Below are 95,760 nucleotides of genomic sequence, written 5' to 3'. Positions count from 1 at the left end.
GCCGCCCCGGGTGATCTTCTTCAGCACGGCCGCGTTCGAGCCCTGCGCCACCCGCCACAGGTTGCACGCGCGCGCGGAAAACAGCGACCCCGCCGTCCTACTCCGCCGTGCCTTGCCGAAGTTAGTGTTCCGAAACCGCCCGCGGCCGCTCCGGCCAAGGCGGATTTCTCCGATCAGATCGTCGGCCAGATCAGTCACGTCCGGCCTCGATGAACTTCTGGAACAGCCGCGTCCCGCGCCGCCGCTGCTCGTTCACCACTGCCCGCAGATAGCCTTCTACCCTCGGAAACGCGCGCCGCAACTCGTCAACCGCCTGCCACTCGTGCCGGGCCAAGTCGATCCGGCCCCGGTTCGAGGCCAAGGCAATCTGGTTCACGTTGACCCCGATCTTGCGCAGCTCGCCCCGAACTTCATCCAGCTTCTCGGCCGCCACTGGGTCGAACTCCAGCATCCCCGAAGCTGCGCGGACCAGGGCACGGATCGCGTCGGAGTTGGACCCGTAACCGAAACGAGCTTTCAGCCACTCCAACTGCTCGATCTCGGCCGGCGTCAGTCGCGCCGATACCGGCTTGCCGTCCGTGGTGGCGCTGTCACGGCTCCGAACTTCGTGCTGCCGAACCTTGGCAATGGTTTCCTTCGATGCCCCTACGGCATCGGCGACCGACTGTGCGGTTCCGCCTGCCCGCAGACGAAGGACCGCCTCGTCGCGCTCGGAAGGAGTGAGTTTCTGACGGGCCACGAGCCACCTGATCCAGCTTTGTAAACATTCAACAGTTCCTGCCATTTCCATCACTTCATCTTCCTATACTCCCGTCAACCGCTTTTCCCCACCTCTGCTGTAGTGGTAGCAGGACAGCTGTTGCCGATACCTCGCTCGAGGCCCTGTCCTGCTTGCGTCAGGAGATAGCGCCACAGGTTTCCCCGACCCTGCGCTCATTAGTCTGCAAGGTGTTCCAAGGGCCTTTGGAGATGGCTCCGACCAGCGTGGTGGAGGGAGGCAGCAAAAAGAAGGAAAGACCGACCTGCGAGACGCCCTTTGCTTTGAGTGCCAGACCGACACACCGACACACCGACATACTATCAGTGAGATATAGAGGCACACTGACGCACTGACGGACTGACGCACTGACGCACTGACGGACTGACGCACTGACGCACTGACGGACTGACGCACTGACGGACTGACGCACTGACGGACTGACGCACTGACGGACTGACGCACTGACGGACTGACAGTCCGACTGGCTGACCATATGACAGAGAGCCATATCGTCAGAGTGACCAAGTGACAGAATAACACTTTGACCTAATGAAAGAAAGACAAATAGACAGTCAGACAGACCGAAAGAGAGACTGACAGACAGACAGAAAGACAGACATATGGTGAGACAGAGAGACCTATCGCACGAGAGCTATACTGCCACAGTGGTTGAGAGGCAGAGCGCCAGGGCGAAAGTCCGATTGATGGATAGATCGCAAGAGTGCATCTTCCTCAGACTGAACGAGCGTCGCGGTGACAGAGTGTCAGATCGCACGAGTGATGGGCCGCAAGAGTGCATGAAAGAAGGGAAGTAATGAGTAGGGGCATTCGCGTGATCGCGGTTATCAACCGCAAGGGTGGCTGCGGAAAATCGACGCTGGTGCGTGGGCTGGCAAGCGCCGCCATCGCGCGCGGCGACCGGGTGACGGTCTTTGATACCGACAGCAGCCAGAGCATTTACGGCTGGATGAAGGTCGCAAAGCAGCTTGGAAACTGGAACGACCGAGCCGAGGTGATCCACACCTACGACCCAGCAGAGATCACCGCCAAGCTCGACGCGATCTACAACGAACCAGAGCACGATCACCTGGTCCTGATCGACACCTTCGGGGGCGCGAGCGAAGCCTTGGACGATGTGGTGCTGCAGTCGCACCTGATCGTCGCGCCGGTTCGGCCGGGCAGGGGTGACTATACCGAGACGATGGAGACGCTGATTTGGCACGAGCGCCTGAAAGGCCGTGTCAACAACGCGCAGAGTGTGCCGGACTACCGCGTTGTCATCAACGCTGTGTCGGCTGACCCGAGCGCAACCGAAAGGCAGGCCATCGAACAGATATTCGGGTCCATGCCAGTGATCGAGGAACCGATCATGGAGCGCAAAGCCTACAAGCAGGTCGATGGGGAGGGGCTGCTTGGAGAAATTCGCGACAACACTCGCAAAGGCATCATCCAGAACCACCTTACGAACGCACTGGAAGAGATGGATGCGGTTCTGCAACTTCTCGATGAAGCCATGCTGACCGATGCGGAGGCTGTCTGATGTCCCTTCCGCGCAAAAGGCCCGGCGACATACTCAAGCGCGACCGTGAGTTTACCCAAACAATCGGGAAGCCCGCATCCGACAGGCCGAATCCATTTGATATGGTTGGAAAGGAACTCCGAGAAAAGCTGGAGGCGGCGCGGCCAGCGGAAGTCTCCGAGGCGCCGCCTGCAGATCCCGCGCCCGCCGATCCAACCATTCGGTCGGAAGAAGCGGCAGCTCACGATCTATCCGCAACCAGAAAATCAACACGACAGCGACTGCGGCAATCAGAGGAAACGGGACACACCCACGATCAACCTGATGGCAAGATGCCGCAATTGGCCAAAGGAGAACACGGCCTGGAAACCGCACCCGCCACGCAGGCATCGGATAGCGACAAGGTGGCGGCCTCAGTTACTGTCGAGCCTCTGGCCGAAGGGGCAGGGGGCAAGGACGCCTATGTCGATGTTGTGCTGACTATTCGCATTCATGCGGATGTAGAGAAGCGCGCAGAAACATGGGCAGCAGCGGTTGGCTTGCCACCGACAACACTGCTGCGCAACAGCCTCAATAGATTCAAGCCAGAACTGCTACGTGAATTCAAGACGATCAAGGCAGGCGACGTTCATCTTGATCGACCGGAAAGCGTCGGGCGTCATATGCAGACGCGAGTGCAGCTCACACCGGCAGAGGTTGCCGACATGGAAGCCCGGCTCGACCCGGCGGGGTTCGGCGTCCTGCGTTCGATGCTGAACCACTACACGCGCGCGCGCTTCTCATCCTACCTCGATGAGTTGATGGCAAACGCCGGGTATTGATGGAGTGATCCCGCATGGGGCGAGGTTCGCGACAAAGACGCGAAGATCACGCCTTCTGGGGATTCGGGCAAGCCGAACGCCCCCGGTCCGGTGGGCCGCGCGTTTGAGGGGGCAAGGAGTGCCGCGCCAGCGGCTGCGAGCGCCGCATAGGCGCATGGCGGCGCGTGGCCCGGCCTTGGCTGGGGCGCGTGCCGCCTACCTGGAGGGAGGATGCGCCCCGCTTGATGCGGGACGCGAGGCAGTGGCGGGGGCCGCTTATGCGGCGGCCCTTTCCTCGGCGGGGCACGTCTGCAACAGCAGGTCGGCGGCCTTCTGCGCCTCGGTCGCGGCCTTGAAGATCAGCCGCTTGTCGTCCTGAAGCGCGCGCAGCCAGCTTCCGACATAGGCGGCGGACTGCTCGAAGTCGGGGGGCAGGCCAAGGCTCGCGCAGATCATGCAGTTGCCGATTTCCGCAATCAGTTCCTCGAAGGCATACGCCTTCCGTTCGGTGAAGCGGCCCAGTCGGTCAAGGCGGCTCCCGTGGCCGGTCCAATGAACTGTTTCATGGGCAAGGGTGGCATAAAATCCGCCCGCCGTGTGGAAGGTGGCGATCGGCGGCATATGGATGAAGTCGGCAACGGGGTTGTAGTAGGCGCGGGGGTCGTCACTGGTGCGAATGTCTGCGCCGGTGGCGGCAAAGAAAGCGTCAAGCGCGGGGTCGGCGGCGGTGCCCAGGTTGCACGGTTCCTCGGCCGCGGCGGCGTGAAACTCGGTGGGCAGGCCGTCGATCTGCTCGGCGTTAAAGACGCGATAGGCTTTCAGGTAGGGGACTTTGCGCGGGTCGTCGCTGCCCTCGGTCTCGCGCTCAAAGGTGCCGTATTTGACCACGGTTGCGGATTTCTCGCCTTTGCGGACCTGCCCACCCGCCTCTTGGGCCTGCTTGTAGGTAAACCAATGGGCGGCGCGATAGCCTTTGTCGGCGGCGGTCAGCCACAGCATCAGGACATTGATGCCGCGATAAGGCTCGCCGTTGGCGCGGCGGGGGAAGGCCGCGCCGCCGGTGTCGCCGGTCCACGGCTTGCGCCATGCCGGGGTGCCCGCATCAAGGCTGGCGATGATGGTGTCGGTGACGTGCTGGTAAAGGTCGAAAGCCATTTGTGGCGTTCCTCTCGCAACGGGGCGGCCGGGTCTTCTGCCCGTTCCGCCGATGGGCGAGCCTTCCTGATCTGCTGTCTCGAAAGGCCCATGCTTTTCGGAAAGCGGAGCGGGGAGGGCGCAGCCCTGCCCGCGGCCGCGCCCGAGACTGTCAAGGGGTCGGGAAGGCGGGGTAGTGCGGCCCGCAGCCCGGAACGGGCGAGGACACGGCCCGCCTGGACGACGACGCCCAAAGGGCGGCGCTTGCCCCTTGACCGGCTCGGGCGGGGATGCGTGGCGGACAGGAAAACAAAAAGGCTGCGGACGGGGGTGAGCGGGCGACAGCCCGTCGATCCCCCGGAACGGCAAAAGGATCATCCTGGCCCGTGCCTCGCGCGGGCCTCTCCCGTGTCTTCTTCCTGCCGCAGCAGTCAGACGGGAAGGCAGCTATCTCTGTGCATCACCGGCAGCCTGCAACTGCCCGCCCGGTTGACCACAGGCCGTTTGCTCGATCCCTGTGGTCTCGCTTACAGCCTGCTTCGGCCTCCCGCCTCCACTCCCAAGGTCGTTCTGGCGCGAGGCTGGACAACCGGGCTCACGGCCCGCGTCAGCGGTCCCGCCCGAAGGGACGAGATGGGCAGGGCAGGGCGACCAGGACCGGCGAGCGAGGGACTGGCTCGGGACGAGACAGGCATCCGCACGGCGCAGCCGGGAGCATCGCCCTGACCAGCTCGGGTGGAGGCCGGCTTGCCGGCCGGAACCGGGGACGCGACCCGAAGGGGGACGCCCGTTGGTATATCCAATCGGAGGTTGCTTCTATATCCCCCAAAGGATATACTCTGCTCAAAACGAGGATATACCATGCCCCTCTACATCAAAGACCCTGCGGTTGATACACTTGTCGATCAGTATCTTGCGGCCACCGGCATGACGAACAAGACGGAGGCTGTTCGCCGCGCCTTGTCCGACCAGTTGAACGCTCTCGCTGCCAAGGAGACCCTGACGGACCGGGTTGCGCGGATACAGCGCCGGGCAGCGGAGGCCGGTTTTGTGTCCAGCGGCAGCGACATTGCAGCAGACAAGGCATTCATGGACGAACAGTGGGGCGAGGACTGATGTTTCTCGATGCCAGCGTTGTCGCAGCCGTGCTGTTGCAGGAAGAAGACGGGCCTGCGTTCCTGAAGGCGATGGAGGCCGCGCGAGGCGGCCTGCGCTATTCGCCCATTGTGCGCCTGGAGGCGACACTTGCCCTTGTGCGCAAGCGGGTCGAGCGGCGCGGCAAAGGCCCGGCGACAGCCGAGGACTTTGCCGCCGCGACGGAACTTGTCGATGAGCTGCTGAAGGCGCTTGAAGCCAAGGAGATGCACATCACGGGCAGCATGGGCGCCGAGGCGATCCGCGCGCTGTCTGTCTATGGCAAGGTGGTCGGGCATCCGGCGCAACTCAACATGGGCGATGCTTTGTCCTATGCCTGCGCCAAAGCCTACCATGTGCCCTTGCTCTACAAGGGCGATGATTTCTCTAAAACTGATGTGGCATAATCCGAACAAGCTCCCAAGGGCTATTCCGTTATGATCGCCATACATGATGGCAACATCAACCTGCTTCATCGAAAAGACGACTTGCAACCATGCCGTTTCCGCTATCGCCTCAAAGCATCGATGCTATTGCCGAGATCATCAGCGGGGGTGGCGGCAATGACCTGACACCTCCTGTTGGCATCTACCGCAGTGGGCCAAAGATCGAAAAATTCATGCGGGGCTGTAACGTCGCCTTTACAGTTGAGGGTTCTCGCGTCCCGTCGCTTGTGAAGTGTCTCAACAGGCTCAACAACGGCTTTGAGGCAGCGCCGCACCTTACAAGGATCATCGAAGCAGCCGCCGATCCTCGCGACTTCATCCATGAACCTGAACGTCACAATGCCGTGCTGGACTATCTCAATCGCGTCCTGCGCTTCGACGGCTTTGAGCTGCAACAGCAAGGCACTCGGATACGCCTTCTAGAAGCAGGAAAAGGTGTGCCTGTTCTCGCAGAGCTTGCTGGTCTATCAGAGGTAATCGACTTCGATACGGTGAGCCGGGATCTGGATCGCGCCCTTGCCAGCAGCCAGACCGACCCCGAGGATGCTGTAACCGCCGCATGTAGCACGATCGAAAGCGTATGCCGGTCAATTCTCCTCGAACTCGGGCAACCTCTCCCTGCAAAGAAGGATGTGCAGGGCCTCTACAATGCTGTGAAGCAACCGCTTGGCCTGTCTCCCGATCGCACCGACATTGACCCATTGATTGCCAATGATGTGCGGCAAATTCTGTCTGGCCTGAACACGGTTATTGGGGGGGGTTGGATCGCTGCGCACCCACGGGGGCGACGCACACGGTCGCGAAAGGGGATATGCCCGCATTGACGCACGAATTGCTCGGCTGTCGATCCATGCTGCAAGCACTGCCGCGCTCTTTCTCATCGAAACTTGGCAACGGAAGTTCCCCACGCGTCCGCTCCCAAAAGCATGAAAAGCCGCGCAGCGGCGGCCCGGCGCGGCCTGAGCGCCGCCCCTGTCCTGGCGCCGGCCAGCCGGTGACAGGGCAGGGGAAACCTGAGCCAGCAGCGGCAAAAAAGAAGCCCCGCACGGGGCGGGGCCAGGTGAACCTTCGTCGCTGAAGGAATGGGAATGTCAGTCGGGCAGGCGATAGTTCAGCAGCCAGGATGGGCCAAAGGTGTTGCGGACCTGGCGAAGCTCCGGCCCTTCATCGCCCGTCGAGGAGAGCCATCCGGCCAGCAGGCGGCTTTTCCAGCGTCTGCCATGCTGGTCGCGATAGGCCCGCAAGGCGTCGATCTGTTCCGCGCTCAAGCCTTGCTCATCTATAGGTTGTTGTGGCATGTGCCTGCTTCCCCTGTTTTTTTAGCGTAATCCGGGGGCGGGGTCATGGTCGTCTGCGCCCCCGGCTTTTTTTCAGATCAGAAGCAATCCGGCACCCATGCGTCGATCCGGGCCTTTGCCTCTGCTGTGATGCGCCATGCCTTCTGATACTCGGCATTGCTGAACAGCCGTTCCATGCAGCGGGCCTTTTCCGCTTTCTTCTGCGCCTTGTGGGCCTTGAAGCCGTTGCCCTCGGGATCGCAGCCGGTCAGGTCCAGATGCAGGCTGTCCAGAGTGTCGGCGCTGACGCGGTTGAAGAAGTTCTCGGCGGTCGGCGTCCAGACCTTGCGGATGCTGGCCCCGCTGTCGGCCTCGATCAGCGCAAAGAAATCAGCATTGCCTGCACCATAGGGCAGGGTCCGCGCCATGCCTTCGGCCAGTGCGGCATTGCGGGCCTTCTTGCCTGCCGCCGTGAAGTCGCGGAAGGCTTGGGCCAGATCTTTGACCCGCAACTCCGGGCGGCTCCATGCCTCATGTCCTGCCGGGGGGTGGGCCAGCCGGTCGGTCCATTCCAGACCGTCCGTCTTACTCGGGCAGTTCATGGGGCGTCCCGGCGACAGGTCAAAGACGTTCGTGCTGACGCCAGAGGCCAGCGACAGACCGAAGGCCAGCAGGTCGAACACCATGTCCGGCTTGTCCAGGAGCGCGGTCTGGATCGCGGCCAGCCGGATCGCCTTCATGTCCTCGACCAGTGCGCCACTATAGGGCGACTTGGGCGCGGACGCGGCATCGCCGCCGTCCGCATGGGCGGCATGGCCAGTCAGAACCTCGGCCTCGATGGCTGCGGCCCGGTCCTCGGTCCGCACCCACGGGCCGCTCAACTGCACGGTCCCGCTGTGGCTGACATAGACATAGTAGCCCGCCACGGCGCGTTGCGCGTCGGTGAAGTCGCCCTTGATGATCGCGTCCAGAGCCTCAAGCTTGGCCTGCCCGGCCTCGTCCAGTGCATCGGCGTTCGCCAGTTCGGCCAGTTCGTCATACCGCTCGGCCTGTTCCTCCGTCAGAACCCCCTCGACCGGATAAAGGCGGGCCAGCTTCTCGGTGACGGAATAGGAGACATATTCGTCGGCCATGACCTCGGCCCATTTCCAGCCTGCCGCCAGCTTCCCGGCCTCGGCGTTCAGCCGCTCGGTGAACAAGTCCTGCAACAGGTCGGCATCGTGCAGCGCCACGGTGTCGCTGAACAGGTCGCGGGTCAGGCTGCCGCCTGCGGCCTCGTAGGCGTCCAGTCCGACAAAACGGGCGCGGCGGTCGGTGGCGCTGACGGCGGCGGGCTGCAATGCCTGCTTGATGCGGTGTTCCGACACGTCGCGGCCCTTCACCTCGGCCAGAACCGTCAGGGTCAATGCCTCGTCCTGCGACACGGTAAAGGCTTTCGCCATGCCAAGGCTGATCTGGCCCTCTTTCAGCGCGTCCAGAACCGGGGCGGGCAGGGCGGCCAAGGCAAGGCGGCGATAAACATGGGCCTCGGTCTTGCCGAAGCTGCGGGCAATGGCCGACACGTCCGCGCCTGCTTCCTTCATCCGGCCATAGGCGCGGATTTCGTCAGCGGGGGCCAGGTCCTCCCGCGCCGCGTTCTCGGCACTGGCCCAGGCCCGGGCGGTGGCCTCGTCGGGCGCAATGCGAACCGGGATGGAGGCCAGTTCCGGGTGCCGTTCGGTGACAGTGGCGTCACGCTCGACGGCGCGGGCGATGGCCCGCAGCCTGCGGCCTCCGGCAACGATGCCCACGCGGCCCTCCGCATCGAGGATGCCCGACAGGTTCTGGATCAGGCCGATCAGGGCAAGGCTGTCGGCCAAAAGGTCGATCCCCTCCGGCTCGGCGTCCTGACGCGGGTTGAGGTCGGACACATAGAGTTGGGCCAGCGGAAAATACTGGATGGAAGCCGGGGCGATGGTTTCGCGTTTCATGGAAAGGTCCTTTTGCGACGGATGGTTTCTTGTTATGGATGCCCTGCCCTCATGGCCGTGGGGGCAGGGCGGGCTTTCAAAGTGCGCCGTGCTGGATCAGGAAGCGGCGGCCGATGCCAAAGGTGTCGCCCTTCCTGACAAGCGCCCACGCTTCTGCGAGGCGGCGCTGCAAGGTTTCTCTGCTCATAAGTTCACCCCCTTTCAGGCTGACGGTGCGGGAAGGACCGGCCTGCCGACGGAGCCACAGCAGGCCGATTGCGGGGTCAGTGCTCGGACGGCAGGTAGAGCGTCAGAACTCGGCGCGTCTGCTCGGAGTCGGAGGGGGTTTCAGCGCCATAGGTGTAGGCGGTGTCGTAAAGGTCGATCTTCCAGAAGATCGCCACGCCATGCGCCTCGACGCGGCCAAAGGAATGATCCTCCCAAGGGTTGTTGTCCTCGGTCCAGTCCGTGAAGGTGATGACGGCGTTCATCAGCGCGGCTTGGGTGCGCTCGGGGATGGCGCGAAAGCCCGGTGTGACCACAGCGCGGCCTTTCAGATGGTGGCCGCGCCACAAGGCCGCGAAGCCCAGGGTGCGCCGGAACGCATCGTTCTGTTCCGCGATCAGCAGCCGCAGCATGTGGTCGCGGGCCTGCTCGGTGGGATTGCAGGTCGGGCAGAGGCCGGAGCCTGCACCCTCGGTCTCGTAGTGATCGCGGCAGGAACCGCAGCGAAAAACGCCGGTGTTCGTGTCTGCCGGGGCAGCATTGATATGTGCCATGTGTGGTTCTCCTTTTAGCGACGGTCCCGCCTTGGTCTTTGCCTCGGTCGGGGTGCCCATGATGAGCGGGGTTGCAGGCGAGGACCGCGAAGCGGCGCCTCTCCTGAAACCCTGCCTCCCGGCGAGGGCAGGAGGGGGTCCCACGCAAGGTTGCGTGTAGGGGGTGAGGGGAGGGGGATCACCCGGCCTGCACGGAGCGCGCAGCGTGGAGGAAGGCCGGGGAAACCCCTCGCCCCCGTCAAGCGCGCGGCCTTGTGTGGGGGAACCGGCGGTTCCCAGAGACGGACGCGCGCCCTTCGCGCGCGGACCACCAAACCGGGGGCGTTCGGCTCGTCCGAATCCCCCCGGATAACGCGAGCCCCGCATCAGCGGGAATCTCCGATCCTTCTTTCTTCTCTCCGAAGCGTTGCGTCGGGGCCCAAGCGGGCAGTTACCCACAGCGGCTCACTCGCCTGCGCTCCTTGATGGCGCGTCCGGCTCGCCGCTGCCGGGCCGAGTGCGGCCCTTGGATAACTGCCCGTGTACCGCGTCAGGGATCGCACCCCGAAGGGCCGAGACGCGCTCCGCGCGGCTCGGGTGGAGGCCGCTCGACGGCCGGAACGAGAGCCCGGCCCGGCGTGCCGGGAACGCCCTCAAGCACCAAGCGGGAACGAGTCCTCGTCATCGGCGTTCCTGTGCCATGGGACGACTGGTCACCAGGACGGGAGTTGCATCGGTCTGGCAGAAGCTTGCGAGTGCAATCGCAATTCTGGCGGTCGCGATGTTCGTGGCGCATGGTGCAGCTGCCAAAGGCGCACTTCCCCACGCCCACGATCATTCCGTTGCTCCCGCCGAATTATCGCTCATCGCAGGTCATACTCCTGCTGAGCAAGGCGGGAACCATGAGCATTCGTCGGCGGTCGGCCACAAGCATGGCACTGCCAAGGATGGAACTGCTCCCTGCTGCGGAGAGGCGTGTCTGCTGGCGCTGATGCCGGACGTGGATACTCATCCGAACGAGCCTTGGGGCGTACGGTCGAAATCCCTGCTCGTTGTTTCCTCATTGGCGGGGCACGACCCTGAAGGGCTGCGTCGTCCTCCACGGCTCCCCCATCGGATCTGATCGCGTTCCATCGGGAGTGAAGCGCCAAGCCTGATTGAAGAGGTCGGCGCCACTCTCAAGCCTCAGACGGGTGGATTGCGGTCAATGAACGCGAGGTTTTCACCTTGCGTCCTCGATGCGGTGAGACTGGCGCCGCGCTCGCCGCTTCCTGTTTCCGGCGCTTTCGCAACGGAGAAGCCACATGCACCAGATGTCCACTGAAATGCAGAGCTGCATCGACGAATGCCAGCGCTGCCACAGCGTTTGCCTCAGCATGGCCATGAACCATTGCCTGGAGGCAGGCGGACGGCATGTCGAGCCGAAGCATTTTCGGCTCATGATAGCCTGCGCCGAGATCTGCCAGACCTCGGCAAACTTCATGCTGATGGGCAGCGATCTTCACAAGCGCACCTGCGCGGTCTGCGCTGAAGCCTGCGAGGAGTGCGCCCAGAGCTGCGAGCAGGTCGGCGACATGCAGGAATGCGTCGATGCCTGCCGCCGGTGCGCCGAAAGCTGCCGGAAAATGGCCGCCTGAGCGCACTAGAAACCAGTTACATCAAAGGAGAACCTTCATGCGTAAGTTCGAGCTAGCCGCCATCTTCGCTGCCCTTCTCGCCGCGCCCGCGGCTCTCGCCCAGGAGAGCGGGACCGGGGGGCAGGCGGGCCACATGGCGGGACAGGGGGGCTCCATGACGGACCTGTCGATCCTGCCGCAGGGCTGCCAGGACGCGATCCAGCAGTCCGGAATGCCGGGGATGATGCAGGGCATGGACATGTCCGGCATGATGGGCGGGATGCAGGGCATGGACGAGGCCCAGACCGCCTCCATGCAGGCCATGATGAAGATGAACGGCCCGATGATGGCCACCCACACCATCAAGGACCCCGACCTTGCCTTCCATTGCGGGATGATCGCGCATCACGCGGGCGCCATCGCGATGGCCGAGGTCGAGCTGAAATACGGCGACGACGAGGCGTCGAAGGCCATGGCCCAGAAGATCATTGATGCCCAAGGACCGGAAATCAAGGAGATGACCGCCTGGGTCGAGAAGAACGCAGGCCAGCAGTAAGGACTCAGGCCGCCGGAGCGTGAAGCTGCGGCGGTCACAACGAACGCAAGGAGTACGTGGCGCGTCTACAGGAGGCGAACCCATGTCGGTTGTCTCGCGGCGGCCATGCGCATGCGGGTCACATGCCCGCCGCGGCCGAGTTCAACAGCATCGGAACCGATCAGCACGTGCAGACGGTAGCTTGAATCCGCCGGAATTCAGTCCAAGGTTCGGAAGTAGCTCACGGCAATGGACATTCCCTTGGGCAATGTTTATCTTTTCGCCATGTTCTCGCGCTTCGTCACCATGCTTGCCGTGCTCGCGATCGCCGTCATGACGACGATGACGTCTGCGCATGCGGCGGGCTTGAGCGCAGAGCCCGATCACGCTGTTCATGTCAGCGAGATGATGCAGGCCACGGACACCGAGCATTCCTGTGAGCACGAAAAGCCCTGCGCGTCAGCACAGGTTGGAGCATGTGAGGTCCTTTGCGCGGGTCTGTCGGTCTTCGTTCCGTCGCCAGGCGAGGAAGCCGCTCGCGGCTACGGGCTGGCCAACCACGACCTGCCTTCCGCGACGATCCCTGCCAGCCGGGCGCCTGGCCTGAACAAACGCCCTCCGAAGCTCCGTCACCTCTGATCGCATCGCGGCCAAGGCCCGCCGCGTTCCATCGACTTTGACGAGCGGGACAGGAATGTCCCGAGGAGACAACCATGAACCCCCTTTCGCGACGCGGCTTTCTTGCCGCAAGTGCGGCGGCATTCGCCACCGCTCATCTTCCTCGCGCGGTCATGGCGCAGGCGCCAGCGCCTCTTGCCCTGTCTGCCGCAACCCGCACGCTCGACATCAACGGACGCGCGGCCACGGTCTTCGGCCTTGCCGGGCCGGCCGGCCAGGGTCTGGTTCTCGACCCCGGACAGAGATTCCGGGTCGACCTGACCAACGATCTCGACGTGGGCACCATCATCCACTGGCACGGCCAGCTCCCGCCCAACGCACAGGACGGCGTGCCGGATATGCCGTTGCCCCTTCTCGCGCCGGGCGAGACCCGTTACTACGATTTTGAGGCACTGCCAGGCACATTCTGGATGCACAGCCATGCGCCGATCCAGGAGATGCAACTTCTTGCCGCGCCGCTGATCGTTCGGTCGCCGGACGACCTGACCGGCGATCGGCAGGAGGTCGTACTGTTCCTGCACGATTTTTCGTTCAAGCACCCCGAGGAGGTTCTGGCCGAGATCAGTGAGGGCCATGGCGGCGGGCACGGCGCAGGACCTGGCCTGTCCATGGGAGACATGAGCGCAATGCCGGGCATGGACCACGGCGCGTCGGGCGGCGTGCCGATGGGGAACATGGCGATGGGCGGCATGACTGCGGGGGGCGGCATGGCCATGGACCTCAACGACTATGATTGGGACGCCTATCTCGTCAATGATCGCACCCTGTCCGACCCCGAGGTGGTGCAGGTCGAGCGCGGTGGCCGTATCCGACTGCGGGTCATCAATGCCGCCGCAGCCACGGTATTCTGGATCGAGACCGGAACGGCACAGAGCCGACTCGTCGCGGTGGACGGACATGCCGTTCAGCCCATCTCGGGCAGCCGGTTCGGGCTGGCCATGGGTCAACGTCTGGATCTGGAAATCGACCTGCCGAACGAGGGCGGCACCTGGCCGATCCTCGCGTTGCGCGAAGGCGCGCGAGAGCGCACCGGCCTTGTCCTCGCCACGCAAGGGGCAGAAGTGCGGCGCATCTCTGCGCTCGCCGACACCGAGGCACCCGCCTTCGACACCGACCTTGCCCAGGAATCGCGGCTGGTCGCCCTCGACGCCTTGCCGGAACGGGCCGTCGAGCGCAGCCAGGTGGTCGTGCTCGGGGGCTCGATGCAGCCCTACGTGTGGACGATCGACGGCGCTGTCTGGGGCCAGCATCGGCCGGTCGCCGCGCGCAGCGGCGAGCGTGTCGTTCTGTCGTTTCACAACATGTCGATGATGGGCCACCCGATGCATCTGCACGGGCATGTGTTCCAGATCGTCGGGCTGAATGGACGTGCGGTCTCAGGCCCTCGGCGGGACACGGTTTACGTGCCGCCGATGTCAGTGATCGATGTTGCGCTCGACGCCGGCGAGGCGGCGCGCTGGATGCTGCATTGCCACCACATGCCGCATCTTGCGACCGGGATGATGACCGAGTTCGCGGTCAGCGCATAGGCCATGCGATGGCAGAGGACGCCGGATGTCGGCGTCCTTACAGGGCAAGAAGGAGGCACAAGCATGGCGATGTCGCAAGGTGGCCATGCCGGCCACATGCCCAGGAGCGACGTTCGCAGAGCGCCAATGCATCAACGAGAATCCGCTCGAACGTGGTGCAAGGATAGCTGATGCACTGGGGCGAGGCTGATCGATGTCCGCCCTGACCCCGTTCCTGTCGCGGACACGAACCGCGTACTTCACGAGGAGATGGCTTCGACCGGAAAGCACCTGTCCCAGGGCCAGGGGATCGCTCGCCGCAATACGGCCCGGCCGGTCGCCGCTCTGCCCGCATCACACGGATACGCAAGAGCAACGTCATCTCGCGGCTCTGCCGCACGAGTAACGATAGGAACAACTGATGAGCTCTCCACCCGCCCACCACCATGGCCATCAGAACCATCTGGCGCATGCGAGCGCGCCTCGCGATGGTGAAGGCCAACGCGGCGACTCCCAGATTGTTGCCGCCAACGGCTCCAGCCATTCCGAGCATGCCGGGCACGGCGGACACGACCACGGCGCGATGGTGGCGGACTACCGGCGCCGCTTCTGGCTGGTTCTGGCGCTGACGCCGCCGATCCTGTTGCTTTCGCCGATGATCCAGCATTGGCTTGGGATCGCAGAAACTCTGGCGTTCCCCGGCGACCGCTACGTCATCTTCGTGCTCTCATCCATTGCGTATATTTACGGCGGATGGCCGTTTCTGACGGGCTTTACCTCCGAGCTGCGCAAACGCCAGCCCGGCATGATGACCCTGATCTCGATCGCGATCTCGGCCGCCTATTTCTTTTCGGTCGCCGTCACGTTCGGCTTTCCGGGCGAGGAACTCTACTGGGAACTGGTGACTCTCATCGCGATCATGCTGCTCGGTCACTGGATCGAAATGCGTTCGGTCATGGGAGCATCGCGCGCGCTTGAGGAACTGGTGCGGCTCCTTCCGGATTCAGCCACGCGGATCCGGGCCGACGGAACGTCGGAAGAGGTACCGATCTCAACCCTCCAGCCCGGTGACAAGGTCATCGTACGCCCGGGTGCAAAGGTTCCGGTCGATGGCCAGATCATTGAGGGTTCGTCCGGTTTCAACGAGGCCATGCTCACCGGCGAATCGCGCCCCGTGACCAAGGGGGTCGGTGCCGCCGCCATCGGCGGCGCGATAAACGGGGCCAGCGCTGTCACCATCAAGGTAACGGCGACAGGGGACGCCACCTATCTGTCGCAGGTCATCGAACTGGTAAAGAAGGCGCAGGCGACGCGATCGCGGACCCAGGATGTTGCCAACCGTGCGGCCGCCTGGCTGACCTATATCGCACTTATCGTGGGATTTGGCACACTGTTCGTCTGGTGGCTTTTCCTCGACGCACCCCTCGAGTTTGCCATCGAGCGCATGGTGACGGTCATGGTCGTTGCCTGCCCCCACGCCCTCGGTCTCGCTGTCCCCCTGGTCGTCGCGGTCAGCACGTCGCTGTCGGCCGGCAACGGGCTGCTGATCCGCGACCGCGCAGCCTTTGAGCGGGCGCGCAATCTCAGCGCGGTCGTGTTCGACAAGACCGGCACATTAACTGAGGGCCGTTTCGGTATCAGCGATATCGTATTGCTTGCCGATGGCGACAAAAACGAGGAACTCAGCTTCGCCGCCGCCGCCGAAAGCCAGTCCGAGCATCCGATCGCTCACGGCATCGTGGCCGAGGCGAAGGATCGCGGGATTCCTATCCCCAAGGCAACCGACGTCAGTAACATCACCGGCGAAGGCATTGTGGCCAAGGTGGACGGTCAGGATGTGCGTATCGTCAGCCCTGGGCACCTGGCACGGCAGGGCAACGCCATCGCCCATAACAGCCTCAAGCATCTGGAGGGACAGGGCAAGACAGTCGTCGTTCTCGTCCGCGACGGCGAGCCACGAGCCCTCTTTGCACTGGCAGACATCGTCCGTCCGGAATCGAAGGAGGCCATCGCCGAACTCAAATCCCTCGGGATCAGCTCGATCATGCTCACCGGCGACGCCGAGGGCGTCGCAAAAACGGTCTCCGAGGAACTCGGAATCACCGAATACTTCGCCGAAGTGCTGCCTGATCAGAAATCGCAAAAGATCGAGGAACTCCAAGCGCGAAGGCTCTCTGTCGCCATGGTCGGCGACGGAGTGAATGACGCGCCTGCGCTCGTGGTGGCCGATCTCGGGATTGCCATCGGCGCAGGCACGGATGTGGCTGTTGAATCTGCGGACGTGGTTCTCGTGCGCAGCGATCCGCGAGACGTGGGCGCTATTCTCGGTCTGTCCCGGGCCACCTATCGCAAGATGGTCCAGAACCTCGCTTGGGCGACCGGCTACAACGCCATCGCCATCCCGATGGCGGCCGGCATTACCTTCGGCACCGGCTTCATGATGACCCCTGCTGTTGCGGCTGTCTTCATGTCGGCCAGCACCATCATCGTCGCCATCAACGCTCAGTTCCTGCGCTCCTACAGGAGGCATAAATGACGACCAGAAGCGAACACCTGGAAGCTCCCGCCATGCGGCTGATCCTTCCGTTGCCGGGTAACGAAACCTTCGCGCGCCGTCTCGCTGACGAAGGAGGATGGGAACTTGGCGCTCTGGAAACGCGGCGTTTTCCTGACGGCGAGACTTACGTCCGCATCCTCTCGGAGGTAAAAAACAAGGTAGTCGACCTGGTTTGCACGCTGGCGCGTCCCGACGACGGTTTTCTACGGTTGATCTTCGCGGCCGATGCAGCGCGAGATCTGGGCGCCCGTCAGGTCAACCTGATCGCTCCCTACCTGTCCTACATGCGGCAGGACCGTCGCTTTCAGCCCGGAGAAGCGGTGACGTCGAGGAGCTTCGCGCGGCTTGTCTCCGCGAGCTTCGACCGGTTGGTGACCGTAGATCCGCATCTCCATCGCTATGCGGCATTGTCGGCTCTCTACACGATCCCGACAGATACACTGCATGCTGCGCCGCTGCTGGCGGACTGCATCGCCGCCGAAGTTGACAACCCCTTGATCATCGGACCTGACGAGGAAAGCGAGCAATGGGTCTCGGCGATCGCGGCACGGATCGGTGCTCCGCACGCCGTGCTGCGCAAGGTGCGCCATGGCGACCGCAACGTAGAGGTTGAACTGCCGGATCTTTCCAAATGGCGCGGCCTGCAGCCGGTGCTTGCCGACGATATAGCGTCGTCAGGGCGTACACTGATCGAGGCCGCCCGCATGCTTCCGCTGCAGGGCTTTGTCCGGCCCATGGTCGCTGTGGTGCATGGAATATTCGCCGACGCTTCCTTTCAACGCCTCACAGCCCTTTGTGGCCGCATCGTCTCGAGCGACTCTGTGCCCCACGAAAGCAATGCCGTCGGGCTCGCCTCCCTGGTCGCCAGGGCAATTGCCTCTGCATCCAACGATGAGGCCGACCTCATTCGGCATCGGCGTCCGCCGGAACCACCAGACGAAGTGGAACAGGCGGGAATCGACTCCTTTCCTGCCAGCGATCCACCATCCTGGACCGGCGGCGTGACCTGACAACGAGAACAATCTGGTGAAAGCGGCGACGACATGAACGAATTCACAACGGTGTCCCCGGAAGCCTGGCAGCAGGGATATGGTCTGATCAGCCACAACGATGAAACGATCGAACGCGTAGCGGCGCTGGCGGTGTCCGGTCTGATCAAACCGGAAGCCCTCTATCGCATCCTTGCCGCAGCCGACCGGCTGACCTCCGCCGCAATGTGGACCGTCGTTCATATGACCTATGCCCGACGTATCGACCTTACCGGCGCGCCGTTACCTGCCGAGGCATTCAAGTCGACGCCTGAGGGCCATACCGGCGGATCGCTCAATATGGTGCCCGCTTTCATCGGCTATCTCGCTGCCAACGCGATCAGCGCGAAAACCCGTTCATGGATGATGGGACAAGGCCATTCTGTCGCTGCGATCGAGGCGATAAATGCGCTCACAGGGGACGTTTCTCCTGCGCAGAGGGGCCGCTACGATCGGAGCGAAATGGGACTTTCGCAACTCGCGGCGGATTTCTATTCCTATGCGATCGATCCCCACGGCACTGCGGCGGTCCCGCTCGGGAGTCATGCCGGTCCGAACACCGCCGGCGCGATTTCGGAAGGCGGCTATCTCGGCTTCGCGGAGGTCCAGTACGTCCATGCGCCGTTGCCCGGCGAAAGCCTCGTCGCCTTCCTGAGCGACGGCGCCTTTGAAGAACAGCGCGGCTCGGACTGGACGCCCCGCTGGTGGCGCCCCGAGGATTCAGGTTTCGCGCTTCCAGTCATGATCCTCAACGGCCGGCGCATCGAAGAACGTGCCCAGATCGCGCAGCAGGGCGGTGCGGACTGGCTGGTCGACCACCTCAAGCTCAATGGCTTCGATCCCTTCATCATCGATGGCCGTGATCCTGCGGCCGTCGCCTGTGCCATCATTGAGGCTGAAAGGCGACTTGATCGCTTCGCGTCCGATCCTGCCCGCACCTACCCGGCGCCGGTTCCCTATGTCATTGCCGAGACGGTCAAGGGCTTCGGCTTTCCAAGCGCCGACACCAACGCGGCGCACAACCTACCTCTCGGCGGCAATCCCGCACAGGACCAGCTGGCGAGAGACGCCTTCAACGAGGCGGCGCGAGCGCTGTTCGTTCCCGCCGAGGAAATCGAGAGCGCTGTCGCTGAAATCGCCGTCTATCGCAAGCAGGGACGAGAGCCGGAAAGCCGGCATGCGCTCGCATTGCGCAACCCGGCCGCACCGAACCTGCCCGAGCCGGACTGGACGGTCTCCGGCGATCCGCCCGATTGCGCCATGCATGCGCTCGACCGCTGGTTCGTCCGCGTCGTGGACGCCAACCCTGGACTCCGCCCGCGTGTGGGCAACCCCGACGAGCTACGTTCCAACCACATGGGAGCAACACTCGACCGGTTGCGCCATCGGGTGAATACCACTGAGCCCGGCGTTGCCGATTCCATCGACGGTGCGGTCATCACCGCACTCAATGAGGAAGCGGTTGCGGGCGCGGCGCTGGCCAACAAGGGGGGGATCAATCTGATCGTCAGCTACGAAGCCTTCGCCATGAAGATGCTTGGTGGCGTGCGGCAGGAGATCGTCTTTTCCCGGCGGCAGCGCGAAGCCGGCCAGGAGCCGGGCTGGATATCGGTGCCGCTGGTCGTCACGTCCCATACTTGGGAGAACGCGAAGAACGAACAGTCACACCAGGACCCGACCATTGGCGAGGCGCTGTTGGGCGAGATGTCCGACACCTCGCGGGTGCTTTTCCCGGTCGATGCGAACAGCGCCATGGCTGCGCTCCGATCCATCTACCAGGGTCGCGGTCAGGTGGGGTGCCTGATCGTCTCCAAGCGCGACATGCCGCACCGCTTCGATGCTGAGGCCGCCGTCCGTTTCGTCACCGACGGTGCTGCCCACGTGCAGGGCGAGACGGAAGGAGCCGAGCTGCAAATCGTGGCAATCGGCGCCTATCAGCTCGAGGAGGCCCTGAAGGCGGCCCATCGGCTCAGGGATCATGGTCGCCATGTGCTCGTAACGGCGGTCTCTGAACCAGGCCGCTTCCGCACGCCCCGTGATCCCATCGAGGCCGCTTTCACAGCGAGCGACAAGAACCTGGCTGCCCTGTTTCCCCCGGGCATTCCGCGCCTGATCGTCTCCCATACGCGACCCGAACCCATGCTCGGCCTCCTCCGGCGACTGGACTCCGGCCCGCGAACGACGGCGGCGCGCGGCTACATCAGCCGGGGGGGCACACTAGACGTGCCAGGGATGCTGTTCGCCAATCGCTGCACCTGGGCGCATCTGATCGACGCTGCTGTTCCACTCACCGGCTGGAGCAGGGATGACCTTCTTGCTCCTGATGAACAGGGCGCCGTGGGAGGCCGCGGGGATCCCGCTACCATCACCGAATTTAACATCTGAGGTCATCATGCTGACGCTAACCTCTCTCGGCGGCGCAAGTACCGTCACCGGCTCCAAACACCTCCTCACCAACGGCGACAAGCGGCTCCTGATTGATTGCGGCCTCTTCCAAGGGCTCAAGAACCTGCGCGAGTTGAACTGGGCGCCGCTGGCAGTGCCGCCGTCCAGCATTGATACCGTGGTGCTCACCCATGCCCATCTTGACCATTCGGGCTATCTCCCGCGACTGGTGCGCGATGGATTCAAGGGTCGGATTTATGCCACTGCGGCGACGCGTGACGTGGCCGAGTTGATCCTCAAGGACAGCGGATTTCTCAACGAGAAGGATGCCGAATACGCCAATCGGAAGGGCTTCTCCAAGCATAAGCCGGCGCTCCCGCTTTACGGCGCGCGCGATGCGGAACGTGCAATGGAACTCTTCACCGTTGTGCCTTTCGACGAGGCATTCCAGCTTCCCGGTGGCGCAGTCCTGACGTTCCGCCGTGCCGGCCACATCCTCGGTGCGGCCAGCGCCGATATCGAATGGGGCGGCCGGCGCATCGTGTTTTCGGGCGATCTCGGGCGTTATGGCGATCCAGTACTGCCCGATCCGGCTCCCGTGGCCGACGCCGACTACATCGTCGTCGAATCAACCTACGGCAACCGCATTCACGACCCGGCCGACACGACCGAAGTGCTGGGAGAGGTTGTCGAGCGAACTGCCGGCCGCGGGGGCACCGTGGTCATCCCCGCCTTCGCCGTGGGTCGTGCGCAATCCATCCTTTATCATCTCTGGAAGCTTCGAGCGGCAGGCAGGCTCGCGGCGGTGCCGATCTATCTCGACAGCCCGATGGCAATCAACGCCACGGACCTGCTTCACGCGCACAGCGATGATCATCGCTTGACTCATGATGAATGCACGGCGGTCTGTGCAATCGCCACTTATACCCGCGACGTCGAAGCCTCCAAGGCGATTACTGCCAGCGTCTGGCCCAAAGTCGTGATCTCCGCCAGCGGCATGGCGACTGGGGGCCGCGTGCTTCATCACCTTAAATCCTTCGCGAGCGATCCGAAAAACACGATCCTGTTCTCAGGATTCCAGGCTGCCGGAACCCGGGGGCGCGCGATGGTTCAGGGCGCACAGGAGATCAAGATACACGGTCAATGGATACCAGTCAGGGCGGAGGTCGGCAATCTGTCGGTGCTCTCGGCTCATGCCGACAGCAACGAGTTGATGCGCTGGCTTCTGGAATTTCGGCGCGATCCGTCACGCGTGTTCATCGTTCACGGTGAGGACACGGCATCCGAGGCACTGCGGGTCCGGATCGACCGCGAACTCGGCTGGCATGCCACTGTGTCCCGCCAGGATCAGGTGTTCGATCTATGACTACGCTCCACTCTCCTCCCGGACCAGAGCAGGCGACGCTTCGTGTTCGGCGCCTTCGATTGCACACCCAGCACCAGCCGGTTGTCATCATGCGGACCGACTGTCACGTCTGCCGCGCAGAAGGGCTTTCCGCACGCTCACAGGTCCTCGTTTCGGGCGGCGGCCGGGAACTGCAGGCAACGCTCTTCCAGGTCGAGGGCAATGGGCAACTGGCCCTCGATGAAGTCGGGCTTTCCGAAACCGCCTGGGAGATGCTGGGTATCGCCGAGGGCGCAGAGGTACGCGTCACGCATGCACCCGCACTGGAGTCGCTGGCAAGCGTCCGCCGACGCATCTACGGCAACAGGCTCGACGCGGCGGCCTTCACCGGGATCGTGCAGGACGTAGTCGCCGGTCGCTACACGGATGTGCAGTTGGCTGCGTTCCTGACCGCGAGTGCGGCTTTGCCGCTCGATGAGAACGAGACAGCCTACCTTACCGGGGCAATGATCGGGGTCGGTGATCGCTTGCAATGGGATGCCTCTGTTGTCGTCGACAAACATTGTGTCGGCGGCCTCCCGGGGAACCGGACCACTCCGATCGTCGTGGCGATCATCGCAGCCAATGGGCTGGTGATGCCGAAAACATCATCACGAGCCATCACCTCGCCTGCAGGCACCGCCGACACGATGGAGACCCTCGCGCCGGTAGACCTCGACATCGCAGCCATGAGGCGCGTGGTCGAGGCCGAAGGAGGGTGCATCGTCTGGGGCGGAGCGGTTCATCTCAGTCCGGCTGACGACATCTTCGTACGCGTCGAACGCGAACTCGACGTCGATACGGAGGGCCAGCTCATTGCCTCCGTCCTCTCCAAGAAAATCGCCGCGGGAGCCACCCATGTCGTCATAGATATCCCGGTTGGCCCAAGCGCCAAGGTGCGCAGCGAAGGTGCGGCATTTCACCTTTCCACGCGGATCATGGCGATCGCCTCCCGGTTCGGCGTGAGTGCGAAATGCCTGCAAACCGATGGTTCGCAGCCGGTCGGTAGAGGCATCGGTCCCGCGCTCGAAGCGTTCGACGTGCTGGCCGTCCTGCAAAATGCGCCTGGCGCGCCGGACGATCTACGCCTGCGCGCCGCCATATTGGCCGGCGCAGCACTGGAGATCGGCGGGAAAGCCGAGACCGGGAAAGGTTTGGCGCTCGCGCTCGAAACGCTGGCTGACGGACGCGCCTGGAAGAAGTTCGAGGCAATCTGCGAGGCTCAGGGGGGAATGCGCATTCCACCCAGGGCGGTCCATGTCCATCCGCTGGAAGCACCACATGCCGGACGGGTTGTTCAGATCAACAACCGCAAGCTTTCCCGACTTGCCAAGCTTGCAGGAGCACCCGAAGCCAAGGCAGCCGGCATCCACATGAAGGTTGGCCTGGGGGATCAGGTGGACAGTGGACAGCCGCTTCTCCACCTCCACGCGGAGACGCCCGGCGAACTGGCATACGCGATCGATTACGCCGCGGAGGCCGCCCACATGATTGGGATTGAGGAGTAAGTTGGTCCCAAGCCAACATCGAGGCGTATCTCGCTCTAATCCGGCTGCCCAGTATGCACTCGACTTCGCGAAGCCGAGTCGGCTGCGTTGCGTAAAGCTGTGACGACCGCGTGGCATCGTCGGTCGATCCCGCGAGCGCATCTGAGAGGCAACATCATGCCGCGGCACACAGGCGAATTCTCGTCTGGCACATCATGCAGACCTTCGTCGGCAGCATTCTCATCATCGTCTCGGCATTGGTGATCCGCTTCACAGGCTTCCTCGCCATTGACCCGCTGCTCGGCATGGCCTTCGGAGTGGTTCTGCTCTGGGCCTCGTGGAGCATCCTGCGCGAAGCCTTGCACATCCTGCTGCAAGGAACGCCGGAGGACCTCGACCTGGAAGGTGCCATCGAGGCCCTCCGAGGACTGGAAGGCGTCACGGATGTGCATCACGTCTATGCCTGGAGCCTCACGTCGGGCCGCAACGTCTTCTCAAGCCACGTCTGCGTTCGGGACTGGCAGGAGGGCGAGCGGGTGCTGCGGCAGGCAAGTGACCTGCTGCGCGAGCACTTCAATGTCTATTTCTCGACGATCCAAGTCGAGGAATACTGCCTTTCCGGCGAGACAAGGGCCATCGATATCGACATCATGCGGTCATCGGGGCAGCAGGGCCACGGTGATCACTGACCGTGTGAGATCCTCGTTTTCAGTTTTTCCTTGACCTTCCAGCAACGGGAAGGCGCACGTTAGAAGGAATCATCAGGCGCGATAGCGCTGCAGTACATCTTGAACGTTCTCAAGAGGAATGAGCGAAATGCCCGCCAACACGACATTTGCGCCGTCGGTGTCACCTGCCATGTCCAATCCGGCTGTCGAGTACGCACTCGATTTCGCGCAGCGCAGCATCCTCTATGCCGACGTCATGCGCGAGCGTGGCAATCAGTACCTGGCGCACATGGCACAAGCCACACCTAACGTCCTGAACTTCGCGGTTGAGCCGGTCATGTCGGGCCGCGATCTGCCGCGGCCGGTGAACTATGGGCTCGTGCGGATCATTCCTCCGGAAGGCGTCGTGATCGACCCGTGCAAGCGGCCGTTCGTGGTGGTTGATCCTCGCGCCGGGCATGGGCCGGGAATCGGCGGCTTCAAGGCGGACAGCGAGGTCGGCGTCGCCCTGTGCGCCGGCCATGCCTGCTATTTCGTGGGCTTCCTGCCGGATCCGGTCCCGGGACAGACGGTTGAAGACGTGATGCGCGCCGAAGCCGCCTTCCTCGAGCGCGTGATCGCACTGCATCCGGAGAGTGAGGGCAGGCCCGTGGTTATCGGAAACTGCCAGGCGGGCTGGCAGATCCTGATGACTGCCGCGATGCGCCCCGAGCTATTCGGGCCGATCATCGTCGCCGGCGCGCCGTTGTCCTACTGGGCCGGCTGGAAGGGCAAGAACCCCATGCGTTACGCTGGCGGTCTGCTCGGCGGCAGTTGGCTGACGCAACTGACCAGCGATCTCGGCGCCGGCCGCTTCGACGGCGCCTGGCTGGTACAGAACTTCGAGAGCCTGAATCCGGCCAACACGATCTGGAGCAAGCAGCATGACGTCTTCTCGAAAGTCGACACGGAGCCCGAGCGCTATCTCGGTTTCGAAAAGTACTGGGGCGGGTACGTTTTCCTCGATGCCGTCGAGATTCAGTACCTTGTGGACAACCTGTTTGTCGGGAACCGGCTGTCGGCTGCTCAACTGGTGACCTCGGACGGGATCCGGATCGATCTGCGCAACGTCCGCTCGCCGATCCTGGTCTTCTGCTCGAAGGGCGACAACATCACGCCCCCGCCGCAGGCACTCGGCTGGATCACCGATCTCTATGCCGACGACGCGGACGTTCGAGCACATGACCAGACCATCATCTACTGCGTCCATGACAGCATCGGGCACCTCGGGATCTTCGTCTCGGGCAGCGTCGGCCGCAAGGAGCATCGGGAGTTCACCACGAACATCGACTTCCTCAGCGCGATGCCTTCCGGAATCTACGAGGCCGAGCTGCACGACAAGGGGCCAGACACGCTCAACCCCGACCTGGCCTTCGGTGATTACATGCTGGCGCTAAAGAAGCGCAGCCTGAACGACGTGCGCGAGATCGTGGCCCCCGACGAGGAAAGCGATCGCCGCTTCGCCACCGTGTCCCGGGTTTCGCAGGCCAACCTCAACCTCTATCGGACCTTCATGCAGCCCTGGGTCCGCGCCGTCACGACACCAGAAAGCGCCGATTTTCTTGCGCAGCTGCATCCGTTGCGGCTGTCTTACAGGATGATGTCGGATCTCAACCCCTGGTTGGCGTGGCTCGGACCGGTGGCCGAGCGTGTTCGGGAGAACCGGAAGCCGGCAGCGGAGGACAACCCGGTCCTCCAAGCGCAGGAAACAGTCTCGAACATGATCGAATACTCACTCGACCAGTGGCGGGTGATGCGCGACGCGATGTACGAGCGAACATTCGAGGCGATCTACGGCTCGCCCTGGCTTCAGGCCGTGGTGGGGCTCGATGCCGGCGAAGCCCCGCGGCAACATCCGGGCCATACGCCTAAGCATAGGGCATTCCAGGCTGCCGAGGCGGAGCGGTTGCAGAATGAAATTCCCGAAGGTGAAGCGCTGGAGGCCGGCATTCGAGCACTGCTCTATATAGGTGGCGATCGCGAGCAAGTGGACGAACGGAATTTCCACGTGATTTTCAACCTGCGCTGCGAGCGGTGTGCGGACGCGCGTTCCATGCCTCTGCCCGATTTCAAACGAGCCGTTCGCCGTCAGACCGAGATCATGCGGCTGGACCCCGCCGCTGCAATCACAGCGCTTCCGCAACTGCTCGCGCGGAGCGATTCATCGGCCATCACGGAAATGCGCAATGTGATCGAGCGGGTCATGACAGCTAGCGGTCCGCTTGATAAGGTCGAAATGGCGCGTCTGCACGAAATGCAGGGCGTATTCGACAAGAGCGCAAGCGCCAGTATGCGCCGCAACGGTGGCAAAACCCCCAATGCCTTCGGCACTACCCAGGATTCAGGTGCTCCCCGCAGCGAACAGGAGACGACCGTCTCCTGACGCTGGCTTGCGCGCCATCAGGGTCCGACCGCATGAGACAACAGGTCGATGTGGCCAATAGCTCGCACAACGTCCGGATCACTCCGGAGCCTGCATAACGGACGTGCTGCCAAGTCATTCAGGGCGGCAAGGCATTGACGGAAGTCGAACAGTCATAATGGAACGGCCTCGGGCTGACCCAGATCATCCAGAATCGGGCAGTCTGGCCGGTCATCGCCATGGCATTTGTTGACAAGGCGGCTCAACGTGACGTGCATCGCCTCCAGTTCGGCGATCTTGCGGGAAATCCGAGAAAGATGCTCCTCGGCAAGCAGTTTCACGTCTGCGCTCGCACGCTCGCGATCCTCGTAAAGAGCGAGCAGCGCCTTGCAATCCTCGATGGTGAAGCCGAGGGACCGGGAGCGCGCCAGAAACGTCAGCTTGTGGAGTTCGGTCGTATCGAACGCGCGGTAGCCGTTGCCGTCCCGTTTGGGACGAATGAGGCCGATGTCTTCGTAATAACGGATGGTCTTCGCAGGCAGGCCGCTCTGGCTCGCCACATCACCGATGTTCATCGCAACTCTTCCTTCATGGGTAAGCTAGGCTGAAGATAACGCTTCCAGTCACTGGAAGGTCAAGAGATGGTCGGAAAGCCACGAGACGGAAAACGCCAACTTGACCTTCCAGTAGATGGAAGGACCATAAAAAGCGCGGATTGATTCGGGAGACTTCAGATGGATGCGTCCGTTGCGACGACGAAGACAGTGCTGGTGCGGGATCCGGTCTGCGGCATGACAGTCGACCCAGCCGCCGGCAAGCCGCGCCATGAACACGACGGCCGCACCTACCATTTCTGCTCGGAAGGGTGTCGGGCGAAGTTTGTCGCGAAACCGAAGGCGTACATCGAGGCGACCGATCCGGTCTGCGGCATGAAGGTCGACCGCTCGGCAGCGAAGCACACCGCCTCTCACGCGGGCGAGACGCACTACTTTTGCTCGGACCGCTGCAAAAGCAAGTTCGAGGCCGCACCACAGGACTATCTTGGCGGCAAGCCCGCTGCGAAGCCGGCGCCGGCCGGGACCATCTACACCTGTCCGATGCACCCGCAGATCGAGCAGGTCGGTCCAGGATCGTGCCCGATCTGCGGCATGGCGCTGGAACCGAAGGGCGTCCCCGCAGCCGATGAGGGTCCCAATCCCGAGCTTGTCGATTTCACCCGCCGCTTCTGGGTGGGGACCGCGCTGACCCTTCCGCTGCTGGTCCTGACCATGGGGCCGCTGATCGGATTTGGTGGCCTGCGCGACATCTTCGGCGAGCGCACCACGCTGTGGGTCGAGATGATCCTCGGAACCCCCGTGGTCCTGTGGTGCGGCTGGCCCTTCCTGGTACGGGGCTGGCACTCGTTCCGCACCGGCAATCTGAACATGTTCAGCCTGATCTCCATGGGGGTGATCGCCGCCTGGATATTCAGCGTCCTGGCCGTGCTGGCGCCGCAGATCTTCCCCGACGGCTTCCGGGATGCCGAGGGCCACGTGGGGGTCTATTTCGAAGCGGCGGCGGTCATCGTCACGCTGGTTCTGCTGGGCCAGGTGATGGAGTTGCGCGCCCGCGAGGGTACGGGTCGCGCAATCCGGGCACTGCTGGACATGGCGGCAAAGACCGCGCGGGTGATCAGGCCGGACGGCACCGAGGAAGAAATCCCGCTCGAGCAGGTGCAGGTGGGTGACCGGTTGCGCGTGCGGCCCGGCGACAAGGTTCCCGTGGACGGCGTGGTTGTCGACGGCCGCTCGTCGGTGGACGAAAGCATGATCTCGGGCGAGCCGGTTCCGGTCGAGAAGGTATCCGGCGATCCGGTCACCGGCGCCACGATCAACGGCACCGGCTCTTTGGTGATCGAAGCCACGCGCGTTGGCGCCGATACCATGCTCAGCCAGATTGTCGAGATGGTCTCGAACGCGCAACGCTCGCGCGCGCCGATCCAGAAATACGCCGACCGGGTCTCGGGCCTGTTCGTGCCGGCGGTGATCGGGATCGCGGTCCTGTCCTTCATCGGCTGGGCGGTCTGGGGCCCCCAACCGTCACTTTCCTATGGCCTGGTGGCGGCGGTGGCGGTGCTGATCATCGCCTGCCCCTGTGCGCTTGGCCTTGCGACGCCCATGTCGATCATGACCGCGACCGGGCGGGGGGCCCAGGCCGGCGTGCTGATCAAGAATGCCGAGGCGCTGGAGCGTTTCGAGAAGGTCGACACCCTGATCGTGGACAAGACGGGAACGCTGACCGAGGGCAAGCCGCGGCTTGTCGCGGTGTTGCCCGAACCGGGGCATGACGAAAGCCAGATCTTGCGCCTTGCCGCCTCGCTCGAACGTGGCTCGGAACACCCGCTGGCCGAGGCGATCGTGCGCGGCGCCGAGGAGCGCGGCGTGGCGATGGTCGAGGCTGGCGATTTCGAGGCTGTAACGGGTCAGGGCGTGCGCGGCACGGTCGATGGCCGGCCGGTTGCGCTTGGCAACCTCCGGCTGCTGCGCGACATGGCGCTGGACGCAGGACCGCTGATCGCCGCAGCCGACGCGCGCCGCGATCAGGGCGAGACGGTGATGTTCGTGGTCATCGACGGCGCCGTCTCGGGCATGGTGTCGGTCGCCGATCCGGTCAAGGAAACGACACCTGCGGCGCTGAGATCGCTGCACGAGCTGGGCTTCCGGATCATCATGGCGACGGGCGACAACGAGCGCACGGCCCGCGCGGTGGCCGCACGCCTCGGTATCGACGAGATCCGCGCCGATGTTATGCCCGAGGACAAGGCGCGCATCATCCGGGAACTGCAGGCCGAAGGGTGCAAGGTCGCGATGGCCGGCGACGGGGTGAATGACGCCCCCGCGCTGGCGCAGGCCGATGTCGGCATCGCCATGGGCACCGGGGCCGACGTGGCAATCGAAAGCGCCGGCATCACGCTGGTCAAGGGCAATCTTGACGGCATTGTTCGCGCCCGTCGGCTCAGCCGGGCGACAATGCGCAACATCCGGCAGAACCTGTTCTTCGCCCTGGTCTATAATGCCGCTGGCGTGCCGGTCGCGGCAGGGCTGCTGTTCCCCTTCTTCGGCATCCTCATCAGTCCGATGTTCGCGGCCTTCGCAATGAGCGCGTCGTCGATCTCGGTGGTGCTGAACGCCCTCAGGCTCAGGGCGGTCAAGGTTTGAACCGGTCGCGCGGCACCTGCGCGTCCCTCTGCGGGAGCTTGCCGGCGATCCTTGCGGGACGGCGCCTCATCGAAAGCAGGTGCTGACGTCCCCACGGGGACGAAGCCTGCTGCGTGAAGGCATAATTTTCAGAAGGCAGGCGGCCTTGGGGCCAGCCTGCCTCCCCTGATTTTCCCCAAGGTGTCGCAGGTCAGAACTTTGCCTGAACGGTCTTGCCGTCGGCATCGGTCAGCTGGACGGCACCCTTCACGCCCTCGGGCACGGTCGACCCGGTGTCGCCCGACAGCACGCCTGCCGCCGCAGGCGTGAGGGGAGTCCGCACCGGCTTTCCGTCCAGCACCAGGATGGCGGTCCCGCTCATCGTCTCGGTCGCGACGGCGCTGTCGTCGTCCATCGTGACATGGACATCGACGCGGGTGCCGTTCGGCACGAGTTCGACGCGGTAAGGTCCGGCATCGACGCGCATGCCGCCATTGGGCCCCGGGCCGGCCTCATGGGCGAAGGCGCTGGTGGCGAAGAACAGCGAGAGAAGAGAGATACGCAGCATAGAAAGACCTCCTGGGTTCAGTATGAGGGAATCGCAGCGCCTTCGGGCGCTCCGGGTTGATTTGCCTGGCTGCGAGCGGCCGCGACCAGGTGTTCCAACGCGTTCCGGCCATACCGCAGGAACAGCACGGGCGTCAGGAAGGTGTCGAGCAAGGTTGACGAGATCAGCCCTCCGAAGATCGTGACCGCAACCGGGTTCAGGATTTCCTTTCCGGGCTCTCCGGCATGGATCATCAGCGGCACCAGCGCCACGCCGGCCGACAGCGCCGTCATCAGCACCGGCGTAAGGCGTTCCAGCGATCCGCGGATGACCAACTCGCGTCCGAAAGGCATGCCTTCATGCAGCGCGAGGTTGATGTAGTGGCTGATCTTCAGGATGCCGTTGCGGGCCGCGATGCCGGTCAGGGTGATGAAGCCGATCATCGAGGCGACCGACAGCGGCTGGCCGGCGATCCACAGCGCCGCGACGGACCCGATCAGGGCCAGCGGCACCGACCCCATGATGATGAGCGCGCAGACGGCCGACCGGTACCGGCTGTAGAGGATGGCGAACACCATGCCGAGCGACACGAGCGACAGAAGCCCGATGGTGCGGCTCGCCTCTTCCTGGGCCTGGAACGTACCCTCGAGCGTTGCCGAAAACCCCGTCGGCAGGTCAGCCTCGGCGATCACTGCGCGGATCCTTGCCACCACCTCGGCCATGTCCACCTTGCCGTCGGTGTTGCCCAGCACCACCAGCCGCCGCCGCCCGTTCTCGCGCAGGATCTGGTTGGGGCCGTCGGTTTCGCGCACTTCGGCAAGCTCGCGCACCGGCACCCATCCGGCGGGCGTCTCGATCAGCAGGTCACCGAGCGCCTGCGTGTTGCGGTGGTTCTCGGCAAGCCGCATCACGACATCATAGGTGCGCTGCCCGTCCACCAGCCTGGACACGACCCGGCCGTTGGACAGCTCCTCCAGGGCTTCGATGACGGCAGCGGGCTGGATGCCATGCAGGGCGGCCCGCTCGTAATCGACTCGGATCTCCAGCTGCGGGATGCGCACCTGCTTTTCGAGCTGGAGATCGACAAGGCCCGGAATGGACCCGATCCGGCTTCGCAGATCTTCGGCGACCGCGCGCAGCGTATCGAGGTCGTCGCCATAGACCTTCAGCGCAAGCTGGGCCCGGACGCCCGACAGCATGTGGTCCAGCCGGTGCGAGATCGGCTGGCCGACATTGACGGCGACGGGCAAGATCGACAGGCGCGCCCGGATATCGGCCACGATCTCGGTCTTGGGGCGTTCGCCAGGCTCCAGATCGACCTCGATCTCGGAGGAATGGACGCCTTCGGCGTGTTCGTCCAGTTCGGCCCGCCCGGTACGGCGGCCGACCGCGCGAACCTCGGGCACCTCCATGATAAGCTGTTCCGCGATCAGGCCGACGCGGTGCGACTCGGCAAGCGATATGCCCGGGTTGAACAGCATGGAAATGGTGAACGTGCCTTCGTTGAAGGGCGGCAGGAAGGCACGCGGCAGAGCGGTCGCGAACCATCCGGCCACAAGAACGGCGATCAGGGCGAAGGCCATCAGCGTGCGCTGCCACCGGAACGCCACCGCCAGCGCCGCCCGGTTGCCGCGTTTCAGCATCCGCACGAGCCAGCCTTCATGTTCGTCCAGCCGCTTCATTCCCGGCAGCAGATAGAAGGCCATCACCGGCGTCAGCGTGATCGACACGACAAGGCTGACGAGGATCGAGATGATGTAGGCCTGGCCCAGCGGGGCGAACAGCCGTCCTTCGATGCCCGACAGCGCGAACAGGGGCACGAACACAAGCACGATGATCATCGTCGCATAGACGATGCCCGACCGCACCTCCTGCGAGGCCGAAACCACCACCTCGAAGGTGGACCGCGGATTGCCCGCCTCGCGGTTCTCGCGCAGACGCCGGAAGATGTTTTCGACATCCACCACGGCATCGTCCACCAGCTCACCGATGGCGATAGCCAGGCCTCCGAGCGTCATGGTGTTGATGGATAGGCCCATCAGCTTGAAGACGATGGCCGTGGCCAGGATCGACACCGGGATGGCGGTCAACGAGATCAGCGTGGTGCGCACGTTCAGCAGGAAGGCGAACAGCACGATCGCAACCACGACGATCGCCTCGATCAGCACCGTCTGCACGTTCTTGACCGAGGTTTCGATGAAGTCGGCTTGCCGGAACAGCACCTGATCGGCACGCATCCCCTCGGGCAGGGTGGCGGTGATCTGCGTCAACTCCGCCTCGACCGCGCGGGTCAATGCGACCGTGTCCACATCGGGCTGCTTCTCGACAGACACGATCACTGCGGGCCGGCCCATGTAGCCCGCCTCGCCGCGCTTCAGTCGTGCGCCGTAGCTGACCTCGGCCACCTGATGCAGCAGCACGGGACGCAGGCCGTCGCTCTTGACTACGACCTTGCGCAGATCCTCAAGATTGAGCGTATTGCCGATGTTGCGGATCAAGAACTCTCGGGAATACTGGTCGGTGAACCCGCCGCCGGTGTTCCCCCCGAAGGCGGTGATCGCGGTTTCGACATCTTCCAGCGTCACGCCCAAGGCGCGCAGGGCGGCCGGGTTCGGCGCGACGCGGAACTGTCGCACCTCACCCCCGATCGGGATCACCTGCGCCACGCCGGGGATCGCCAGAAGGCGCGGCCGGACCAGGAAATCCGCAGCCTCGCGCAATTCCATGGGAGAGACGCCGTCGGGTGCCGTCATGGCGACCAGCATGATCTGTCCCATGATCGAACTGATCGGCCCCATCTGCGGGGTCACCCCTTCGGGCAACTGTTCGGCGACAAGGGTCAGGCGTTCCGCGATCTGCTGGCGATTGCGGTAGATGTCGGTCCCCCAGTCGAATTCGACATAGACGATCGACAGCCCGACACCGGAAACGGAACGCACGCGGTCCACGCCGGGAAGGCCGTTCATCTGCGTTTCCAGCGGATAGCTGACAAGCTGTTCGACCTCGGGCGGCGCCAGGCCCTCGGCCTCGGTCATGATGGTGACCGTGGGACGGTTGAGGTCGGGAAACACGTCGACCGGCAGACGCATCGCCACGAAGGTGCCATAGCCCACCAGAATGGCCGCCAGCACCAGCACCAGCATCCGGTTGCGAAGGGATTGCGTGACAAGAAACGTGAACATCTGACTAACCTCACCGCAACTGGTTCAGAAGTTCAGGACCCTGCGTCACCACCCGGTCGCCGGGCGCCACGCCCGCCACGATCAGCACGCGAGCCCCGTCGAGGGGCTCGGTGCGCACCGACCGGGATTCAAAGACCTCGGGATCGGTGTGGACATAGACGATATCTCCGCCGTTCGCTCCCCGGATCACCGCATCCCGCGGCACCGCGAGGCCGGTAGCCGAGGCGCTTGTCTCTGCCACCACGGTGACCATCTGGCCAAGGCGTATCCGCTCTCCGTTGTCCTCGATGGCGAAGTGCAGGGGCTGGGCCTGGCTGTTTTCGGAAAAGCCCGTGCCGACAAGGCGAAGTGGGATCAGACCGCCCTCCGCGTCGGCGATTGATGCCGTCTGGCCGATCGCCTCGCCGCCGTAGGACAAGGCCTCAATCCACAGGCGGGCGGGATCGATGATGTGGAACACGACCGTATTGCTCTCGGCGATCAGGCCTGGCGAGGCATTGGCAAGCGCCACGACCCCAGAGATCGGGGCGACCAGCTCCTCGGCGACAAGCTTCATCTCATCAAGTGCCGCGCGCCGCTCACGCAGGCCGGCCAGGGTGATTTCCGCCTCGTCAAGCTGGGTCGCGGACACCGCGCCGGACGCCCTGAGCTTGCGGAATCGTTCGACCTGCCGATCGCTGATCGCGATTTCCTGGTCCAGTTCGGCTTGCGTCTGGCGGATCGACGATTGGTCGATGGCCGCAAGCGATGGCTCGATAAAGGCAAGCACCTGGCCTGCCTCGACCTTGGCCCCAAGGGGCGGGAAGCCGCCGGGCGGCGCGGACAGACGGCCGCCGACCGCTGTCTGAACGAAGCCGCTGGCGTTGGGGTCGGCGATCACCCGGCCCGGCAGTTCCAGGCTGCGGCGATGTTCCTGCTCGGATGCGACCATGGTCCTGATCGCCAGGATCCTTTGGGCCGCCTTAGGGGCGAACACCCGGCCATCTGCAAGGCGCTGCGCCACATCGCGCACAACCGTGCCGCCCGTCGGGGCCGCCGTTTCGGCATGGGCGAAGGTGCTGCTCAGCGCCACCAGCAGGATCGCGGCCGTCACCCCGGCCGCGAGGCGCCGGCGGCGCATCAGGGCCATGACGAGCATGCCGGCGACAAACCCGATGCCCCCCATCGCGAGCATCGCCGGATCATTGCGGCGCAGGCGATCGCCGATTCCGGCAAAGACGGCCTTGGAGATTTCCTGCACGGAAGCCGCGCTCAGGAATCCACGCGCTCCGGGCTCTTCGGCAGGCGGCGTGGCCGCAGCGGGGATCCTGAGCGTCGCCGGCAGAAAGTCGATGTCTGCGCCCGCCGTGACCGTGAACAGCAGTTCGTGGTCGCCGGGCCTTGAAATCCAGGGCGCATCCAACCGGTATGATTCGGCGTCGATGCTGGCAACGGCCGGCCCTTCCGGCGTCTCGACCTCGATCGTGGCGCCCGAGACCGGCTCGTTCGTATCGAAGCGGTCCAGAGTGATCGTCAGGGCGTTGTCGGCAGCAACTGCAACAAGCTCGAACAGCGGGCTGGCCGCCGTCGCACGAGGTGCTGTCTGGATATTCGGCGGGGGCGGGGCGTCGCCGTGGGCGTGTCCCTCGTGTGCGGAAGCGCCCGAGAGAGACGCAAGAATCATCAGAGTCGCCAGTATGGGCGTTCGGAGTGGATGCATTGAAGACCTCGCAGACACAGCAAGACAGGCCGCGGCCCATGGGCGCGGCGTAGAACGTGCAGTCAGGCGGCGTGTCTCGGAGGTCGGAGCAATCCGTGCGGCGGTGTCTGATACACCACCATGACTGAAGCCGCCCGGTAAACGCCCGGCGGCTGGTCGGCAGGATCGAGATCATGCGCTGCAAGGTTGGTGACCAGACACCCCGACGACGTGCAGCACGTCATGCAGTCGGAGGCCGGGATTTTTTCGGCGCCCGAAGAGGTTGCCTGCGCCACCGAGCTTGTCTCGACGGTCTGCGCGACCGGCGCCGGCGATCCATGCAGGCCGTGCGCGCGTGCCTCGCCCGGGGAAATCACCAGCGCCAGCACCAAAGCCAGCGCAAAGCAGGCAAACAGACGACCGATCCCCACCCATGGGCCAAGGGTGCGGATCGGCTGCACCGTCCCGCCCGCTGAGCCCGCATGTGTCAAGACCGCTGCCGTCATGCTGACCTGGTTTGTCCTTCCCAAATCCTGCTCATGAGCGTGCTAGCACATCTTCCGCATCTCTTCGAGCCGGATTTTGCCGAAATTCCGGGCCGCCACCCCGACCCGACGCTCCGCATGGCCCATTTTCCCGCAGCCTTCGAGAAGAGGAAGCCGACAACCACAGCGCGAAGCCTCGTTCGGAAGGGGCAGTGGCGGCGGCCGGAAAGGGGGGGGTAAGCCAAATCTTTGCCAGGCTGATCCATCCGGTCCTGCCCGCCAGCGTCCTGCAGAAGCATTCCGCTACGAGCCGGTTCGTTGACCTGGGTCAATGACGGGCCGCCGAATCGGCGGCATAGCGCATCCTGCCACTGCTTCAAGGCAACGCTCCGGATCCCTGTTACGAAGCGAGACGATGACATTCTGGCGGGCTTCACACGAAGGCATGGCGGTCCTCGGCCGAGTGCTGGATCGTGTCCGCCTTCTCGCCTTGCTGGCCGTCTTGTCGGTTCTGTTCGCGCCCACTCTCGCCGCGTCCGCTGTTCCGATGTCCGGCGCGCAATCTCCCTGCCACGAAGCTGGCATAGACCTGCCGCTAGCGGCCGTCGCGGACGGCGAGGCGACAAGCTGCGGGGATCCTGCGGACAGCAGATGCAGTGCCGCCGCTTGCACCATGTCCGCCTGCATGGCGGTGCCTCTGCCCGCCTTGCCTGCCGTGCTGGGCCAGAATGACATCGTCCTGGCGGCAGGTTTCAGCAGCGGCGGCCAGGCTGCGGGGGGCATCGGCCCCATGCCGGACCTTCGCCCCCCCATCCGCGTCCTCGAGGCCTGAGCGCCGCCAACGGGCGTTGCGGCGCAGCGCCCGAGAACCCCGCGACGCCAACGCCCCGCTTGCCGCCCCGACCGCGGCGCAGGGCAAGTCGGCCGCGGTCATGCGAACACGCTAAAAGCCCGATGCGGTGCGCAACGACTGCACCTTCATCGGAAGCAACCGGAAAGACCTGACATGAGCAATTTATCACACCTAACCACCCGACGCGGCTTCGTGGCCGCCCTAGGGTTCGGCGGTGTCAGCCTTTACGGCCTGTGGGTCGGCTATGGCGCCGCCCCCGGACCGGCGGCCCTGTTCAGCCCTTCGGAAAGTGCCGATGATCAGCCTGCCGCGCACGGCGGCGGCGGGCACGGCGAAGGCGGCCACGGCGCTGGGGCCGCCGGCCCGGACGCGGATGCGTTCCGCGCCGAGGTCGAAAATTTTATCGCGCGTTTCGGTCAGGATGACGGCAGCGTTTATCCACGACACGAAGCAATGGCCGCGGTGGAAACGGCGGTTCCCGCCACGATCATGGCCGCGCACGCTCCTGACCCAGCGGCGGCGGGCCACGGCCACGATGACGGCCATGCCGGACAATCCGAAGCCACGGCGCCCGACGATCACGCGGAACCGCTCAGCATCCCGATGATCGCCGAACGCTGGTTCTACGAGCCGGCTCATCTGCGGCTGGATGCGGGAACGCCTTACCGGTTCCGCCTGATGGCCACCGATATTGCGCACGGCGCCTCGATCCAGTTCGGGCGTGGATCGCGGATGATCCGCCTGCGCCCGGGCACCGTGACGGAGGTCGATCTGACCTTCGAGAAGCCCGGCAGCTATCTGGTCTATTGCACCGTCTATTGCGGCACCGGGCACGACGCCATGCAGGCGCGCATCGATGTCGTCTGAGAGGGAAAGCATCATGTCACAAGCTCTCACCACGCGGTTCGCCGCACTGCCGCCGCGCGACCGCGCCCTGCTGCTGACGATCGCGGCAGTCGCGCTGGCCGCGCTGGGGCTGGGAATTCTCGGCGGCGTGCTGACCGCCCTGGCGCGCGCCGGCTTCATCGAAGCGGCGCCCGACTCCGGCTACCGCTTCCTGACGCTCCACGGCGTCAGCGTCTTCTTCTACTGGCTCTATCTGGCCCAGGTCGCGCTGCTTCTGGGCTTTGCGGCGATCGAGGACAGGGCCGGTCTGGCTTGGCGTAATAGCGCCGCGGCCGGGGGGCTTCTGATGCTGCTGGGCTTCGGCTTCAGCCTGACCGGCGCCTATATGGGCACGCCGCCGCTTTATGACGGCGCGCCCGCGCTGCTGGGAGAGGAACCGGGCACGCTTCTGGTGTTCAATCTCGGCTATATCCTGCTGGGGTTCGGCCTGATGCTGGCCCCGGCGGCGGCGGTCGCGACCCTCCTGCGCTCCCTCCGGAAAGGTGGACGCGACCGGTTGAGCGCGGTCGGCTTCGCCCTGCTGGCCTGGGCGGGGTTCCTGATGGTGACAGGCTTCGCGGCGCTGCACGCCTTCCTGCCCGGTGCGTTCTGGGTCTTGGGCATCGGGGCATTCCCCGCCGCGCAGGCGACCAACTGGCACATCCTGTTCCACAACCTGCACTATCTGCCGCTGATGGCCACCGTGCTGATGTGGTACGTGCTGATGCAAGCCCTGACCGGGGTGCAGTCGGTGTTCGGGGCCCGGTTCTCGAAGATCGTCTTCGCCATGTATCTGGTCTTCGTGCCGCCGACGTCGCTTTATCACATGTTCCTTGAACCCGGCCTGCCCGAGGCGGTGAAGGTGACGGGCTCGCTCTTGTCGCTGTTCGTATCGGTGCCGACGCTGACCGCGTTCCTGATCATCGTCGCCTCGCTCGAGGTCCACGCCCGGTCCAAGGGCGCGCGGGGACTTTTCGGCTGGATCAGGATGCTGCCCTGGCGGCAGCCAGCGATGGCGGCTGCAGGCGTCGCGGTGATCAGCATGGCCTTCGGGATCGTGCTGGCCTTCGTCCTGATCCAGGAAAAGCTGGCGCCTCTGTTGTCGGATACGTTCTTCGTTCCGGGCTATTTCCACTTTTTCACCGTCGGCACCGTCAGCATGACCTTGCTGGCCGCCTTCTCGGTGATGCTGCCCGCGCTCAGCGGAAGGGCACTGGCGCGGCCGGGCCTGATGCGGCTGATGCCCTGGCTGGCGCTGGCCGGGCTCATGCTCTTTGGCGGCGCGGGCGTGGCCGCGGGCTATCTCGGCGTGCCGCGGCGGGTGATCGAAGTGAGCTACGGCGGCGAGGCCCCGGTGCTGTGGCAGACGCTGATGGCCATCATGGGCGTGGGGGGCAGCCTGATGGCACTGGCGCTTCTGGTGTTCACGGCCGGCGTTGCCGCGGCCATCGTGCCGAAGCGTGGCGCAACCGCGCCGCAGCTGGCACTGCCGGTGCCTGAATGGGGAGCGGTGCCGCTGCGCGCAGGGGTGGCCGCTTGGACGGGGCCCGTCGCGATGCTGGTGATCGTGCTGGCCATGTATGGCTTCACGACACTGGGTTTCGAACTGATGCAGAGCCTGCCCGTGACCGCCGTCGGCGGGTCCGGGCATTGAAAGGAGAAAAGGCGATGAACGAAGACATCTGGCTTGTTGTAGGCGTGGCGATGGTCTGGGCACTGCTGGCGCTGGTCTATGCTCTGGCACCCTGGGGCGACATGATCGGCTACGCCCGCGTCTGGGGCTTCGGCGCGATGCTGTTCTTGGGCCTTGCCGTCCTGCTGCGGCGATCCGTCCGCTTTGCCCGGGGAACCGAAGTGGCCGCTAATAGCGACTGGCGTCCCTAATGTTCGGACGAACCGCCCGCAGGCCGTTCTGGTGAAGGGCTGCGGGTGAAGAATTGTCCTCGTCTGCTGGCTCATGTGACCGGCGGACGAGGCAATCGGGCGAGGTGGTAGGCCGCCACGACAACGGGACAGACGGCCTGCCACCTCGCTACGACGGTTCCGGCCAGCCGGAGTTCTGAATTTCAAGGGATGACATTGGCCTCAGCCACGGCCCGCGAGTTTGTAGCAAGGGCTGCTCGTGCCCAGGACGCAGGGCATGAGGAGGCGGCAGCGGAGGCCCGGCGCAGGAGAACCGAGGAGATGAATGAGAATCGATCAAACCAAGGAGGCTTCACAGCAAGAGCGATTGGCCTCGGGCTGCTGAGCGGCTGCGCCGCCTTCCAAGTGGGGATGGGGATCTATTTCATTGCATTGCGACCAACTCTTCTCCCGGAAGATGAGCGCTTCATTGGCGGCTCGCTGGCCGAGCTCTCCAGCGCCGCGCCGGAACTCGCCATCTGGCTCAACCGCGTGTTCGTTGTCTTGGGGGGACACGCGGTGGCAACCGGGCTGCTGGCTTTCCTGGCGGTCCACCTCGTCTCTCGTAGGGGCCGACCTTCGAGGGTAGCCTTGCTGCTTCTCGCGGGCGCCGGACTGTTCTCGACCGTTCTCATGAGCCGGATCAATTTCGCGATCGCGTCGGACTTCCGCTGGGTGCTTCTTGTCCCCGCGCTCGCCTGGATTGCCGGCGTGATCACCCTCGGCCTCCGAGCCTTTTCACTCCGGCCTGGTCAAGAATGAAAGCGAACGGTAAAACGCCGTGTCACATTCCGGGTGAAGCATGGTGCTTCCTGGCGAGCGCTTAACCATCAGGTATGATGATATCGCCTGGCAGACCGGCGCCTGCCCTTTCTCGATCCTCCTGCTCCAGCACCAGCGACAGAGCGCGATCCGTGCCTGATCCGGCGCTCCCCTGCGGCGGGGCAATCACGTTCTGCGGCTGCCCACAGGCAAAGGCTTCGATGTTGGCCAGTGTGGTGTCAATTATGCGACGGACGGCGCTTTCGGTATTGTAGGCGATATGCGGTGTCACGATCACGTTCGGAAAGCGCAGGAGCACGTGGTTCGCGACAAGGGCCTTGAGGTCATATCCTTCAGACCAGGCACCCCGAAAGATCTGCGCTTCCTCACGGATCAGCGGTTCCTGCGGCAATACATCGAGCCCTGCGGCGCGGAGTCGCCCGTCAGCCAACGCCCGAACCAGAGCCGGAACGTCGACGATATTGCCACGGGCGGTGTTGATCAGTACTGTGCCCGGCTGCATCAGTGCGAATTCACGGTTGCCGATCAGGCCGGCCGTGGTGGGCGTGGCCGGCACATGCAGCGTCAGCACATCCGCCGCCGTCAGAACCGCGTCGAGATCATCGTAGCGAAATCCGAGTCGCGTCGCCGCCTCGGCATCGGGGCTCAGGTCGTGGGCCAGAACGTTCATGCCGAAGCCGCCGGCGATCTCGATCACCTTCAGACCGATCCGCCCGGTGCCAATGACGCCAAGCACCTTGCCGCGCAGCTCGAACCCGCGCAGCCCGGACTGGGAGAAACTCCCACGGCGGGTCCCGTCGACCGCCTCGATCAGGTTGCGTGCTACGGCAAGCAGCAGGGCAAAGGCATGCTCGGCCACGGTCGCATCACCGTAATCGGGTACGTTGACGATCGTCACGCCATGCGCGGCGCACCAATCGCGGTCAATATGATCGTAGCCGGTCGAGCGGGTGGCGATCAGCCTCAGATCGGGAAACTTCGCCAGCACGTCACTGCCAAGCCGCGAATTCACGAAGGTGCTGACGATCTCCGCGTCGCCGGGCGTCTCGGCGCCGCCTGCGTCGAGGGCTTCGGCGGTGCAACTCACAACATGCGCCGGCTGCAGCTGCTGGCAGGCCCGCCGCTCCCATTCCTCGGCCTCAAAAATGGTAATCTTCATTCGCTGCTCCAGGAACGCGCCCCATTGAACAGTCGGGGCTGCAATCACGCCGAGGGAGAGAAGGCCCTGCTGCTTCATGCCGCCGGGCCCTCGACCGCCCTCGTAGGACGGGGATGGCTACCGAGCCTGCGGAGCCGCCGTCGCGCCGCCCTGCATGAAGCCTTGGATCTCCTCCATGGTTACCTGACCGTTGCCATCGCCGTCGGCCATGTTGAACATTCGCGCGTGCACGGCCTGGACCTCTTCGAGCGACAATGCCCCGTCGTTGTTCGTGTCCGCCAGCGCCACCATCATCTTGAGCATCATGGCATGGCTCATGCCGCCTCGGCCCATCATGCCACCCGGCTGCCCGCTGCCGTCTGCCATCATTCCGGACTGGTCCTGGTCGTGCTGCCCGGCATTGGCGCCAACGGCTGCGAGTGCGAAACTCGAGGCAACGAGAATTGCGAGGGATCTCTTCATCGTGGTTCTCCATTCCTGTTCTTGGCCCAGAGGCTCCGGGCCGGAGCTCGAGCTCATGCAAGCAGCCGGCCGGCTTGGCCCTCTGTTTGGGCCGCAACCGTTTCGGTCTTTCTGATAGACGCAAACGGTCATCGCTTCTTACACTCCCATAGAGGGCTCAAGCCCCTCGATCGAGGCGGCGGGGAAGGGGGGAATGGGAACCTGCCCTGCGGCGGCACTCACGAAGTGCAGTGCGGAACGAAGCTGATCGGCATGCCACTGCCGCCGGCAGGCGCAAGATGACGAACAGGCGCAGAGTCGAGAGCAAGGGCGGCAGTTCAGTTACAATCATAAGGCTGCCGGCTGGTCAGCCCTTGTGCCTCTCAGGCTCCACTCGACCGGGCTTTCCACCCGAGCGCAGCGGCCAATGGGAGAAACGCGACATCACACCTGCTACTGCCGATGCACGCCGCGCCCCGCGTTGCGCGGCGGGGCGCCACACAGGGTGTTCAGCCACGGCTGCAATGACGCTTGGGCTGGCCCAAGGGCGCTCCGTCGAGGATGCCTTCGCCTACGGAATGGCGGCAGGCGCCGCGGCGGTACTTTCAGCCGGGACAGGGCTCTGCCAACGGGAGGATGTCGAGCGCCTGTACAAAGAGATCCAAGAGTACGGATAGGGCGGGCAGGACTTGCGTCTCGAGACCGGCGGCAGGCTTGCAGCTTTGCGGCTATTTGATCAAAATCAATGTGTGCCGCCCGCCGCTGGTGCTTCATGGTAATGCCATGTCGATGCGCGCGAGCCTTGGACAGAGATCAAACTGCAGCCGGCCTGCAAGGGCGTGGGGCTGGGTCGTTCTGCTCTGTCTGCTGGTCGTCATCGGCGGTGTGTCCGATCTTCAGCACGATACGTCCACCCACGCGCAGTCGATGCAGGTGGTGGAGGTTGCGCAGTCCGTAGATGACCGGAGTGATACCGATGCGGGGCAGCTCGCATCCTGCCACGCAAATGGCGCATGCGTCTATCTTGCCGAGCCTGCTCCGGCGTTGCCCGCACCCTTCAAGCAATCCGGTGAGCGGCAAATCGAACCTACGCTGCCCGAAACATCGCAATCAATCGGCGGCATCTTCCGCCCGCCTCGTCTCCCAGCGAACGCCTGAGCGGTGATCTTCGGCGCGTCCCCGCGCCGGCGGCACCACCGGACTTATCGATTCCATGCGCTTGGAGCCACCTACGATGTCTATACTCTTCCGTCACCCACCCCACCCGAAGAACCTGGCCGCCCGCGATAGCGCGGTCGAACGTCAACTCATCCAATGCCGGAGCGAGTTCCTCCGCTATTTTCGCCGTCGCCTTGCGTGTCCCGAGGACGCCGAGGATGCGGTGCAGGAGTTCTCGCTCAAGGTAATCCGTGCGGCGAATACCTTGCAGAACGACGAGAACATCGGCGCCTGGTTCGGCCGCATCCTGCGCAATACGCTGACCGATCAATATCGTCGCCGCGCCACGCGACAGCGGGCCGAGGCGGGCTACGCGCTCGAACCGAAGGAGGCGGCCGTCGATCCGGAGCCGGTCGCGACACCCTGCACTTGCGTCCACGACGTCCTGCCGGCGCTGAAGCCGGACTACGCCGAGATCATTCGCCGCGCCGATCTCGACGAAGTGCCGCGTGAGCGGATCGCGGCCGACCTGGGCGTGACGGCCAACAATGTCGGCGTGCGCCTGCATCGCGCCCGACGGGCGCTGAAGACGGAGCTGGAGGAGCGGTGCGCGGGGTGCTGCGACGACGGCTTCCAGAGCTGCGACTGTGCAGGCACGGGCAGGTCGCGGCGGGTGTAAGAATGCCGCCGCCGGCGCGTCTGATGAGGCGGAGGTGACAATGAAGGCTCCCGATCACGAGGCTGAGGCCGGCCAGAGCGTCAAGCCGGCCTCGGATGCCGCCGTACGCCAGACGCTGGTCGATAGCCGCCGGCAGCTTCTGGCATACTTGCGGCGGCGGCTCGGCAGCGCCGACGAGGCCGAGGACGTCCTTCAGAGCTTTGTGCTCCGGGCGCTCTCGAAGTCGGGGGATCTGCGCGATGTCCGAACCGCCCGCGGCTGGTTGAGCCGGATCCTCGCCACCAGCATCGCAGACCATCAGCGGCAGGCCGCACGGCAGCGAGAACGGGAGACGGCCATGAGTCCGGAGCAGTTCGACGGATTGTCCACCGTGCCCGACCCCGAACTGGAGGAGGCGGTCTGCAACTGCCTCTACAAGCTTCTGCCGACTCTGAAACCCGAACACGCCGAAGTGATCTGGCGCATTGACCTGATGGAGGAGACGCGGGAGGCGGTGGCGGCACATCTCGACATCACGCTCAACGCGTTCGGCGTACGGCTGCACCGCGCCCGGCAGGCGCTGAAGCGGCGGCTTGAGGAAATGTGCCTGACCTGTCCGGTGCACGGCTATCTCGACTGCGGCTGCGAGGAGGCCGTACGTGCCCGGCGCCGGTACGCAAATGCCCGCAAGGGCGAAGAGCTGTAATGCGCGCCCCTCTTCCGCGTCCTTTTAAGTGAACCAAGAACCAGGCGCATCGCGCCAGTCGAGGAGAACGACGATGACCACCGAAGTGAAATCAAGCGCCGATCAGGCCACTGGATGCTGTTGCGGCGGAGGCAAGGCCGCCTCAACCAGCACGGCGCAGTCTGAGAAGTTGGCGGCGCCGGCGCCAACCGAAGCGCCGAAAGCGGAGCCAGCAGCCAGCAGCGAGTCGAAGGGCTGCTGCGGCGGCTGATCCCAGTCGGACGCGAGCCCTGGAAAACAGGCTTTGAAGCGACTGCCGGAGGTCGGCCCATGAGCACGGTGACACTGGAGGTCGGTGGCCTCTTCGAGGAACTCGACCATCTCGGGGTCGAGAAGCAGCTGCGGCAAGAGCCGGGCGTGCGCCGGGCGGTGGCCAATCCTGCCTCCGGCAGCGTCACGGTCGACTTTGACCCGGGCGCCACCAGCGTCGAACGGCTACAGTGGATCATCGGTTCGTGCGGTTTTCGCTGTCGTGGCGAGGTCACGCCGCGTCATATCTGCGCCCCGGACGCCGCGTCAGCGCGCGCGGCGCATGAGGGACACGGGGCTGCGCCTGCACGGGACCAGATGGCCCACGAGATGGGCCACGGCGCCGGCATGGATATGGCGGCGATGGTCCGCGACATGCGCAACCGCTTCTGGATCGCGCTCGCCTTTACCGTGCCGCTCTTCATCTACTCGCCGATGGGCGGGATGTTCACGCCCCCGGCGCCGCCCTTCGGATTCGATCTCGACCTGTGGCTGTTCTTCCTCGGGACTGCAGCGATCATTTATCCAAGTTGGCCATTCTTCACCGCTGCCGGGCGAGCGCTGAGCAATGGCGTGCTCAACATGGCGGTGCTGGTGGTGTTGTCGGTCGGTACCGGCTACCTGTTCAGCGTCGGAGCGACCTTCTTCTTCTACGGCGTGCAGTTCTACGAAGCGGTTGCCGTGCTCCTCGTCTTCATCCTGCTCGGCCACTGGCTGGAGATGCGGGCGCGCGCCGGCGCCTCGGCGGCAATCCGGGCACTGCTCGACCTCGCCCCGCCGATGGCGACGGTTCTGCGCGGCGGACACGAAGTCGAGGTGCCGACAGCCGAGGTCCGGGCTGGCGATACCGTGGTGATCCGGCCCGGCAACAAGATCCCGGTCGACGGCGAGGTCCTGGAGGGCGAGTCGCTGGTCGATGAATCCATGCTGACGGGCGAGTCCATGCCGGTGCAGAAGACGCCCGGCGACCTGGTGATCGGTGCCACCATCAACAAGAGCGGCAGCTTCCGCTATCGCGCGACCAAGGTCGGTGCCGATACCGCGCTCGCCCAGATCGTCAAGCTGGTGCAGGAGGCGCAGAATTCCAAGGCTCCCGCGCAGCTCCTCGCCGACCGCGCCTCGCAATGGCTGGTGCTGATCGCCATCGTGATCGGGCTCGCGACCTTTGCGGTGTGGTTCTGGTGGATCGGCGAGTCGCTGCTCTTCGCGCTGACGCTGACGATCACCGTGTTCGTGATCGCATGCCCCGACGCCTTGGGACTCGCCACGCCGATGGCGGTGATGGTCGGCACCGGGCTTGGGGCGACGCATGGCATCCTGTTCAAGAATGCGGGTGCCCTGGAGAACGCCACCAAGCTCGACGTGATCGTCTTCGACAAGACCGGCACGCTGACCATGGGCGCGCCCCGAGTTGTCGGGATCGTCGCGGCTGAGGGTCACCCGGAGGAGGACGCGCTCCGCGCCGCAGCGGCAGTCGATCGCGGCTCGGACCACCCGCTGGCGCTGGCGATCGTTGAACGCGCCAAGGGGCTCGACGTGCCGCAGACCGGCAGCTTCCTCAACCGCGAGGGCATGGGAGCCCAGGCCGAGATCGACGGCGAGACCGTTTTCGTCGGCAATCGCCGTCTGATGGATGCGGAGGGTATCGGCCTCGGAGCGCTGGCCGCCGAGGCTGAACGGCTGAAAGGCGAGGGGCGCACCGTGGTGCATGTCGCGCGTGGCGGCCGCCTGCTGGGCCTGATCGCCATCGCCGATGCGCCGCGGCCAAGCGCCAAGGCCACGGTCGCCCGCCTGCGCGAGCGCAGTGTCGAGGTGGCGATGCTGACCGGCGACAACGAGGGTACTGCCCGCAGGATCGCGGGTGAGCTTGGCATCACGATGGTACTCGCCGACGTGCTGCCGGGCCAGAAGGCCGACAAGATCAAGGAGCTGCAGGCCCAGGGCAAGCGCGTCGGCATGGTAGGCGACGGCGTCAATGACGCACCGGCCCTGACCCAGGCCGATGTCGGCTTCGCCATCGGGGCCGGCACCGACGTCGCAATGGAGAGCGCCGACGTGGTCCTGATGAAGAGCGACCCCTACGATGTCGTCGCCGCCATCGAGCTGTCGCGGGCCACCTTGCGGAAGATGCATCAGAATCTGTTCTGGGCAGTGGCCTACAATGTCGTGGCATTCCCGATGGCGGCGGGTGTGTTCTACCCCTTGGTCATCAGCCCCGAGGTGGCGGCCCTGGCCATGTCGGGCAGTTCGGCCCTGGTGGCCGTCAACGCGCTCCTCCTCAAGCGGACCCGGCTGGACGGGATCGGCAACGGTCGGATTCCGGCCGCCGAGACGGGTCAGCCGTTAGCCGTCGGATGAGCCGGCGTAATCAAAACAAAGGATACGGATCATAGACAGTAATCAACATGAGGGTCTGCGCCGCTTTTTCGCCTCCCCGACCAACCTGGTGCTCCTGGGCTTCCTCGGCGTCGGCGGCTTTTTCCTGATTGCTGAGCACTGGGCACATCTGGTCGGAACGGGACCTCTGCTGCTGCTGTTGCTGCTCTGCGGAGGCATGCACTTCTTCATGCATGGCGCGCATGGAGGCCATGGCGGGCGCCACGGGAATGGGGGCTTGGGCGATCGGACGAAGGACGACAGTGCGCGGGGCGACTCCGGTATCAACCGGTCCGGTGATCAGTGATGACGGACACTGCGCCTGCCTACGGGCTCTGGCTGCTGGTTGTGCTCAACTCGGCCATCTTCATTCTCTTCGCATTCAGCTTCTTCAAGCCGCGGACTGCGCGCGACTGGCGCTCGTTCGGAGCGTTCAGTGCCTTCCTCGTCGCGCTCTTCACCGAGATGTACGGCTTCCCGCTGACGATCTATCTTCTCTCGGGCTGGCTGCAGAGCCGCTATCCGGGAGTTGACTGGCTGTCGCACGATGCCGGCCATCTGCTGGAAATGCTGTTCGGCTGGAAGGCCAATCCGCATTTCGGGCCGTTCCATCTCTTGAGCTTTGTCTTCATCGGCGGCGGCTTCCTCATGATCTCGGCCGCCTGGAGGGTTCTCTACGAGGCGCAGCGCCGGCACGCCCTCGCGACCACCGGCCCTTACGCCTATGTGCGACATCCCCAGTATATCGGCTTCATTCTCGTCCTCTTCGGCTTCCTGCTGCAATGGCCGACCCTCCTTACCCTCCTCATGTTTCCGGTGCTTGTCGTCATGTATTCGCGCCTCGCCCGCGCCGAGGAACGCGAAGCCGTGACTGAGTTCGGCGACGCCTATTCACGCTACATGGCCGAGGTGCCGGCTTTCGTCCCGAAGCTCTTGCCTGCGGCCGGTCAAGGACCCGGCGGCGGGCGGCAATATCCCTAGCTCCTCGCCGCCCTGACCCCTGACAATAGAACTTGGTGAGGACTCAATGAACCCAAATGGAAAAACCCGCGTCGCCGTCAATGGCTATGGCGTCATTGGCAAGCGCGTCGCCGAGGCCGTGGCGCGGCAGGACGATATGGAGCTCGCTGGTGTCGCGGATGTTGCAACCGACTGGCGCCCCCGCATGGCCACGCAGAAGGGCTTCCGCCTCTTCGGCGGTTCTGCCGAGCACATGCAAACCATGCGGGATGTGGGCCTTGCAGTCGAAGGAACTCTCGATGATCTTCTGGATGCGGCGGATCTGGTCGTCGACTGCACACCGAAGCGGGTCGCGGCCAGGAACGTCGAGCTTTATCGGCAGCGTGGCATCAAGTTTATCCTCCAGGGCGGCGAGAAGCACGAGCTGACCGGCCACTCCTTCGTGGCCGAGGTGAACTATGCGGGCGCCCTCGACCGCGACAGCACCCGCGTCGTTTCCTGCAATACCACTTCGACGGTTCGGACCTTGGCCGCACTCAAGCGCGCGGGCCTGCTGCGCCGCGCGCGGGGAACGCTGCTCCGGCGCGCCACCGACCCTTGGGAAAGCCACGAGGGGGGGATCATGAACACGCTGGTGCCCGAGCCGGAGATCCCGAGCCATCAGGGTCCCGATGCCCAGAGCGTCGATCCCGATCTCGATGTCGTCACCATGGCCGTCAAGGTTCCGCAGACGCTTGCCCACCTGCATTACTGGTCGGTGCAGATGAACCGCCGGGCCAGCAAGGAAGAGGTGCTGGATGCCTTTCGGTCCTCCTCTCGCATCGCCCTGATCCGTCTCGAGGCCGGATTGACGGCGCTCAACACGGTCAAGGAGCTGATGGCCGATCTCGGTCGGCCGCACGACAACCTGTATGAGGTCGCGCTCTGGGCCGACATGCTGAAGGTGGAGGGCGACGAGCTCTTCTATGCCTACATGGTGGACAATCAGGCGATTGTGATCCCGGAGACGATCGACGCCATTCGGGCGCTCACCGGATCCATCCGCGAGTCCGGCAGTTCCATCGCCAAGACCGACGCGGCGCTCGGTATTGGCCTGATCGCTGATGCGCTCGGCCAAGGATGAGGGCCGGCACAACTTCGGCGGTGGTCGCGTTGTGGCGGCGGCACGGGTCTGCGCGCTGAACAGGGCAGCGTGCGCACCACGCGCTCGGATCACGATTTCATGAACGAGGATATGCGACGCTCGTGCTTCTTGCGCGCAGCCGCACTCACTGGAGCCGGCGCGTCGCCCGCCCGATTGTCTCCAGCCCGCGCGCACCCCAGCCGCGGCGACGCCACTGAGGCAAGGTCACTTCCGCGGCGTCATCGAGATCCCGCTGGTACTGAGTCCGTAGTGCCCCCGCCAACATCCGGTTGCGCGCCAACATGACGATCTCCTGGTTAACAAACAGGCTGAGATAATCGAGGTTCGCCGACCCGATGACGGCCCATTCTCCGTCAATGACGGACGTCTTGGCGTGCAGCTTGCGCGGCAGATACTCGTAGATCCGCACTCCGGCCCTTAGAAGCGGTTCGAACGCGGCGCGGGTCGCCCAGCCGGCCACCAGCGGGTCGCTCCGCCTGGGTACCAGCAGGCGCACATCGACGCCCCGGCCCGCCGCAGATCGCAGCGCTGTTTCGACGATCGTGCCGGGGCCAAAATAAGGCGAGGTGAGATACACGTGCCGGCGCGCGTTCCTGATCAGGCCGACGTGCAGGCAGGCGAGCCGCTGCTGGCAATGGCGGGAATAGCTTGGCACGAGCAACGCCTCGATACCGGCCATGTCTTGGGGGATAGCCTCGGCGACAGGCTGTCTCCGATGGTGCCAGAGCCGATCGAACAGTGCGGCGGCCAAGGGTGCGAGTTCGCCCCCCACGCGCACGTGACTGTCGCGCTGGCGTGTTTCACCGTGGAGCGCGCGAGAATTAAGGCGTTCGATATTGAAGCCGCCCAGGAACGCCTCCCGATCGTCCACGACGAGGAGCTTGCGGTGGTTGCGCTGCCGGTACTCAAGCGGCCGCCGCAGTCGGAAGGGATGGAACCACCGGAACCGGACGCCAGCGCGTTCAAGTTCGCTCTGCAGAGGTCGGCGGGGCCGGAGTCCTGAACCGAAGCTGTCGAGGTGCATGAATACGTCAATGCCGGCACGAGCCTTCCTGGCGAGCGCAGCGGTGAAGCGAGCAGCCACCTCATCATCTGCAAAGATGTAGGATTCCAGGCGGACACTGCTTTCCGCGCGCTCGATTGCCGCAACCATCTCCTCGTAGAGCTCGTCGCCCTCGGCAAAGAGCCTGAAGGCACCTCGGCCCTCGTTCAGAGCCGGGATACAGATCCAGGCGCCATGCTGCGCATTCTCGTTCTGCGGCTCGGTTTCGCTCTTTTCGGAGGCTTTGTCCCCTCGGATCGAACCTTGTTGGCTACCTCGAATGAACATCCGGTACCTTCGTTTCTGCGCAGGCTCGTTTGCCAGTCCGACGTTGTCCCACCATGACATCCCCAGGACCGAGCCGTTGGGCCCAGTTCAGACCACGTCCCCGGCACGCGCTTCCCGGGCCACAGCGATCATACGCGAAAGACACCAGCGGGCGTAGACCGGAGCGCCGAGCGGCCCGAGCAGGCGTCCCGTGGTGGTTCGCGGCAAATTGTAGGCGATGAACACCCTAACCCGGCTTCCCGGTCCGTCCGGCACAACCTCGAAACCGAGGCGGTAATCGCCAAACATCAGGAGCTTCGGCTCTTCGATGGTTTCCCAGATCTTTTCGCGTGGTGGATGCCGTTCAATGACGCGTTCCACGATCGACAGCGATAGGCCAAGAACAGAGCCGTCCACTCGGATGATCGACCCAACCGCTCGTCCCTCTGCAGCGTCGAGGCGGTAGCGCATGGACCCACCCAGCATCATGGCCGAGGGTTTCGTCATGTGCCGTCCCAGCCGAAGAGGGTTGTCCAGGACCGCAAAGACGGCCTCCGGCCGGGCATCCACGGTTGTCTCGGCAGCCCTTGAGAATGAGTAGCTCACCTGCCTTCTTTCCTTGTGAGCTCTGGACAACAGCACCAACAATCGTCGCAATTCTGGTCACACGCAGCAACAGATGACGCGGGATAGAACCGCCCGCTCAGAGCTCGGATCGCTTCGAATGAGCCGCGGCACGGCTCGGCCTGGCCATTCTGGGACATGTACCCCTGTTTCGCCTCGGTCTGAACTTTGGGACGTCCCTTGAGGTGAACTGGGGACCCGGCGGCGGCGACATTCCCGCTGGATTGAAGTGGTGGATGCGGGTGGTCAGCCGGCAGCCGGCGCCACAGGGTAGCCTGCAACAGCCAAGGCGGCTTCAAACGGCGGCGGCGTCAGATCGGACGACACCTCGACCGTGCGACTGCCTTGATCGATAGCGATACGGGCATCTGCATCGACGGACTCGATGGCACGGGTGACGCTGCGGGCACAGCCGCCGCAGCTCATGTCGGGAATATGAAAGCGCATGAGACCTTCCTTGGCTCCTGTCATGCCTGACAAGATGGGAGCTTCCAGCGCGGGAAGGTCAAGGGACGCTCGCCGCGAAATCTTGACCTTTGCGCGAACCGCCGCAATCTGCCCGGCATGGCTGCAAGACGTTCCAATGCCGGTGGTTTGTTGGCGCGAGGGCTGATCGTTCTGATCATCGCTGGCGTGGCGGCTGGGGCGGTGTGGTTCTCCAGCCGGGCCTCCAACCTGCAGCGCGGAGGTGCGCTTTATGCCGAGCATTGCGCATCCTGCCACGGAGCCGGGCTGGAGGGACAACCGGACTGGAAGATCGCCGGTGACAACGGGGTTCTGCCCGCTCCGCCACACGATGAGACCGGCCATACCTGGCACCATGACGATGCCATGCTGACCGATTACATCCGCCGCGGCGGTCAGGCCGTGCTGGATGACATGGGTGTGGCCATGACATCGGGCATGCCATCTTTCGGTGAGATCCTGGATGACGGCGATGTCGCCGCCATCCTCGCGTTCATCAAGTCGCGCTGGCCTGACCGGATACGCGCTGTCCAGGCGAAACGGAGCGGCGGCTAGGCGCCGCTCGGGTCAGGGACAAGCCTTCGGCCCCTGTCATCGCGGCGGCTACCATGGCGCTGTCGTCGGTCAGTGTGATCGCGAATGCGTCGCCGCTTCAGAGAGCAAAGCTATGCCAGAAGATGTCCTGAGCGGTTGTTTGGTACTGTCTGGCTGGCGGCATCATGTCGCAACCTCGCCGCTTTCGGGTGTCATCTTGCGGTACTAGATGTGATGATAGCATTGACAGATGATCGATGCTTGCCCGCTTCCTGAGGGGCAGGAGGAGAGAGCGGACGGTTTGATGAACAGGGGTGTGGCAAAGGGCATGAGGCTTCGCGGCTGCTGGAGGCAATGGCTGGCAACCGCATGGCTGATCGTGGCTTTCGCCGCCTTGGCTCTGCAGGCCGGCGCCCACGCTCTTCCGGCAGGACACACGGTCCATACCGAGACGGCCATCGCCGCGCGCCTGGACCAGGGCTGCGATCATTCTCATGCGTCGTCCGGCTGTGCCCGGACGATTTCCGGGGATCAGGACGGCTCCAGCGGGAGCGGGCCAGGTTCTCAGGACGACTGCTGCGCCCAGTTCTGCACGATCACCGCCCTTCTGCCCGAGAGCACGGAGGCTCATCCGCCTTCCAACGTTGAGGCCCCTCGCAGCATCCTGGCAGACCGTCTGGGGCGGATGCCCGAGGGGATCCTGCGGCCACCACGTTCATCCGCTGCCGCGTGAAGGCGTTGCGGACCCGAGAGGTCCACGCCTTCCGGCTGCTTCGGCCGACAGGCTGATAACGTCCTTCGGACATCAACGATCACTGGGGACCGCGCGTGTGCTGTGTGATGCCGCGTTTTCCCCGACATGGATGAACAGCAATGAAACGAACTGCAATCGCCCTTTCCCTTGGCCTCGCGGCGGGGCTGCCGACTGTTGCCCTCGCCCAGGTCGGGCATGACACCCACCACCCTGCACAGGCGCAGGAACAGGCCGCCCCGCCTGCCGCCTCGACGATGCCGATGTCGGGCATGCCGGACCAGATGCAGACCATGATGCAGGCCATGCCTGCCGAGTGCATGAGCGCCATGCAGCAGATGATGCAGGCCGGGATGATGCACGGTGCGGCCGATGCGTCCAAGGCTGCCGGAACGGCCTCAGCCGACGGGAACGTTCCCGACTTCACCCGCGCCTATGTGGACTCCATGGACGCGATGCACGGGCCGATGATGGAAGGCGTCAGGGCCGATGACCCCGACACGGCCTTCGTGCGGGGCATGATCCCGCATCACCGGGGCGCGATCGACATGGCCCGGATCGTGCAGCAGCACGGCGACGACCCGCAGACCAGGGCGTGGGCCGAGCAGATCATCGCCGCGCAGGAGCGCGAGATCGCCGAGATGGAAGCCTGGCTGAAGGCGAAGGCCCACCCCGAGGCCATCGACTTCGGCCAGACCGGCGGCACTGTCTGGTCCGCCGACGAAGGTGGCAACACCCTCAGTGCCATCGATCTGGGAACGGGATCCGTGACCGCGGTGCCTCTGCCCGTGTCGCCCCACAACGTCGATCTGACGCCGGACGGGCGCTTCCTGCTGGCGGTCGGCACACCGGCGAGTGGCGGCCACGGGGACGACGGTCATGATCATGCCGACAGCGGTACTGTCGGCGGCCTTCTGGTGGTGCTCGATCCCAAGGATCTCTCGAAACAGGCGACTACGGTCGAGGTCGGCTCGCATCCCGCCCATGTGGTGGCCGACCGGCAGGGGCGTGCCTTCGTCTCGCTGTCGGGCAGCGACGAGGTGGCGGTGGTCGATCTGGCGCAGGGGACCGTCGCTACCCGCATCGAGACCGGCGCCTCTCCGCATGGGCTGCGCCTCAGCCCCGACGGGGCCGAGCTTTACGTCGCCAATGTCGAGGACGGCTCGGTTTCGGTCATTGACACGGCCAGCCTCACCGAGGCGGCACGCATTCCGGTGGGCGCGGCGCCGGTCCAGGTAGGCTTCACCCCAGACGGCGGGAAGGTCTATGTCTCGCTGCGCGACGAGAACCGGGTCGCCGTGATCGACACCGCCACGCGCGAGGTCACGGGCCGGATCGAGGTCGGTCCCAATCCGATCCAGATGATCGCCACCCCCGATGGCAGGCAGGTCTATGTCGCCAACCAGGGGACCGAGGCCACGCCGAACGATACCGTGTCGGTGATCGACACGGCGGCCGGCTCGGTTGCCAAGACGCTGAAAACCGCTCCTGGCGCGCATGGCGTGTCGGTCTCGGCGGACGGTGCCTTCGTGTTCGTGACCAACATCGCGGACGACAGTGTTTCGGTCATCGACGTCGCGCGCCAAGAAGTCGTCGGATCGGTGCCGGTGGGCGACCGCCCGAACGGGGTCGTCTATGGGGCGTCAGACTGACCGGATTGTGGAAGCCGGCGCCGGGCTCCCCGGCGCCAGTCCGATCAAGTCATCGTATCAAATTCAGGCCTCTCCGGCACCGCTCGCGCGGCTCTTCCTCTGCGCGAGCCGATCAGAGGAAAGAGATCATGCGAACTGTTTATGTTGCGGCGATTGCCGCGATTGCCACAGGCGGTGCCTGGTGGCTCTGGGGCCAATCCGATGCCGGAAGGCCGCCAGAAGAGGGTCAGGCTCTTGTTGCTGTGACCCTGCCGGCCACGTTGTCACCCGAAGCCAAAGCCGGTCAGCAGGCCTTCGCCGCCAACTGCGCATCCTGCCACGGCCCCGATGCCGAGGGGCGGGCGGGAATTGCACCACCGCTCATCCACAAGATCTACGAACCCAGCCACCACGGCGACATGGCTTTCGTCCTGGCAGCTCGCAATGGAGTGCGTGCCCATCACTGGCCGTTCGGAAACATGGCCCCGGTTCCGGGGCTCACGGACCCGGAGCTGGCCGGCATCATCCGCTTCGTGCGAGAGGTTCAGGTTGCAAACGGCATTCGGTAAACCGCTGATCTTTGGCAACCTGGTGCCGATTGACGGCCTGTCCAGGCTGGCTCGGACGCAACCGTGGTCAGCGTGCACGTGGCATCCTTCAGGGCAAAGGGGACTGGAATGAACATCGTCGAAGCCGCCCGTGCCTCGGGTCTCATCCCGAAGGCGATCCGCTATCAAGAGGAGATCGGTCTTGTGACCCCGGAGCGCAGGCCGAACGGCTACCGCCATTTCAGCCCCGATGATGTCCACCGGTTGAAGTTCCTGAGCCGTGCACGGCAACTCGACTTTTCGCTGCAGGACTGTCGTAATCTCCTGACGAGCCGCAGCAGCGCCAACGTGCGCGAGATCGCCGCGCGCCATCTTGCCCAGGTCGTGGAAAGGTTGGCTGACCTGTCGCAGCTGCGTGTAGCCTTGTAGCATCTCGTCCAGAGTTGTGCCGGCGACGGGCAGCCGGGGTGCTCAATCCTCCATGCGCTGGCAGGAGATTGCCCGGACCCGAGCCGGCTCTAGCCGCAGTTCCGCTCCGCCTGGACGGCGGGGATGCGGTCGCGTCGAACTCGACTTGATGAACGCGAGGATGGCGGCGAGAGCCAGCATGCCCCATGTCATGCGGACGTCCATGTTATCCAGGACGACCTCGCTACCCCAGCGGATATAGTCCGTCAGCATCGTGTCATCATGGCGCCAAATATCGCCGGATGCGTCATGCAGCGAACAGGGAGAACCCCCGCTTGCACTCGATCCTACAGCGCTTCGTCAAGAGAGATGAGAGTGCATCTTGCGCTCCCTCTCCAGAGCGCCGGCCTCAGCAACACCTTCCGATCAGTTCTGCTCGTCCACGAACAGCAGCCACACGGCGACGAACAGGGCCGCGATCAGCGGGCCGATGACGAAGCCGTTCATGCCGAACAGCGCCAACCCCCCGACGGTCGAGACCAGGATCAGGTAGTCCGGTAGGCGCAGGTCCTTGCCGACCAGTTGGGGGCGCAGCAGGTTGTCGATGGTGCTGATGACCAGAACGCCCACTGCCAGCAGCAGAATGCCCCGTCCATAGGCGCCGGTCATCAGCAGGTAGACCGCCACCGGAACCCAGACGAGCGCCGCGCCCACGGCCGGCAGCAGCGACAGAAAGGTCATCAGCGCCCCCCACAGCAGGGCCGCGCCGATCCCGAGCAGCCAGAACGTCACGCCGCCGATTGTTCCCTGGACCAGCGCGATGGTCAGGTTGCCCTTGACCGTCGCCTTCACCGCCGAGGCGAAGCGCTCGAAGATCCGCCGGGTGTGGCTGTCGCTGAGCGGGCTGGCCCGCCGGAGGACCGCCGCGATCCGGGGTCCGTCGCGGAACAGGAAGAACAGTACGTAGAGCATGATGCCCAGCCCGACCACGAACTGCGCCGTGCTTTGGCCGATGACGACTGCCTGCGCCGCAATGCCGCGCATCATTTGACCCAAGACCGAAGTGACGCGGCGCTGCAGCTCGGAAAGATCGTCCATGCCGAGGAACGCGAGTCCGTCGATAACGAAGTCGGGCAGCAGGTCGGAGAAGTGCTGCAGTCCGGACGCAAGGTGGAATCCGGGCGTGCCGATGCGCGCGTAAAGGCTTGATGCTTCCCGCACCAGCGAGGCGAGGAGGATCGCCGCCGGGATCACGGCGAGGCAGATGCAGGCCGCGAGACTGAGCGCCGCGGCAAGATTCTGGCGCCCGCCCGAGTAGCGCAGCAGACGCCGGTGCAGCGGATAGAAGAGGATCGCCAGGATGATCGCCCATAGCAGCGCGCCGTAATAGGGCAGCAGCAGCCACATGAAGGCCAAGGTGACCAGCACCACGGTGGAAACGAAGCTGATGCCTTCGATTGTTCGGCGCTGCATCGGATGGCCCATGTGCGGCGGTTGTGGTGGCGACCCGGGCGGGCCGGGCGGGCCGGGAGATCGGGCCGTCACGGGGAAGCGGCATCTTCCATTGCCGTGATGGATGGCTGCCGTTCTAGTCCGCGATCCGGCCCGCGATCAATCCGCGATGGCCGCGCTATGCCGGTTCCATCTCGGATGCAACACGACGGTGCCGGCAGCCGGGCAGGGCGGAGACCTCCGCCATCGCAGCCCTGACCGGCTGCCCTCAGGCACGCCCTCCGGTGAGCAGCTGTTCGCGGAACACCTCGCTTGGCGTTCGGAAGCCCAAGCACTTGCGCGGGGTGGCATTCATGCGTTCACACAAAGCGCGCAGCGCCCGCGGCGGCAGGCGCAGCAGCACCGCGTCACGGGGCAGCCAGCGCCGGACACACTGGTTCGTGTTCTCGACCGTGGGCTTCTGCCAAGGTGCCTGCGGATCGCAAAACCAGGCCTGAGCCCCCAGGCCGCGCTCCAGCTCACGCTAGGAGACGAACTCCCGGCCGCGATCGAAGGTCAGGCTCTGCCGGGCCTTTGTGGGCAGAGGCGCCAGCATGTTGATCAGGCTGTTTATCAGTGGACCCGAACGGCGATCGTTGTTGCGCCACAGCACCGTGTAGCGGCTCACCCGCTCAACCATGCAGGCGACATTCGCTGACCCGTGCTCCTTGCGGAAGATCATCAGGTCGCATTCCCAATGGTCGAAATCCTCCCGCCGGTTCACCGCAGCCGGGCGATGCCGGATCCCGCATCTCTCTGGGAAAACAAGGCTTCTGGGCTTGCGGCCGTAGCGCGGCTTGCGCTGACGGCGGCGCGCCAGAAGATGACGGGCCAGTTCCTGGGACTGTCCGTCCGCCGAATAGACATAGCGGTAGATCGTCTCGTGGCAGACCCGCGGCCGACTGCTTGCAAGCTTCAGCCGACCAGCGATCTGCTCGGGCGACCAGCCTTCCTTGAGGCGGTCGAGCACGGCCGCGCGCAGGCCCGGATGCCGGATCAGCTTGCGCTGCCGCGCCCGCCGCGCGGCCGCAAGCTGCTGGGCCGTCACATGCCAGTAGCCCGTGGCCATCGGGACCTCGGGATCATGCCAGAAGTTGCGCCGGATCTCGCGATGGATGGTCGAGCGGTGACGGCCAAGCTGCGCCGCGGTCTGCGCGATGCTGATCTTCTGGTGCAGAAGCCTGGCCAGGATGCGCCGCTCGTCGAGGGTGAGGCGGGGTGCCAAGGTCCGGTCCTCCATGCCGCAAACGCCAGCCAGAATAGGGCTGTCGCGTTTCAGAATGGAATCCGCCACTATGGACTCCGCATGCTCATGCGCATGGCCAGCGAACCCGGCCGCGCCTTCTCGACCGCCGAACTGGCCGCGGAATTTGGTCTGCCCCGCAACCACGTGGCCAAGATTATTCAGCGGCTTGCCTACGGTGGTATCGTGCAGACGCGCCGCGGCGGAGGTGGGGGTGCGATGCTGGCGCAGTTGCCCACAGCGATCAGGCTGGGCGAGGTGGTCCGCCTGCTGGAGAAGGATCATGCGCTTGTCGAATGCTTCGGGCCGAGCGAGAGAAATTGCACAGTTATCGAATGCTGCCGGCTAAAGGCGCGCCTGCGATCGGCCGAGACGGCCTTTCTGGCCGATCTGGATCGCGCAACGCTGGCTGACGTCGCCCTTCCGCCACGGGATGCGGCGGCGGCTTGAGGAAGCGGAGACAACGACATGCTGGTTGGCACCATGTGCGCCACGGGCGCATACCAGTCGAGAGGAGCGAATGAATCAGGTTTCCCGGAATGCCGGCGACTTCATCGTTGAGGCCGAGCTTCTGGCCAAGGCGTTCGGACTTGATCCGACGCTGGTGCCTGGGCAGCTGCGGGCAAACGAGATCACCAGTCTGTGCGAAACCGGCATGGGCGAAGACGAAGGGCGCTGGCGGCTGACCTTTTATCGCAGTGGTCGGGCATTGCGGCTGACCGTGGATGGTGCGGGGACGATCCTGTCGCGAGCAACCTTTCCGGCACACCCGCCGCAGGCTCGTTCGACATGATCATGGGTCGCCGGTGCACCTCCCATGCCGGCTGGGCCAATCAAGATGGGAACGTGGAAAACTCTCAGGAGATATGGAAGAGCGTTCGAACACCGGCCGGAAGGCGAGCGCGGCGCTTGCAGTCAAGCGGCACGCGCAGGCGGCATCCGCCGGCTTCACGCTGGCCTTTCAGGGTACGATTCCGGGTGCCCTGACCGACATCTGCGTTCCTCCTCAGGATCAAGGTTCGGATGGAACGCGAGCTTCGGCTGTCGCCTCGTAGGGAGATTGCGGCTTCCGGTGACCCGAAAACCTCCGAAGACCCGGGCACTGTCAATTCCCGTCACAGCAGCCAGTAGCGTAGGGCGATACCCTCCCGGCTGCTGACATGGATTTTGTCGACGGTGCTTTCCTGTTCACGGCCGGAGTCCGAGAGGGCAGTTACTGCCCAAGGCAGTCCGCCAGCGTCGCCGCGAGATTGTGAATCAGCTGCGGGTAGAGCGTCGGCCCGGGCTCGAGGTCCGAGCCGAGAGGGTCGAGTACACCGCTCCGTGCCTCGGTGCCATCAAGCACCGTTTCGACAAGACGCGAAGAAAACTGCGGCTCGGACAGAACGCAGGAGATACCCAGCTCGGCCACGCGCGCCTGGATCTCGGCAATCCGCGCCGGGCTGGGATCGGCCGCATCGCTGAACGCGATCGCCCCGGAAGCAGGCAGGTCAAGGCTCGCTTCGAAATACTGATAGGCGTCGTGGAAGACGATGAAGTTGCGTTCGCGCACAGGCTCGAGCACGCCTCCGATTTCCTTCACCAGCGCCTCGAGTTCGGACCGGCCGGCGGCCGCGTTGGCCGAGTAGATGCTCGCGTTCTCCGGATCGATGGCCGACAGCTCGGCCGCAATGGCGTTCATCCAGACGGCGGCATTCTGGGGAGACAGCCAGGCGTGCGGGTCAAGGGCCCCATCGGCGTGAGCATCATCATGACTGGCACTGCTCTCCGCGTAATCCTTGTCCTCAGCCTGCTCGGCGGCGTGGTCGGCCTCGTGCGCGTGATCATCGTGACCGTGATCGACCGCCTCATCCTCTTCATGCGCATGCGCCTCGAACAGCGCGCCTTCGCGCACGTCGAGCCGGATCGTCCCCTCCACATCCACCAGCGTCGTCACCACGGCATCACCGGCCAGGGTCTCAACCGCATCGCTCAGCCAGGGTGTAAGGGCCGGGCTGACCCAGAACACCAGATCGGCCTCCTGGAGCGCTCCCGCCTCGGAGGGGCGCAAGCTGTACTCATGGGGCGAGGCGCCCGGAGCCACGATAAGGGCAGGAGTGCCGACACCCTCCATGACGTGGGCCACGAGTGAATGCACGGGAGCGATGTCGACCGCCACGTTCGGAACATCTGCAACTGCAGTGCCCGCGAAAAGTGCTGCAAGGAGCGACAGCGGCAGAAGGTTTCTGGACATCAAGGCCTCGTGTGTGACAGCATAACATCACGTGCTCGGTAGATGAAATGAAATAACATGACAAGTGGCGTCTCGAAGTTACCTTGCCAGGATGAGCGGCCTCTCGGATTCACTCGCCACGATCATGACCGGTGCGCCGAGGACGCGATGGCTGCCGCCGAGGCGCAATGTGCCGCGGGGAACCTCCGCTTCACGCCCGTGCGGCGAAGGGTGCTGGAGATCCTTCTGCAGGAGCATCGTGCGGTTGGCGCCTACGACATGCTTGACCGCCTGCGGGAGGGCGGCTTCGGCTCGCAGCCACAGGTCGCCTATCGCGCGCTGGACTTCCTGGTCGCGCACGGCTTTGCCCACAAGATCGAGCGCTTGAACGCCTTCATCGCCTGCACCCATCCCGGCCAGGCCCATGCACCCGCCTTCATGATCTGCCGGCTCTGCGACACGGTTGCAGAAGCACAATCCACGCCGGCCAAGGGCGCGCTTGAGGCCGCGGCACGTGCCGCCGGGTTTCGGATCGAGAGCACGATTGTCGAGGTCGAAGGTGTCTGCCCTGCCTGCGCGGGGAAGCCCGACGCATGAGCCTGATCACGGTCGAAGACCTGAGCATCCGATACGGGGCACACACGGTGCTGTCGCATGTCAACCTTCGGGTCGAGACAAGCGAGATCGTGACCATCGTGGGGCCCAACGGATCGGGAAAAACGAGCCTCCTGCGCGCGATCATTGGTGCCGCCCCCCCGGCCGGCGGCAGGATCGTTCGCGCGCCGGGCCTCAGGATCGGCTATGTGCCCCAGCGGCTGCATGTCGATCCCACCCTGCCGATCACGGTTGAACGCTTCCTGCGCCTCGCGGGCGGTGTCTCCGCCGCGACAGGGGCCGAGGCTCTGCAGGAGGCTGGCGTGCCGGGCATCTCCGGGCAGCAGATGTCGCAGCTTTCGGGAGGCCAGTTCCAGCGGGTTCTGCTGGCGCGTGCCCTGATCGACAAGCCCGACATCCTTCTTCTGGACGAAGCGACCCAGGGGCTCGACCAGCCCGGCTCGGCCGCGTTCTATCGTCAGATCGAAGCGGTGCGCCGCACCACGGGTTGCGCCGTGCTGATGGTCAGCCACGAGCTTCACGTGGTGATGAGTGCCTCGGACCGCGTGATCTGTCTCAACGGCCATGTCTGTTGCGAGGGCACGCCCGCCGTCGTCGCCTCGGCCCCGGAATATCGCGCGCTCTTCGGCACCGGGACCGGCGGCGCCCTGGCGCTCTACCGGCACGACCATGACCACCACCACGATCACGACCAGATGGAACGGACCGGCTGATGCTTGAGGATTTCATGACCCGTGCAACGCTGGCCGGCATCGGGGTCGCGCTCGCTGCGGCGCCCTTGGGTTGCTTCGTGGTCTGGCGGCGGATGGCCTATTTCGGCGATGCCACGGCGCATGCGGCAATCCTGGGTGTGGCACTGTCTCTGGCGCTGTCGATCTCGGTCTTTGCCGGTGCAATGGCGGTCGCGCTGATGATGGCTCTGACGGCCAGCGTGTTGTCAGGTCGCGGGTATGCGATGGACACGCTTCTTGGGGTGCTGGCCCATTCCGCGCTGGCCTTCGGCCTGGTGGCGGTATCGTTCCTGTCCGGTGTCCGGATCGACCTGATGGCTTATCTGTTCGGGGACATTCTGGCCGTATCGCGCTCAGATCTGGTAATCATCTGGGGCGGTGCCGCACTGGTGATAGCCCTGATCGGCTGGCGCTGGTCGCCGCTCTTGACGGCAACGCTGAACGAGGATCTCGCCTATGCCAGCGGGATGGACCCCAAGCGCGAACAGCTGGTGTTGACGCTGTCGCTGGCCATCGCTGTCGCCGTTGCGATCAAGGTTGTGGGCGTTCTCCTTATCGTGGCCCTCCTCATCATCCCTGCGGCCGCGGCGCGGCCGCTGTCGCGCACGCCTGAACAAATGGCGCTGTTCGCCGCAGGAATAGGCGCGCTGTCGGCGGTTGTCGGCCTGCGTGCGGCCTACATGCTCGATACCCCCGCAGGGCCATCGATCGTCTGTGTGGCGGCACTCGTCTTCGCCGCGACCAGCATCGTTGGCGCGGCAAGATCTGCAGGCGCATGACGGATGGCCGGACAGCGCGGATGGGACGGATGTCATCTGCCAACAAAGCCTGAGTCAGGAAGGAGCAGGAGCCCGGGAAGGAACCCGCAGACACAATCGAGGATTGAGCAGCTTCAACTACATGAAGGTCCCACGGCATGTTCCAGCTCGAAACCCCGCTCCTTGAACTGATCGTGCGCGGCGCGTTCCTGTTCGTCCTGTTCATGGTGCTGTTCCGCGTCATGCCCCGGCGGACCGGCGGCGAGCTTGCGCCTATGGACCTGGTATTTCTGCTGCTGATCACCGAAGCGGCGTCCCACGCGCTAGGAGACTACAGTTCACTGGCGGACGGGACGGTGCAGATCGTGACGATGCTGGTGTTGAACTACGTGACCAACCGTCTGTCGTTCCATTTCCGCTGGTTCGAGCGGATGGCCGAACATGAGCCGTTGCAGGTTATCAAGAATGGTCAGACGATCCCGCGCCACATGCGCAGGGAAGCGCTGACACCCGATGAACTGATAAGCCACCTGCGCCTGAACGGCATCGATGATGTCTCACGCGTCAAGTCGGCCCATGTAGAAGGCGACGGCCGGCTGAGCGTTGTCAAGATGGACGAGGCGGCAACACAGGCGGGAGTATCTCTCATTCGCTAACTCATGCTTTTCGGAAAGCGGAGCGGGGAGGGCGCAGCCCTGCCCGCGGCCGCGCCCGAGACTGTCAAGGGGTCGGGAAGGCGGGGTAGTGCGGCCCGCCTAGACAACGATGCCCAAACGGGCGGCGCTTGCCCCCTTACCGGCTTGAGCGGGGATGCGTGGCGGACAAGCAAACAAAAAGGCATCGGATGGGGCGAACGGGCGTAAGCCCGTCGATCCCCCAGAACGGTAGACAGATCATCGTAGCCCGCGCTGCGCGGGCCTCTCGTATCTTCTTCTTTCCGAAACGTGATGGCAGCGAGGCCGGAAGGGCAGACAGCTATGCCTGTGCATCACGGACAGCCTGACCAGACCTCCGATACTCGGAGGTTTCCGGTCCGTTAAACGTTATCATGAGATTTCAGGCCTTGCACTTCAAGACAGATGCTTGCTCGATCCCTGGGGTCTCGCGCGGACCTGCTTCGGCCCCATGCCGCCCCTCCCAAGGTCGGGTCGGTCCGCGGCTGGACAACCCGACAATCCACAAGCCATTATCAGCCGTATGGGCTGAGGTCAGGCGCAACTCATGGACTGAAGGAACTCGGCCCTGCATGGCGGGTTCTCAGAAACCACCACCAGAGGCGAGCGCGTCATGGCCGACAAGGACCCCAAGGCCCATCCCACCGACAATGCCGAGAAGGATCCCGACGCCTGGGTCAGTGGCGACGATCCGATGACCGGAGCGCAAGCGTCCTATCTCAAGACGCTGAGCGAGCAGGCGGATGATCCGGACGCTTATGACGAAACCATCAGCAAGGCCGAGGCCTCGAAGCGCATCGACGCGCTGAAGGCCCGACTGAACATGGACTGAGCGGGTGGCCGTTGCTGCGCCGCTCGCATCGTCCTTCCGGATCTGCTGAGCAGGCCTCGGGCCCTGCCGCTAGACCTGTATGGACGGCAGATCGCTGGTCCGGGTGGTGTGGCGGGGCGAACGGTGATCGGCGCGCAGGCGCCACTTACCTCCGAAGGCTTCGCATCCCAGCACGACCGTCTTCTTGCCAAAGCGGTCGTTCAGTGCATCGAGCGCATCCATCAGCCTGGCATCCCGAGGTCGATCGGGCGAGAACAGCAACTCCGGCCGGTCCCGCTCGGCCACAAGATTATCGAGAATGACGCCCACCTTGGTGTAGGCGCAGCCGTTGCCTGTGGGATCGCCCTTCCAGGCCCGGCGGGCTGCGCTGACAGCTGTCCACCAGATCGAAGCTGTTGTGTGACATGGCAGCGGCCGCACGCTGCGCGAGGCGGAATGCTGCGCCCGCTCCCGCTTGTGCGGGTTGGTGTGGAAAAACACGGTCAGCGTTCCGGCGACTAGGCCGTGCTGGCGCAGCTTCTCGGCTGCGCGGGTGGCATGAGCCGTGATCGCTTGGGCCAGCACGTCCAAGCGCGTCATGGGCGTGCCCGCGGAGCGGGTCACGGCCATGCCCTTGCGCTCCGGGACCATGTCCTCGAAATCAATGCAGGCGATGCCGCGCAGTTCGACCACCAGGCGCTCCAAGACAACCGTGCCGATCTTGGGTTCCAGCGGCGGGGCCATGGCGCGCAGCGCCGCCGCGGTCCTGATGCCTTGGACTGTCAGCCTCGCCTCCGTGGCCGGCCCGACGCCCCAGATCTCCCCAATGGGGATGCGCCCCATCACGTAGTCCCGCACGGCCGGATCCATCAGGTTGCAGACGCCGGCGAAGATCGGGTTCTTCTTGGCGGCGAAGTTCGCCAGCTTGGCAAGGGTCCTGGTGGGGCCGACGCCCACGCGGGCGGGGATGCCGGTCTCGACCCGGACCGCCCGCCGCATTTGCACCGCCTGATCCTCCATCCGGGCACCAAAGCCCGAGAGGTCCACGAAGGTCTCGTTAATCGAATACACGTCGAGCCGCGGCGAGTAGTTGTGCCGCACCTCGACCACGCGCCGGCTTATGTCGCCATAAAGCGTGTAGTTGGAGGACAGGGCCTTGACCCCGTGGCGCTGCATGAGGTCCGGATCTTGAACACCGGCGCTCCCATCCTGATCCCGAGGGCCTTGGCTTCCTCGGAGCGGGCGATGGCGCAGCCATCATTGTTCGACAGGACAATGACGGGGATGCCACGCAGCGAGGATCGAACAGCCGCTCGCAGGACACATAGAAGTTGTTGCAGTAGATCAGGGCAATTGGTTGGCCAGACGCTGGCAGCATGGTCCTATTCGACCGGCAGGCGGCGCACGACGCCGGCCACCACCCCCTAGATCTCGGTCGTCTCGGTGACCGTGATAGACCCCTAGACGTCGCAGCGAGCGCGCGGGCCCAGAAACCAAGCCCCGTTCCTCTTGGCGAGCTTCTTGACGGTAATCTGGCCGTCCACCACCGCCAGGACAATGCGCCCGCTGCGGCGCCGTCCGGCCCGCTCCACCGCGATCAGGTCGCCATCGAGGATGCCTTCGGCCTCCAGGCTGTCACCGGAGACGCCCCACCAGAAGGTCGCGTGCTCGTGGCGGACGACCATTTCATCGGGTCAACTGTCTCCTCCAGGTCATCGGCCGCCGGCGACGGAAAGCCTGCGGGCACCCGGACTGCGGCCAGAGGCACGTCGCAGCCGATCAGCGTGACGTTCAGGCGGTGAAGATGCAATGACATGGCCCGAGAACAAGACGAGAATATCGCGCATAGTTCCCAACTGCTCCCGTTTGCCAAGGCCGTGAGGAAGGGAAAAGAAGAAGCCCCGTCGAGGCGGGGCCAGGTTTCCCTCGGTGTATCGAAGAAAGGTCAGACTTCTGTTCGTGGTCTTGCAAAGGCACAAGGGTGCGATGACGCCCGGGTTCCTATTTCGACAAGGTCTCGGGGGAGAGACTACCGGCGTCGCAACAGGATCGAGATCATGTTCGGTCGCTTGAAAGACTGCGGCGCGTAGCCAACTGCTATGACAGGTGCCCGAAGGTTTCTTTCTTGGCCGTCGCCCTCGCCGCCACCGTCATGTTCTGGTTATGAAGACAACGGGCCCTGAGCCTAGGATCATCAGCAACACGGGTCGGAAACATGAACGAGATACCTTCCAGAGACAGGGCAGCCCTGCACCTGCCCGAGCCGATGGAACGGCCCGGCGCCTCCGACGCCGACGAGATGCCCGAAGCCTTCCGGGCGCTGAACCGGATGCAGGCGGCGGCGGCCAGCCGGATCACCGGGGGGCTGTCCCCGGTCGGGCTGTCGCTGGCCGTCATGGACTGGTGGATGCATCTGGCAATGGCGCCGGGCAAGCAGATGCAGCTGGCGCAGAAGGCCCTGCGCAAGACCGCCCGGCTGGGGATGCACGCGGCGGCGGTCGCCGGCGGCGCCGAAGCCGCGCCGAGCATCGAGCCCCTGCCGGGCGACAACCGCTTCCGGGCCGAGGTCTGGCGGCAGCCGCCCTTCTCGGTCTGGGCGCAGGCCTTCCTGCTGAACCAGCAGTGGTGGCACCAGGCGACCCATGATGTCCCCGGTGTGGCGCCGCATCACGAGGATGTCGTGTCCTTCACCACGCGTCAGATCCTCGACGTCTTCTCTCCCTCGAACAGCCCATTCACCAACCCCGAGGTCATCGCCCGCACCATCGAGACGGGCGGGCAGAACTTCGTCCAGGGATGGCGCAACTGGCTGGACGATTCGCAGCGCATCCTGCTGAAGCAACCGCCCGTGGGGACCGAGGGCTTCCGCGTGGGCGAGGATGTCGCCGCCACCCCGGGCAAGGTCGTCTATCGCAACCACCTGATCGAGCTGATCCAGTATGCGCCGACGACCGAAAAGGTGATGGCCGAGCCGGTGCTGATCGTCCCGGCCTGGATCATGAAATACTACATCCTCGATCTCTCGCCGCAGAACTCGCTGATCCGGCATCTGGTCGCGACGGGGCATACGGTCTTCTGCGTCTCGTGGCGCAATCCCTCGGCCGAGGACCGCGACCTGTCGATGGACGATTACCGCCGGATGGGGGTGATGGCCGCGCTGGACACGGTCGTGGACATCGTGCCGGGGGCGCGCATCCATGCCACGGGCTATTGCCTTGGGGGCACGCTGCTGGCGATCGCGGCCGCCGCGATGGGCACGGGCGGGGACGGGCGGCTCGCCTCGGTGACGCTGTTCGCGGCGCAGACGGATTTCACCGAGCCGGGGGAACTCGCGCGCTTCATCGACCACAGCCAGCTGCGGGTGATGGAAGGGATGATGTGGGACCAGGGCTATCTGGCGGCCGACCAGATGGCGGGGGCCTTCCAGCTTCTGCGGTCCAACGACCTGATCTGGTCGCGGCTGGTCAAGGACTACATGACCGGCCAGCGGACGCCGATGACGGACCTGATGGCCTGGAACGCGGATGCCACGCACATGCCCTATCGGATGCACAGCGAATATCTGCAGCGGCTGTATCTCGACAACGAACTGGCGGCCGGGCGCTTCGTCGTCGATGGGCGCCCCGCGGCGCTGCAGAACATCCGCGTGCCGCTGTTCGTCGTGGGCACCGAGCGGGACCATGTCGCGCCCTGGCGGTCGGTCTACAAGATCCACTATCTCGCCGACACCGACGTGACCTTCCTGCTGACGAGCGGCGGGCACAATGCGGGGATCGTCAGCCCGCCCGGCCATCCGCGCCGGCATTATCGACTGGCCCGGCAGCGCAAGGACGACCATGTCGTCGGGACCGAGGACTGGCTTGCGGCGGCACCGACGAAGCCCGGCTCGTGGTGGCCGGAATGGATCGCCTGGCTCGATGCGAACTCGACCTCCGAGCGGGTGGCGCCCCCGGCCCTGGGCGGCCCGGGCCATCCCCCGATCATGGATGCCCCCGGCAGCTACGTCCTGCAGCGCTGACGCGGGAGCCCTGCCGGGGCAGGGACCGACCCTTGACGCGGGGCAGGAAGCCCGCTCGACTGGCTCCCGCCACGGAAAGGATGCCATGCCCGACAGAAAGCCGATGATCGCCGACGGCCTGACGGCCCTTGAAAACAGGACCTTCGACGAGATCGCCCTTGGCGACGGCGCGTCGATGACGCGCAGGCTGACGGTGGACGACATCCGGCTGCTGGCGGCGCTGACCGGCTTTGACGGGGGCGACGCGCTCGACCCCGACGCGGCGGCGGAAGCGCATCTGGCCGAGAGGCTCAGCCACGGGATGCTGGGCAGCGCCCTGATGGCCGCGGTGCTCGGCACCCGCCTGCCGGGGCCGGGCGCGACCCATCTGGGACAGGAACTGGCCTTCCGCGCGCCCATCCGCGCCGGCGACACCCTTGCCACAAGCGTCGAGGTGGTGGAACGCGACCCGGCCTCGCGCCGGCTGCGCCTGTCCTGCCGCTGCATCAACCAGGATGGCACCGTCGTCATCGACGGCCATGCCGACCTGATCGCCCCCGCCGAAAAGCGCCGCTGGCAGCGCACGACCCTGCCCGAGGTCCGGCTGGCCCAGACGGCCAACGGCGGGGCCACGCGGCTGCTCGACCTCGTGCGCGGGCTGGACGCGGTGCAGGCGGCGGCGGTGCATCCCTGCGACGCGCTCAGCCTGTCGGCGGTGATCGACGCGCGGGACGCGGGGCTGATCCACCCGGTGCTGGTGGCCCCGCGCGCCCGCCTGGAAACCGTGGCGGCCGAGGCGGGGCTGGACCTGTCCGGCATCGCCATCGAGGACGTCCCCCACAGCCACGCGGCAGCCGAGCGGTCGGTCGAGCTTGCCGCCGGGGGCCGGGTCGAGCTGCTGGTCAAGGGCAGCCTGCATACCGACGAGCTGATGGGCGCGGTGATCTCCGCCAAGGGAGGGCTGCGGACCAAGCGCCGGGTCACGCATTGCTTCGTGATGCAGACGCCCGCCTATCCGCGCCCCTTCATCATCACCGACGCGGCGGTGAACATCGCGCCCACACTGGCGGAAAAGGCCGATATCGTCCGCAACGCGGTCGATCTGGCCCATGCGATGGGGGTCGAGACGCCGGGGGTGGCGATCCTCGCCGCGGTCGAGACGATCTCGCCCAACATGCCCGCCACGCTGGACGCGGCGGCGCTGTGCAAGATGGCCGACCGGGGCCAGATCGCGGGGGCGGTGCTTGACGGGCCGCTGGCCTTCGACAACGCCGTCTCGGCGGCGGCCGCGCAGGTCAAGGGGATCGTCTCGCCGGTGGCGGGGCGGGCGGACATCCTTGTCGTGCCCGACCTGGAAAGCGGCAACATGCTGGCCAAGCAGCTTGAATATCTGGGCGGCGCGGATACCGCCGGCATCGCGCTGGGGGCCAGGGTGCCCATCGTGCTGACCAGCCGCGCCGATGCCCGCGACACCCGGCTCGCCTCCTGCGCGCTGGCGGTGATGCTGGCGCATCGCTACCGGACCAGCCCGCCATGAGCGATGCGGACGACCTGATCCTTGTCCTCAACTGCGGCTCGTCCAGCATCAAGTTCGCGCTGTTCGAGCGGCGGCAGCCCGTCGCCCGCAGGCCGCTGTGGAACGGCAAGGTGGACGGGATCACCGGGCCCGCGCCGAGTTTCGGCGAGACGGGCGTTCCCCCCGCGCCGGTCGCCCTGGACCCGGCCGTGCCCTATACCGCCGCGCTCGCTCATATCGGCGCCCGCATCGACAAGCGCCGCGGCACCCGCGCCATCGGAGCGATCGGGCACCGGATCGTCCACGGCGGCGCGCGCTACTTCGAGCCCGTGCGCGTCGATGCCGAGGTTCTGGCCGACCTGCGCGGCTATATCCCGCTCGCCCCCCTGCACCAGCCCTTCGCGCTCGAGGCGGTCGAGCAACTGCTGGCGCAGCGCCCGGGCGTGCCGCAGGTGGCCTGCTTCGACACCGCCTTCCACCACACCGTCCCGGCGGTCGAGCAGATGCTGCCGCTGCCCCGCGCCTTTTGGGACCGAGGCGTGCGCCGCTACGGCTTTCACGGCCTGTCCTATGAATACCAGTCGATTGCATTGCCCGAGCGCCACGGCGAACTGGCGCGGGGCCGGGTGATCGTCGCCCATCTGGGCAGCGGCGCCAGCCTGTGCGGCATGATCGGGCTGGAAAGCGTGGCGACCACGATGGGCTTTTCGGCGCTGGAAGGGCTGATGATGGGCAGCCGCAGTGGCAGCATCGACCCCGGCGCGCTGCTGTACCTGATGCAGACCGAGAAGCTTTCGCCCGAGGAACTGGGCCAGCTTCTTTACCACGACTCAGGCCTGCGGGGGGTCTCCGGCATCTCGTCGGACCCCCGCGTCCTGCTTGCGCGAGAGCAGGAGGAGGACGCCGCCCGCGACGCGCTGGCGCTTTACGTGCGCCGAGCGGTGCGCGAGATCGGGTCGGTGACAGCGGCTCTCGGCGGGCTGGACCTCCTGGTCTTCACCGCGGGCATAGGCGAGCACAATGCCACGATCCGGGCGCGGATCTGCGAAGGGCTGGGCTTCCTGGGCGTGGCGCTGGACCCGCAGGCGAATTTGGACAACGCCCCGGTGATCTCCTCGGCCGCAAGCCAGATCACCGTGGGGGTCGAGCCGACCAACGAGGAATGGATCGCAGCATCCCGCAGCGACGAGGTCTTGCGAGCCCCCGAACGGGCTGGCAGGGAAACTGCGACGGTCTGCTGAGAAGTGGGGAAGGTTCAGCCAGCCTGTCTGCCCGCAACGCGTCAGCCGTGGCCGATGAGATCACGTTCCGGCTTTGTCGGACTAGGTATCTCGACCTTGCTACAGATGCCCCATCACTGGTCATGGCTCAGATCGGTGACGGAGGTGGAATACAGCGCCAAACACCTGCGGCTGGAAGCACGGAACGGACTGGTTCAGTCGGACCGTGGAGGCTGAGAAGGCGCTCCTCAGGCTGCATCGGGCGAAGCGTGTGTCGAGGCAAGGTCTGCCTCGCCCCTTCCGGCCGTCAGGTCATTCCGGGGTGACTTCGGCCTTGCCGAACTCCGGCCGTTGATCCTCCTGGACCCTCCTTCCGGCAGGTGGCTTCGCCGTGGCCGGCGCCTGCGGGGCAGGGGCAAGCGGGCGCCCGCGCGGCGCCTGTTTCTCTCCCGCCTGCCGGATCGGGTCCGAGAGCAGGCGCAACCCGTTGAGCACCACCAGCACGGTGCCGCCCTCGTGGCCGATGACGGCCAGGGGCAGGGGCAGGTCGAAGAACAGCCCGCCGGTGACCAGCAGGATCATGGCCCCAAGGGCAAAGGTCAGGTTCTGGCGGATGATCCGGGCGGTGCGGCGGGACAAGCGGTGGGCATGGGCGAGCCGTTCGAGGTCTTCGGACAGCAGCGCCACATCGGCGGCCTGCAGCGCGACCTCGGAGCCCGCCGCGCCCATGGCGATGCCCACGTCGGCGCGGGCCAATGCTGCCGCATCGTTCACCCCGTCGCCAACGAAGGCCAGCCGGCCCCGGTCCGCCAGCGCTGCCACGGCCCGCACCTTGTCGTCCGGCAGCATCGCGGCATGGGTGTCCTCGGGGCGCAGGCCCAGTTCCGCGCCGATCCGCAGGGCGACGGGCGGCCGGTCCCCGGTCATCATCACGATCCGTCCCACCCCGCCCGCCCGCAGCGCAGCCAGCGCGGGGGCAGCGCTGGCGCGGGCCTCGTCGGCCACGGTGACCGCGCCCAGCAGCTGCGGTCCCCGGCCAAGATAGACCAGCGTCTGCGCCCCCGCATCCAGCGCGGCGAGCGCCGGGTGGCCGATGTCGGCGCCCATCTCGGCCGCGAGATAGGGGTTGCCGGCCCAGATTTCGCCCGTGGGATCGGTCCCGACGATGCCTTTGCCGGGACGGTTGACGGTATCCGCGACCGGCGCGGGCGTGATCCCCCGCGCCTTCGCCGCGCGGCGGATCGCACCGGCAATGTGATGCTCGGACTGCGCCTCGATCCCGGCGAGGCGCGACAGGAACCCGGCCTCGTCGCCGTCGAGCGCCACGACCTGTGTAACCGTCGCCCGGCCGGTGGTCAGGGTGCCGGTCTTGTCGAAGGCGAATGTCTCGACCGCGGCCAGCATCTCCAGCGCGGCCCCGCCCTTGAACAGAACGCCGCCGCGCGCCGCCGCCGACAGCGCCGACAGGATCGCCGCCGGGACCGAGATGACGATGGCGCAGGGGCTGGCCGCGACCAGCAGCGTCGCCGCCTTGTAAAGCGCCCCGTCCCAGTCGTGGCCCAGCCAGCGGAAGGCGGCAAAGGCAAGCGCCGCGCCGACCAGCACCGCAATGGTATAGCGCTGGCCGAACCATGTGCTGAACCGCTCGTAGGGCGCCTTGGCGGCCTGCGCCTCGGTCACCAGCCGGATCATGCGGGCGATGGTGCTGTCGCCCACCCCGTGCGTCACGGTGACGTCCAGAACGCCGTCGAGGTTCACCGTGCCCTCGAAGACCGGATCGCCCGGCGCCTTGGACACGGGCATGGATTCGCCGGTGATATGGGCCTCGTCCACGCCGCCCCGGCCTTGGGCGACCACCCCGTCCGCGGGCACGCGGGCGCCGGGGCGCAGGACCACGGCATCGCCCGCGACGAGATCGGCGGCGGGCACCTCGGCGACCGTGCCCTCCGGTCCCCGGCGCAGCGCGGTTTCGGGACGCAGGGCCATCAGCGCCTCGATCGCGCGGCGGGCGCGGCCGAGCGCGCGCTTCTCCAGCGTGCTGGAAAGGCTGAAGAGCGTCAGCAGCACCGCCCCCTCGAAGGGCGCGCCCACGGCCGCCGCGGCCAGCGCCGCCACCACCATCAGCAGGTCGATGTCGAGCACATGCTCGCGCCACAGCGACCCCAGCGCGCGGGTGGCCGCCGGGACCCCGCCGGCCAGATAGACCAGCGCGAGACCGGGGGCGACGAGAAAGCCGAAGCGCCCGTCCCCCAGCCACAGCCCCGCCGCTGCCAGGGCCAGCCCCAGCACCGCCGCAAGCGACAGCGCGAGCGAGAGATCGAAGAACAAGAAACGTTTCACAGTGGGCGCCTTTCCTGTCAGATCTTACAGTATCCCGGCACCAAGCGATGGAAATCCAGCCCTATCCGTTCGGAAGAGATCGCAGTATCCCGCCTCGACCAGGTGCTGCGGAGTGCCGATGAGCAGACGCCGTAGCAAGATCAGCTGTGACAGTCTGCTGTGGAAAGAGGAAAGTTCAGGTCGGCAAATCTCTACGCCAGAAAACGGTTGCCCCAACTCGATCCAAGTGGGGTTTGTGGGGCGGCGTTTCTCTCTGATCGGTTAGCTGACACGCAATCTGGATAGTGTCCCCGCATGGAAGCCAAGGGCCCGCTCTGCCGAATGCCAAGGAAACTTGGGGGAGCTGACTCCTGAACGAATGCGGAGCATCAGAGCGAGCCGGCGAGCGCAAGAAGCAACAGGGAAATGCGCACCTCCCCACCGCAAATTCCGCGTCTGTTACTCTACCTGGAGAGTTTCAAGATACTCGACCAATTCCACGAGTTTCATGGAAGTCTCCACTTTCCTTCCGTCTCCCGCATCATACATCATTGGGGGGCCATTCAGAACGTCGGCAAATTGGGGCATGTCACGGTCGCTGCTTCCCATCGTGTGACCATTGATTTTGCCCATGACCTGCAGCTTTGGGAAGATCTGACCATTTCTCCTAGCGATCATGGTAAGATCAGTGGGTGCCGGCGTCAAACTGGGGGCTGCAGGACCGTCGCCCTTACCTGTGGCCCCGTGGCAGTCTGCACAATAGGTCACGAAGTATTCACGGCCTCTATCGTGGCCGCGTTCAGGCGTGCAGGCACCGAGGAGGGTAGTCGCTGCCACCACGGCACAGACGGTGGTGCTCGTTCTTCCGATCATGACTGGCTTCCTCTCCGATTGGTGACCTGCCGCGCACGGACAGGATGCCCGAATGTCTGCGAACTGCCAGCTCGTTAAGCCGAGGGTGCACCCAAGTCCATCCTCTCGATCGGGAGGGTATCACCCGATCCTTAAGCGCGCCTGGCGAAACAGCGTGTGTCGCCTCTGAGAGATCAAGAGATGAGGAACGCTTCATGACCGCCATCGTCCTCCACGGAACTTACCGCAACCCGGCGGGGCTTGTCCAAAACCTAGCCTCGAAGCCGTCAGCCCGCCCCTCTGCCGGAGAGATCAGCTCGAGCGTCCCGCCGGTGCCGTCGGCGATCGCTTGGGCGATGGCCAGCCCCAGCCCGCTGCCCTGCGCCTCGGTCGCGCCGCGCTCGAAGGGGCGGGTGAGGCGCCCGAGCCGGTCGGCGGGGACCACCGGCCCCGCGTTGACCACCCGCAGCAGGCCCGCGGGGGACAGCGACACCTGGGCGGGGGCGTCCCGGTCGCCGTGCCGCAGCGCGTTCTCGATCAGGTTGCGGGCGAGGATCGCGAGGGCGTCGGGGTCGATGGAGGAGGGCACGCCCCCATCAGGCAAGGCCAGTTCGATCCGGCTGCCGTTGTCGCGGGTCATGTCGGCCACCACCATCCGCAGGACCGCCGCGAGATCGACGGGCGCCTCGGCCTGCAGTCGCCCGCCCTCGGCGCGGGCCAGTTGTATCAGCTTCTCAGACAGCCGCGCCAGCCGCTGCAGGGCGATCTCGACCTCGCGGGCGCGGGCGCGGGTGGCCTCGTCGGGCGCCTCGAGCACCAGCCGCTGCACCTGGGCCAGCGCCCCCGCGACCGGCGTCCGCAGCTCATGCGCGGAATTGGCGGTGAAGCTGCGCTCGGCCTGAAGCGCCCGGCGCAGGCGGTCGAGCAGGTGGTTCACCGCCCGCGCGTTCGGCCGGAACTCGGAGGGCAGCCCCTCGTCCGGGATGGGCGAGAGGTCGCCCCGGCCCCGCGCCTCGATGCCTTCCCGAAAGCGCCGGATCGGGGCCATGGCGGCGCGGACGGCGGCCCAGACCCCCAGAAGGCTGGCCGGCACGATCAGCGTGAGCGGCAGCGCCAGCCCGGCCAGCGCCTTGCGCGCGGCGGCATGGCGGTGGGCCAGCGGCTCGGCCACGGAGATGGTGATCGTGCCCTGCAGGGCGCTGTCCGAATAGATGCGATGGGTGGGCGTGGTGGTGAAGCCCATGCCGGTGACAGGCGGGAAGACCGCCGGATCGGCCCGGTGCGAATGCAGCAGCACCCGACCCTCGGCATCCCGCACGACATAGGTCAGAAGCTCCTCATGCGCGCGCAGCGTGGTCACGCCCTGCCTGGGGCTGTCCTCCTCGTCCCGCCCGATGATGTCGCGCACGGCGAGCGGCAGCAGGCGCTGGCCGGCTTCCTCCAGCGCGCTGTCGAAGACCGCGTTCATCTCGTCGCGCAACTGCCCGGCCGTCAGGGCCGCGGCCAGCGTCCACAGCACAGCCGCCCCCAGCGTCAGCCACAGCGACAGCCGGCCCTGGAGGCTGGCCGGCCGCCTCACCGCCCGTCCCCGAGCCGGTAGCCCATGCCGCGCAGGGTCTCGACCGCGCCCGCGCCCAGCTTCTTGCGAAGGCGGCTGACATGGACCTCGATGGTGTTGCTCTCGACCTCGGCGCCGAAGGCATAAAGCCGGTCTTCCAGCTGCGCCTTCGAGATCACCTGCCCGGGCCGCTGCACCAGCGCCTCGAACAGCGCCCATTCCCGCTGGGTCAGGTCCACCCGGCCGCCGCCGCGCAGCACCCTGCGGGCTGCCAGATCGACCTGCAGATCGCCCAAGTTCACCAGCGGGTTCGGGTTGCCGCAGTAGCGCCGGGCCACGGCCGCGAGCCGCGCGGAAAGCTCGGCCAGGTCGAAGGGCTTGGTCAGGTAGTCGTCCGCCCCCGCGTTCAGCCCCTCGATCCGGTCCGAGATCTGGTCGAGCGCGGTCAGGATGATCACCGGGGTCACGTCGCCGCGCCGCCGCAACTCGCGCAGGAAGGCGATGCCGCGCCCGTCGGGCAGCATCAGATCCAGCAGCACAAGGTCATAGGGCGCGGCGTCCAGATGCTCGGCCGCGCGGTCGAGCCGCCCGACCCAGTCGGTCGAATGCCCCTCGGCGGCGATGTGGTCCCGCACGGCCGCGCCCAGGATCGTGTCATCCTCGACCAGAAGGATTCGCATGTGGCCCCCGTCCTGACGCCTGTGGTCTGCCACGGCTGTTTCCCTGATCAACCTGTCGTCATCCTGACGGCAGGGCCATGGGCGCTTAAGCTGGCTGTCAGGATGATGTGCGATCAGTCGGGGCAGATGATGCCTGAACAAGGACAGGGGGCAAATGCGATGAAAAAGCACATGCTGCTGGGTGCCTTGCTTGCTGCCCTTGCCGCAGCGGGCCCCGCCCATGCCGATGACGACGACTGCGAGGTGCCGATGGCGCGGTGGCAGCCGCGCGAGGCGGTGCAGCAGGCTGTCCGGGACCGGGGCTGGCAGGTCGAGCGGATCAGGATCGACGATGGCTGCTACGAGATCCGGGGGACCGACGCGCAGGGGGCGGGCTTCAAGGCCAAGCTCGACCCGGCGACGCTGGAGGTCGTCGAGATGAAGCGCCGGGATCGCGATCGCGAGGATCGGCGTCACGATGACGACGATGACGATGACGATGACGATGACCGCCGGAGCGGGCGCGGGCAACGCGAAGGGCAGCGTGACATCCCGCGCACGCCTGCGCCGGCCCCGCTGCCGCCGCCCGGCGGCCTTCTGGGCAACGGCGCCCCGCCGGCCGCCACGGTGAGATGATCCCGCGCCACTGCCTCGGCCTGCCCGCTTGAGCCGCCTGAGTCCATTTCCGTCAAGCCACCGGCCCGGCCCTGAAAAGGCCGGGTCCTTTCGTTGCTGACGGGAAGCTGACGGATCTTTTCGCTCCGGTTCAGCAGCCCGTCAGCGTCACGGCGCAGACTCGCATCATCCGAAAACCGCAACACGGGAGTAACCAGCGATGAAACGGATGCTTGCGACCCTTGCCATCATGGCCGCGCTGCCGGCCGGCGCCGTCCTGGCCGATGATGACTGCCCCGCCTCGCCCGACCGGGCGCAGTCCTGGGACGCGGTGGTGCAGCTTGCCCGCGACTATGACTGGACCATCACCTCGATGGAGATGGACGACGGCTGCTACGAGCTTCGGGTGACCGATGTCGGCGGCAACAGCATCAAGGCCGAGGTCGATCCCGCGACGCTGCAGGTCATCGAGGCGAAGCTGGGGCACAGCGGGCGCGACGGGAAGGCGCCTGCCCCCGAGGCCCCGGCAGCGGCCCCCGCCGCGACGGCATCCGCGCCCGCGAACTGAGCCCGCCTCTCCCCGGTGCCTGCCGCCCCCCTTGGCGGCGCCGGGGAAAGCCCGCCCGCATCTCCCCGAAAGGAGCCCGACCATGAAGCCTCTTGCCGCAGTCCTTGCCCTCTCGACCGCCCTGACCCTTCCCGCCCTTGCCTTTGCGCGGCCCGTGACGCTGACCGTCACGCTGAACAATTATGGCGGCGACGGGGCCTATCTGGCGCTTTACGTCACCGATCCGCAGGGCGCCTATGCCGGCAGCCTGTGGATGGCCGGGGGCAAGTCGAAATATTATGACTCCCTCTCGGGCTGGTATCGCGCGACCGGCGGCGACACCCGGCAGGTGGACGGGATCACCGGGGCCAGCGTCGGCGCCGGCCGCACGCTGGAAATCACGCTGGACCTGGCCGATGCGCTGTTCGACGCGGGCCATACCCTGCATGTCGATGCCGCCGTCGAGGACATGCGCGACAGCCCGAACGAGGTGGCCCTGCCGCTGACGGCGGCCGGGGCCAGCGCCCCGGGCTCGCGCTACATCGCCAGCGTCTCCTATCGCTGAGGGGGCGCCATGATCCGCGCAATCCATCGCTGGCCGGGGATCGCCGCCGCGCTGCTGCTGGTCGTGCTGGCGCTGTCCGGGGCGACGCTGTCGCTTTATCCGGTGGCCGAGCGGCTGGCCGCGCCCCGGGCGGAAGCCGGGCTGTCCGTGGCCGACCTGGCCGCGCGCATCGCCGCCAGCCATCCGGGGCTGGAACAGATCCGCCGCGCGCCCTCGGGGCAGGTCACCGCCTACTGGTTCGACGGCGGCACACCGCGGGCGGCGGTCATCGACCCGGCGACGGGGCGGGACGCCGGCTCGGCCGATCCCGACCCGCTGCGGCGCTGGCTGACGAACCTGCACCGCTCGCTGTTCCTTGGCGACGCTGGACGCATCGCGGCGGCGCTTGGCGCGGCGGCGATGCTGGTGCTGGCGCTGTCGGGCGCCGCGCTGGTCGCGCGCCGGACAGGCGGCTGGCGGCGCTGGTTCGCGCGGCTGCGCGGACCGCTGGCCGGGCGGCTGCATGTCGAGATCGCGCGGATCGCGGTCGCGGGCCTGCTGCTCTCCTCGGCCACGGCGCTGTGGATGACGGCCTCGACCTTCGAGCTGCTGCCGGACGAAGGCGGAACGCCTGCCTTTCCCGCAGGGGTCAGCGGCAGGACCGGCATGGACCTGGGCGCGATGGCGGCCTTGAAGGAACTGCCCGCGGCCGAGTTGCGCAGCCTGTCGCTGGCCGATCCGGGCGATCCGACGGATGCTCATACCCTCAGGACCGCGCGGGGCACGGGCTATCTGGACCAGGGCAGCGGCGAACTGCTGGCCTGGGCCGATCTTTCGGGCTGGGGCCGCCTGTCCGAGACGATCTTCATGCTGCACACGGGGCAGGGCGCGGCGGTCTGGGGCTTCTTGCTGGGCCTGATGGCGCTGGGGGTGCCGGCGATGGCCGGCACGGGCCTCGCCCTGTGGCTGTCCGCGCGCCGCGCCCGGCCGCGCATCCGGGGCAGTGCTCCGCCCGGCCGGGCCGAAACGGTCCTGCTGGTCGGCAGCGAGGGCGGCTCGACCTGGGGCTTTGCCGCCACGCTGCACGCCGCCCTGACCGAGACAGGTCAGCGCGTCCATGTCGCGCCGATGGCGGGCTTTGACCCTGCACGTTACCCTCGGGCCCTGCGCTTCATCATCCTTGCCGCGACCTATGGCGAGGGCTGCGCCCCGGCCTCGGCCAAGGGGTTCCTCGACCGGCTGGCGCGGCTGGACCGCGCGCCCGAGGCGCCGCTTGCCGTGCTGGGCTTCGGCGACCGCAGCTTTCCCGCCTTCTGCGCTTATGCCAAGGAGGTCGCGGCAGCCACAGCGGCAAAGGGCTGGCCGCAGCTTCTGGCCTTCGCAACCATCGACCGCCAGTCGCCGCAGGAGTTCGCCCGCTGGGGCCGGGCGCTTGGCGCGGCGCTGGGGATCGGGCTGGAACTGCTGCACCAGCCGGTGGTGCCCGCAACCGAGGCGCTCACGCTGGTCTCGCGCCGCGACTACGGGGCCGAGGTGCAGGCCCCGACCGCGATCCTGCGCTTTTCCCCGCCGGCCCTGACGATGTGGCAGCGGCTGATGGGGCGGGGCTTCGCGCGCTGGCAGGCGGGCGACCTGCTGGGCGTCCTGCCCGAGGGCTCGCCCGTGCCGCGCTTCTATTCGCTGGCCTCCGGTTCGCGCGACGGATTTGTCGAGATCGTGGTCCGCAAGCAGCCGGGCGGGCTCTGCTCGGGGCAGCTAGCTGAACTGCGGCCCGGCGGAACCGTGGGGGCATTCCTGCGCCGCAATCCGGGCTTCCGGGCGGGCCGGGGTCGCGCGCCCCTGATCCTGATCGGCGCGGGCACGGGGATCGGGCCGCTCGCGGGCTTTATCCGCGCCAATGCGCGCCGCCGTCCGGTGCATCTATTCTTCGGCCTGCGCCACCCGGACAGCGACTTCCTGTATCGCGAGGAACTGGCGGAGTGGCAGGCAAGCGGGCGCCTCTCCAGCCTTGTCACGGCCAACTCCCGCGGCGAGCGCCCGCATCATGTCCAGGACGCCCTGCGGCTCGAGGCCGCCGCCGTCGCCCGCCTGATCCGAAAGGGCGCGCGGGTGATGGTCTGCGGCGGGCGCGGGATGGCGGCGGGCGTCGGCGCCGCGCTGGACGAGATCCTCGCCCCCGCCGGGCTGACGCCGGCGCTGCTGAAAGCCGAGGGACGCTATGTCGAAGACATCTACTGACCCGACCCGCCATGCGCTGAACGGCCCCACCATGGGCAGCCGCTGGTCGGCACTGTTCTTTGCGGATGGTCGCGATCCGGCCCCGGTCCATCAGGCGCTGCAGGAGGCGGTCGAGGAGATCGACGCCCAGATGTCCACCTGGCGGCCCGATAGCGACCTGATACGGCTGAACGCGGCGCCGGTCGGGGAATGGGTGCCCGTGCCCGCGCATCTCATGACCGTTCTGCGGCTGGGGCTGGAGATCGGCCGCGCCTCGGGCGGGGCCTTCGACATTGGCATGGGCGATGCGGTGACGGCCTGGGGCTTCGGCCCCGCCCCGGCGGACACGGAGCGGATCGCGCAGGCGCTGGCCGTCCCGCGCCGGCCCGCGCATGAGGTGCTGGAGCTTGACCCCGCCGCCTGTCAGGTGCGGAAGGGTGCCCCCATCACGCTGGACCTGAACGGCATCGCCAAGGGCTATGGCGTGGACCGGCTGGCCGGGACGCTGCGGCGCTTTGGCATCAACGCGGGACTGGTGGGAATTGATGGCGAGATGCGGGCGCTGGGGCTGCGCCCGGACGGCTCGCCTTGGGCCCTGGCGATCGAGGCGCCCGATCCCGCCCGCCGCTCGGCCCATTCCGTGCTGGCGCTGCAGGATGCGGCAGTGGCGACCTCGGGCGATTACCGCCACCGGGTCCGGGCAGGGGGGCGGGAGCTGTCCCATACCATGGACCCGCGGCGCGGCGCGCCGTTGCCCGCCCCGCCCGCCTCTGTCACCGTGGTCGCGCAGAGTTGCGCCGAGGCCGATGCCTGGGCCAGCGCGCTGATGGTGCTGGGTGAGGCGGAGGGCGCGGCCCTCGTCCGCCGCCACGGTCTCGATGCGCTGTTCCTGCTGCGCGACGGACAGGTACTTCAGCCCGTCGCGGCAGGGTGGCTGTTCAGTTCACCGGTCGATGTATTAGCTGGCCCTTATCCAGGTGCGGACGACCCTGACGGTTCGAGCACAAGGGCGGCGCTGCAGTGCCAGTGCAGTACCGGCAGTGCCCCTGCCTATGCATTCCCTGCACGGTGAATCTCTAAGGCTTGCCAGTCCTCCTCTGGGGACCGGGCAGGGTAGCTTCCGAATGCACACGCGGGCAACCACCAGGCCAAACGGAAAAGACACAGGTCAAGCAGACAGAGCATATTGCATTCCACCGGTCTGAGAGACCTTTCAGAACCTAGGCCGAACACTCGGAATGTCCTTGTTCGCAGGTCGGCCGGATCTCGGTCTGGTTCTACCATGGCAAATTGCAGCAGTCTTGACGGGAAAACCCGTGCAGGGCCGACCATGAGCCTACCGGCGGCACGTGCCGCTATTCGCCGGGGAACTAGAGGCGGCTCAGACAGTCACAACCCAAGCCGCCGCCTGTGGCAGCACATGATTCATGACCGCCTGAAAGGCCGCAACGACAGCAGCGGCGCTGTCGTCCGTCGCTACCGCCGAACCGGTGAAGCTGCGCGAGGCGATCAGGCTCTGGTCCGCATCGTTGAGCAGGGTCAGTGCGATCTCCACCCGTGCGACGAGGTTGCCGGCCGGGTCGGCCTCAGCCTGGAAGGCATCGATGCGGGCCAGCAGCACGCGGTCGGCCACAGGGCCGTTCTCGACCTGACCGACATAACCCATCCTTCCCGTGCCGGAGATCGAGCGGATCAGGAGCGACTGGATCAGCAGCGGGGCCTCGGCGCTCCAGCGGGCGCGCGGAAGATGGGCGATCGAGCTCGGATCGGGCTTGACGACGATGCGGTCGGTGGCGATCGCCGAGGGAGCCTCGGGGCGGGCCACGACCAGCGTCCGTGAGGAGCCTTGCCGCCCCGGCGCACCCGCAGCGGGGGTCAGGTCGAAGGTATCAAGCGCCCTGCCTCCGCCGCCGATCGCCGTCAGCGCGGCGCAGCCGCTCAGCATCGTCAGCGCGCCCGTCAGGGTCGCGCGGCGGGACAGGGGGCGCAAGTTCATCGTCTCATCTCCGATATTCCGGGACGCGGTTGCCGGACAGGAAGCCGGCGGGGTTCTGCTGCAGGCGGCGGACGGCATCGTTGAGGGTGCGGACAAGACCGCGGACCTCGGTCCCCAGCCGCGCCAGCTCGGGCAGTCCCCGGCCGGCGAAGTCGCGGACCCCCGGCGCGGCCACCTTGACGGTGGTCTGCACTTCGGCCACGACCGCGTCGGCCCGCGCGATCAGCGCCGACAGGTCCGAGGTGATCGCCGGCAGGTCCGTCGAGAACTGCGCCGCCGCCCTGTCAATGCTGGCCGCGGCCGAGCGGATGTCCTCCAGCACCGGCGCAAGGTCGGTGTCCATCAGGCCAGTGGCGGATTCGAATGCGGTCGCCGCCGCCGCCATGGCGGCATCGGCCGTCCCGAGCGTGTTTTCCAGAACAGTCATCGTTCCCTTCGCCCGATCGAAGACCTGCGTGGCGTTCTGGATGGCAAGCTGCGCGTCGCCCATCAGAGGCGCAAGCCCCTCGGCGAAGGCGGTCACATCCGCCGCAACCCGGTCCATGGCCCCCGAGGCGGTGGTGACGGCCGAGCGGATGTCGGCCATAATGGTGGGCAGGTCGCGGTCGACTGTGGTCTGGATCGTGCCGACCGCTTCCTTGACGCGGGCCACCAAGTCGCGGGAATCGGCCACCAGACCTGCGCCATCGCCTTGGGTCAGCGCCGTCAGGCTATTCGAGGCCTCGGTGACGGCAGCGAAAGCGCGGCCGGCGGCGGCCAATGTGCCTTCCAGTTCGGCAAGCCGGGCATTCAGCAGATCGGCGGTCTGCGTGAAGCCCTGCAGCGCCGAGGCAGAGCCTTCGGCGATCTCTGCGACCGCCGTTTCAAGCGTCGTGACCGTCCGCGCCACCTGGTCCACAAGGCCAGGCACCCGGTCGCGCATTAGCGTCGCGGCACTTTCGAAGGCAGTGCCGGCCTGCCGGATGACAGGGCCCGCCGCGTCGAGCGTGCGGCGTGCCTCGTCGAAGGCGCCCGTGACAGCTGCGAGGGTGCTGTCCATATTCGCCAGCGTCGCCGTGACCGAGGTGCCGATGCCGTCCAGCCGTTCCGTGAAGCCGGCGATCTGGTCCGAGGCCCGGACCAGCGTTCCGGTCAGCCCCGAGACATCGCGCAGCGCCTGATCAAGCTGGGCCGACGAGGTTTCGAGATTCCGCAGAATGCCCGCGACATGTGCGCGGTTCTCCTCGCTGATCAGGGCCTGCAACTGCTCGATCAGCTCGCTGGCCCGGGCCAGCAGGGCAGGGGCCTCCTCGGCCAGTGCCTGCACCGTCGAGCGGCGCGAGGGGATAATGGGCAGCTCGCTGTCGGGGGCAATCAACGGCGGGGCCTCGCCCCTGCCTCCCGACAGCGCGATATAGGCGACGCCGGTGACGCCCTGGAAGGTCAGTTGGGCCACGGTGTTCTGGCGGATCGGGGTGGTGGCGTCCACCTCGACGGTGGCCAGCACCCTGCCGGGATCGGGGGCATAGATCTGCAGCCCGATCACCCGGCCCACCGGGATGCCGTTGAACAGGACATCGCCCGACTGGTCGAGCCCGGTCACGTCGTCGAAAAGGATGCCATAGACATCGTAGCGGCGGTCGATCTGGACGCTGGCCAGCCAGACGAAGAAGCCGAGGCTGCCAAGAATGCCCAGCAGCGTGAAGGCTCCGATCAGGACGAAATTCGCGCGGGTCTCCATCACGGCCCCTTTCTGGTACCGGATGTTCCGGCGGCGGCGCGGGCGCGGGGACCGTGGAAATAGTCCCGCACCCAGGGGTGATCGACCCGGCTCATCTCGGCGATCGTGCCCACGGCCAGCATCCGGCCTTCGGCCAGCACCGCTACCCGGTCGCAGATCGCGTAAAGGGAATCCAGGTCATGGGTCACGAGGAACACCGTCAGCCCCAGAGCCGCCTGCAACTGGCGGATCAGCGTATCGAAGGCGGCGGCGCCGATGGGGTCGAGCCCCGCGGTCGGCTCGTCCAGAAAGACGATCTCGGGATCCAGCGCAATGGCGCGGGCAAAGCCGGCGCGCTTGCGCATGCCCCCCGAAAGCTCGGCGGGATACTTGTGCAAGGCGTCCTCGGGCAGGCCGACCATGCGGACCTTCAGCGCGGCCAGCATCTCGCGGAGGTCCGCCGGCAGCCGGGCCTGCTCGCGCATCGGCACCTCGACATTCTCGCGCACCGTCAGAGAGGAGAAGAGCGCCCCGTCCTGGAACATCACCCCCCAGCGCCTTCGCAGGCGACGGTATTCCGCCGCGGGGGTGTCGCGCACGCTTTCGCCCAGCACCTCGATGCTGCCGGCGTCGGGCTTGGTCAGGCCGACGATCTGACGAAGCAGAACGGACTTGCCCGACCCCGAGCCGCCGACGATGCCGATCACCTCGCCGCGCATCACGTCCAGATCCACGCCGTCATGGACCGTGTGGGCCCCGAACCGCTTGACGAGACCGCGCACCCGGATGACGGGTTCGGCCGTGGTGCCGGGCACGGGCATCACACCCCCACCACCGCGAAGAAGATCGAGAACATGGCATCGGCGACGATTACCATGAAGATGGACAGCACTACCGACAGCGAGGTCAGCTGCCCGAGGGACTCTGCGTCTCCCTCAACCATCATGCCCTCGTAGCAGCCGATGACGCCAATGATCAGCGCGAAGAAGGGCGCCTTGATCATGCCGACGCCGAAGTGCCAGACATCTGTGTCGGCCACGAGACGCGAGCGAAACACTGCCGGGGACACTCCAAGCTCGATCCAGGACATGATGGCTCCACCCACCAGCCCCGCAATGTCAGCGATGAAGCCCAAGATCGGCAGCATCAGGATCAGCGCCAACACCCGCGGCATCACGAGGACGACGATCGGGTCCAAACCCAGCGTCCTCATTGCATCAATCTCCTCGCGCATCTTCATGGACCCGATGGCCGCCGTGAAGGCCGAGCCGGACCGCCCGGCGACGATGATCGCGGTCAGCAGGATGCCCAGTTCGCGCAGGACCGAGATGGCGATCAGGTCCACGACGAACACCTCGGCGCCGAACTGGCGCAGTTGCGTCGCCCCTTGGAAAGCCAGCACGACGCCGATCAGGAAGGACATCAGCGCGACGATGGGAACGGCCTTCCAGCCGACCTCCTGCATGTGATGGACAACCGAGGTCAGGCGCAGCCGCCGCGGTCGCAGCAGCGTCATTGCCAACGCGGCGATCACCTCGCCCAGAAAGCCCGTCAGGGCGAGAGCAACCTTGCCGCCCGCGAAAGTCGCACGCCCCAGCGCCTCCAGCCGGTCGGAAAGGGTCCGCCGCGGCGGCCCGGCCTTTCCTTCGGCCGCCAGGTTGCAACGCACCGTCTCGACAAGCTGCATCTGCGCGTCGCTGGCCCCCTGCAGGGCGACCGGGCGGTCGGGCGAACCCAAGCGGCGTTGCAGTTCCAGCAGCAGCCAGGCTCCGGCCGTGTCGAGACGGCGCACCTGCCCGATGTCCAGCGCCGAGGCACTTGCGCCATCGCGCACGATGCGCTCGATGTCGAGGCGGCCGACCGCGACCACGGACAAATCACCGCTGAAGGCCATGATGCCACCAAGGATCTCGATCACGACGGGCTTGGCCGCGAGGGTCATGTCCCCCTGCGTCAAGGATGCCGATCCGCCATGCTGCACGGGATCATCCTTACCTTTGCTGCCTGCGTGATCTCTCCGGCTCTATTGTGCTGATGCGTCTGCCGATCTCTTCGACAGGCTTATCCAATGCCACGCTTGCGGCAACAGCTTTCAGAAACGGTTGACGGGCAGCTTCAGATAGACATGGCCGTCTTCCTCGGCCGGCGGCAGGCGCCCGCCACGCAGGTTGACCTGAAGCGCGGCAAGGATGCGGTCGGGCAGCGGCAGGGTGGCATCCCGCTCGTTGCGGCGCCTGAGCCAGTCCTCGCGCCGGGTGCCGGCCTTCACATGCTTGTTCCCGGCCAGATGCTCGGCCACCGTGGCCTCCCACTTCGGCTCGTCGCGATCGTCCGTCCCGTAGTCGTGGCCAACGAAGATGCGTGTCTCGGACGGCAGCGCCAGGATGGCTTGGATCGAGTCCCAGAGCTGCTCGGCGTTCCCGCCGGGGAAGTCCGCGCGCGAGGTGCCTACGTCGGGCTGCATCAGCGTGTCGTGCGTGAAGGCCGCGTCGCCGCAGACAAGGGTGATCGACCCTAGCGTGTGCCCGGGCGACAGCATCACCCGCATGTCGAGATCGCCGATGCGGAAGGTCTCGCCTTCGGCAAACAGCCGGTCGAAGTTCCTGTCCGGGTGAAACACGCCCGGCATGTTGTAGAGCCCGGCCCAGAGACGGGCGATGTCATGCACCTTCTCGCCAATGGCCGTGGGGGCGCCGGTCCGCTCCTTCAGATGAGCGGATGCCATGACGTGGTCGGCATGAGGGTGGGTGTCCAGCACCCATTCGACGGTCAGGCCGTGCTCGGCCACGAGATCCAGCACCTGGTCCATGCTCTCGGTCGAGAAGCGATAGTTCTTCGGGTCAAAGTTCCAGACGACATCGATCAGCGCGGCCCTCTTCGTGATCGGATCGGCGCAGACATACTGGATCGAGCCGGTGTCGGGCTCGTAGATGCCCCAGACATCCGGGCTGCCGCGGCCGGTCGAGGGGGAATGGCGCACGACGCGCTGCTGCAGCTTGGAGGTGCTCATTGCGTTGCTCCTTTGGAAGCCAGAAGATCGAGGGACTTGACGCGCGTGCCGATCCAGAGGCCGGCGAGCATCGCGGGCAAGAAGACCAGCGTGCCAGGGGCCATCAGCGGCAGCGCCGTCCAGGCGGGGCCGGGGCAGAAGCCGCCGATGCCCCAGCCGGTGCCGAAGAGTGCCGCGCCGAGGATCAGGGATCGGTCGGTCCGGCTGTTCGTGGGCAGGTCGAAGCGTGTTTCGAGGACCGGGGCGCTCCGGCGCCACACCAGCCGGTAGCCGATGAAGGCGGTGACCATTGCGCCGCCCATGACGAAGGCGAGGCTCGGGTCCCAGGAACCAGTGAAATCGAGGAAGTTGAGCACCTTCGCCGGGTTGGCCATGCCCGAGATCACCAGACCGAGCCCAAAGACGAGGCCGCTGAGAAAGCCGAGGGCAATCCGCATCAAGCACCTCCCAGAACATGACGCGAAAAAAAGACGGTGACGACGCCCGCCGCCATGAAGGTCACGACCGCCGCCAGCGAGCGGCGCGACAGCCGCGCCAGCCCGCAGACGCCGTGCCCCGAGGTGCAGCCCGACCCCAGCGCCGTGCCGAGGCCGACCAGCAGCCCGGCCGCCAGCATCCCGCCAAGGTTGCCCGGCACCGACTGGTCCATCCTGCCGCCAAGCAGCATCCCCACCAGCGGAGCCGCGATAAGACCCAGCAGGAAGGCCATCCGCCAGTCCTGGTCACGGGGCGCCCCGTTCATCGGCAGGACCGCGCCCAAGAATCCGCTGGTAATCCCCGAGATGCCCGCGATGCGCCCGAAGAGGCCCATCACCATCACCGCGCTGAGGCCGATCAGGACCCCGCCGCCGAGCGAGGCCCAAGGCGTGAAATCTGTCTGAACTGTCATCTCCATCTGCGACTGCTCCTGCGCCCGTCCGCTTGCTTTCACGGCGACAGGGGTGTATATATTAACATTACCTAAATAAGACAACACTAATGTAATGAAGAAGAACGCAGCCCTCCCGATCGTCGCCCTTCAGGAGAAAGCCGACCATGTGGCAGGTCGCCTGGCGCTGGTGGCCAATGCCAAGCGCCTGCTGATCCTGTGCGAGCTGGTGCAGGGCGAACGGTCAGTCGGTGCCCTTCAGGCGGCCGTGGGCCTTGGCCAGTCGGCGCTGAGCCAGCACTTGGCGAAGCTGCGCGAGGCGGGCATGGTCGACACCCGTCGCGAAGCCCAGACGATCCACTACCGGATCAGCGACCCGGACGTTCAGGTGCTGATGGCTGCTCTCTACGAGGCATTCTGCAAGGAGGAGTGAGCGCTTGGTTCATCGCACGTAATGACAGATGAGGCGCAGCCTTCCTGTTATCGGCTCGTCACATTGGCCCGTGTTCCGAGGGTTGGAGCAGGGACGTCCACCGTCCGCACCGGCCAGCGCTGCTGCCGTGCTGCCGGCACCCGACGACTTCCGAGCCGTCATGGCGTGATGGCGACCTTCAGGACCCCATCCTGCTGATTGGAGAAAAGCTCATAGGCTTCCTCGATCTCGTCCAGGCTGAAGCGGTGCGTCACCAGCGGCCGCGTGTCCACTCGTCCCGAGGCGATGGCATCCATCAGGCGCCGCATCCGCTCCTTGCCGCCGGGGCAGAGGGTCGTCACGATCGTGTGGTCGCCCAGGCCGGCCAGGAAGGGGCCGAGGGGAATGGTCAGGTCGCCCGAGTAGACGCCCAGAGAGGACAGCCGGCCGCCCGGGCGGAGCACCCGCAGCGCGGCCTCGAAGGTTTCCTGCCGCCCAAGCGCCTCGATGGCCACATCGACGCCGCGTCCGTCGGTCAGGCGCATGATCTCGGCGACCGGATCGGACGTCGTGAAGTCGATCACGTGGTCTGCCCCCATGCGGCGGGCCATTTCCATCCGGGCCGGCACGCTGTCCACGCCGATGATCGTCGTGGCGCCCATGAGGCGCGCGCCGGCGGTAGCGCAAAGCCCGATCGGGCCCTGCGCAAAGACCGCCACCGTGTCGCCGATGCGGATGTTCCCGCTTTCCGCCCCCGAAAACCCGGTCGACATGATGTCCGGGCACATCAGCACCTGCTCGTCGGAAAGACCGTCCGGCACCGGCGCCAGATTGGCCATCGCGTCGGGGACCAGCACGTATTCGGCCTGCGTGCCGTCGATGGTGTTGCCGAACTTCCAGCCGCCCATCGGCTTCCAGCCGTGCCGCGTGCCGGGGCCGTCCTGGGCGTGGCAGCCGCAGAGCGCGGCGTGGCTGTGGCCCGAGGTGCAGATCGCCCCGGCGATCACGCGCTGCCCTTCCGCATAGCCCTGCACGGCCGAGCCGAGCTTCTTGATCACGCCCACCGGCTCATGGCCGATGGTCAGCCCGCGGGCGACGGGATATTCGCCCTTCAGGATATGGACGTCGGTGCCGCAGATCGTCGTCATCGTGATCCGCACCAGCGCGTCGAGCGGGCCGACATCGGGCACCGGCTTGTCGTCGAGCACGATCCGGCCCGGTTCCACGAAGATGGCGGCCTTCATTCTTGCGGTCATCGTCCTTCTCCCCCTTCGATCGCGATCGTCCCGGGCGAAGGTCCTGCCGATGGCAGGCATGGCGTTCTCGCACGGGCCTTCCGGTTCCTGCCCCAAGGTTGGCCGCAGGAACCCCCCTTGGCGAGACAAAATGCGCCTGCGGGGGTCACGATCCTCGTTCGGGACGACGCGCGGCCGTCACCGCTCGGGGCGGCCCCGGCGCGTCACCCCTTCAACCCCAGCCTGATCTGCTTCTCGATCTCGATCAGGGCGAAGAAGGCCGCGCCCAGGGCCACGATCAGCAGGCCGTCAGCCAGCGGGACGGGCTCGGTCCCCAGCACGGCCTGCAGGGGCGGCAGGTAGGTGACGGCGAACTGCGCGGCGGTGATGACGACCACCACCGTCCAGACCACGCGCGTGCCCCTGACCGCGTCCCAGGTCAGCGAGGTGCCGTGGATGTTGCGGATGAAGAAGAGATGGGCGATCTCCAGCACCACCAGCGTGTTCATCGCGACGGTCTGGGCCAGCGCCAGGGGATAGCCGCGGTCGAGCGCATAGCTGAACATGCCGAAGACGGCGGCCAGGAACAGCAAGGCCACCAGGGCCACGTGCCAGACCAGCTCGCCCGACAGGATGGGCGCGTCGCGCCGCCGGGGCGGGCGGGCCATGGTGCCGGCCTCGGTCGGCTCGAAGGCCAGGGCAAGGCCGAGGGTGATGCCGGTGATCAGGTTGACCCAGAGGATCTGCACGGCGGTCAGCGGCAGGGCATGGCCGGCGACCAGGGCGGTGATGACCACCATCGCCTCGCCGGCATTGGTGGGCAGGGTCCAGCTGATGACCTTCTTGAGGTTGTCGTAGACCGTGCGCCCCTCGCGCACGGCGGCGGCGATGGTGGCAAAGTTGTCGTCGGCGAGGACGAGGTCGGCGGCCTCCTTGGCGGCCTCGGAGCCCTTGAGGCCCATCGCGATGCCCGCGTCGGCGCGCTTGAGCGCGGGGGCGTCGTTCACGCCGTCGCCGGTCATGGCCACCGACAGGCCGTTGGCCTGCAGCGCCGTCACCAGGCGCAGCTTGTCCTCGGGGCTGGTGCGGGCGAAGACATCCACGCCCATCACCTCGAGCGCGAGCTGCGCGTCGTCCAGCTTGTCGAGATCCTGGCCGGTCAGCACGCGATGGGGGTTTTCCAGGCCGATCTGCGCGGCGATGGCGGCGGCGGTGCCGGCATGGTCGCCGGTGATCATCTTCACCCGGATGCCCGCGGCCCGGCATTCGGCGACCGCGGCGACGGCCTCGGGGCGGGGCGGGTCGATCAGGCCGATGAGGCCAAGGAAGGTCAGCCCGCCTTCCAGCGCGGTCCCGTCGATCCGGTCCGCGGTCTCGGCCCGCTCGGCCAGGGCAAGGACCCGTAGTCCGCCCCGCGCCATCGCCTCGGCGCGGTCATGCCAATGGGCGTGCTCGGCATCCCCGCACATCCGCAGCACCCGTTCCGGCGCACCCTTCACATGGGTGACGCACCCCTCGGGGCCATCGGTCAGCACCGCCATGAAGCGGTGCCGGCTGTCGAAGGGGATGGCGTCCAGCCGGGTGGCGGCGATATCGGGCGCCACCTTGCCGGCAAAGGCCAGCAGCGCGCCTTCCATCGGGTCGCCCTCGACGGACCAGAGGCCGTCCCGCTCGCGCAGGGTCGCGTCGTTGCACAAGGCCGCCGCGCGGGCGAGACGCCCGAGGTCGCCCGCGGGCGTGATCGCCCCCGTCGGCGCATAGCCATCGCCCGCCACGGTGAAGCTGCCCTCGGGGGTTTCCACGGCGGCGACCACCATCTCGTTGCGCGTCAGGGTTCCGGTCTTGTCGGTGCAGATGACCGAAACCGAGCCGATCGCCTCGATCGCCGGCAGGCGGCGCACGATGGCATGGCGCCGCGCCATCGCCTGCACGCCGATGGCCAGCGTGATCGTCATCACCGCGGGCAGGCCTTCGGGGATCGACGAGACGGCGATGGCGACCACCGTCATAAACAGGTCGGCAAAGGGCAGGTGGCCGACGAAATAGCCATAGGCGAGCAGCAGGGCCGCCGCGAGCAGGATCAGGAAGGACAGCCAGCGGGCGAAATGGTCCATCTGCGCGACCAGCGGCGTGGTCAGCTGCTCGACCCCGCTCAGCAGCCCGCCGATGCGGCCGATCTCGGTCCCCGCGCCGGTCGCCACGACCAGCCCGCGGGCGGTGCCCTGCGTGACCAGCGTCCCCGACCACAGCATCGGGCGGCGATCGCCCAGGGGCGCGTCGAAGGCGACGGGGTCCACGTCCTTTTCCACCGGAACGGACTCGCCGGTCAGGATCGCCTCCTGCGCCGCGAGGCCGCGCGCCTCGATCACGCGCAGGTCGGCCGGCACCTTGTCGCCCGCCTCGAGCAGCACGATGTCGCCCGGCACGATCCCGGCTGCGTCCAGCGTGACCCGCTGCCCGTCGCGCAGCACCGCCGCTTGGGGGGCCAGCATCTGCCGGATCGCCGTCATCGCCGCCTCGGCCTTGCCTTCCTGGACAAAGCCGATCACCGCATTGGCCATGACCACCGCCAGGATGACGCCGGTGTCGATCCAGTGCTGCATCGCCGCCGTTACCAGCGCCGCGGCGAGCAGCACATAGATCAGCACGTTGTGGAACTGCGCCAGGAAGCGCAGGACCTGCCCGCGGCCCCGGACCTCGGGCAGGCGGTTCGGCCCGTGGCGGGCCAGGCGCCGCGCCGCCTCGGACCCGGTCAGCCCCCCGGGCCCGGACACCAGCGCGAGAAGGCAGGTGCGGCCGGAATGCGCGTGCGGATGCGTGAGCGCCGACGTCAGGGAATGGTGCATCTCGTCGTCGCTCACGATCTCGCCTCCGCTTGAATGCCGGCTGCCGGGGCCCCCTTTTCACGCGGCGCATCCTGCGGGCGTCAGGCGCGCGCGCCTGACGCGATGCCTGCCCTGTCCTGGCGCCGCCCTGACGAGCTTGCCCAGCCTCGGGGTGAGGTCAAGACCGCGGCAGGCCGCCCCGGGAACCGGCGGCGAACCCACCGGAGCTTGCCGGCGATGGCCGGTCCAAGGCACCATGTCCCCATGCAGCAACCCGGGATCGATGGGGGCAAGGCGGGGATGGTCAGCCATTCTGGCAGGTTGTCGCACAGGCGCGGCCCGCCTTTCCCTTCCTCCCACGATGTCCAAGACCGCATGGAGAAGCCGAGATGACGCACAGCCGCATCGCCTACATGCCCCTGATCACCTATCCCGAAGCGATCGCCGACGACGCGACCCGCGCCGCCGTCGCCCTGGCGCGGCCCCTGGGATACGCGCTCAGCGTGACGACCTTCGCGGTCGATTTTCCCCGCGTCTCCTCGGGCTTGGGCGACCTGCTGATCGACATCCCCGGACTTGTCCAGTCCACCGAGGAAAAGAGCAGGGCCGAATGCCGCCGCCTCGAGCAGCTCGTCCTGGAAAGCGCCGCATCGCCCGCCGATGTCCATTGCACCGCGCGCAAGGTTCCCTGGGGAGCCGTGCCGGGCGACGCCGCCGAGCAGGCCCGATATTTCGACCTCGCCCTGCTGCCCTGGGCCGCCGACACCGCCCCGGTCGGGGACATGGCCGAGGCGGTGGTCTTCGGCTCGGGCCGCCCGGCCGTCCTGGTGCCGCCCTCGGCCCGTCCCGCCCCGGTGGATCATCTCGCCATCGCCTGGGACGGCAGCCGGGTGGCCGCCCGCGCGCTTGGCGATGTGCTACCGCTTCTGGCGGAAGGCGGCTCGATCTCGGTGCTGACGGTCCGAGACGAAAAACCTTTGGGCGGATCAGATCTTGCCGGTGCTCTTGCGTCATCGCTGGCAAAGCGGGGGCTCAACGCTAAGCCTGTTGAGACAACTCTCGGTAATAGAACTATCGCCGAGGCGTTGCAGGATACCGCCCTGTCAAACGGTGCGCAGCTTCTGGCAATGGGGGGATTTGGTCACTCCCGCATCCGCGATTTCGTTCTTGGCGGGGCGACACGGGGGATTCTAAGTCAGTTGCGGCTCCCAGTTCTACTATCGCATTGATTGGTGTTCGTGGGAGATGCCAGAGCTTCGCGAGGAAGGCATCTGCACCTTCATCCAGGGAACCGTGCGGATCCTCAATTTGCCCGAGTTGTCCAACACAGGCCAGTATCGCTGGGACTATCTGTATCTCGGCGCCGATCTCGACCGGTAAATCCACGAAAGAGTGGCGAAGCCGCAAAGCTTGCCCGAGCGCGCATCGGCGTGAGGCTGAGGCTCGGTGGTTGGGAGGTTATCTGCAGCAACCGTTGGAAGGATGCAGTGTGCTTGAGTTTGACCAGACAAGTTGCGCGGCACGCCTCCCTGCCTCAGGCCAGGCCTTCGGCCACCAGGTTGCGCAGATGCGCCACATTCTTGATATGGACCATCGTGGCCTCGATCTGCACGCCATGATCGCGTAGCCGTGCAAAGGCCCGCGACAGGGTTTCCGGCTTCATTCCCAACCGGCCGGCGATCAATGCCTTGTTGTAGGGCAGCACCACCGGACCATCGTTCTCACATTCCGCCGCGAGATCCAGCAGGAACTCGGCCGCCCGCTGTACGCTCGTGCATGTCTTCAACTCCTCGATGTGGGCAACAAGCTGCTGCAGACGCAGGAAGGCCGAAGCCAGCATCGATGTGGCAAGCACCGGGTCGGACTGCAGCAGACGGCGCACACGGCCCGCGTCCAGCCGCAGCAGCCGCGCCGGGCTGATCGCCTCGGCCGAGACCGGCCAAGGCTGGCCGCAAAGCGCTGCCGCGTCGCCGAAGCTCTGACCATCGCGCATGGTGCCGATCATCGCCTCGATCCCGCTGGGGGCAGTGCGGTAAAGCTTGATCCAGCCGTCCAGCACGACGAACAGCGCATCAGCGGGCTCGTCCTGCAGGAAAAGGATCTGGCCGGCGCCGAGGCCCTGCACCCGTGCACCCTTCAGCAGCATGGCCTCTGCGGCCTCGGGCAGGCTGGCGAGCAGGGCGGACCGGCGGGCCGCCTCAAGCTCGTCAGGCGTCAGAATGACCTGGGCAGAAGGCGAGCCGGTGTTGCATTTGCGGAGCCTTGCTGCGTCAAGAATGCAAGTCTTTGCTGGGTCAAGCCTGCACGGCCTTGCCGTGCAGCGGGTCGGGGTCAGTTGGGCCAAACATTCCCTTGTCTTGCTGCAACTCAGCATGTGCGACCAAGCGTCTGGCCGTGTCTGTCGGATTGGGCTAGCGGATTGAAGATCAATCTCGGCCTGGCTCCCGTCTGCCCCTCGATACCGAGTTCAACCCTGGTATGAAATGATTGTTCCGTCGAGGTTCCTGTCGCGGCTTTCACGCCGGTGCGATCATGTGGGCCACCAGGATCTCGCCGTCCTGCTCAACGGAGGCACACTGCAGAGGCGGGCACGGGAACAGGGGCACTCCGCAGCAAAGACCGACGGCATTCTCTGCAAATCGTGCCGGATACGCTTCCTGGCTACCCGGGCGGGCAGGAGCCCGCAGCGCTATTGAGGCACGAAACCGCCGCCGCTATGCCAACCTCGAGCTGATCCGGAGCGTCTGCATGTTCGAAGTCATCTGCGTCAGCTTTGCCTTCGTCTTCGGCCTTGCAATGCGCCAGATCGGCTTGCCGCCGATGGTCGGGTTCCTGGCAGCGGGGTTCGCGATCAATGCGCTGGGGCCCGTGCTGAGGCTGCCCGAGGCGACCGGCGACATCCTGGACTACCTGTCGCACTTGGGCGTGCTGCTGCTGCTCTTCGCAGTCGGCATGAAGCTGCGGCTGCGGCAGATCGCACAGCCGCAGGTGCTGGGCGGGGCATTGCTGCATTTCGTCGTCTCGATCATCGTGGTGACGCCCGGACTGGTGCTGTTTCTCGGGCTGGACCTGCGGACTGCGGCCATGCTGGCGGTCATGCTCGCCTTCTCCTCGACGGTGTTCTCGGCAAAGGTTCTGGAAGAAAAGCGTGACATCGGTGCCTTCTACGGGCGGACCGCAATCGGCATCCTCGTCCTTCAGGACATTATCGCGCTTGTGGTGCTGTCAATCTGGGGCGGGCAGGCGCCTTCGGTCTGGGCGCTGTATGTGCTGGCGCTGCCATTGCTACGTCCGCTCTTGTTCCGGATCCTGGATCTGACGGGCCAGGATGAACTGCTGGTCCTGATGGGCATGTTGCTGGCGCTGGTGATCGGCGGCATGGGGTTCGAGTTCGTGGGCCTAAGTTCCGAGATCGGGGCACTGGCCATGGGGCTGATGCTCTCCACCCACAAGCGCGCAAAGGAACTGACCGACGCGCTCTGGGGCCTGAAGGAGGCCTTCCTGGTCGGCTTTTTCCTCCAGATCGGGATGTCGGGCCTGCCGGATCCGGGCGATCTGGTTTTCGCCGGGGTTTTCATCGTGCTGTTGCCGCTGAAGGCGGTGCTGTTCTACCTGCTTCTCCTGCTGTTCCGCCTGAGAGCGCGCAGCGCCTTCCTGGCGGCAGTCAACCTGGCCACCTACAGCGAGCTCGCGCTGATCCTTGCGGCCGATCTGGTGCCGGACAAGCTGGTGGCGATGGCGCTGCTGGTCAGCCTGTCATTCGTTGCGGCCTCACCCGTGAACCGCATGGCACAGGCGCTGTCCGACCGCTACGAAAGCCAGCTGCAACGCTTTCAAACGACAAGGTACCACCGGGACGAGCTGCCGACGGACCTGGGCAATGCCCGCATCCTGATCCTGGGCATGGGCCGGACCGGTTCGGCGGCCTATCAGTACCTGCTGCCGTTCGAGGACCAGTTGGTCGGGATCGACTCCGACATCTACAAGGTCGAACCGCACCGGCAGGCTGGCCGCAATGTCCTGTGGGCCGATGTCGAGGATGCGGGTTTCTGGCGTGGGGTGAACATCGCGGGGCTGGATGCCGCGGTTCTGGCCATGGATGGAACCGAGGCGAAGGAGGCTGCGGCCTGGGCGCTGCGGTCCAAGGGGTTCGCCGGGCCGATCATCTCGCATGTGCTGCATGAGCAGGAGGTCGAGCGCCTGAAGGCGGCCGGCGCCACCCATCTCTATCTGACGATGAACCAGGCGGGCATGGCTCTGGCCGATCACACGGCGCGCGCCTTGGATCTGGAGGTAACGCCGTCCGAGCTGGGACGCAGCTAGTTTAACGGCGCATGGGCCACCCCATTTGCTGTGAACCGCGCCGATTTTGCCGGATGGACGCGATGGCCGCGCTATGGACGCGCTACCCCAGATGCGACTTCGGATCCCGTGAGAGTTTCTCTCGTCGGTGTCCACGAC

Annotated in this window: 93 protein-coding genes and 2 pseudogenes; 56 read left to right on the top strand and 39 right to left on the bottom strand. The window is 65.9% G+C overall.

What is annotated here, in order from left to right:
* Together ACFFII_RS02100 and ACFFII_RS02095 are read right to left on the bottom strand one after the other, a co-directional pair.
* A partial coding sequence (locus ACFFII_RS02100; protein WP_377697226.1) for a hypothetical protein occupies window positions 1-198 on the bottom strand: 198 nt, incomplete at its 3' end.
* The gene (locus ACFFII_RS02095; RefSeq protein ID WP_377697225.1) at window positions 191-739 is read right to left on the bottom strand and encodes a DNA mobilization endonuclease VirD1/MobC family subunit; all 549 of its coding nucleotides are present in this window, start codon (window positions 737-739) and stop codon (window positions 191-193) included. The genes ACFFII_RS02100 and ACFFII_RS02095, both read right to left, overlap by 8 nt.
* Before the next feature lie 853 nt (window positions 740-1,592).
* Here ACFFII_RS02095 and ACFFII_RS02090 point away from each other — a divergent pair.
* Entirely contained in the window at window positions 1,593-2,300 is a 708-nt protein-coding gene (locus ACFFII_RS02090; RefSeq protein WP_377697224.1) for a nucleotide-binding protein, read from the top strand.
* Window positions 2,300-3,100 carry a hypothetical protein gene (locus tag ACFFII_RS02085; RefSeq protein ID WP_377697223.1) on the top strand — a complete coding sequence of 267 codons (801 nt, stop codon included), beginning with the start codon at window positions 2,300-2,302 and terminating at the stop codon, window positions 3,098-3,100. The genes ACFFII_RS02090 and ACFFII_RS02085 overlap by 1 nt, the downstream gene beginning before the upstream one ends.
* Window positions 3,101-3,355: 255 nt before the next feature.
* Here the strand turns inward: ACFFII_RS02085 and ACFFII_RS02080 are convergent, their stop codons facing one another.
* Window positions 3,356-4,234, bottom strand: a complete 879-nt coding sequence (locus ACFFII_RS02080) for an ArdC family protein (RefSeq protein ID WP_377697222.1) — start codon at window positions 4,232-4,234, stop codon at window positions 3,356-3,358.
* Between the two features lie 840 nt (window positions 4,235-5,074).
* On the opposite strand from ACFFII_RS02080, the gene ACFFII_RS02075 reads away from it, so the two are divergent.
* From ACFFII_RS02075 to ACFFII_RS17760, 4 genes are all read left to right on the top strand, one after another.
* Window positions 5,075-5,329 carry a type II toxin-antitoxin system VapB family antitoxin gene (locus ACFFII_RS02075; protein WP_090757601.1) on the top strand — a complete coding sequence of 85 codons (255 nt, stop codon included), beginning with the start codon at window positions 5,075-5,077 and terminating at the stop codon, window positions 5,327-5,329.
* Window positions 5,329-5,754 (top strand): type II toxin-antitoxin system VapC family toxin, encoded by a 426-nt coding sequence (locus ACFFII_RS02070; protein WP_377697221.1) that lies wholly within the window; start codon window positions 5,329-5,331, stop codon window positions 5,752-5,754. Before ACFFII_RS02075 ends, ACFFII_RS02070 begins: the two co-directional genes overlap by 1 nt.
* An 89-nt stretch (window positions 5,755-5,843) precedes the next feature.
* The gene (locus ACFFII_RS17765; RefSeq protein ID WP_446686927.1) at window positions 5,844-6,617 is read left to right on the top strand and encodes an abortive infection family protein; all 774 of its coding nucleotides are present in this window, start codon (window positions 5,844-5,846) and stop codon (window positions 6,615-6,617) included.
* Window positions 6,544-6,723, top strand: coding sequence for an abortive infection family protein (locus ACFFII_RS17760; protein ID WP_446686926.1), 180 nt, complete (start codon window positions 6,544-6,546; stop codon window positions 6,721-6,723). The genes ACFFII_RS17765 and ACFFII_RS17760 overlap by 74 nt, the downstream gene beginning before the upstream one ends.
* A gap of 161 nt (window positions 6,724-6,884) precedes the next feature.
* Here ACFFII_RS17760 and ACFFII_RS02060 read toward each other — a convergent pair whose 3' ends face one another.
* The 3 genes from ACFFII_RS02060 to ACFFII_RS02050 form a co-directional block, all read right to left on the bottom strand.
* Window positions 6,885-7,061 carry a hypothetical protein gene (locus ACFFII_RS02060; RefSeq protein ID WP_377697220.1) on the bottom strand — a complete coding sequence of 59 codons (177 nt, stop codon included), beginning with the start codon at window positions 7,059-7,061 and terminating at the stop codon, window positions 6,885-6,887.
* Between the two features lie 107 nt (window positions 7,062-7,168).
* Window positions 7,169-9,040 (bottom strand): ParB/RepB/Spo0J family partition protein, encoded by a 1,872-nt coding sequence (locus tag ACFFII_RS02055; RefSeq protein WP_377697219.1) that lies wholly within the window; start codon window positions 9,038-9,040, stop codon window positions 7,169-7,171.
* 263 nt (window positions 9,041-9,303) lie between these two features.
* Window positions 9,304-9,798 (bottom strand): DUF3768 domain-containing protein, encoded by a 495-nt coding sequence (locus ACFFII_RS02050; protein ID WP_377697218.1) that lies wholly within the window; start codon window positions 9,796-9,798, stop codon window positions 9,304-9,306.
* A 679-nt stretch (window positions 9,799-10,477) separates the two neighbouring features.
* Here ACFFII_RS02050 and ACFFII_RS17815 point away from each other — a divergent pair.
* From ACFFII_RS17815 to ACFFII_RS01995, 12 genes are all read left to right on the top strand, one after another.
* Window positions 10,478-10,900: a hypothetical protein gene (locus ACFFII_RS17815; RefSeq protein ID WP_512700622.1), complete on the top strand. Its 423-nt coding sequence runs from the start codon at window positions 10,478-10,480 to the stop codon at window positions 10,898-10,900.
* Window positions 10,901-11,081: 181 nt separating this feature from the next.
* Window positions 11,082-11,414: a four-helix bundle copper-binding protein gene (locus ACFFII_RS02045; protein ID WP_377697217.1), complete on the top strand. Its 333-nt coding sequence runs from the start codon at window positions 11,082-11,084 to the stop codon at window positions 11,412-11,414.
* 37 nt (window positions 11,415-11,451) lie between these two features.
* A complete protein-coding gene (gene copM / locus ACFFII_RS02040; RefSeq protein ID WP_377697216.1) occupies window positions 11,452-11,949 on the top strand; it encodes a CopM family metallochaperone in 498 nt (165 codons plus the stop codon).
* A 240-nt stretch (window positions 11,950-12,189) separates the two neighbouring features.
* Entirely contained in the window at window positions 12,190-12,567 is a 378-nt protein-coding gene (locus tag ACFFII_RS02035) for a hypothetical protein (RefSeq protein ID WP_377697215.1), read from the top strand.
* Window positions 12,568-12,641: 74 nt separating this feature from the next.
* Window positions 12,642-14,135 carry a multicopper oxidase family protein gene (locus tag ACFFII_RS02030; RefSeq protein WP_377697214.1) on the top strand — a complete coding sequence of 498 codons (1,494 nt, stop codon included), beginning with the start codon at window positions 12,642-12,644 and terminating at the stop codon, window positions 14,133-14,135.
* A gap of 400 nt (window positions 14,136-14,535) precedes the next feature.
* Window positions 14,536-16,650: a heavy metal translocating P-type ATPase gene (locus ACFFII_RS02025; protein ID WP_377697213.1), complete on the top strand. Its 2,115-nt coding sequence runs from the start codon at window positions 14,536-14,538 to the stop codon at window positions 16,648-16,650.
* Window positions 16,647-17,681 carry a ribose-phosphate pyrophosphokinase gene (locus ACFFII_RS02020; RefSeq protein WP_377697212.1) on the top strand — a complete coding sequence of 345 codons (1,035 nt, stop codon included), beginning with the start codon at window positions 16,647-16,649 and terminating at the stop codon, window positions 17,679-17,681. The genes ACFFII_RS02025 and ACFFII_RS02020 overlap by 4 nt, the downstream gene beginning before the upstream one ends.
* Window positions 17,682-17,714: 33 nt before the next feature.
* Window positions 17,715-20,084, top strand: coding sequence for a phosphoketolase family protein (locus ACFFII_RS02015; RefSeq protein WP_377697211.1), 2,370 nt, complete (start codon window positions 17,715-17,717; stop codon window positions 20,082-20,084).
* Between the two features lie 7 nt (window positions 20,085-20,091).
* Window positions 20,092-21,450 carry an MBL fold metallo-hydrolase RNA specificity domain-containing protein gene (locus tag ACFFII_RS02010; protein WP_377697209.1) on the top strand — a complete coding sequence of 453 codons (1,359 nt, stop codon included), beginning with the start codon at window positions 20,092-20,094 and terminating at the stop codon, window positions 21,448-21,450.
* Window positions 21,447-22,976 carry a thymidine phosphorylase family protein gene (locus ACFFII_RS02005; protein WP_377697208.1) on the top strand — a complete coding sequence of 510 codons (1,530 nt, stop codon included), beginning with the start codon at window positions 21,447-21,449 and terminating at the stop codon, window positions 22,974-22,976. Before ACFFII_RS02010 ends, ACFFII_RS02005 begins: the two co-directional genes overlap by 4 nt.
* 110 nt (window positions 22,977-23,086) lie before the next feature.
* Window positions 23,087-23,644, top strand: coding sequence for a cation diffusion facilitator family transporter (locus ACFFII_RS02000; protein ID WP_377697207.1), 558 nt, complete (start codon window positions 23,087-23,089; stop codon window positions 23,642-23,644).
* Window positions 23,645-23,762: 118 nt separating this feature from the next.
* Window positions 23,763-26,045, top strand: coding sequence for a DUF3141 domain-containing protein (locus tag ACFFII_RS01995; RefSeq protein ID WP_377697206.1), 2,283 nt, complete (start codon window positions 23,763-23,765; stop codon window positions 26,043-26,045).
* 152 nt (window positions 26,046-26,197) lie between these two features.
* Here the strand turns inward: ACFFII_RS01995 and cueR are convergent, their stop codons facing one another.
* Window positions 26,198-26,599, bottom strand: coding sequence for a Cu(I)-responsive transcriptional regulator (cueR, locus tag ACFFII_RS01990; RefSeq protein WP_377697205.1), 402 nt, complete (start codon window positions 26,597-26,599; stop codon window positions 26,198-26,200).
* 48 nt (window positions 26,600-26,647) lie between these two features.
* On the bottom strand, window positions 26,648-26,851 hold the full coding sequence (locus ACFFII_RS01985) for a hypothetical protein (protein WP_377697235.1): 204 nt from the start codon (window positions 26,849-26,851) through the stop codon (window positions 26,648-26,650).
* Between ACFFII_RS01985 and ACFFII_RS01980 the strand changes: the two genes are divergently transcribed.
* On the top strand, window positions 26,759-29,221 hold the full coding sequence (locus ACFFII_RS01980) for a heavy metal translocating P-type ATPase (RefSeq protein WP_446686925.1): 2,463 nt from the start codon (window positions 26,759-26,761) through the stop codon (window positions 29,219-29,221). The genes ACFFII_RS01985 and ACFFII_RS01980 overlap by 93 nt on opposite strands.
* Window positions 29,222-29,411: 190 nt before the next feature.
* On the opposite strand, the gene ACFFII_RS01975 is transcribed toward ACFFII_RS01980, so the two are convergent.
* From ACFFII_RS01975 to ACFFII_RS01960, 4 genes are all read right to left on the bottom strand, one after another.
* On the bottom strand, window positions 29,412-29,768 hold the full coding sequence (locus ACFFII_RS01975) for a hypothetical protein (RefSeq protein WP_377697204.1): 357 nt from the start codon (window positions 29,766-29,768) through the stop codon (window positions 29,412-29,414).
* A gap of 17 nt (window positions 29,769-29,785) precedes the next feature.
* The gene (locus ACFFII_RS01970; protein WP_377697203.1) at window positions 29,786-32,929 is read right to left on the bottom strand and encodes an efflux RND transporter permease subunit; all 3,144 of its coding nucleotides are present in this window, start codon (window positions 32,927-32,929) and stop codon (window positions 29,786-29,788) included.
* Window positions 32,930-32,939: 10 nt separating this feature from the next.
* Window positions 32,940-34,592 carry an efflux RND transporter periplasmic adaptor subunit gene (locus tag ACFFII_RS01965; RefSeq protein ID WP_377697202.1) on the bottom strand — a complete coding sequence of 551 codons (1,653 nt, stop codon included), beginning with the start codon at window positions 34,590-34,592 and terminating at the stop codon, window positions 32,940-32,942.
* 98 nt (window positions 34,593-34,690) lie between these two features.
* Window positions 34,691-35,113: a hypothetical protein gene (locus ACFFII_RS01960; protein WP_377697201.1), complete on the bottom strand. Its 423-nt coding sequence runs from the start codon at window positions 35,111-35,113 to the stop codon at window positions 34,691-34,693.
* 664 nt (window positions 35,114-35,777) lie between these two features.
* Here ACFFII_RS01960 and ACFFII_RS01955 point away from each other — a divergent pair.
* From ACFFII_RS01955 to ACFFII_RS01935, 5 genes are all read left to right on the top strand, one after another.
* A complete protein-coding gene (locus tag ACFFII_RS01955; RefSeq protein WP_377697200.1) occupies window positions 35,778-35,924 on the top strand; it encodes a hypothetical protein in 147 nt (48 codons plus the stop codon).
* A gap of 174 nt (window positions 35,925-36,098) precedes the next feature.
* A complete protein-coding gene (locus tag ACFFII_RS01950) occupies window positions 36,099-36,812 on the top strand; it encodes a cupredoxin domain-containing protein (RefSeq protein WP_377697199.1) in 714 nt (237 codons plus the stop codon).
* A 13-nt stretch (window positions 36,813-36,825) separates the two neighbouring features.
* Window positions 36,826-38,484 carry a cbb3-type cytochrome c oxidase subunit I gene (locus tag ACFFII_RS01945; protein WP_377697198.1) on the top strand — a complete coding sequence of 553 codons (1,659 nt, stop codon included), beginning with the start codon at window positions 36,826-36,828 and terminating at the stop codon, window positions 38,482-38,484.
* 14 nt (window positions 38,485-38,498) lie between these two features.
* Complete coding sequence (locus ACFFII_RS01940; RefSeq protein WP_377697197.1) at window positions 38,499-38,714, top strand: hypothetical protein; 216 nt, start codon at window positions 38,499-38,501, stop codon at window positions 38,712-38,714.
* Window positions 38,715-39,014: 300 nt separating this feature from the next.
* Window positions 39,015-39,494, top strand: a complete 480-nt coding sequence (locus ACFFII_RS01935; protein WP_377697196.1) for a hypothetical protein — start codon at window positions 39,015-39,017, stop codon at window positions 39,492-39,494.
* 61 nt (window positions 39,495-39,555) lie between these two features.
* Here the strand turns inward: ACFFII_RS01935 and ACFFII_RS01930 are convergent, their stop codons facing one another.
* Window positions 39,556-40,752, bottom strand: coding sequence for a hydroxyacid dehydrogenase (locus ACFFII_RS01930; RefSeq protein WP_377697195.1), 1,197 nt, complete (start codon window positions 40,750-40,752; stop codon window positions 39,556-39,558).
* Between the two features lie 39 nt (window positions 40,753-40,791).
* The gene (locus ACFFII_RS01925) at window positions 40,792-41,136 is read right to left on the bottom strand and encodes an EF-hand domain-containing protein (protein WP_377697194.1); all 345 of its coding nucleotides are present in this window, start codon (window positions 41,134-41,136) and stop codon (window positions 40,792-40,794) included.
* 711 nt (window positions 41,137-41,847) lie between these two features.
* Between ACFFII_RS01925 and ACFFII_RS01920 the strand changes: the two genes are divergently transcribed.
* From ACFFII_RS01920 to ACFFII_RS01900, 5 genes are all read left to right on the top strand, one after another.
* Window positions 41,848-42,273: a hypothetical protein gene (locus ACFFII_RS01920; protein WP_377697193.1), complete on the top strand. Its 426-nt coding sequence runs from the start codon at window positions 41,848-41,850 to the stop codon at window positions 42,271-42,273.
* Window positions 42,274-42,349: 76 nt separating this feature from the next.
* Window positions 42,350-42,952, top strand: a complete 603-nt coding sequence (locus ACFFII_RS01915) for an RNA polymerase sigma factor (RefSeq protein WP_377697192.1) — start codon at window positions 42,350-42,352, stop codon at window positions 42,950-42,952.
* A 40-nt stretch (window positions 42,953-42,992) separates the two neighbouring features.
* Entirely contained in the window at window positions 42,993-43,637 is a 645-nt protein-coding gene (locus tag ACFFII_RS01910; protein ID WP_377697191.1) for an RNA polymerase sigma factor, read from the top strand.
* Between the two features lie 73 nt (window positions 43,638-43,710).
* On the top strand, window positions 43,711-43,887 hold the full coding sequence (locus ACFFII_RS01905) for a hypothetical protein (RefSeq protein ID WP_377697190.1): 177 nt from the start codon (window positions 43,711-43,713) through the stop codon (window positions 43,885-43,887).
* A gap of 59 nt (window positions 43,888-43,946) precedes the next feature.
* Window positions 43,947-46,283 carry a heavy metal translocating P-type ATPase gene (locus ACFFII_RS01900; protein ID WP_377697189.1) on the top strand — a complete coding sequence of 779 codons (2,337 nt, stop codon included), beginning with the start codon at window positions 43,947-43,949 and terminating at the stop codon, window positions 46,281-46,283.
* 10 nt (window positions 46,284-46,293) lie between these two features.
* On the opposite strand, the gene ACFFII_RS01895 is transcribed toward ACFFII_RS01900, so the two are convergent.
* Window positions 46,294-46,515, bottom strand: a complete 222-nt coding sequence (locus ACFFII_RS01895) for a hypothetical protein (protein WP_377697234.1) — start codon at window positions 46,513-46,515, stop codon at window positions 46,294-46,296.
* Between ACFFII_RS01895 and ACFFII_RS01890 the strand changes: the two genes are divergently transcribed.
* Genes ACFFII_RS01890 through ACFFII_RS01880 form a run of 3 tightly spaced genes read left to right on the top strand, consistent with a single transcriptional unit; the run spans window position 46,432 to window position 48,384 of the window.
* A complete protein-coding gene (locus ACFFII_RS01890; RefSeq protein ID WP_377697230.1) occupies window positions 46,432-46,608 on the top strand; it encodes a DUF2933 domain-containing protein in 177 nt (58 codons plus the stop codon). The genes ACFFII_RS01895 and ACFFII_RS01890 overlap by 84 nt on opposite strands.
* Window positions 46,608-47,282, top strand: coding sequence for a methyltransferase family protein (locus tag ACFFII_RS01885; protein WP_377697188.1), 675 nt, complete (start codon window positions 46,608-46,610; stop codon window positions 47,280-47,282). Before ACFFII_RS01890 ends, ACFFII_RS01885 begins: the two co-directional genes overlap by 1 nt.
* A gap of 46 nt (window positions 47,283-47,328) precedes the next feature.
* The gene (locus tag ACFFII_RS01880; protein WP_377697187.1) at window positions 47,329-48,384 is read left to right on the top strand and encodes a type II glyceraldehyde-3-phosphate dehydrogenase; all 1,056 of its coding nucleotides are present in this window, start codon (window positions 47,329-47,331) and stop codon (window positions 48,382-48,384) included.
* Window positions 48,385-48,529: 145 nt separating this feature from the next.
* On the opposite strand, the gene ACFFII_RS01875 is transcribed toward ACFFII_RS01880, so the two are convergent.
* The 3 genes from ACFFII_RS01875 to ACFFII_RS01865 all read right to left on the bottom strand — a co-directional run bounded on the left by ACFFII_RS01875 (window position 48,530) and on the right by ACFFII_RS01865 (window position 50,785).
* Window positions 48,530-49,735: a phospholipase D-like domain-containing protein gene (locus ACFFII_RS01875; RefSeq protein ID WP_377697186.1), complete on the bottom strand. Its 1,206-nt coding sequence runs from the start codon at window positions 49,733-49,735 to the stop codon at window positions 48,530-48,532.
* Window positions 49,736-49,822: 87 nt separating this feature from the next.
* Window positions 49,823-50,284, bottom strand: coding sequence for an SRPBCC family protein (locus ACFFII_RS01870; RefSeq protein WP_377697229.1), 462 nt, complete (start codon window positions 50,282-50,284; stop codon window positions 49,823-49,825).
* Between the two features lie 300 nt (window positions 50,285-50,584).
* Entirely contained in the window at window positions 50,585-50,785 is a 201-nt protein-coding gene (locus tag ACFFII_RS01865; RefSeq protein WP_377697185.1) for a heavy-metal-associated domain-containing protein, read from the bottom strand.
* Between the two features lie 117 nt (window positions 50,786-50,902).
* On the opposite strand from ACFFII_RS01865, the gene ACFFII_RS01860 reads away from it, so the two are divergent.
* The 4 genes from ACFFII_RS01860 (at window position 50,903) to ACFFII_RS01845 (ending at window position 54,696) form a co-directional block, all read left to right on the top strand.
* A complete protein-coding gene (locus ACFFII_RS01860) occupies window positions 50,903-51,358 on the top strand; it encodes a c-type cytochrome (RefSeq protein ID WP_377697184.1) in 456 nt (151 codons plus the stop codon).
* Window positions 51,359-52,210: 852 nt separating this feature from the next.
* On the top strand, window positions 52,211-53,740 hold the full coding sequence (gene copM / locus ACFFII_RS01855; RefSeq protein WP_377697183.1) for a CopM family metallochaperone: 1,530 nt from the start codon (window positions 52,211-52,213) through the stop codon (window positions 53,738-53,740).
* A 128-nt stretch (window positions 53,741-53,868) separates the two neighbouring features.
* Window positions 53,869-54,288 carry a cytochrome c gene (locus ACFFII_RS01850; RefSeq protein WP_377697182.1) on the top strand — a complete coding sequence of 140 codons (420 nt, stop codon included), beginning with the start codon at window positions 53,869-53,871 and terminating at the stop codon, window positions 54,286-54,288.
* Between the two features lie 108 nt (window positions 54,289-54,396).
* Window positions 54,397-54,696: a MerR family transcriptional regulator gene (locus tag ACFFII_RS01845; RefSeq protein ID WP_377697181.1), complete on the top strand. Its 300-nt coding sequence runs from the start codon at window positions 54,397-54,399 to the stop codon at window positions 54,694-54,696.
* A 42-nt stretch (window positions 54,697-54,738) separates the two neighbouring features.
* On the opposite strand, the gene ACFFII_RS01840 is transcribed toward ACFFII_RS01845, so the two are convergent.
* The 3 genes and pseudogenes from ACFFII_RS01840 to ACFFII_RS01830 form a co-directional block, all read right to left on the bottom strand.
* Window positions 54,739-54,948 (bottom strand): hypothetical protein, encoded by a 210-nt coding sequence (locus tag ACFFII_RS01840; protein WP_377697180.1) that lies wholly within the window; start codon window positions 54,946-54,948, stop codon window positions 54,739-54,741.
* 153 nt (window positions 54,949-55,101) lie between these two features.
* On the bottom strand, window positions 55,102-56,148 hold the full coding sequence (locus tag ACFFII_RS01835; RefSeq protein WP_377697179.1) for an AI-2E family transporter: 1,047 nt from the start codon (window positions 56,146-56,148) through the stop codon (window positions 55,102-55,104).
* Between the two features lie 247 nt (window positions 56,149-56,395).
* Window positions 56,396-57,406: pseudogene (locus tag ACFFII_RS01830) on the bottom strand (IS30 family transposase).
* A 66-nt stretch (window positions 57,407-57,472) separates the two neighbouring features.
* Between ACFFII_RS01830 and ACFFII_RS01825 the strand changes: the two are divergent.
* Together ACFFII_RS01825 and ACFFII_RS01820 are read left to right on the top strand one after the other, a co-directional pair.
* On the top strand, window positions 57,473-57,859 hold the full coding sequence (locus ACFFII_RS01825; protein ID WP_377697178.1) for an RrF2 family transcriptional regulator: 387 nt from the start codon (window positions 57,473-57,475) through the stop codon (window positions 57,857-57,859).
* A gap of 70 nt (window positions 57,860-57,929) precedes the next feature.
* Window positions 57,930-58,202, top strand: coding sequence for a DUF6522 family protein (locus ACFFII_RS01820; protein ID WP_377697177.1), 273 nt, complete (start codon window positions 57,930-57,932; stop codon window positions 58,200-58,202).
* Between the two features lie 420 nt (window positions 58,203-58,622).
* Here ACFFII_RS01820 and ACFFII_RS01815 read toward each other — a convergent pair whose 3' ends face one another.
* Window positions 58,623-59,642 (bottom strand): zinc ABC transporter substrate-binding protein, encoded by a 1,020-nt coding sequence (locus ACFFII_RS01815; RefSeq protein WP_377697176.1) that lies wholly within the window; start codon window positions 59,640-59,642, stop codon window positions 58,623-58,625.
* Between the two features lie 57 nt (window positions 59,643-59,699).
* Between ACFFII_RS01815 and ACFFII_RS01810 the strand changes: the two genes are divergently transcribed.
* The 5 genes from ACFFII_RS01810 (at window position 59,700) to ACFFII_RS01790 (ending at window position 63,231) form a co-directional block, all read left to right on the top strand.
* On the top strand, window positions 59,700-60,218 hold the full coding sequence (locus ACFFII_RS01810) for a Fur family transcriptional regulator (RefSeq protein WP_377697175.1): 519 nt from the start codon (window positions 59,700-59,702) through the stop codon (window positions 60,216-60,218).
* The gene (locus tag ACFFII_RS01805) at window positions 60,215-60,949 is read left to right on the top strand and encodes an ATP-binding cassette domain-containing protein (protein WP_377697174.1); all 735 of its coding nucleotides are present in this window, start codon (window positions 60,215-60,217) and stop codon (window positions 60,947-60,949) included. The genes ACFFII_RS01810 and ACFFII_RS01805 overlap by 4 nt, the downstream gene beginning before the upstream one ends.
* Window positions 60,949-61,746, top strand: a complete 798-nt coding sequence (locus tag ACFFII_RS01800) for an iron chelate uptake ABC transporter family permease subunit (RefSeq protein WP_377697173.1) — start codon at window positions 60,949-60,951, stop codon at window positions 61,744-61,746. The genes ACFFII_RS01805 and ACFFII_RS01800 overlap by 1 nt, the downstream gene beginning before the upstream one ends.
* Window positions 61,747-61,883: 137 nt before the next feature.
* Complete coding sequence (locus ACFFII_RS01795) at window positions 61,884-62,381, top strand: DUF421 domain-containing protein (protein WP_377697172.1); 498 nt, start codon at window positions 61,884-61,886, stop codon at window positions 62,379-62,381.
* A 631-nt stretch (window positions 62,382-63,012) separates the two neighbouring features.
* Window positions 63,013-63,231, top strand: coding sequence for a DUF3072 domain-containing protein (locus ACFFII_RS01790; RefSeq protein ID WP_377697171.1), 219 nt, complete (start codon window positions 63,013-63,015; stop codon window positions 63,229-63,231).
* Window positions 63,232-63,300: 69 nt separating this feature from the next.
* On the opposite strand, the gene ACFFII_RS01785 is transcribed toward ACFFII_RS01790, so the two are convergent.
* From ACFFII_RS01785 to ACFFII_RS01775, 3 genes are all read right to left on the bottom strand, one after another.
* Window positions 63,301-64,386: a DUF4113 domain-containing protein gene (locus ACFFII_RS01785; protein ID WP_377697170.1), complete on the bottom strand. Its 1,086-nt coding sequence runs from the start codon at window positions 64,384-64,386 to the stop codon at window positions 63,301-63,303.
* On the bottom strand, window positions 64,329-64,457 hold the full coding sequence (locus tag ACFFII_RS01780; RefSeq protein WP_377697228.1) for a hypothetical protein: 129 nt from the start codon (window positions 64,455-64,457) through the stop codon (window positions 64,329-64,331). The genes ACFFII_RS01785 and ACFFII_RS01780 overlap by 58 nt, the downstream gene beginning before the upstream one ends.
* A 213-nt stretch (window positions 64,458-64,670) precedes the next feature.
* The gene (locus tag ACFFII_RS01775; RefSeq protein WP_377697169.1) at window positions 64,671-64,895 is read right to left on the bottom strand and encodes a LexA family protein; all 225 of its coding nucleotides are present in this window, start codon (window positions 64,893-64,895) and stop codon (window positions 64,671-64,673) included.
* A 339-nt stretch (window positions 64,896-65,234) separates the two neighbouring features.
* Between ACFFII_RS01775 and ACFFII_RS01770 the strand changes: the two are divergent.
* From ACFFII_RS01770 to ACFFII_RS01755, 4 genes and pseudogenes are all read left to right on the top strand, one after another.
* Window positions 65,235-65,377, top strand: a pseudogene (locus ACFFII_RS01770) (IS5/IS1182 family transposase); the annotation flags it as partial.
* 48 nt (window positions 65,378-65,425) lie between these two features.
* Window positions 65,426-67,228 (top strand): PHA/PHB synthase family protein, encoded by a 1,803-nt coding sequence (locus ACFFII_RS01765; protein WP_377697168.1) that lies wholly within the window; start codon window positions 65,426-65,428, stop codon window positions 67,226-67,228.
* 85 nt (window positions 67,229-67,313) lie between these two features.
* Entirely contained in the window at window positions 67,314-68,744 is a 1,431-nt protein-coding gene (locus ACFFII_RS01760) for a bifunctional enoyl-CoA hydratase/phosphate acetyltransferase (RefSeq protein WP_377697167.1), read from the top strand.
* Window positions 68,741-69,964: an acetate/propionate family kinase gene (locus ACFFII_RS01755; protein ID WP_377697166.1), complete on the top strand. Its 1,224-nt coding sequence runs from the start codon at window positions 68,741-68,743 to the stop codon at window positions 69,962-69,964. Before ACFFII_RS01760 ends, ACFFII_RS01755 begins: the two co-directional genes overlap by 4 nt.
* A 291-nt stretch (window positions 69,965-70,255) precedes the next feature.
* Here ACFFII_RS01755 and ACFFII_RS01750 read toward each other — a convergent pair whose 3' ends face one another.
* From ACFFII_RS01750 to ACFFII_RS01735, 4 genes are all read right to left on the bottom strand, one after another.
* Entirely contained in the window at window positions 70,256-72,283 is a 2,028-nt protein-coding gene (locus tag ACFFII_RS01750) for a heavy metal translocating P-type ATPase (RefSeq protein WP_377697165.1), read from the bottom strand.
* A 438-nt stretch (window positions 72,284-72,721) separates the two neighbouring features.
* Window positions 72,722-73,135 carry a c-type cytochrome gene (locus ACFFII_RS01745; RefSeq protein WP_377697164.1) on the bottom strand — a complete coding sequence of 138 codons (414 nt, stop codon included), beginning with the start codon at window positions 73,133-73,135 and terminating at the stop codon, window positions 72,722-72,724.
* A gap of 220 nt (window positions 73,136-73,355) precedes the next feature.
* Window positions 73,356-74,693 (bottom strand): sensor histidine kinase, encoded by a 1,338-nt coding sequence (locus tag ACFFII_RS01740; protein WP_377697163.1) that lies wholly within the window; start codon window positions 74,691-74,693, stop codon window positions 73,356-73,358.
* The gene (locus ACFFII_RS01735) at window positions 74,690-75,352 is read right to left on the bottom strand and encodes a response regulator transcription factor (RefSeq protein ID WP_377697162.1); all 663 of its coding nucleotides are present in this window, start codon (window positions 75,350-75,352) and stop codon (window positions 74,690-74,692) included. The genes ACFFII_RS01740 and ACFFII_RS01735 overlap by 4 nt, the downstream gene beginning before the upstream one ends.
* A 159-nt stretch (window positions 75,353-75,511) precedes the next feature.
* On the opposite strand from ACFFII_RS01735, the gene ACFFII_RS01730 reads away from it, so the two are divergent.
* The 5 genes from ACFFII_RS01730 (at window position 75,512) to ACFFII_RS01710 (ending at window position 80,326) form a co-directional block, all read left to right on the top strand.
* A complete protein-coding gene (locus tag ACFFII_RS01730) occupies window positions 75,512-75,967 on the top strand; it encodes a PepSY domain-containing protein (RefSeq protein ID WP_377697161.1) in 456 nt (151 codons plus the stop codon).
* 199 nt (window positions 75,968-76,166) lie between these two features.
* Complete coding sequence (locus ACFFII_RS01725) at window positions 76,167-76,514, top strand: PepSY domain-containing protein (protein ID WP_377697160.1); 348 nt, start codon at window positions 76,167-76,169, stop codon at window positions 76,512-76,514.
* 82 nt (window positions 76,515-76,596) lie between these two features.
* Window positions 76,597-77,058, top strand: coding sequence for a DUF2271 domain-containing protein (locus tag ACFFII_RS01720; RefSeq protein ID WP_377697159.1), 462 nt, complete (start codon window positions 76,597-76,599; stop codon window positions 77,056-77,058).
* A gap of 9 nt (window positions 77,059-77,067) precedes the next feature.
* On the top strand, window positions 77,068-79,275 hold the full coding sequence (locus tag ACFFII_RS01715; RefSeq protein ID WP_377697158.1) for a PepSY domain-containing protein: 2,208 nt from the start codon (window positions 77,068-77,070) through the stop codon (window positions 79,273-79,275).
* Window positions 79,256-80,326 carry an FAD:protein FMN transferase gene (locus ACFFII_RS01710; RefSeq protein WP_377697157.1) on the top strand — a complete coding sequence of 357 codons (1,071 nt, stop codon included), beginning with the start codon at window positions 79,256-79,258 and terminating at the stop codon, window positions 80,324-80,326. Before ACFFII_RS01715 ends, ACFFII_RS01710 begins: the two co-directional genes overlap by 20 nt.
* Before the next feature lie 309 nt (window positions 80,327-80,635).
* Here ACFFII_RS01710 and ACFFII_RS01705 read toward each other — a convergent pair whose 3' ends face one another.
* The 7 genes from ACFFII_RS01705 to ACFFII_RS01675 form a co-directional block, all read right to left on the bottom strand.
* On the bottom strand, window positions 80,636-81,250 hold the full coding sequence (locus tag ACFFII_RS01705; protein ID WP_377697156.1) for an ABC-type transport auxiliary lipoprotein family protein: 615 nt from the start codon (window positions 81,248-81,250) through the stop codon (window positions 80,636-80,638).
* Window positions 81,251-81,254: 4 nt separating this feature from the next.
* Window positions 81,255-82,970, bottom strand: coding sequence for an MlaD family protein (locus ACFFII_RS01700; protein ID WP_377697155.1), 1,716 nt, complete (start codon window positions 82,968-82,970; stop codon window positions 81,255-81,257).
* On the bottom strand, window positions 82,970-83,770 hold the full coding sequence (locus ACFFII_RS01695) for an ABC transporter ATP-binding protein (protein WP_377697154.1): 801 nt from the start codon (window positions 83,768-83,770) through the stop codon (window positions 82,970-82,972). Before ACFFII_RS01695 ends, ACFFII_RS01700 begins: the two co-directional genes overlap by 1 nt.
* The gene (locus tag ACFFII_RS01690) at window positions 83,770-84,891 is read right to left on the bottom strand and encodes an ABC transporter permease (protein WP_377697153.1); all 1,122 of its coding nucleotides are present in this window, start codon (window positions 84,889-84,891) and stop codon (window positions 83,770-83,772) included. The genes ACFFII_RS01695 and ACFFII_RS01690 overlap by 1 nt, the downstream gene beginning before the upstream one ends.
* 150 nt (window positions 84,892-85,041) lie before the next feature.
* Window positions 85,042-85,959 carry an MBL fold metallo-hydrolase gene (locus ACFFII_RS01685; protein ID WP_377697152.1) on the bottom strand — a complete coding sequence of 306 codons (918 nt, stop codon included), beginning with the start codon at window positions 85,957-85,959 and terminating at the stop codon, window positions 85,042-85,044.
* Window positions 85,956-86,396, bottom strand: coding sequence for a DUF6691 family protein (locus tag ACFFII_RS01680; protein WP_377697151.1), 441 nt, complete (start codon window positions 86,394-86,396; stop codon window positions 85,956-85,958). Before ACFFII_RS01680 ends, ACFFII_RS01685 begins: the two co-directional genes overlap by 4 nt.
* Window positions 86,396-86,935, bottom strand: a complete 540-nt coding sequence (locus tag ACFFII_RS01675; RefSeq protein WP_377697150.1) for a YeeE/YedE family protein — start codon at window positions 86,933-86,935, stop codon at window positions 86,396-86,398. Before ACFFII_RS01675 ends, ACFFII_RS01680 begins: the two co-directional genes overlap by 1 nt.
* Window positions 86,936-86,942: 7 nt before the next feature.
* On the opposite strand from ACFFII_RS01675, the gene ACFFII_RS01670 reads away from it, so the two are divergent.
* Window positions 86,943-87,260 (top strand): ArsR/SmtB family transcription factor, encoded by a 318-nt coding sequence (locus ACFFII_RS01670; RefSeq protein WP_377697149.1) that lies wholly within the window; start codon window positions 86,943-86,945, stop codon window positions 87,258-87,260.
* A gap of 158 nt (window positions 87,261-87,418) precedes the next feature.
* Here ACFFII_RS01670 and ACFFII_RS01665 read toward each other — a convergent pair whose 3' ends face one another.
* Together ACFFII_RS01665 and ACFFII_RS01660 are read right to left on the bottom strand one after the other, a co-directional pair.
* On the bottom strand, window positions 87,419-88,495 hold the full coding sequence (locus ACFFII_RS01665; RefSeq protein WP_377697148.1) for an NAD(P)-dependent alcohol dehydrogenase: 1,077 nt from the start codon (window positions 88,493-88,495) through the stop codon (window positions 87,419-87,421).
* A gap of 203 nt (window positions 88,496-88,698) precedes the next feature.
* On the bottom strand, window positions 88,699-91,320 hold the full coding sequence (locus ACFFII_RS01660; RefSeq protein WP_377697227.1) for an HAD-IC family P-type ATPase: 2,622 nt from the start codon (window positions 91,318-91,320) through the stop codon (window positions 88,699-88,701).
* Window positions 91,321-91,688: 368 nt separating this feature from the next.
* On the opposite strand from ACFFII_RS01660, the gene ACFFII_RS01655 reads away from it, so the two are divergent.
* Window positions 91,689-92,528 (top strand): universal stress protein, encoded by an 840-nt coding sequence (locus ACFFII_RS01655; RefSeq protein WP_377697147.1) that lies wholly within the window; start codon window positions 91,689-91,691, stop codon window positions 92,526-92,528.
* Between the two features lie 16 nt (window positions 92,529-92,544).
* On the top strand, window positions 92,545-92,679 hold the full coding sequence (locus ACFFII_RS01650; RefSeq protein WP_377697146.1) for a hypothetical protein: 135 nt from the start codon (window positions 92,545-92,547) through the stop codon (window positions 92,677-92,679).
* 154 nt (window positions 92,680-92,833) lie between these two features.
* On the opposite strand, the gene ACFFII_RS01645 is transcribed toward ACFFII_RS01650, so the two are convergent.
* A complete protein-coding gene (locus tag ACFFII_RS01645) occupies window positions 92,834-93,445 on the bottom strand; it encodes a Crp/Fnr family transcriptional regulator (RefSeq protein ID WP_377697145.1) in 612 nt (203 codons plus the stop codon).
* Window positions 93,446-94,047: 602 nt separating this feature from the next.
* Between ACFFII_RS01645 and ACFFII_RS01640 the strand changes: the two genes are divergently transcribed.
* Window positions 94,048-95,622, top strand: coding sequence for a cation:proton antiporter domain-containing protein (locus ACFFII_RS01640; RefSeq protein WP_377697144.1), 1,575 nt, complete (start codon window positions 94,048-94,050; stop codon window positions 95,620-95,622).
* Window positions 95,623-95,760 lie beyond the last annotated feature (138 nt).

Source organism: Paracoccus niistensis (genome assembly GCF_042432925.1).
In the GTDB taxonomy this organism is placed as follows: Bacteria; Pseudomonadota; Alphaproteobacteria; order Rhodobacterales; family Rhodobacteraceae; genus Paracoccus; species Paracoccus niistensis.
This window is presented reverse-complemented; position numbering and strand designations above follow the sequence as displayed.

What these genes read in the sequence shown, in the direction of transcription:
- ACFFII_RS02085 (WP_377697223.1), top strand. Translation starts at nt 2,300, where the DNA reads ATGTCCCTTCCGCGCAAAAGGCCCGGCGACATACTCAAGCGCGACCGT.
- ACFFII_RS02080 (WP_377697222.1), bottom strand. Translation starts at nt 4,234, where the DNA reads ATGGCTTTCGACCTTTACCAGCACGTCACCGACACCATCATCGCCAGC.
- ACFFII_RS02075 (WP_090757601.1), top strand. Translation starts at nt 5,075, where the DNA reads ATGCCCCTCTACATCAAAGACCCTGCGGTTGATACACTTGTCGATCAG.
- ACFFII_RS02070 (WP_377697221.1), top strand. Translation starts at nt 5,329, where the DNA reads ATGTTTCTCGATGCCAGCGTTGTCGCAGCCGTGCTGTTGCAGGAAGAA.
- ACFFII_RS17765 (WP_446686927.1), top strand. Translation starts at nt 5,844, where the DNA reads ATGCCGTTTCCGCTATCGCCTCAAAGCATCGATGCTATTGCCGAGATC.
- ACFFII_RS02055 (WP_377697219.1), bottom strand. Translation starts at nt 9,040, where the DNA reads ATGAAACGCGAAACCATCGCCCCGGCTTCCATCCAGTATTTTCCGCTG.
- ACFFII_RS02050 (WP_377697218.1), bottom strand. Translation starts at nt 9,798, where the DNA reads ATGGCACATATCAATGCTGCCCCGGCAGACACGAACACCGGCGTTTTT.
- ACFFII_RS17815 (WP_512700622.1), top strand. Translation starts at nt 10,478, where the DNA reads ATGGGACGACTGGTCACCAGGACGGGAGTTGCATCGGTCTGGCAGAAG.
- ACFFII_RS02045 (WP_377697217.1), top strand. Translation starts at nt 11,082, where the DNA reads ATGCACCAGATGTCCACTGAAATGCAGAGCTGCATCGACGAATGCCAG.
- copM (WP_377697216.1), top strand. Translation starts at nt 11,452, where the DNA reads ATGCGTAAGTTCGAGCTAGCCGCCATCTTCGCTGCCCTTCTCGCCGCG.
- ACFFII_RS02030 (WP_377697214.1), top strand. Translation starts at nt 12,642, where the DNA reads ATGAACCCCCTTTCGCGACGCGGCTTTCTTGCCGCAAGTGCGGCGGCA.
- ACFFII_RS02025 (WP_377697213.1), top strand. Translation starts at nt 14,536, where the DNA reads ATGAGCTCTCCACCCGCCCACCACCATGGCCATCAGAACCATCTGGCG.
- ACFFII_RS02020 (WP_377697212.1), top strand. Translation starts at nt 16,647, where the DNA reads ATGACGACCAGAAGCGAACACCTGGAAGCTCCCGCCATGCGGCTGATC.
- ACFFII_RS02015 (WP_377697211.1), top strand. Translation starts at nt 17,715, where the DNA reads ATGAACGAATTCACAACGGTGTCCCCGGAAGCCTGGCAGCAGGGATAT.
- ACFFII_RS02010 (WP_377697209.1), top strand. Translation starts at nt 20,092, where the DNA reads ATGCTGACGCTAACCTCTCTCGGCGGCGCAAGTACCGTCACCGGCTCC.
- ACFFII_RS02005 (WP_377697208.1), top strand. Translation starts at nt 21,447, where the DNA reads ATGACTACGCTCCACTCTCCTCCCGGACCAGAGCAGGCGACGCTTCGT.
- ACFFII_RS01995 (WP_377697206.1), top strand. Translation starts at nt 23,763, where the DNA reads ATGAGCGAAATGCCCGCCAACACGACATTTGCGCCGTCGGTGTCACCT.
- cueR (WP_377697205.1), bottom strand. Translation starts at nt 26,599, where the DNA reads ATGAACATCGGTGATGTGGCGAGCCAGAGCGGCCTGCCTGCGAAGACC.
- ACFFII_RS01980 (WP_446686925.1), top strand. Translation starts at nt 26,759, where the DNA reads ATGGATGCGTCCGTTGCGACGACGAAGACAGTGCTGGTGCGGGATCCG.
- ACFFII_RS01985 (WP_377697235.1), bottom strand. Translation starts at nt 26,851, where the DNA reads ATGGCGCGGCTTGCCGGCGGCTGGGTCGACTGTCATGCCGCAGACCGG.
- ACFFII_RS01975 (WP_377697204.1), bottom strand. Translation starts at nt 29,768, where the DNA reads ATGCTGCGTATCTCTCTTCTCTCGCTGTTCTTCGCCACCAGCGCCTTC.
- ACFFII_RS01970 (WP_377697203.1), bottom strand. Translation starts at nt 32,929, where the DNA reads ATGTTCACGTTTCTTGTCACGCAATCCCTTCGCAACCGGATGCTGGTG.
- ACFFII_RS01965 (WP_377697202.1), bottom strand. Translation starts at nt 34,592, where the DNA reads ATGATTCTTGCGTCTCTCTCGGGCGCTTCCGCACACGAGGGACACGCC.
- ACFFII_RS01960 (WP_377697201.1), bottom strand. Translation starts at nt 35,113, where the DNA reads ATGACGGCAGCGGTCTTGACACATGCGGGCTCAGCGGGCGGGACGGTG.
- ACFFII_RS01955 (WP_377697200.1), top strand. Translation starts at nt 35,778, where the DNA reads ATGGCGGTGCCTCTGCCCGCCTTGCCTGCCGTGCTGGGCCAGAATGAC.
- ACFFII_RS01950 (WP_377697199.1), top strand. Translation starts at nt 36,099, where the DNA reads ATGAGCAATTTATCACACCTAACCACCCGACGCGGCTTCGTGGCCGCC.
- ACFFII_RS01945 (WP_377697198.1), top strand. Translation starts at nt 36,826, where the DNA reads ATGTCACAAGCTCTCACCACGCGGTTCGCCGCACTGCCGCCGCGCGAC.
- ACFFII_RS01940 (WP_377697197.1), top strand. Translation starts at nt 38,499, where the DNA reads ATGAACGAAGACATCTGGCTTGTTGTAGGCGTGGCGATGGTCTGGGCA.
- ACFFII_RS01935 (WP_377697196.1), top strand. Translation starts at nt 39,015, where the DNA reads ATGAATGAGAATCGATCAAACCAAGGAGGCTTCACAGCAAGAGCGATT.
- ACFFII_RS01930 (WP_377697195.1), bottom strand. Translation starts at nt 40,752, where the DNA reads ATGAAGCAGCAGGGCCTTCTCTCCCTCGGCGTGATTGCAGCCCCGACT.
- ACFFII_RS01925 (WP_377697194.1), bottom strand. Translation starts at nt 41,136, where the DNA reads ATGAAGAGATCCCTCGCAATTCTCGTTGCCTCGAGTTTCGCACTCGCA.
- ACFFII_RS01915 (WP_377697192.1), top strand. Translation starts at nt 42,350, where the DNA reads ATGTCTATACTCTTCCGTCACCCACCCCACCCGAAGAACCTGGCCGCC.
- ACFFII_RS01910 (WP_377697191.1), top strand. Translation starts at nt 42,993, where the DNA reads ATGAAGGCTCCCGATCACGAGGCTGAGGCCGGCCAGAGCGTCAAGCCG.
- ACFFII_RS01905 (WP_377697190.1), top strand. Translation starts at nt 43,711, where the DNA reads ATGACCACCGAAGTGAAATCAAGCGCCGATCAGGCCACTGGATGCTGT.
- ACFFII_RS01900 (WP_377697189.1), top strand. Translation starts at nt 43,947, where the DNA reads ATGAGCACGGTGACACTGGAGGTCGGTGGCCTCTTCGAGGAACTCGAC.
- ACFFII_RS01895 (WP_377697234.1), bottom strand. Translation starts at nt 46,515, where the DNA reads ATGGCCTCCATGCGCGCCATGCATGAAGAAGTGCATGCCTCCGCAGAG.
- ACFFII_RS01885 (WP_377697188.1), top strand. Translation starts at nt 46,608, where the DNA reads ATGACGGACACTGCGCCTGCCTACGGGCTCTGGCTGCTGGTTGTGCTC.
- ACFFII_RS01880 (WP_377697187.1), top strand. Translation starts at nt 47,329, where the DNA reads ATGAACCCAAATGGAAAAACCCGCGTCGCCGTCAATGGCTATGGCGTC.
- ACFFII_RS01875 (WP_377697186.1), bottom strand. Translation starts at nt 49,735, where the DNA reads ATGTTCATTCGAGGTAGCCAACAAGGTTCGATCCGAGGGGACAAAGCC.
- ACFFII_RS01865 (WP_377697185.1), bottom strand. Translation starts at nt 50,785, where the DNA reads ATGCGCTTTCATATTCCCGACATGAGCTGCGGCGGCTGTGCCCGCAGC.
- ACFFII_RS01860 (WP_377697184.1), top strand. Translation starts at nt 50,903, where the DNA reads ATGGCTGCAAGACGTTCCAATGCCGGTGGTTTGTTGGCGCGAGGGCTG.
- copM (WP_377697183.1), top strand. Translation starts at nt 52,211, where the DNA reads ATGAAACGAACTGCAATCGCCCTTTCCCTTGGCCTCGCGGCGGGGCTG.
- ACFFII_RS01850 (WP_377697182.1), top strand. Translation starts at nt 53,869, where the DNA reads ATGCGAACTGTTTATGTTGCGGCGATTGCCGCGATTGCCACAGGCGGT.
- ACFFII_RS01845 (WP_377697181.1), top strand. Translation starts at nt 54,397, where the DNA reads ATGAACATCGTCGAAGCCGCCCGTGCCTCGGGTCTCATCCCGAAGGCG.
- ACFFII_RS01840 (WP_377697180.1), bottom strand. Translation starts at nt 54,948, where the DNA reads ATGCTGACGGACTATATCCGCTGGGGTAGCGAGGTCGTCCTGGATAAC.
- ACFFII_RS01835 (WP_377697179.1), bottom strand. Translation starts at nt 56,148, where the DNA reads ATGCAGCGCCGAACAATCGAAGGCATCAGCTTCGTTTCCACCGTGGTG.
- ACFFII_RS01825 (WP_377697178.1), top strand. Translation starts at nt 57,473, where the DNA reads ATGCTCATGCGCATGGCCAGCGAACCCGGCCGCGCCTTCTCGACCGCC.
- ACFFII_RS01820 (WP_377697177.1), top strand. Translation starts at nt 57,930, where the DNA reads ATGAATCAGGTTTCCCGGAATGCCGGCGACTTCATCGTTGAGGCCGAG.
- ACFFII_RS01815 (WP_377697176.1), bottom strand. Translation starts at nt 59,642, where the DNA reads ATGTCCAGAAACCTTCTGCCGCTGTCGCTCCTTGCAGCACTTTTCGCG.
- ACFFII_RS01810 (WP_377697175.1), top strand. Translation starts at nt 59,700, where the DNA reads ATGACAAGTGGCGTCTCGAAGTTACCTTGCCAGGATGAGCGGCCTCTC.
- ACFFII_RS01805 (WP_377697174.1), top strand. Translation starts at nt 60,215, where the DNA reads ATGAGCCTGATCACGGTCGAAGACCTGAGCATCCGATACGGGGCACAC.
- ACFFII_RS01800 (WP_377697173.1), top strand. Translation starts at nt 60,949, where the DNA reads ATGCTTGAGGATTTCATGACCCGTGCAACGCTGGCCGGCATCGGGGTC.
- ACFFII_RS01795 (WP_377697172.1), top strand. Translation starts at nt 61,884, where the DNA reads ATGTTCCAGCTCGAAACCCCGCTCCTTGAACTGATCGTGCGCGGCGCG.
- ACFFII_RS01790 (WP_377697171.1), top strand. Translation starts at nt 63,013, where the DNA reads ATGGCCGACAAGGACCCCAAGGCCCATCCCACCGACAATGCCGAGAAG.
- ACFFII_RS01785 (WP_377697170.1), bottom strand. Translation starts at nt 64,386, where the DNA reads ATGCAGCGCCACGGGGTCAAGGCCCTGTCCTCCAACTACACGCTTTAT.
- ACFFII_RS01775 (WP_377697169.1), bottom strand. Translation starts at nt 64,895, where the DNA reads ATGGTCGTCCGCCACGAGCACGCGACCTTCTGGTGGGGCGTCTCCGGT.
- ACFFII_RS01765 (WP_377697168.1), top strand. Translation starts at nt 65,426, where the DNA reads ATGAACGAGATACCTTCCAGAGACAGGGCAGCCCTGCACCTGCCCGAG.
- ACFFII_RS01760 (WP_377697167.1), top strand. Translation starts at nt 67,314, where the DNA reads ATGCCCGACAGAAAGCCGATGATCGCCGACGGCCTGACGGCCCTTGAA.
- ACFFII_RS01755 (WP_377697166.1), top strand. Translation starts at nt 68,741, where the DNA reads ATGAGCGATGCGGACGACCTGATCCTTGTCCTCAACTGCGGCTCGTCC.
- ACFFII_RS01745 (WP_377697164.1), bottom strand. Translation starts at nt 73,135, where the DNA reads ATGATCGGAAGAACGAGCACCACCGTCTGTGCCGTGGTGGCAGCGACT.
- ACFFII_RS01735 (WP_377697162.1), bottom strand. Translation starts at nt 75,352, where the DNA reads ATGCGAATCCTTCTGGTCGAGGATGACACGATCCTGGGCGCGGCCGTG.
- ACFFII_RS01730 (WP_377697161.1), top strand. Translation starts at nt 75,512, where the DNA reads ATGAAAAAGCACATGCTGCTGGGTGCCTTGCTTGCTGCCCTTGCCGCA.
- ACFFII_RS01725 (WP_377697160.1), top strand. Translation starts at nt 76,167, where the DNA reads ATGAAACGGATGCTTGCGACCCTTGCCATCATGGCCGCGCTGCCGGCC.
- ACFFII_RS01720 (WP_377697159.1), top strand. Translation starts at nt 76,597, where the DNA reads ATGAAGCCTCTTGCCGCAGTCCTTGCCCTCTCGACCGCCCTGACCCTT.
- ACFFII_RS01715 (WP_377697158.1), top strand. Translation starts at nt 77,068, where the DNA reads ATGATCCGCGCAATCCATCGCTGGCCGGGGATCGCCGCCGCGCTGCTG.
- ACFFII_RS01710 (WP_377697157.1), top strand. Translation starts at nt 79,256, where the DNA reads ATGTCGAAGACATCTACTGACCCGACCCGCCATGCGCTGAACGGCCCC.
- ACFFII_RS01705 (WP_377697156.1), bottom strand. Translation starts at nt 81,250, where the DNA reads ATGAACTTGCGCCCCCTGTCCCGCCGCGCGACCCTGACGGGCGCGCTG.
- ACFFII_RS01700 (WP_377697155.1), bottom strand. Translation starts at nt 82,970, where the DNA reads ATGGAGACCCGCGCGAATTTCGTCCTGATCGGAGCCTTCACGCTGCTG.
- ACFFII_RS01695 (WP_377697154.1), bottom strand. Translation starts at nt 83,770, where the DNA reads ATGCCCGTGCCCGGCACCACGGCCGAACCCGTCATCCGGGTGCGCGGT.
- ACFFII_RS01690 (WP_377697153.1), bottom strand. Translation starts at nt 84,891, where the DNA reads ATGACCCTCGCGGCCAAGCCCGTCGTGATCGAGATCCTTGGTGGCATC.
- ACFFII_RS01685 (WP_377697152.1), bottom strand. Translation starts at nt 85,959, where the DNA reads ATGAGCACCTCCAAGCTGCAGCAGCGCGTCGTGCGCCATTCCCCCTCG.
- ACFFII_RS01680 (WP_377697151.1), bottom strand. Translation starts at nt 86,396, where the DNA reads ATGCGGATTGCCCTCGGCTTTCTCAGCGGCCTCGTCTTTGGGCTCGGT.
- ACFFII_RS01670 (WP_377697149.1), top strand. Translation starts at nt 86,943, where the DNA reads ATGAAGAAGAACGCAGCCCTCCCGATCGTCGCCCTTCAGGAGAAAGCC.
- ACFFII_RS01665 (WP_377697148.1), bottom strand. Translation starts at nt 88,495, where the DNA reads ATGACCGCAAGAATGAAGGCCGCCATCTTCGTGGAACCGGGCCGGATC.
- ACFFII_RS01660 (WP_377697227.1), bottom strand. Translation starts at nt 91,320, where the DNA reads ATGCACCATTCCCTGACGTCGGCGCTCACGCATCCGCACGCGCATTCC.
- ACFFII_RS01655 (WP_377697147.1), top strand. Translation starts at nt 91,689, where the DNA reads ATGACGCACAGCCGCATCGCCTACATGCCCCTGATCACCTATCCCGAA.
- ACFFII_RS01650 (WP_377697146.1), top strand. Translation starts at nt 92,545, where the DNA reads ATGCCAGAGCTTCGCGAGGAAGGCATCTGCACCTTCATCCAGGGAACC.
- ACFFII_RS01645 (WP_377697145.1), bottom strand. Translation starts at nt 93,445, where the DNA reads ATGCTGCTGAAGGGTGCACGGGTGCAGGGCCTCGGCGCCGGCCAGATC.
- ACFFII_RS01640 (WP_377697144.1), top strand. Translation starts at nt 94,048, where the DNA reads ATGTTCGAAGTCATCTGCGTCAGCTTTGCCTTCGTCTTCGGCCTTGCA.